We start from the raw sequence: 113,717 nt of genomic DNA, 5'->3' as shown, positions 1-113,717 counted from the left end.
GAGGGCCACGTCAAGCGCCGGGCGCTGGTGGACGGCGGGATCGCGGCGGTCGCGATCGGCGGCGCCGGGCTGCTGACCGGCTCGCTGACCCGGACCTTCGGCCGGAGGAAGCAGGCCGCCCCCAAGCAGTCCGCGGCCCCCGCCTCCGCCGTGACGGCGCCCGCCCCCTCGGCGCACGGCCCCTCGGTGCCCGCGGCGGACGTGCCGGTCGGCGGCTCGGCGCAGGTCAAGGACCCGGCCACCGGGGACGCCGTCTACATCGTGCAGCCCAAGGCGGGCCAGTACTGTGCCCTCTCCTCGGTGTGCACCCACTCCGGCTGCGCGGTGGACGCGCCGAAGAACGGCCAGCTGTACTGCCCGTGCCACGGTTCCCGGTTCGACGCCGCGACCGGCGCGGTGGTCAACGGGCCGGCGGTCAAGCCGCTGCCCAGGTACACCGTCAGCAAGGACGGGGACAAGCTGACCCTGGGCCCGCTGCAGAGCTGAGGGCCGGGCCCGGAGCCGGGCGTCGGACAGGCCTCAGTCCTGCGGGCCTCGGTCCTCGCGGTCGGGCCGGCTGCGCCGGGCCACCGCGACCACCGCGCCGGCCAGGCCGCCCACGCCCAGCACGATGAAGGTGCCCGCCACGACGATCCGTCCGTTCACCGACTGGTCGTTGAGCGCCGCCACCAGGTAGAGCACGGCGATCGCCGTGAACAGTCCGCCCGCGATCAGCGAGAACAGGTCGAGCCGGTGCTTCCTCACTGCTGGACCACCTTGATGTCGCCGATGCCGATGCCGAGTTCGAGGTCGAGCGTGCCCTTGGACCGATGACCGGCCGGCGGGTCGAGCACGTAGGTGTGCCGCCCGGTGCTGTCGTTGCGGTCGCCGGGGACGTTGATGCTGCCGAGGCCGACCCGGGCCACCAGGTTCACCGTGACGTCCGGCGGCAGGGTGACGGTCAGCTGACCGGCGCCGAGGTCGACCTTGGTGGTGAGGGTGCTCCCGGCGGGGTCGATCCCGGCCAGGTCCAGCCGGATGTCGCCGGCACCGAGGTTGTAGCGGTCCTTCAGGTCGGCGGCCGAGGCGACCGTCCACGAGCGGTCGCCGATGGCGTCCTGCACGGTGTGCGGCGCGTGGCCGACGAAGGCCAGCGCCAGGGTGGCCAGCAGGCCCAGCACCGCGAGCCTGCGGGCCTTGCCGAACTTCGCGGCCAGCAGCAGGGTCAGGCCGATCACCAGCAGACCGGTGGCCAGCACGACCGTGCTCAGCCTGGTGACGTCGGTGTGGCCGACCGAGGCGGACCAGACCGCGGTGGCCGCGCCGATCGCCAGCAGGAAGCCGAAGAAGCCGAGCGCCGAGCGCTCCCTGGGGTGCCGGACCACGGCCGGATCGCGGCGGCGCTCCGGACGCTCCTTGCGCAGCGGGTCGCCCTCCGGCAGGTCGGCGCGCTGCCACCAGGGCTGGGCCGGGCTGCCGGGCGGCGGCACCTTCGTGCCTCCCCCGGCCTCCGGCCGGGGGAGCCCCCATGGGGGAGTCGTGTCCGAGGAGGTGGGGGCGGCCTCGCCGTACGGGTTGCGCTCGGGGTGGCGCGGGTCCCACAGGTAACCGCTCGGGCCGGGGGCGGGGGAGTCGGCGGGGACCCTCCCGGCGGCCTGGCCGGCGGCGTGCTGGGCGCGGGCCGCCTCGTCCTGCGGCGGGCGCGGCCAGCCGTGGCCCTCACCCTCGCCCTCGGGGAAGTGTCGGTCGTACGGGCCGCCGCGGCGGCGGCCGCGGATCCGGCCGCGGCGGCGTTCCGGGTCGTAGCGCACCGCCAGGAAGACCAGGCCGCCGAGCAGCAGCAGCGGGAACAGCTGGTCGCCGTCGCCCATCGAGGAGAAGAACACCCCGGTGCCGATCACGGTCAGCAGCACCGCGCCGACCGACTGGCCGTCGACCCGGCCGGTGAGCACCCGCTGGAGCTCGGTGCGCGCTCCCCGGCCCGTGCCGTCGGCGGCGCCCTCGGTCGGGACGATCAGCCAGGCCAGGCCGTACAGGAACAGTCCGAGGCCGCCGGAGAGGCAGAGCACCACGGTGACCACCCGGAAGACCACCGGGTCGATGTCCAGATGCCGCCCGAGACCGCCGCAGACGCCGGCCACCACGCGGTGGTGCTCGGCCCGGGTCAGCGGCGGGCGGTCCGGTTCCGGCGGGGCGGCGGGCCCGGCCTCCTGGATGCGGTGGTCCTCGGTCATGGGCACCATCCTTCCCGCAGGCGGTGGTCCGGCCCAACCGGGTCCGGCCCTGCCCGTACCCTGACTTGTCCCTGATAAGCGTGGGGGACACACCCTGATGCGCCCGCGGGCCCCCGCGTGGAACCATCGGTGCCGTGGCAGCACCCGGTACCGATCCCCGACCCCTCGCCCCCGACGCCGCGTCGTCGACCGGCGGTGACCCGAACGCGCCCGACGGCGGGCGGCCGCCGTACCGCCGGCTCTACCGCAGCCCGCAGGGGCGGATGCTGGGCGGCGTCGCGCACGGTCTGGCGGTGCACCTCGGGCTGCCGGTCCGCTGGGTGCGGCTCGCCTTCGTCCTGCTGTTCTTCGCGCAGGGGATCGGTGCGCTGCTGTACGCCGCGTTCTGGTTCGTGGTGCCGATCGGCATCGGCGAGCCCTCGCAGCGCGGCGGCACGTACTGGGTGAACGTCAACGGCGTCTACATCCCGACCTCGCCCTGGCTGCGGCCGGGCACCCCGCTGACCAAGTCCGGCGGCGGCTGGGTCGGCCGGCTGCGCGAACTGCTCCAGCACGCCCTCCAGGGCGAGCCGGTCACCCCGCCCGCCGTCCAGGGCGAGGCCGCGGGGGCCGCGGGCGCCGCCGAGACCGCCGCCTGGCCCGCCGGCAAGAACGGGCAGGGCGGCATCGGCCAGCTCGCCGCCCTGGTCATGCTCGTGATCGGCCTGATCGCCCTGCTGAACGTGCTCGGCTGGCAGACCGCCAAGCCGTACACCTGGCCGCTGCTGGCGATCGGCGTCGGCGTCGCGCTGGTGTGGCGGCAGGCCGACGACTCGCGCTGGCAGCGCTGGTTCGGCATCGAGGAGGGCGAGAAGCGGCGCGGCGCCTACACCCGGGTCGGCGCCGGCGTGCTGCTCGCGGTGGTCGGCACCATCGCGCTGCTCGCCATGCAGGGCAGCGGCTCCCCGCTCGGCTCCGTGATCGAGGCCTCGCTCGCGGTGCTGGCCGGGGTGCTGGTGCTGCTCGGCCCGTACGGCCTGCGGATGTGGCAGGACCTCGGCGCCGAGCGCACCGCCCGCATCCGCGCCCAGGAGCGCGCCGAGATCGCCGCCCACATCCACGACTCGGTGCTGCACACCCTGACCCTGATCCAGCGTCGGGCCGAGGACCCCAAGGAGGTGCTCCGGCTGGCCCGCTCCCAGGAGCGCGAACTGCGGCTGTGGCTGTACCGCCCGGAGGCCGCCGCCGAGGCCGCGCCGGACACCATGGCGGAGACCCTGCGCGCCGCCGTCGCCGAGGTCGAGGACCGGCACGGCGTCCCGGTCGAGCTGGTGATCGTCGGCGACTGCCCGATGGACGAGAAGATCTCGGCACAGATGCAGGCCGCGAGGGAGGCGACCGTCAACGCGGCCAAGTACGGTGGCGGGGGACCGGTCCAGGTCTACGCCGAGGTGGAGGGGAGGACGGTGTCGGTGTTCATCCGCGACCACGGCCCCGGCTTCGACCCCGACACGGTGCCCGAGGACCGGATGGGCGTACGGGAGTCGATCATCGGCCGGATGAAGCGCCACGGCGGCACCGCTCGGGTGCGGCCGGCGGCGGGCGGCGGCACCGAGGTCGAGCTGGAGATGGAGAGAACGAATGACTGAGGCAGCGCCGATGGGGGTCCCCCCGGCCGAAGGCTGGGGGCGCACGGCCAGGGTCGTCCTGGTGGACGACCACCGGATGTTCCGGACGGGGGTCAGGGCCGAGATCGGCCGTACCGAGGTGACCGGCATCGACGTGGTCGGCGAGGCCGACGACGTTGACTCGGCGGTCCGCGTGGTCGCCGAGACCAGGCCGGACGTGGTGCTGCTGGACGTCCACCTGCCCGGCGGCGGCGGCGTCGAGGTGCTGCGCCGCTCGGTCGGCGTGATGGGCGAGCAGGGCGGAGTGAAGTTCCTGGCGCTGTCCGTCTCGGACGCCGCCGAGGACGTCATCGGCGTCATCCGCGGCGGCGCGCGCGGCTACGTCACCAAGACCATCACCGGCACCGACCTGGTCGACGCGATCTTCCGGATCGCCGACGGCGACGCGGTCTTCTCGCCCCGGCTGGCCGGCTTCGTCCTGGACGCCTTCGCCGCCACCGACACCCCGCCGGTGGACGAGGACCTGGACCGCCTCACCCAGCGCGAGCGCGAGGTGCTGCGGCTGATCGCCCGCGGCTACGCCTACAAGGAGATCGCCAAGCAGCTCTTCATCTCGGTGAAGACCGTCGAGAGCCACGTCTCCGCCGTCCTGCGCAAGCTCCAGCTCAGCAACCGCCACGAGCTCACCCGCTGGGCCACCGCCCGCCGTCTGGTCTGAGCCGCGGCGCCGGGCGTCTTCGAACCCCCAAGCGAGCCCGTCCGGTCCGATTCCTCGGACCGGACGGGCTTGTCGGTGGGTGGCCATAGACTCGATGTGCCATGAGTAGCCTCTTTGACGACCTCCCGCTCCCCGGTTTCGAGGCACCCGCCGCCGGGTCGAAGCAGCCCGCAGCACCCATCGACGCCGTCGACGAGGAGCCCCCGCCGTACGAGGACGACGTCCCGTACGACGCCTACGAGGAGGCCATCCCGGAGGGGCTGTTCCAGACCGACCACGCTGCCCAGGCCGAGCGGGACGCCTGGTACCGCAACGGTGCCGCCCGGACGGTGGTGGACCCGGCGCAGCTGCTGGAGGGGATGAACGACCCCCAGCGCGAGGCGGTGCTGCACGCGGACTCGCCGCTGCTGATCGTGGCCGGCGCCGGCTCCGGCAAGACCCGGGTGCTGACCCACCGGATCGCGTACCTGCTGGGCGCCCGCGGGGTGCAGCCGGGCGAGATCCTGGCGATCACCTTCACCAACAAGGCCGCCGGCGAGATGCGCGAGCGCGTCGAGGCGCTGGTCGGCCCGCGCGCCCGGGCGATGTGGGTGTCCACCTTCCACAGCGCCTGCGTGCGGATCCTGCGCCGCGAGTCCAAGGTGCTGGGCTTCACCTCCAGCTTCTCGATCTACGACTCGGCCGACTCGCAGCGGCTGATGTCGCTGGTCTGCCGCGACCTCGACCTGGACCCGAAGCAGTTCCCGCCGAAGTCCTTCACCGCGAAGATCAGCAACCTCAAGAACGAGCTGATCGACGAGGAGACCTTCGCCGACCAGGCGGCCAACCCGATGGAGAAGAAGCTCGCCGAGGCGTACGCGCTGTACCAGCGGCGGCTGCGCGAGGCCAACGCGCTGGACTTCGACGACATCATCATGACGACGGTGAACCTGCTGCAGGCCTTCCCCGACGTCGCCGAGCACTACCGCCGCCGGTTCCGGCACATCCTGGTCGACGAGTACCAGGACACCAACCACGCCCAGTACATGCTGGTGCGCGAGCTGAGCGGTGGGTCCGTCGCGGCCGCGCCGAAGCGCACCGCGGACGGCGACTTCGTCAACCCGGCCGCCGCCCACCTCGCCGAGGTGCCGCCGGCCGAGCTGTGCGTGGTCGGTGACGCGGACCAGTCGATCTACGCCTTCCGCGGCGCGACCATCCGCAACATCCTCCAGTTCGAGGAGGACTACCCGAACGCGACCACGATCCTGCTGGAGCAGAACTACCGCTCCACCCAGACCATCCTGAGCGCCGCCAACGCCGTCATCGAGCGCAACGCCAACCGCCGCGAGAAGAAGCTCTGGACGGCCGGCGACCACGGCGAGAAGGTGGTCGGCTACGTCGCGGACGACGAGCACGGCGAGGCCCAGTTCATCGCCGACGAGATCGACCGGCTCACCGACAAGGGCGAGGCCAAGCCCGGCGACGTCGCGATCTTCTACCGCACCAACGCCCAGTCCCGCGTGTTCGAGGAGGTGTTCATCCGGGTCGGCCTGCCGTACAAGGTGGTCGGCGGGGTGCGCTTCTACGAGCGCAAGGAGGTCCGGGACGTCCTGGCGTACCTGCGGGTGCTCTCCAACCCGGAGGACACCGTGCCGCTGCGCCGGATCCTCAACGTGCCCAAGCGCGGCATCGGCGAGCGGGCCGAGGCGATGGTCGACGCGCTGGCCGCGCGGGAGCGGATCTCCTTCGCCCAGGCGCTGCTGCGGGTGGACGAGGCGTACGGGATGGCCGCGCGCTCGGCCAACGCGGTCAAGAAGTTCAACACCCTGATGGCCGGGCTGCGCCAGGTCGTCGAGTCGGGCGCGGGCCCGGCGGCGGTGCTGGAGGCCGTCCTGGAGGAGACCGGCTACCTGGCCGAGCTCCAGGCCTCGACCGACCCGCAGGACGAGACCCGGGTGGAGAACCTCCAGGAGCTCGCCTCCGTCGCCCTGGAGTACGAGCAGGACCCGGGCGAGCGGCCGGACGCCGGTGAGGATGGCGCGCCGCCGGTCGGCTCGCTGCCCGACTTCCTGGAGCGGGTCGCGCTGGTCGCCGACTCGGACCAGCTCCCGGATGCGAAGCAGTACGGGACAGAAGGAGGAAGTCCGGACGAGGACGCGGAGGGGCAGGGCGTCATCACGATGATGACCCTGCACACCGCCAAGGGCCTGGAGTTCCCGGTGGTCTTCCTGACCGGCATGGAGGACGGGATCTTCCCGCACATGCGGGCGCTCAACCAGGTCAAGGAGCTGGAGGAGGAGCGCCGGCTCGCGTACGTGGGGCTCACCCGCGCCCGGGAGCGGCTCTACCTGACCCGCTCGGTGCTGCGCAGCGCGTGGGGGCAGCCGGCCTACAACCCGGCCTCGCGGTTCCTGGAGGAGATCCCGGAGACGCTGGTCGAGTGGAAGCGGACGGGCGCGGTGCAGGCGCCGGTCCAGCGCGGCTTCTCCTCGGGCTCGTCCTGGGGCAAGTCCTCGTCCGGTGGCGGGAGTTCGCGCTCCTCGTCGGCGGCCGCCCCGCCCAAGGCGGGCTGGGGCCAGTCGGCGCGGCGCGCCGGAAGGGTGGTGGAGCGCGAGGCCGTCTCGCTCGCGGTCGGCGACCGGGTCACCCACGACACCTTCGGGCTGGGCACCGTGGTGGGCGTCACCGGCGTCGGCGACCGGGCGCAGGCCACGGTCGACTTCGGCACCGAGGGGCGCAAGCAGCTGCTGCTGCGCTACGCGCCCGTCGAGAAGCTCTGAACCGCGTGGCGAAGCTCTGAACCGCGTGGCGAAGGTCTGAACCGCTAGCGCGGATCGAGCCCGTTCGAGAGGAACCAGGGCAGCGGGTCGACCGGCCCGCTGCCCGGCGGCCGGATCTCGAAGTGCAGGTGCGGCCCGGTGCTGTTGCCGCTGCTGCCGACGAAGGCGATCACGTCGCCCTGCTTCACCGGGCCCCTGCGCACCTTGTAGGCGCGCAGGTGGCAGAACCAGGCCTCGGTGCCGTCGGGCATCTTCAGGATCGACATGTAGCCGTAGAACGGGTTCCACTGCGTCCGGATCGTGCCGTCGGTGACGGCGTAGACCTCGGAGCCGCCGTCCACCGGGAAGTCGATGCCGGTGTGCCGCTTGGCCCAGTGGGTGCCGGCCGCGCCGAACAGCTCGCCGAGGCCGTGCTGGGCGACCGGCATGACCACCTTGGGCTTGGCCGGATCGGCGGTGGGCTGGGCCGTCGGGGTGTCGGTGGGCCGGGCGTCGCCGGGCTGGGCGCCGGCCAGCGGCTGACGGGCGTCGCCGCGCGAGGCCTGGGTCTGGTCGCCGGCGGCGACCGCCTGTTGCGCGCTCTGCCGGGCGGCGGTGTTGTCCGGGGCGTCGGCGGCGGTCGCCTGGGGCGGCACCCGGTCGGGCTGCTCCTGGATCACCGTGACGGCCGCGGCCCCGGCGACCCCGAGCGCGGCGACCGAGGGGACCGCGACCCGGAACAGCGCGGCCCGGGTGGCCGCCTTGGCGGCGCCGCGGCGCTGGGCGCGGGACTGCTCGCGGGCGGCGAGGCGCAGCTCCGCACGGGTCGGGCGGGCGGCTGCTTCGGGAGCCATCGGGGGCTGCCTCCTCGGTGGGCCTCGGGCGCGTCGTCGAGCGAGAGGGAAAACAGCCGTGACTGTAGCCGCAAGGCCGACGCCCCGGAAAAACCCCCGGTTGTCAAGAGGTCGGCCGGGGGTCCGCGCCGTGTCTGTACGGAGGGTCCGAGGACGGGTGTACCCACTGGTAGCAAGGCCTGGGGCTGTGACTTTGCCCTCCTCTTGGGAGGCGGCGCGGCCAACCGGGCCGGGTGGCGCTAATCTCCCCTCAGGTTGGTTGGTTATCGAGCGTTAACCGCACCCGTGGGCCCACAAGGTCCGGTCGGATAGTGGACGACGAGGTCCAGGAGGCAGTGATGAGTGTGTCGGGGCCGATCCGTGTGGTGGTCGCCAAGCCTGGGCTCGACGGTCACGACCGTGGCGCCAAGGTCATTGCGCGTGCCCTGCGCGACGCCGGTATGGAGGTCATCTACACCGGGCTGCACCAGACGCCCGAGCAGGTGGTCGACACCGCGATCCAGGAGGACGCGGACGGCATCGGGCTGTCGATCCTCTCCGGTGCCCACATGACGCTGTGCGCGCGGGTGCTGGAGCTGTTGAAGGAGCGCGACGCGGAGGACATCAAGGTCTTCTGCGGCGGGATCATCCCGGACGAGGACATCGCCGAGCTCAAGGCGATGGGCGTCGCGGACATCTTCACCCCGGGCACGCCCACCCGGGACGTGGTGGCCTGGGTCGAGGCCAACCTGCGCACCGCCAGCTGAACTTCGGCACGACGAGCGGGTCGGTCCCGGTGCGGACCGGCCCGCTCCGCCGTGCTCGGGGCGTGAGTCGGTCGCGCGGCTCAGGGCGCCGGTTCGGCCGGCCTCAACTCGTTCAGCATCGCCGCCCGGAAGCGCAGCGTCCCGGCCAGCCGGGCGAAGGTCTCCGACCAGGCGGAGTCCGGGGCGGCCCCCACGGCCAGCTCCTCCACCGCGGCGGCCGTCTCCGGGGCGAGCGCGCGTTCCGTCATCCCGAGCACCCCGCTGTGGCTCCACGGGTACGCGCCGGAGGCGGCGGCCCGGGCCAGTGCCGTCACCACGGCGGTGGACAGCGGCGGTGTCCACGGAGTGGCGCAGGCGCCGAGCAGCTGGAAGGCCTCGCCCAGACCGTGCACCTCGATGAAGGCGGCCGTCCAGGCGGCCCGTTCCTCGGGCGGGAGGACGGCCAGCAGCTTGGCCGGGGCCCCGGTGGCCCGCGCGGCGCGGGACCGTCCGGCCCCGCGGGCGGGCGGTACGGGGGCCGGGCCGAGCAGCGCCCGGGCCCATGCGGCGTCGTGCTGGCGGACGGCGGCGCGGGCCCAGGCCTCGCGCAGGTCGTCGGCCCAGCTGCTGCTGGTCGCGTCCACGCTGTCGCCGACCCGCAGTGCGAGCAGCTGCTCGGGCGTCAGGCCGGTGCTCCGCGGCCAGGTCGCGAGCGGCGCGGCGGCCACCACCTCGCCGAACCACCAGGCCCGTTCGCCGCGCCCGGTGGGGGACGTGGGCGTGATCCCGTCGCGCTGCATCCGCTCGTCGCACTCGGCGGGCGGGGTGACCAGCAGGTGGGTGCCGCTCTCGGCGAGGTGGACGGCGGCCTGTGCCCGCTCGGCCATCCGCAGCGCGAGGGCGGAGCCGGGCAGCGTGGAGAGCAGCTCGGCGGCGGTGGCGCGGACGTTCTTGCTGCGGTCGCCGAGGGCGGCCTCCAGGAACGGTTCGTCGGCGGGGGAGAGGCCGTCCTGCAGGGCGTCCAGGAAGAGCAGCCGGTCCTCGGCGCGCTCGGTGGACCAGGTGCTGCGCAGCAGCTCCAGCCCGGCGGCCGGGTCGCTGCGGCGCAGCAGGGTGAGGTGGGTGACCCGCTCGGCGAACAGGCCCTCGTGCCAGAGCCGGTGGTCGGCCGGGTCGTCCGGCTGCCGGTCCGGCTCGGGGGCGGCGGTGCGCAGCACGAACCGCCAGTCCGGGTTGTGCGAGGCCAGCCAGCGGCCCAGCGGACCGGCCAACGCGACGGCGTCGCCGCGCAGTTCGCTGCGTGCGCGGGCGGCGTCGAGCAGCCCGGGTATCAGTGCGGCGGGCGGGCGCAGGCCCTCCAGTCGGGCGGTGGTGAGCCACTGCGGCAGCAGCTCGGCCAGGTTGGCCAGGGTGCCGCCGCCGTTGCCGCCGTTGCCGCCGGTACGCCCGGCGAGCAGGACGGCCAGCCGGCGGGCGGCGGACTCGGGCATCTCCGGGCGGAGGTCCTCGGGCGCGGGCGGCCCGGGCGGCCCGGCGGCCGGTACGGGCAGGGCGCCGGCCCGGCGGCGGACGGTGGCCAGCGCGGCCAGCTCCAGCAGGGCGGTGGCCGGGTCGGACCGGTCCACGGTGTCGGCGAGCGGCAGGGCGGTGGCCGGGAGCGGGCGCCGGTCGGTGCCGAGCAGGGCGCTGGTCCGCAGCGGCTCCCACGGGTCCTGGGTGATCGTCATCGTCGGTTCTCCTATGCGGAAGTGAGGCCGACCGGGCGGTGCTCGGCGGTCCAGGCCGTGACCGGGGCGAAGCCCTGGTGGCCGTACTCGCCGAAGACGGTCAGCGGGCGGCCGGTGGAGACCGCGGCCAGCCGCCACAGCGCCGCCTCCGGGACGGCCGAGGCGCGGACGGGCACGGTGTGGTGGCCGTCCGTCAGGTGCCAGCCGTCCGGGGCGCGGACCGGGACGACCCCGGCGAGCACGGTCGGCCAGCTGTCCAGCCACGGGTCGTCGGCCACCGCGGTGCCGTACCCGGCCACCGCCTCGGCGACGGTGAGCCCGGCGGGCGCCTCGGCCGGGCCGGGTTCGGGGGCGCCGTAGCGGGTGCCGAGCGCGGCGCGCAGCGGGCGGGCGCCGGGGTGGTAGCCGAGTTCGGCCTCCAGCAGGTGGCCGGTGGGCAGGGCGAGTTCGGGGGCCTGGCCGGGGCGGCCGAAGGCGAGCAGCAGGGCGGGGCGGCCGGTCTTGGCGCCGCGCAGCCAGACCCGGCGGGTGGTGAGCCGCTCGTCGGAAGTGTCGCGGCTGCCGAGCACCAGCCAGCGGTCCCGGACGGTCGGCCCGGCGAGCACCTCGGCGGCGTCCAGGGTGTAGCCGACCCGGGCGCGGACGGTGGCGGCCAGCTCGGGCGGCAGCTCGTCGACCCGGGTGGCGGCGGTGGCCAGCAGGTGGAGCATCGCGTACTCCTCCAGCAGCCGCTCCTCCGGCAGGGTGTCCAACTCCCTTACCCGGGTGGCCAGTCCGGAGGCCTGGGCGTCGACCATCCGGGCCGCTACCTCCTCCCAGGGCCCGGCCGTGGACTGGTCGGCCAGGCCGTGCCGGATCCGGTCGGCCAGCCGTAGCCGCAGCTCGGCCGCGCCGGCCGCGACCCGCGCGCCGCGCCGTTCGGCCCGGCGGCGGGCGGCCTCCGGGTCGGCCGGGGGTGCCGCGCGCTTCTCGGCGCGCTCCCGGCGGGCCCTGAGCCAGTCGGCCGCCCAGTCTGCGGGCTCGCCGGCCGGCACGGCCTCGGGGGCGCCGCTCCACAGCAGGAGGAGCCCGAGCGCGTGCTTGCACGGGAACTTCCGGCTGGGGCAGCTGCACTGGTAGGCGGGCGTGGCGAGTTCGATCACGGTGCGGTACGGCGTGCGGCCGCTGCCCCGGCACTCGCCCCAGAGTGCGGCGCCGTCGGTGCCCGTCCCGGACCAGGGCGCGGGCGAGGACAGCTTGCCCGCGGCCTTCTGCGACGCGGCGTCAGGCGCCAGGGACAGGACGTGTTCGGTGCTCCAGCGTTCCTCCATGCGACCGACGGTAGGCGGGGGCACTGACAGCGGCTGACTGCCCGTCCGGACCGGTCCGGCCGTTGTCAGTGGCACGTTGCAAGGTGGTTCCCACAGGCCGGGACGCCGACCTGGCTCCCCCCGATCACCCTGCCGCCCGGGCATCCGTGCGCCCGGCGGCCGACCCGAAGGAGCCCCCATGACCGACGTTCTGCGGCAGCACGCCGAGGACGCCTTCGCCGGCGAACTGGCCGCGCTGGCCGCGCAGGACGACCGTCCGCGCCCCGAGCGCTGGAAGCTCTCGCCGTGGGCCGTGGCGACGTACCTGCTCGGCGGCGAGCTGCCCGACGGCACCCGGATCACCCCCAAGTACATCGGCCCGCGCCGCGTCGTCGAGGTCGCCGTCACCACCCTGGCGACGGACCGGGCGCTGCTGCTGCTCGGCGTGCCCGGCACCGCGAAGACCTGGGTGTCCGAGCACCTGGCGGCCGCGATCAGCGGCGACTCCACCCTGCTGGTGCAGGGCACCGCCGGTACCCCGGAGGAGGCCGTCCGGTACGGCTGGAACTACGCCCAGCTGCTCACCCACGGCCCCAGCCGGGACGCCCTGGTGCCCTCGCCGCTGATGCGGGCGATGGCGGACGGCAAGCTGGCCCGGATCGAGGAGCTCACCCGCATCCCGGCCGACGTGCAGGACAGCCTGATCACCATCCTGTCCGAGAAGACGCTGCCGGTGCCGGAGTTGGGCAGCGAGACCCAGGCCGTGCGCGGCTTCAACGTGATCGCCACCGCCAACGACCGCGACCGGGGCGTCAACGAGCTGTCCAGCGCGCTGCGCCGCCGCTTCAACACCGTGGTGCTGCCGCTGCCGGGCTCGCTGGACGAGGAGGTCGACATCGTCACCCGTCGGGTCAACCAGCTCGGCCGCTCCCTCGACCTGCCCGAACTGCCCGGCGGCGCCGAGGAGATCAGGCGCGTGGTGACGGTCTTCCGCGAGCTGCGCGCAGGCCTGACCGTGGACGGCCGGACGAAGGTCAAGACCCCGAGCGGCACCCTCTCCACCGCCGAGGCGATCTCGGTGGTGACCAACGGCCTGGCCCTGGCCACCCACTTCGGTGACGGCGTGCTGCGCGCCGGGGACGTGACGGCCGGCATCCTCGGCGCGGTCGTCCGCGACCCGGTGGCGGACCAGGCGGTCTGGCACGAGTACGTCGAAGGGGTGGTGCGCGAGCGCGACGGCTGGAAGGACTTCTACCGCGCCGCCCGCGAGGTGGCCGTATGAAGGACACCGAGGTCGCCCTGCTGGGCATCCGGCACCACGGGCCCGGCTCGGCCCGGGCGGTGGCCGCCGCGCTGGCGCAGTGGCAGCCGGACGCGGTGCTGATCGAGGGCCCGGCGGAGGCCGACGCCGTCGTCCACCTCGCCGCCGAGAAGGACCTGGTACCGCCGGTCGCCCTGCTCGCCCACGCGGTGGACGACCCGACGAAGGCAGCGTTCTGGCCGTACGCCGAGTTCTCCCCGGAGTGGGTGGCGATCCGCCACGCCGTGGACCACGACCTGCCGGTCCGCTTCATCGACCTGCCCGCCGGGTACGGCTTCGCGCCCGCCGAGGCCGCCGACGGGGGCCGCCCCGAGGGGGACCGCCCCGACGAGCTGCCCGCCGACCCGCTGGCGCTGCTCGCCGAGGCCGCCGGTCACGACGACCCGGAGCGCTGGTGGGAGGACGTGGTCGAGCACCGCGCCCCCGGCGCGGACGCGCTGGTGCCCTTCGCCGCCGTCGCCGAGGCGATGGCCGCGCTGCGCGCCGAGGGCTTCGGCGAGTCCCGCCGGGACCAACTGCGCGAGGCGTACATGCGCCAGCAGATCCGCGCCGCCCGCCGCGCCGGACACCGCCGGATCGCCGTGGTCTGCGGGGCCTTCCACGTCCCCGCGCTGGCGACGATGCCCACCGTCGCCCACGACCGGGCACTGCTCGCCGAACTGCCGAAGAAGGTGAAGGCGGACGTCACCTGGATCCCGTGGACGCACCGCCGGCTCTCCCAGGCCACCGGCTACGGCGCGGGCATCCAGTCGCCCGGCTGGTACCACCACCTGTTCACCACCGAGGGCGACCCGGTCCCGCGCTGGCTCACCCGGGCCGCCGAGCTGCTGCGCGCCGCGGACCACCCGGTCTCCTCCGCCCACGTCATCGAGGCGGTCCGGCTCGCCGAGACCCTCGCGGTGCTGCGCGGCCGCCCGCTCGCCGGGCTGACCGAGACCCTGGACGCCGTTTGCGCAGTGCTCTGCGAGGGCTCGGACGTCGCCCTGGAACTCGTCCGGGACCGCCTGGTGGTCGGCGACGAGCTCGGCGAAGTCCCGGAGGCCGCACCGGCGGTGCCGCTGCAGCGCGACCTCGCCCGGCTGCAGCGCTCGCTGCGGCTCAAGCCCGGAGCCGCGGCGCGGGACCTCGCCCTCGACCTGCGCAAGGACACCGACGCGGCCCGCTCCCGGCTGCTCCACCGGCTGCGGCTGCTGGGCGTCGAGTGGGGCGTGCCGGCCCGCTCCTCGGTCCACTCCACCGGGACCTTCCGGGAGAGCTGGCGGCTGTGCTGGCAGCCCGAGTTCGCGGTCCGGATCGCCGAGGCCGCCCAGTGGGGCACCACGGTCGAGGAGGCCGCCGTCAACAAGGCGGTCGGCACCGCCCGGGCCGCCGTCGAACTCGCCGAGCTGACCGGCCTGGTGGAGACCTGCCTGCTGGCCGGGCTGTCCGGCGCGCTGCCCGCCGTGATGCGGGTGCTCGCCGACTGCGCGGCCCTGGACACCGATGTCGCGCACCTGGCGGGCGCGCTGCCCGCGCTGGTCCGCGCGCTGCGCTACGGCGACGTGCGCGGCACCGACCACGGCGCGCTGGCCGGGGCCGCCGCGGGCCTGGCCGAGCGGGTCTGCGTCGGACTGCCGCCCGCCTGCGTCGGGTTGGACGCCGAGAGCGCGGCGGCGATGCGCGCCCGGATCGACGAGGTGCACGGCGCGATCGCCCTGCTCGACCCGGATGCCTCCGGACAAGCCGCCCCGGGAGCCCCCCCGGACACCGACGGCCTGGCCGAGCGCTGGGCCGCCGCCCTGCGGTCGCTGGCCCGCCGCGAGCCCGCCGGCGGACCGGCCACCGGCGCCCCCGGCCTGCTGCGCGGCCGCGCCGTCCGGCTGCTGCTGGACGACGGCCGGCTGGACTCCGAGGAGGCCGGCCGACGGCTGCGGCTGGTGCTGTCCGTCGCCAGCGCCCCGGCGGACGCGGCCGGCTGGGTCGAGGGCTTCCTCACCGGCGGCGGCGCCCTGCTGCTGCACGACCCCCGGCTGCTCGCCCTGCTGGACGAGTGGCTGACCGGCGTCGGCGCCGAGGTCTTCACCGACGTCCTGCCGCTGCTGCGCCGCACCTTCGCCGGGTTGGAGGCGGGCGTGCGCACCACCATCGGCGGCCGGGTCGCGGCCGGCCCGCTCGGCGTGGCCCCGCCGGCACCCGAGACGGCCGGCGATCTCGACCGGGACCGTGCCGACGCTGCCGTCCCGGTGCTGGCCCTGCTGCTCGGCGTCCGCCCGAAGATCCCGCGGCAGGCCACCGGCCGCAACACCTGACCGCCGCAACACCCGACCGAAGGAGGAGGACCCGATGGCGACCACGACCGACGAACGGCTGCGCCGCTGGCGCCTGGTGCTCGGCGGCGAGGCCGACGGCACCGGCTGCACCCTGCGCGGCCGCGACGCCGCGATGGACGGCGCCCTGGCCGCGCTCTACCGGGGCGGCCCCGAGGAGGCCGGCCGGTCCCCGCGCGGCGGGCGCCGCAGCGCCGGGCTCGGCGGCTCGGCCCCGCAGGTGGCCCGCTGGCTCGGCGACATCCGCGAGTACTTCCCGTCCACCGTCGTCCAGCTGATGCAGCAGGACGCGATCACCCGACTCGGCCTGGACCGGCTGCTGTTGGAGCCGGAGATGCTGGAGGCCGTCGAACCGGACGTGCACCTGGTCGGCACCCTGCTGTCGCTCAAGCACGCGCTGCCCGAGACCACCCGGGAGAGCGCCAGGGCCGTGGTCGGCAAGGTGGTCGCCGACCTGGAGCGCCGGCTCGCCGACCGGACCAGGGCCACCGTGGGAGGCGCCCTCGACCGCAGCGCCCGGGTGAACCGGCCGCGCCACCGGGACATCGACTGGGACCGGACGATCCGGGCCAACCTGAAGAACTACCTGCCCGAGCACGGCACCGTCGTGCCCGAGCGGCTGGTCGGCTACGCCCGGGCCCAGCGCGCGGTGAAGAAGGACGTCATCCTCTGCATCGACCAGTCCGGCTCGATGGCGCCCTCGGTCGTCCACTCGGCGGTCTTCGGCGCGGTGCTCGCCTCGATGCGCACCCTGGACACCCGACTGGTCGTCTTCGACACCTCGGTGGTCGACCTCACCGAGCAGCTCACCGACCCGGTGGACGTGCTGTTCGCCACCCAGCTCGGCGGCGGCACCGACATCAACCGCGCGCTCGCCTACTGCCAGTCGAAGATCACCCGGCCGTCCGAGACCGTCGTGGTGCTGATCAGCGACCTGTACGAGGGCGGCATCCGGGACGGCATGCTGCGGCGGGTCGCCGCGATGAAGGCGGCCGGCGTCCAGTTCGTCGCCCTGCTCGCGCTCTCCGACGAAGGTGCGCCGGCCTACGACCACGCCCACGCCGCCGCCCTGGCCGCGCTCGGCGCTCCGGCCTTCGCCTGCACCCCGGACGCCTTCCCCGAAATCATGGCGGCGGCGATCGAGAAGCGTCCGATCCCGCGGCACCTGATGAAGGGGGCGGACCAGGGGGTGTGACCGCCTCACCCGGGTGGGTGAACCCCGCCCGATCGGTGGAGCAGGCGTCCGGGCTGATCTGTGACGGTTCTCACCCAAGCCGGACAGGCCCCGGGCGGAAGACGCCCGTCCCACGGGGATAACCTGCCAGACGGACGTGACGCGCGTGTTGATTGACGTGTGCGCCCGTGGCTGTGTGGGCCGCAAGGCCGTACCTCTGCGTACCCGCACCGCCCCGACGACCCGCAGCGAAGATCCTGCCGTGGCACGCTCGTAGAGACACAATCCGCGACCACGAACAAGGACAAACACGTGGACCTGTTCGAGTACCAGGCGAGGGACCTCTTCGCCAAGCACGGTGTGCCCGTGCTTGACGGCGATGTCATCGAGACCGCCGCAGACGCTGCCGCCATCGCGGAGCGCTTCGGCGGCCGCGCCGTCGTCAAGGCTCAGGTGAAGGTGGGTGGCCGAGGCAAGGCCGGTGGCGTCAAGCTCGCCGCCGACCCGGCGGACGCCGTCGCCAAGGCCGAGGCGATCCTCGGTATGGACATCAAGGGCCACACCGTGCACAAGGTGATGCTGGCCCAGACCGCGGACATCAAGGACGAGTACTACGTCTCGTTCCTGCTGGACCGCACCAACCGCACCTTCCTGGCCATGGCCAGCGTCGAGGGCGGCGTGGAGATCGAGGTCGTCGCCGAGGAGAACCCCGACGCGCTCGCCAAGATCCCGGTCGACGCCAACGAGGGCTGCACCCCGGAGAAGGCCGCCGAGATCGTCGCCGCGGCGAAGTTCCCGGCCGAGGTCGCCGACCAGGTCGCCGACGTCCTGCAGAAGCTGTGGAAGGTCTTCATCGCCGAGGACGCCCTCCTCGTCGAGGTCAACCCGCTGATCAAGTCCGGCGACGGCAAGATCATCGCGCTCGACGGCAAGGTCTCCCTGGACGAGAACGCCGACTTCCGTCAGCCCGAGCACGAGGCCCTGGAGGACAAGGCCGCGGCCAACCCGCTGGAGGCCGCCGCCAAGGCCAAGGGCCTGAACTACGTCAAGCTCGACGGCCAGGTCGGCATCATCGGCAACGGCGCGGGCCTCGTCATGAGCACCCTCGACGTGGTCGCCTACGCCGGTGAGAACCACGGCGGCGTCAAGCCCGCCAACTTCCTCGACATCGGTGGCGGCGCGTCCGCCGAGGTCATGGCGAACGGCCTGGAGATCATCCTGGGCGACCCCGACGTCAAGTCGGTCTTCGTCAACGTCTTCGGCGGCATCACCGCGTGCGACGCGGTCGCCAACGGCATCGTGCAGGCCCTGGAGCTCCTCGCGAGCAAGGGCGAGAACGTCACCAAGCCGCTGGTCGTCCGTCTGGACGGCAACAACGCGGAGCTGGGTCGCAAGATCCTCGACGACGCCAACCACCCGCTGGTCCAGCGCGTGGACACCATGGACGGCGCCGCTGACCGCGCCGCCGAGCTGGCCAACAAGTAAGGAAGGGGACTTAACACCATGGCTATCTTCCTTACCAAGGACAGCAAGGTCATCGTCCAGGGCATGACCGGCGCCGAGGGCATGAAGCACACCCGCCGCATGCTCGCCTCCGGCACCCAGATCGTCGGCGGTGTCAACCCGCGCAAGGCCGGCACCACGGTCGACGTCGACGGCACCGAGATCCCGGTCTTCGGCTCCGTCGCCGAGGCGATGGAGAAGACCGGCGCCGACGTCTCCGTCCTCTTCGTGCCGCCGGCCTTCACCAAGGCCGCCGTCATCGAGGCCATCGACGCCGAGATCCCGCTGGCCGTCGTCATCACCGAGGGCGTCCCGGTGCACGACACCGCCGCCTTCTGGGCGTACGCCGGTTCGAAGGGCAACAAGACCCGGATCATCGGCCCGAACTGCCCCGGCCTGATCAGCCCCGGACAGTCGAACGCCGGCATCATCCCGGCCGACATCACCACCTCCGGCAAGATCGGTCTGGTCTCGAAGTCGGGCACCCTGACCTACCAGCTCATGTACGAGCTGCGCGACATCGGCTTCTCCTCGGCCGTGGGCATCGGCGGTGACCCGGTCATCGGCACCACCCACATCGACGCCCTCAAGGCGTTCCAGGAGGACCCGGAGACCGAGATCATCGTCATGATCGGTGAGATCGGTGGCGACGCCGAGGAGCGTGCCGCGGCCTACATCGCCGAGCACGTCACCAAGCCGGTCGTCGGCTACGTCGCGGGCTTCACCGCCCCCGAGGGCAAGACCATGGGCCACGCCGGCGCCATCGTCTCGGGCTCCTCGGGCACCGCCCAGGCGAAGAAGGAGGCCCTCGAGGCCGCCGGTGTCAAGGTCGGCAAGACGCCGTCCGAGACCGCCCGTCTGGCCCGCGAGATCATCGCCGGCTGACGTCGGTCCCTTGCGCGGTGAGCGCCCCCGCCCTTCCCGGGCGGGGGCGCTCACCGTTTCGGCGCCTCAGCGCTTCGGGCCCGTCGTGCAGGGCAGCGGGGACCACAGCGGGCACACCGCCGGACCCTGCCGCGGGGGCGGCGCCTGGTCCTCCGCCGAGGCCGGCAGCTCCCAGCCCGCCACCGCCCGAGGCTGCGGATCCACCACCACCGCCGCCAGGCCCGGTGCCGGGCTGCACCACAGACTGGCGATGCCGTTCGGCGCCCCGCCCGGCAGCAGCGGCACACCCGGCGGCGCCACCTTCTCGCCCGGGGCCGGCACGCACAGTGTGAGGGCCGGCGGGTCGTACGACTCGAACAGCGCCGCCGGGCGCAGCCCCGCGAGGGTCGCCAGCGTCGCCCCGCCCACCGCCAGGGTCAGCAGCGCAGCCGCGCCCGTCCGGCTCGCCGTCCACACCCGGTGCCGGGCCCGCAGCAGTGGCACCGGCGAGCGGTGCGGCTCCGGGCACCCCCGTACCGCGGCCCGGTGCAGCAGTCCGCTCAGCCCGTCCGCGAACCCCGGCGCCGCCGGATCCGGCCCCACCAGCTCGGGCACCCACTGCGCCAGCGCCGCCCGCGCAGCCCACACCCGCCCCTCGGCCGCCGTCCGGGTCGACTCCACCTCCACCGCGATCGCCGCCGCCGGCAGCCCCAGCCCGTCGTGCAGCACCAGCGCCCGCCGCTGCGGCCTCGACAGCCGCCGCAGGGCCTTCAGCAGCGCCCTGTCCCGGTCGGTCAGCCGGTCCTGGTCCGGCAGCACCGCCTGCGCCTCGTCCGCCGGCCGCACCCCGATCCGCCGATGCGGCAGCGTCCACGCGTGCGCCCGCCGCAGCTCGCCCCAGTGCCACGGCGACAACGCCAACTCGCACGCCCGCACCCGCACCCAGGCCTCCGGATCCCCCGACCCGACCACTTCGGCCCACCCCTGCCGCGCCTCCCCGAACGCCCGCCGCACACAGTGCACCGCCCGGTGCCGGCACGCGGTCAGCAGGAACACCTGCTGCACCAGCCGGGTGTGCGCCTCCTCGTAGAGATCGTCGAAGCCCGCCACGGGTTCGTCCGAGGGGTCCCGCCGGCTCCCGGCTTCGATGAGGGCCATGTCGATGCGCTCCCTGCGGCCGGCGGGCGAGGGGGCCTCCTGCCGCGGGACGGACTGCCGCTCCGCGCTCGCGCTTCGGCCGGTGGCCGCGCCGCCGCGCTTGCGGGCATCGGCGGGCGCGGTGGGTGGGTGCTGCCGCGGGGGCGGAGCGCCGGCCCCGGTCCGGCCGGGGGGCGCGGTGTCGCTCGGCCCGGCTGCGGCCGGCCCGGCCGCCTCGGCGCGGGGGACCCCGCGGTCCTCCGGCCCGCGCTCGGTGCCGACGGCGGGGGAGCGGTGCTGCTGGTCGTGCCGGTCGGATTCGCCGGATGCCGGGTTCCGCGTCGCGGTCGGGGTGGTCGTCATGCCGCCGTGTTCTCCCGAGGCTGTGGGGGCCGCTCGCGTGCTGGTGTGCGGGGCCGGGGGACGTCGGCCCGGGTGGACAGGGGGTGCGCTTCTGATGAGGGCGATGGCGGCGGCTTCGGTGGGGCAGCCGAGCTTCCGCAGTGCGCCGTGGAGGAGGTCGCGCGCGACGGTGGGGGTGACCCCGAGGGCGGCGGCGGTGTGCTGGAGGTCGTGCCCGGCGGCGAGGTGGGCGAGGACCTGGGACTCACCGGGTGTCAGCTTCCGAGGCGGGTCGGTGGCGTGGGTGGGTGGCGTGGTCATCAGACGCTCCGGGCCGGGGCGCCGACGGCTTGGGGGCAGGGTCTGAAAAGGCGCATAAGCCAATAATCTGGGACACGGCGGCGGTTTGCCGCTTCACGGAGCATGGCGAGTCGCCTTGGCAGCATGAGGCCTATGACACAGCTGATGGGACGTCCGATCCTGCAATCGCCTGGCGAATTGGGCGGACGCCCCGTGCTGGCCGACCTGTTGGCCGGGGTGCGGACTGCGTTGGTCGGCCTGGCGGTGGTCACGGTACCGGTGCTCGGCCTCTGGGTCGCGACACCGTACGCCGACTCGGGCGCGGCGCGCGCCACCCGGTTGGCGGGTGCACTCTGGCTGCTGGGGCACGGCGCACCGGTGCTGCGCGGGGACGGGGGCGCCCCACTGACCGTCACCCCGCTGCTGCTCGGCGCCCTGGCGGTGGTGCGGCTGTACCGGGCGGGGGCCGGGGTGGCGGCCCGGCGCGGACTGCGCTCGCAGTGGGGCGGCCCGTTCGCGCTCTGGACGGGCTACTGCGCGGTGGCGGTCGCGGTGGCGCTGCACTGCGCGGGTGCCGGGCTGTTCCGCAGCCGGGTGCTGCCGGACCTCCTGGTGGTCGGCCTGCTCGCCGGGCTGGCGACCGTCGCGGGCGTCCGTTCGGCGCGGCCCCTGCCGACCACGGCGCACCCGCTGCTCGACCGGCTGCCCCCGGCCTGTCGGCCGACCGGCGGCGCGGCCGCGGTGCGGCGGGCGGCCGGCGCGGCCGGGGCGGGGCTGGTCGCGGCCGGCGGGGTGCTGGTGGCGGTGGCCGCGGTGCTGGACGCGGTGACCGGCGGTGGCCGCGGGGCGGCGCTGCTCAGGGGCGGGCCCGCCGCCCTGCTCGGGCTGCTGCTGGTCGCGACGGTGCTGCTGCCGAACGCGGTGCTGTGGGCTGCGGCGTACGCGCTGGGCCCGGGCTTCGAGGTCGGGACCGGGACGCTGGTGTCGCCGGGCGGTACGGAGCTCGGCCCGGTGCCGGAGTTCCCGCTGTTCGCCCTGCTGCCCCAGGAGGGCCCGGGCGGCTGGCGGCTGGCGGCGTTGGCGCTGCCACTGTTGGCGGGGCTGGTGCCGGCGGTCCTGCTGGGCCGTGCGGCGGCAGGCCGGCCGGGCCCGCGCGAGGACGGCCGCCCCTGGCCGGCGGCCGCGACGGTGACGGCGGCGCTGGCGGCCGCGCTGCTGCTCGGTGCCGGGGCGGCGGCGCTGGGCTGGCTGTCGGGCGGGGCGCTGGCGGGGGAGCGGATGGCCTGGTTGGGGCCGCGGCCGTGGTGGACGGGCCTGGCGGCGGCGGGCTGGCTGGCGCTGGTCGCCGTCCCGGGCGCCCTGTTGGTCCGGTACCGCGCGCTCAGTCCGTCGGCCGGCCGGTCCTCCTCGGCCGGCCGGGCCCCGGCGGCCGCCCCGGGCGCGTACGCCGGGCTCGCGGTGCGCACGCACCGGGGCGCACTGCGGCTGCGCGCCCGTGCGTACGCCCTCGTGCTGCGGCTGTCCGGCCGGGGCCCCGCCGACTGAACCCGGTGGCTACTCCGCGTTCCCGGTGAAGTCCACGTACCACTGCGGGGCGTACCGGTCGCAGTTCTCGGCGCCGACGTTGGTCAGCGAGTCCCGGACGCAGGTCGCGTAGTCCTGGTAGTAGACCCCGAGCCCGACCATCAGGCCGACCATCGCGACGGTCATCGCACCGGTCAGGATCCCGGCCAGCGCGGCCGGGGTGAGCGGGTTCGGCGCCGGGACGCCGGGAACGGCCCCGGCCGGGGCGCCACCGGCCCCGGCCGCCGGCTGCTTGGCCCGCAGCGCGCTGACGCCCCAGTAGATCCCGAGCAGCCCGACCAGCAGCGCGATCCAGTGGAACTCCGCGAACAGGCAGACCAGCGCGAACGGCCCGGCCAGCGCGGCGTTGCGGGCCCGGCGGTGGGCCGGGTCGGCGGGGTCGAGCCGGGGCGGCTGCGGGACGGGCGGGCGCTGGCCGGGGCGGCCGTCGCCGCCGCCCTGGCCGCCGTTGCCCTCCGGGCCCTGGGCGGACCAGGGGCCGCGCGGCTGCCACGGCTGGTCCGGGGCGTCCGCCGGCGGCGGCGCGAAGGGGTTGTGCTCGCCGTTGTCGTCGCCGCTGCTCATCGGTTCAGCCATTCCTTCTCGGTCGGGGGCCGTGCGGAGGGTCGCGCGTCGGAGCGGTCTCCCGCGCCCCCAATGATCCCGCAACCGTTCGAGGGCCCGGCCGGGGGCCCGTGCCCCCGGCCGGGGCGGGGTGCGCAACTCCGGTGCCCCGCCCCTTCGGCTCGGAGGCGAGCGGGCGAGTCACGCGGGGCCCGAGGAGATCCCCGTCTCAACTACGCGCGTAGCGCCGCGGGGAGGGTGCGGAGGCCGTCCGACCAGCCGTTATCGTGGTGACGGTCAGCAGCTCACATTGGTTCCCGGGGCCCGCGTCGCGGCGGGTTCTCCTGGTGTTTCCCTTCGCTCGACCTGCCGTTCGTAGTGGCCCCACCGCCGGTGGACGTACCAGCGGACGGCGCCCGACCTACGGAGAATCGCGCAGTGGCCGCCGCCCCCGCCCAGCTCTTCCCGCCCCGTACGCCCGGACCGGCCCGCCTGGTGGTGCTGGTCTCCGGCTCCGGCACCAATCTGCAGGCGCTGATCGACGCCGTCGCCGACCCGGCCTACGGCGCCGAGATCATCGCGGTGGGCGCGGACCGGGACGGGATCGCCGGACTGGAGCGCGCCGAGAAGGCGGGCCTGCCGACCTTCGTCCACCGGGTGAAGGACTTCCCGGAGCGCGCCGACTGGGACCGCGCGCTGACCGCCTCCGTCGCAGCCCACCAGCCGGACCTGGTGGTCACGGCAGGCTTCATGAAGATCCTCGGCCCCGAGTTCATCGCGGCCTTCGGCGGGCGGATCGTCAACACCCACCCCGCACTGCTGCCCTCCTTCCCCGGCGCCCACGGCGTCACCGACGCGCTCGCGTACGGGGTGAGGGTCACCGGCTGCACCGTCCACCTGGTCGACGCCGGGGTGGACACCGGGCCGATCATCGCGCAGGGCGTCGTCGAGGTCGTCGACGCCGACCACGCCAATGGCGGCGACGCGCTGCACGAGCGCATCAAGACTGTCGAGCGCAAGCTGCTCGTCGACGTCGTGGGCCGGCTGGCCCGCGAAGGTCACCGCATCGAGGACCGAAAGGTATGGATTCCGGCATGAGTGCCAGCTCCACCACGCCCCCCGTTTCGGAGAACATCCGTCCGATCCGTCGCGCGCTGATCAGCGTGTACGACAAGACCGGTCTGGAGGAGCTGGCCCAGGGCCTGCACGCCGCCGGGGTCGCCATCGTCTCCACCGGCTCCACCGCCGGCCGGATCGCCGCCGCCGGTGTCCCGGTGACCGAGGTCTCCGAGCTGACCGGCTTCCCGGAGTGCCTGGACGGGCGCGTGAAGACGCTGCACCCCCGCGTGCACGCGGGCGTGCTCGCCGACCTGCGCCTGGAGTCGCACCGCGCGCAGCTGGCCGAACTCGGCGTCGAGCCCTTCGACCTGGTCGTGGTGAACCTCTACCCGTTCAAGGCCACCGTCGCCTCCGGCGCCACCCCCGACGAGTGCGTGGAGCAGATCGACATCGGCGGCCCGAGCATGGTGCGCGCCGCCGCCAAGAACCACCCCTCGGTGGCCGTCGTGGTCGACCCGGCCCGCTACGGCGACGTGCTGACGGCCGTCCGGGAGGGCGGCTTCGACCTGGCCACCCGCAAGCGCCTGGCCGGTGCCGCGTTCGCCCACACCGCCGCCTACGACGTGGCCGTCGCCTCCTGGTTCGAGGCCGGCTACGCCCCGAGCGACGAGCGGTTCCCCGAGTTCCTGGGCGGCACCTGGGAGCGGCAGAACGTGCTGCGCTACGGCGAGAACCCGCACCAGGGCGCCGCGCTGTACAGCGACGGCACCGGCGGCCTGGCCGGCGCGCAGCAGCTGCACGGCAAGGAGATGTCGTACAACAACTACGTCGACACCGACGCCGCCCGCCGCGCCGCGTACGACCACGCCGAGCCGGCCGTCGCGATCATCAAGCACGCCAACCCGTGCGGCATCGCGACCGGCGCCGACGTCGTCGAGGCGCACCGCAAGGCGCACGAGTGCGACCCGGTCTCCGCGTACGGCGGCGTGATCGCGGTCAACCGCCCGGTCACCGTCGAGCTGGCCGAGCAGATCGCCCCGATCTTCACCGAGGTCGTCGTGGCCCCCGGTTACGAGGACGGCGCCGTCGAGGTGCTGGCCCGCAAGAAGAACCTGCGGGTGCTGCTCGCCCCCGAGGCGCCGGCCAACCGCCAGGAGGTCCGCCCGATCTCCGGCGGCGTGCTGCTCCAGGACGCCGACCGGGTCCAGGCCGAGGGCGACGACCCGGCGAACTGGACGCTGGCCACCGGCGAGGCGCTCTCCGCAACCGAGCTGGCCGAGCTGGCCTTCGCCTGGCGCGCCTGCCGGGCCGTCAAGTCCAACGCGATCCTGCTGGCCAAGGACGGCGCCTCGGTCGGCGTCGGCATGGGCCAGGTCAACCGGGTCGACTCCTGCAAGCTCGCGGTCGAGCGGGCCGGCGAGCGGGCCAAGGGCTCGTACGCGGCCTCGGACGCCTTCTTCCCGTTCCCGGACGGCCCGGAGATCCTGATCGCCGCCGGCGTCAAGGCGATCGTCCAGCCGGGCGGTTCGATCCGCGACGAGCAGGTCATCGAGGCCGCCCAGAAGGCGGGCGTGACGATGTACTTCACCGGTGCGCGCCACTTCTTCCACTGAGTGGTACGAAGCGGCCCGGTTCTCTCCGAGGAGGGAACCGGGCCGCTTCGTCGTGGTCCGTGCCGTTCGCTCAGTAGCGCGGCCGGTTGAACCAGTTGACGCCGTCCTGGACGCACATGGCGGTGATCCAGATGACGCAGATCGCGATCCAGATCAGGCCGAGGATGATGTTCACGGTGATCTTGGCGTTGATCCCGCCGACCATGATCGCCAGGCCGAAAAGCGAGGCGATCGAGCCGTAGACGATGGTGGTGATCCGGACGGCGTTGCCGCCCTTGCCGTACTTCGCGCCGAGCGTGATGGAGAGCGTTGCGGCCAGCGCGAACAGGATGCCGATGACGGCCGCGACGCCGGCGGCGGCGTTGCCGATCGACGAGATGAAGTCGTCGCTGCTCGCCCCGCTCTTGTTGACGGCGTCCTTGGCGGCCGCGGCCCCGATCAGGAACGCGAGCGCGCCCAGCACCTGCGAACCGCCCACGATGAACAGCAGCACCCGGGCGGTCATCACCAGGCTGGGCATGGACTGCGGCACGGCCGGCGCGTAGCCGTAGCCCGGCGCGGCCATCGGGGCCTGCTGCGGGTAGCCGTAGCCCGGCGCGGCCGGCGGGGCCTGCTGCGGGTAGCCGTAGCCCGGCGCGGCCGGCGGCTGGCCGTACGGGTTGTTCGGATCGGGCGGGTAACTCATGGATGCCTCCGGGCAGTTACGGGACGCGGGGACGGGACGGCGGAGGACCCGGTTGCGGCCGGCGAGTCGGGTCGGCGACAGAACGGGACGGTATCGGAGCACAGTGACAGCCCGGCAGCGGTGACGGGCGCGGCCGGCTCAGCAGTGTGACGAGGAACGGGCGAGCGAGGGCCGGGACGGGCACGGCACGGCGACGACGGCGCCGTGGTGGTCGGGCTGCTCGGTCTGCTGTGGTCGGATCACTGGCTCTTTCCCCCGGGTACGCCCCCGCCACGGGATCCATCGACCCGTCACCGGGCCGCGTCGCGGCAGGGGATGCCCGCATATCGTCATCCGGACGGCAGTACCGTGTCCAGCCGGTTCCGGGTGCCGGGCCAAGACTGTGGCGCAACCGCAATACGGGGCGGACCTTCCGTGCCCGTCCGGTCGCGGGAGCGGCCCGGGTACGGAGGCCGGTCGCGATCCGGGAGAATGGGGTCATGACTGCCCAGATTCTCGATGGCAAGGCCACCGCGTCCGCGATCAAGTCCGAACTCGCCGCCCGCGTGGCGGCCCTCAAGGCGAAGGGCGTCACGCCCGGCCTCGGCACCGTCCTGGTCGGCGACGACCCGGGCAGCCGCTGGTACGTCAACGGGAAGCACAAGGACTGCGCCGAGGTCGGCATCGCCTCGATCCAGCGCGAGCTGCCCGCCACCGCCACCCAGGAGGACGTCGAGAACGTCGTCCGCGAGCTCAACGCCGACCCGGCCTGCACCGGCTACATCGTCCAGCTGCCGCTGCCCAAGGGCCTGGACCAGAACCCGGTCCTGGAGCTGATGGACCCGGACAAGGACGCCGACGGCCTGCACCCGACCTCGCTGGGCCGCCTCGCCCTGGGCATCGACGGCCCGCTGCCGTGCACCCCGCTGGGCATCGTCGAGCTGCTGCGCCGCCACGACGTCGAGATCAACGGCGCCGAGGTGGTCGTGGTCGGCCGCGGCATCACCGTCGGCCGCTCGATCGGCCTGCTGCTGACCCGCCGCAGCGAGAACGCCACCGTGACCCTGTGCCACACCGGCACCCGCGACCTCGGCGCGCACCTGCGCAAGGCTGACATCATCGTGGCCGCCGCGGGCGTGCCGCACCTGGTCAAGCCGGAGGACGTCAAGCCGGGCGCGGCGGTGCTGGACGTGGGCGTCAGCCGCAGCGAGGGCAAGATCGTCGGCGACGTGCACCCGGGCGTGGCCGAGGTGGCAGGTTGGATCTCCCCGAACCCCGGCGGCGTGGGCCCGATGACCCGCGCGATGCTGCTCAACAACATCGTCGAGGCGGCCGAGCGCCGCGCCGGCGTCTGACCCCCGAGGGACGACGAGCATGACTGAACCGCGACCGGCGCGGTCCCGGCGCAGGCCGGTCAAGACCACCGGAACCATGCCGCCCGAGGGCGCCGCCCCGGCCCTCGGGCGCGACCACGCCCTGCCGGTGCGGCAGTGGCCGATTACGCTGGTCCTGTCGGTGGTCGGTGCCGGCCTCGCGGTCACCTGGTTCGCCGACTTCAAGGAGGGCTTCAAGTACGGGCTGCTCATCCTCGGCGCCGGGGTGCTGCTCGGCGCGGTGCTGCGGCTGGTGCTGCCCGAGGTCGGGATGCTGGCGGTGCGCAGCCGCTTCACCGACGTGATCGTGCTGACCTTCCTGGGCGCCTCGATCGTGCTGCTGACCCTGGTGGCGCAGCCGAACCCGTGGCTGGAGTTCCCGCTGCTCGACAACATCGGCCAGCTGATCGGCCGGCCCAAGCACTGAGCCGCCTTCGCACCGTGGCCCCGTCCGGGACTCCCGGGCGGGGCCACGGTGCGTCCGTGCCGGATCAGCGGTGTCCGTTGTGACGCAACAGCCACGCCCGCACACGCGGCGTACGCTTCCCTTTGCGATAACCTGACGCCGGTCTCTCGATGTCGAGAGATCATCCTGGCTCCAGTGCCGGTGTGCCTGGGGCACCTGGCGATCTGCTGGAGAAGGTAGAAATGACCCGCACCCCCGTCAACGTCACCATCACCGGAGCGGCCGGCCAGATCGGCTACGCGCTGCTCTTCCGCATCGCCTCGGGCCACCTGCTCGGCGCCGACGTGCCGGTGAACCTGCGCCTCCTGGAGATCCCGCAGGGCCTCAAGGCCGCCGAGGGCACCGCCATGGAGCTCGTCGACTGTGCCTTCCCGCTGCTGCGCGACATCACCATCACCGACAACCCGAACGAGGCCTTCGACGGCGCCAACGTCGCGCTGCTGGTCGGCGCCCGTCCGCGCACCGCCGGCATGGAGCGCGGCGACCTGCTGCAGGCCAACGGCGGCATCTTCGGCCCGCAGGGCAAGGCCATCAACGACCACGCCGCGAACGACATCAAGGTCCTGGTCGTCGGCAACCCGGCCAACACCAACGCCCTGATCGCCCAGCGCAACGCCCCGGACGTCCCGGCCGAGCGGTTCACCGCCATGACCCGTCTGGACCACAACCGCGCGGTCGGCCAGCTGTCCGCCAAGACCGGCGCCCTGGTCTCCGACATCAAGCGCGTCACCATCTGGGGCAACCACTCCGCGACCCAGTACCCGGACATCTTCCAGGCCGAGGTCGCCGGCAAGCCGGCCTTCGAGGCCATCGGCAGCGACCAGGCCTGGCTGGAGAACGACTTCATCCCGACCGTCGCCAAGCGCGGCGCCGCCATCATCGACGCCCGCGGCGCCTCCTCGGCCGCCTCGGCCGCCAACGCCGCCATCGACCACGTGTACACCTGGGTCAACGGCACCGCCGAGGGCGACTGGACCTCCATGGGTGTCGTCTCCGACGGCTCCTACGGCGTCCCGGCGGGTCTGATCTCCTCCTTCCCGGTCACCACCAAGGACGGCAAGTTCGAGATCGTCCAGGGCCTGGAGATCTCCGACTTCTCCCGCACCCGCATCGACGCCTCGGTCAACGAGCTGACCGAGGAGCGCGACGCGGTCCAGGAGCTGGGCCTCATCTGAGTCCCGTCCGTACGGCCTGTTCCGGCGGCCCGCCCCCTTCCGAGACCGGGAGGCGGCGGGCCGCCGCCGTGTCCGGGCCCCAGTACGCACCGGCCACCTACACTGGCCCGCTGTGAACGAAACCTTCGGGGACGCCGCGCTCGTCCTCGTCTTCATCCTGCTGGGCGGGCTGTTCAACGTCGCCGAGATCTCGCTGATCTCGCTGCGCGAGGGCCAGATCCGGACGCTGGCGGCGCACGGCACCCGGCGCTCGGCCCGGGCCGCGCACCTGGCCGCCGACCCCAACCGCTTCCTGGCCGCCGTCCAGGTCGGCGTGACCTGCATGGGCTTCCTGTCCGCGGCCTTCGGCGCGGACACCCTGGCCGGCAAGGTCGCCCCGCTGTTCGTCCGGGCGGGCCTGTCCGAGGGGATGTCCGACGCGGTCGCCCTGGTCGGCCTCACCCTGGCGATCAGCTACGTGTCGCTGGTGCTCGGTGAGCTCACCCCCAAGCGGATCGGTCTGCAGCGCGCCGAGTCCATCGCGGTGGTCGCCGCCCCCGTGGTGGACGTGATGTCGGTGGCGCTGCGCCCGGTGATCTGGCTGCTAGGCCACTCCACCAACCTGATGGTCCGGCTGCTCGGCGGCGACCCGACGGCCGGGCGCGGCTCGATGAGCTCTGAGGAGCTGCGCGGCCTGGTCGCCGCCAACACCGAACTGGGCAGCGACGAAAGGGCGTTGATCGCGGACGTGTTCGCCGCCGGGGAGCGCCAGCTGCGCGAGGTGATGGTCCCGCGCACCGAGGTGACCTTCCTGGACGCCGAGCGCCCGCTGACCGCCGTACGGCACCAGGCCGACACCTCGCCGCACTCGCGCTACCCGGTGGTCGAGGGCAGCGCCGACGCCGTGGTCGGCTTCGTCCACGTCCGCGACCTGTACGGCGCCCGCGGCGAGCAGGCCGTCAAGGTCCGCGACCTGGCCCGTCCGGTCAAGCTGCTGCCCGGCACCAAGCGGGTGCTGGAGGCGATGGGCGAGATGCGCCGGGAGGGCCACCACCTGGCCATCGTGGTGGACGAGTACGGCGGCACCGCCGGGATCGTCACCCTGGAGGACCTGGTCGAGGAGGTGATCGGCGAGATCCGGGACGAGTACGACCGGCCGGAGACCGCCACCACCCGCCGGCTGGCCGGCGGCGGCATGGAGCTGGACGGCCTGCTCAACCTCGGCGACTTCGCGGAGGAGACCGGCGTCACCCTGCCCGAGGGCCCGTACGAGACGGTGGCCGGCTGCCTGGTCGCCTCGCTCGGCCGGCTGCCCAGGGAGGGCGACCAGGCCCGCGTCCCGCTCGACGGCGGGGGAACGGCGCTGCTGACGGTGGCCAAGGTGGAGGGCCGGCGGATCGCCCGGGTGAGGGTGAGTGCCGTCACACCGGTCGAACCGCCGGGGGCGGAGGTTTCCTGAGCGACCGGTGGAACTGGAACAATGGCCCGCATGGTCAACGCAGCGGTCACTGGTCCGGTCAAGGACCGTCCCCGGGTGCTCTCCGGCATCCAGCCCACCTCCGGCTCGTTCCACCTCGGCAACTACCTGGGCGCGGTGCGCCAGTGGGTCGACCTGCAGAAGGACAACGACGCGTTCTACATGGTCGTCGACCTGCACGCGATCACCGTCCCGCAGGACCCGGTGACCCTGCGCCAGAACACCCGGATCTCCGCTGCCCAGCTGTTCGGCGCCGGCCTGGACCCGGAGCACTGCACCCTGTTCGTCCAGTCGCACGTGCCCGAGCACGCGCAGCTCGCCTGGGTGATGAACTGCCTCACCGGCTTCGGCGAGGCCTCCCGGATGACCCAGTTCAAGGACAAGTCCTCCCGGTACGGCGCCGAGAGCACCACCGTCGGCCTGTTCACCTACCCGATCCTGCAGATCGCGGACATCCTGCTCTACCAGGCGGACGCCGTCCCGGTCGGCGAGGACCAGCGCCAGCACGTGGAGATCACCCGCGACATCGCGGAGCGCTTCAACTCGCGCTACTCCCCGACCTTCACGATCCCGAAGCCGTACATCCTCAAGGAGACGGCGAAGATCCAGGACCTGCAGGACCCGGCCGTCAAGATGAGCAAGTCGGCCTCCTCGCCCAAGGGCCTGGTCAGCCTGCTGGACGACGCCAAGGCCAGCGCCAAGAAGTTCAAGAGCGCCGTGACCGACACCGGCACCGTGGTCTCCTACGACGAGGAGGGCAAGCCGGGCGTCTCCAACCTGCTGCGGATCCACTCCGCGCTCAGCGGCCAGCCGGTCGAGCAGCTGGTCGCGCACTTCGAGGGCAAGATGTACGGCGCCCTGAAGACCGAGCTGGCCGAGCTGTTCACCGAGTGGGTGACCCCCTTCCAGGAGCGCACCAGGACCTTCCTGGACGACCCGGCCGAGCTGGACCGGGTGCTGGCGATCGGCGCCGAGAAGGCCCGCGCGGTGGCCTCCGAGACGCTGGCGACGGTGTACGACCGGATCGGCTTCCTCCCGGCCGCCAAGCGGTGACTCCCCTAACCCGCCTGCCCGGTGGTGGCGGCCTCCCGGAGGTCGTCACCATCGGCGTGTCCGTGAGCGTCCCGGACCCGTACGGGACGCGGATCCAGGACGCCCGGGCCGGGCACGGCGACCCGCAGGCCCGCTCGATACCGACGCACGTCACCCTGCTGCCGCCGACCGAGGTGCCGGCCGGGGCGCTGCCGAAGATCGAGGAGCACCTCGCCGCGGTGGCGGCCGCGCACCGGCCGTTCCGGATGCTGCTGCGCGGCGGTGGCACCTTCCGCCCGGTCTCCCCGGTGGTCTTCGTCCGGGTCGAGGAGGGCGCGCAGGAGTGCCGGCTGCTGGAGGCGGACGTCCGCTCCGGCCCGCTGGCCCGCGAGTTGGCCTTCCCGTACCACCCGCACGTGACGGTCGCGCACGGTCTGCCGGATGACGTGCTGGACCAGGCGTACGAGCAGGCGCGCGGCTTCCGGGCGTCCTTCACGGTTCCGGGCTTCTCGCTCTCCCGCTTCGACGCGGACGAGGTCTGGCGGCCCTGGCGGAGCTACTCCTTCTCCTGAACCGGCCTTCCTCCGAACCGGCTTCGTCCACCGACGCGTCCGAGGCCCCGTGCCCGTCTTCGCCCGCCGTCCGACCGTTCCGGTGACTCTTCGTCATCTGGGCTGCCGGGTGAACGGCCGCCTCTACCGCTCCGAGGTGGAGCCGAGTGCCCCGTTGGGATGAGCTGCGTCCGCCACCCGCACCGGTGCGGGGATGTGATGCCGCCCGGGCGAGTGCCGCTTCCGTCGAGGGCTCTGTTCGCCGTGCTGGTTGATCGCTCCGCCGGAGGCGTCAGGTCACATCGAGGTAATCATCAAGCCATTGCCGAACAATGCTCTGCAAGTGGCCCAAACTGGGCGTGAATGTCTGATGTTCGCAGTTCAGCAAACCATCAGCACACTGCCAGCGAACTGGGAGGCTTACCGGGTTTCCTTTGGCGGATCAAATCGGGAACTCGGCTGTTTCTGTTCCGACTCCGAACGTATGTCCGATCGTTATATTCGAGTTCGATGTAAGGATCAATTCACCACATAGGATCTGCCGATGACATGCGGGAATCCGGACTCGCCCCGCTCACGCGCCGCGTACCCTGGAGGGAAGCCTCGACAAAGCTGAATGAAGTGCTGCGCTCTCCGAGCGCGCCCGGCCATGCATGTCAAGCGACCAGGGTCCCCGGCGACTAAACCCTCTCTCGCCCATTTCAGCGCCGCACCCCTCAGTAACAGCCCCTCCTGGAGCGATATTTCGTGTCCGTTGGCCGATCCCCCCTCTCTGCTGCCGTCCGCCTTTCGGCCGATTGGGCGCGCCGCCGCTGGTTGTCCGGCGGTGTGCGGCCCGAATTCGAGCCGCAGGAGCCGGACCGCCCTGCGCAGCAGCGCGAGGTATCGGCACTGGAGCGGCTGGAGCGGGCACGGTATGCGCGTGAGGAGGAACTGCTCGCCTCACTACCCGGTATCGCCCGGTTTCGGGGCCACGTCGCCGAGTCGCGTCGACACTTGCTGCCCGGTGCCCGTCGGGACGGCAATCTGGCTGAGGTGGCTGATGCGTTGGCAGCGGGCGGCATCGCGCACGGCATCGTCCCCGACCGGCACCCGCGACACCGGCTGGCGATCGCCCCGGGCGACCGGGCGGCGGTGCTGAAGGCCCTCGCCACTGCCTTCGCCGGGCATGCGGTCTACACCGACCTGCTGGAGCACGGCCGTACTCTCGGTACCGTGTTGGCTGAGCAACTGCCCGCCGCCGTCGCCGAACTGGAGACTTTCCCGGCCTCGGAGGGGAACGGCCCCGGCCGGGAGGCGGCCGGAGGCGGCGAGCCGACGGTGCCGGCGGACCGGGTGAAGGGCATACGGATCTATCGGCCGGCCGTGATCGACACCGTGCTGTACGGACCCGAGGTCGGCTGCGACGTCGAGTTCTGGGACTCCGCCGCACCCTCGGAGGGCGCGATCGCCTCGATCGACGAGACACCGTTCGGCTGGTGGGTGCCCTCGCTGGAGGCCACCGCGACCACGACTGTCGCCGGCCGCACCTACCCGCTGCTGGACGTCTTCGCCACCGCCCTGCCCGACCAGGTCCGCTTCCCGATCGACGCCGTGATCACCTGGGTCGACGACGGCGACCCCGCCTGGCAGGAACGCCGCGCCGCCGCTCGCGCCCGGCTGGACGGCGCGGCCGCGCCGATCGCGCCGGAGGACGGCGTCGCCGCCAGCGGCATCGCGGGCGACGCCGACCAGCGCTTCCGCAACCGTGACGAGCTGCGGTACTGCCTGCGCGCGCTCGCCTCGCACGCTCCGTGGATCCGCCGGACCTTCCTGGTCACCGACGACCAGGTGCCGCACTGGCTGGACACCACGCAACCGGGCCTGACCGTGGTCTCGCACCGCCAGCTGTTCGCCGGCACCGACGCCGGACCGGTGTTCAACTCCCACGCCATCGAAACGCGGCTGCACCTGATCCCAGGGCTCGCCGAGCACTTCCTGTACCTCAACGACGACATGTTCCTCGGTCGCGCACTGGTGCCCGAAGACTTCTTCCTCGGCAACGGAATGCCCCGGTACTTCCCCGACAGCCGGATCATCCCGCCCGGCGAGGCCGAGCCCGGAGAATCGGTCTACGTCGCCGCCCAGAAGAACACCCGAGCCGCCCTGGTCGCCGCCGTCGGACGAACCTACCCGCGCACACTCAAGCATGCGCCGTACCCACTGTGCCGGAGCGTGCTGGCGGAGAGTGCGGAGCGGTTCGCCGCCGAACTCCACGGCACCGTCCGCTCGCCGTTCCGCTCGGCCACCGACCTCGCGCCGGTCACCCTGGCCGTCCACTACGCCCATGCCACCGCCCGCTCGGTGGAGGGGTACCTTTGTGACGGTTACTTCGTCACCGACAGTGCCGAGGACCTCGCCCGGCTCACGGCGCTGCACGAGGAGCGCTGGGCGGACTGCTTCTGTCTGGCCGACGGTACCCACGACCTCCTGTCCCCCGCGGAACAGGAGGAGGCCATCACCGGCTTCCTGAAGGCGTACTTCCCCGTTCCCTCGTCCTTCGAGTAGGCCGACGCGCAAGAGGCGCCTCGGAGGATGCCGGTGACCACTCCGGACGACGCCGAGGCCGGCGCCGAGACGTCCGAGAGCGCCGTGACCGACACCGGCACCGTGGTTTCCCGCGACGAGGAGGGCAAGCCGGACCTCTCCAGCCTGCTGCGGAAACTACCTTGTGCTACAGCCGAGTTCGAGCATCCGGTCGACCACCCGTCGGGCCGCGCCGCCGTCGTCCAGCGCGCAGTGCTCGGCCCGGAAGCGCCGGTAGCGCCCGGCGTACCCGGGCGGCAGGTCGGCGCCGCTGTCGGCGAGTTCGCGCAGCGCGCCGAGCAGTTCGGCCGAGGTCGGCACCAGCGGGCCGGGGGCGTTCGGCTCGAAGTCGAAGTAGAAGCCGCGCAGGGTGTCGCGGTAGTGCTCCAGGTCGTAGGCGAAGAAGTAGATCGGGCGGCCGGTGATCGCGAAGTCGAACATGATCGACGAGTAGTCGGTCACCAGGACGTCCGCGACCAGCAGCAGGTCTTGCGGGTCGGGGTAGTCCCCGCAGTCGTACAGGAAGCCGTCGCCGGCGCCCGGCAGCGGGTCGCGCACGTGCGAGTGCGGGCGGACCAGCAGTACGTGGTCCTCGCCGAGCAGCCGGCGGGCGCGGTCGAGCTCCAGTCGCAGGTCGAGCCGGAAGCCCTCGCCGTCGCCGCGCCGCTGGTCCTCGCGCCAGGTCGGCGCGTACAGCACGATCCGCTTGCCCTCCGGCACGCCGAGCCGGCGGCGCACGGCCGCGGCGGTGCACGGGTCGGCCCGGGCCAGCACGTCGCCGCGCGGGTAGCCGGACTCCAGCAGCTCCCCGTCGTAGCGGAAGGCGCGCCGCAGGATCGGGGTGGCGAACGGGCTGGGGGAGAGCAGCAGGCTCCAGTGGGGGGTCTCCCGGTCGAGTGCCTCCAGGTAGCCGTGGTCGGCCAGCCAGGGGTGGTCGACGTCGTGGGCGATCCGCTTCAGCGGCGAGCCGTGCCAGGTCTGCACCACGACCTGGCCCTCGCGGCGCTCCAGGAAGTCCGGGAAGTGGGTGTTGCCGACCAGGTACCGGCAGGTGGCCAGTGCGCGGTACCACTCCGGGCTCCAGACGCGCACCGGGCGGACCCCGGGCGGCAGCTCGGCCTGGCCGTCGTCGACCACCCACAGGTGCTCCAACTGTGCGCCTCGGCGAGCGAGTTCGGCGTGCATCGCGCGCGGGGAGTCGGCGTAGCCGCGGCCGCCGAACACGTCGTACAGCACCGCCTCACGCAGCGGCTCGCGGCGGGCGGCGGGGTAGTGCTCGGTGCGCAGCCGGGCCTGCGTCCAGGCGCTGCGCTCGGTGGCGTCGAGCACCGGGGTGGAGTCCACCAGCAGGGTGTCGTGCCAGCGGTGCTGCAGCAGCACCTGCTTGCCGTCGATCGCGGCGGTGGCGGGCAGCGCGGGCAGCGCGCCGGGGGCGGCGAGCAGCGGGCGGGCCGGGCCGGAGCGGTCGGCCGGCTCCAGCGCGGTCTCCCAGACGCCCTTGCGCAGCGGCAGCACGGCGCCGTCCGCGCTTGTGCGGGTGGCGGGCACCCGCACCCGGAAGCGGCCGCCCGGCTCGGGCTCCACCGAGGTGCGGACCTCGCCCGCGGTGCCGGTGTGCCGCAGCACCAGCTCCAGCCGGTCGGCGGCCGGGTCCGGGCAGTGGCCGGTCAGCTCGAAGCCGCCGAAGTGGACGGTGATCCGGTCGACCAGGCCGGCCGCCGGCTGGACGCAGACCTGGAGCCGGCCGTCGGCGAGGTGCTTGAGGTAGAGCACCCGGTCCGCCGAGTCCGGCAGCGGGTACTGGCCGGCCACCGGGCCGCCGCGCTCGTCCAGGCAGAGCTGCTCGGTGCTGCCGTCGGGGCGCAGCAGTTCGGCGTCCCAGTGCTCCAGCCGGCCGCGGCCGCGCCCGTCGGCGGTGAGCGGGCGGTACGGAAGGCCGACGGTGAAGGTGTTGCCGGCGCGGCCGAGCGGTTGTTCGAGCACCGCGTCGCTCTGCCGGTGGCGCAGCCGCAGTACGGTGCCGGCGGGGCAGCGGTCGGCGGTGCCGCCCAGTTCGACGCCGTCGGCGGTGGGGGTGGCGCGGTTGATCCGGACGCCCGGGCGCTCCAGTCGCAGGTGCAGCCGGTCGTCCTCGAAGAAGGGCTGGAGGCGGACGTCGTGGTCCACCCAGCGGGCCGGCGGGTATTCGCCCGATCCGCACCAGTGGGGGGCGAGGGTGCCGTACTGGCGCCGCAGCCGGGTGAGGCGGGGGCGGGTGAAGAGGGTGGCCTCGATCCGCCAGTCGCCGAGCAGCCAGTGGCGGTCGGGGCGTAGTCGGCCGGGCTCGATGAGGGCGGTGAAGCCGGACCAGTCGTGGTTGTACTCGGGCTGGGCGCTGTCGTCGGTGACCTCGGGCATCCTGCGGGGTCGGGAGCGCAGGTGGACGGGCGGCCGGGCCTCGTCCTGGTGGCGCAGGGTCAGCCAGGTCCAGGCCGAGCCGGGGCGGCCGGTGTCCAGGTCCAGCGGACGGCCGAAGCCGGTGAGCTCCAGGCCGCGGCCGCGCCAGCGGGCGCGCAGCAGGCCGAAGGCCGCGTCCTCGTCGACGGCGGGCCGGTCGGCGGGCACCCCGCGGACGGCGTGCGGCAGGACGAGCCGGGTGAGCACGGGCATGACGAGAGGCCCTTCCGGGGACGGGATCCCGGCCGTGGCGGTGGACCGGGACGAACGCCGAACCGATAACGAAAGGTCCGGGGCCGAATCGACATCCGTGCCGGAATGTCACCCGAGGTCTGTCGTGTTGTCCGTCGAAAATTCCTCAGGAATTCGTTGGTGAAACGTGAGTTCGACCGTGCCGTGGGTGAATCGGGGGAATTCCCCCAGGTGATTCCCAGGAAAAAGCGAGGCGCCCGACGCGGATCGCGTCGGGCGCCTCGGCAGGGGCGTGGGAGCGCTACTCCTTGCGGAGCATCGCGTCGACCACCCGGGCGGCGGCCTTGCCGTCGTCCAGGTCGCAGTACGCCTCGCGGAACGCGGCCGCCTTGTCGGCGTGCTCGGCCGCGACCTCGTCCACCCGGCCGAGGGCGGCGACCAGCTCCTCGGAGGTGGCCAGCAGCGGACCGGGTGCCTCGGCCTCGAAGTCCAGGCTGAAGCCGCGCAGGTTGTCCCGGTAGTGCTCCAGGTCGTGGGTGAAGAAGAGCATCGGCTTGCCGGTGACGGCGAAGTCGAACACGCTCGCCGAGTAGTCGGTGACCAGCACGTCCGCGATCAGCAGCAGCTCCGCCATGTCGGGGTAGCTGCCCACGTCCCAGATGTAGCCGTTGCCGGCGCCCGGGATCTGACCGCACATCATGTTGTGCCGGCGCACCAGCAGGACCTGGTCGTCGCCGAGCGCGGCCTTGGCCGCCGCCAGGTCGATCCGCAGGTCGATCTGGTAGCCGCCGTTGGGCCGGCGCCGGTCCTCGCGCCAGGTCGGCGCGTACAGCACGACCTTCTTGCCCTCGGGCAGACCGAGCCGTTCGCGAACCTGTTCGGCCGTCTTCTCCCGGTCGGCCGCGAACAGCAGGTCGTTGCGGGGCGAACCGCTCTCCAGGATCTCGCCCTGGTAATCGAACGCGCGCCGCAGCACCGGGGCCGACCAGGTGTTCCCGGCGACCAGCAGGCTCCAGTTCGGGATCTCGCGGGCCAGGCCCTTGAGGTAGTTGGAGTCGGTGAACCAGACCTTCTCGAAGTCGAAGCCGACCTGCTTCAGCGGGGTGCCCTGCCAGGCCTGCAGGACCACCTGGCCGGGGCGGCGGACGAAGAAGTCGGGCAGGTGGGTGCTGGTGACGACGTACTTGGCGGTCGCCAGCGCCTCGAACCACTCCGGGCTCCAGAGCCGGATCGGGGCCGCCGACTGCGGCAGGTCGGCCTGCATGTCGTCGGTGCCCCACAGGTGCTCCAGCGGCAGGCCGCGGCGGACCAGCTCCTCGTGGATCGCCCGCGGCGAGTCGGCGTACATGCTGCCGTTGCCGGCGTTGTACAGCACCGTGTCGCGCACCGGCAGCCGACGGGCGGCCGGGTAGTCGACGGTGCGCAGCTGGCGCTGGCGGTGGCCGGACCGCTCCTCGGGCAGCAGCACCGAGTGCGACTCCAGCGACAGGCCGTCGTGGTGGCGCCGCTCCAGCACGATGCGCTTGCCGCGGGACTCCACCTCCAGCGGCAGGGTGTCGAAGCAGTCCGGGGTGATCAGCGCGCAGGAGTCCGGGAGCTCCTCGACCGGCGCACCCACCGGGCGGAAGAAGACGTTCCAGGTGCCCTTGGCGAGCGGCACCCGGCCGGCGAAGCTGGCGGTCGGCACGGTGGGCAGCGCGGTGCGGAACCGGCCGTCCGCGATCTCCACCGGGTAGACGTGCTCCTCCTCGCGCCAGTTGTGCCGGACCACCAGCTCCCAGCGGTGCGCGCCGGGCAGCGGGAACGAGCCGCTGAGCAGGAAGCCGTCGGCGCCGCGCGCGGACACCTCGTCCACCAGCGGCTGCAGCAGCTGGTCGGAGAGCTGCAGGAAGCCGCTGGGGGAGGGCTTCGAGTACAGCTCCCGGCGCAGGTCGGCCGGGGCCTCGGGGTTCAGCGGCAGGTGCAGCTGCTCCGGCGCGTTGCGCTCGTCCCAGGCCAGCATGACGACGTTGCCGTCGGCGAGCAGCAGCGAGGTGTCCCAGCGGTCGCGGCTGCGGTCGGCGGCCACCGGGTCCAGCTCGGCCCAGGCCTCGCGGACGGCGGTCAGCTCGGCCACCGGGAAGGAGGCGGTGAAGGGCTGCAGCGAGCCGACCGGCGCACCCAGCTCCAGCGGGAAGGTCAGCTCGCGGTCCGACTCGACGTGGGTGAGCCGCAGCCGGGCCCCGGCGAAGCTCAGGCCGGAGCGGGCCGCGCCCGAGACCTCCACCCGGCCGCCCTGCGCGGCCAGGCCGGTCACCCGGGCCTTGACCGTCTCCACCTTCAGGTAGACGAAGTTGTCCCGGATCCACGGCACGATCCGCACGTCCGGCTCGACCCAGTGCGCCGGAATGTACTGCGCCGTGTCGCTCCAGCCGGCCGAGACCCGGCCCTTGTACACCCCGCCCTTGCCCGCGCCGGCCACCAGGACGCGCCAGTGGCCGTCCTTCCACTGGCCGCGGTGCTTGAGCTTCTTCGGGTCGATGGCGACGTTGAAGCCGGACCAGTCGCAGCTGTACAGGTCGTGGCTGCAGCTCGCGGTGGCCTCGGGGCTGTACGTGGTCTTCATCGGCACCGCGATCACCCGGCGGCCCTTGGTCTCGCGCAGCACCAGGGTGCGGACCATGTCGTGCTTGTTCGCCGCGCCCAGCTGCTCGGGGTACGCGTGCCCGATCAGCTGCAGCTTCCCGCCCACCCAGGAGGTCTCGTACAGCCGGCTGCGCATGACCAGCGAGTTGTCCAGCTTGAGCACGCTCGACGGCACGCTCTTGCGCCCGCCGCGCAGGAACGGGTAGTCGGCGTACGGGCGCAGCAGACCGCGGGCCTGGACACCGCCGTTGCTCTCGCCCTCGTACTTGATCTGCTCGACGAACTCGTCGATGCGGCCCTGCAAGGTCAGGTGGTACTTCAGCCGCAGCGGCGCGCGCAGCTTGCGGACCTGCTCGGGGCCGATCGCCCGGAGCAGCCGGCTGACGTGGGTCATGTAGGCGTCCCGGTACTCCTTGTCGCCGTCCACGACGGACCAGAAGAACATCGGGATCTCCTCGACGAGGGTGTTCTCGTCGTAGGTGCGCAGGTACTGCGCGAAGCGCGGCTCGGTCTGCTTCTTCAGCCAGCCGCGGACCAGCTCGACCGAGGCGACCCGGTCGATCAGGCCCTTGGGGTTGGTGCGCATCTGCGTGATCGACATCTCGCCGACCTCGCGCTCGCGCCAGTGGTAGATCGGCTCGGAGAGCACGTCCACGCTCTTGGCCAGGTAGTGGTGCGGCACGCTGACCGGCGCGTCCTCGTACAGGATGCCCTCGGGGTACAGCAGCCCGGCCGCGTCGAAGAACGAGCGGCGGTACACCTTGTTCCACGCGGTGCGGTCGGTGACCAGCGCCGGGATCTCGGTGATGTGGGTCTTGAGCCTGGTCTCCTTGAACGGCTTCACGTGGCCGCCGGACTGGTAGTAGCCCACCGCACGGAAGCGCAGCACGTTGCCGGTGGCGAAGTCCGAGCCGGTCTCGTCCAGCGTGTTGATCATCAGCTCGTACGCGCTGGGCGGCATCGAGTCGTCGCTGTCCACGAAGCACAGGAACTCGGCGTCCGGGTCGATGTGCCGGATGCCGGTGTTGCGGGCCGCGCCGAGGCCCTTGTTCACCTGGCGGACCAGCCGGAACCGCGAGTCCTTGGCCGCGTACGCCTCGGCGAGGGCCGCGCTGTCGTCCTTCGAACCGTCGTCGACCATGACGCACTCGAAGTCCGTGAAGGTCTGGGCGGCGATCGAGTCGAGGCATTCGACGAGATAGCGCTCGACGTTGTAGATCGGAACGACGATGGAGAGGCGGGGAGCCATCGGCTACGCAGGCCTTTCTCGGTTAGGAGCGTGGCAGCCCGGTGGGGGCCTGACCGCACTTTGAATCGGTGCGTACGTGCGCCTCGATCCTACCTCCGGGCTCCGGAGCCTCCCCAGGCCACTACGCTGGGCGCCGTGCCCCGCTTCAGCGTGATCGTCCCCGTGTACCAGGTCCAGGACTACCTCGCCGAGTGCCTCGACTCGGTCCTCGGCCAGGCCGGTCCCGACTTCGAGCTGATCGCGGTGGACGACCGCTCCCCGGACGGCTGCGGCGCGATGCTGGACGAAGCGGCCGCCGCCGACCCCCGTGTGCGGGTGCTGCACCTGCCGGAGAACGTCGGCCTCGGCCGGGCCCGCAACGCCGGCCTGGAGGTCGCCACCGGCGACTACGTGGTCTTCCTGGACAGCGACGACACCCTCACCCCCGGCCTGCTGAAGGCCGTCGACGACCGCCTCGCCGCCACCGGGGACCCGGACGTCCTGGTCTACGACTACGCCCGCACCTACGCCGACGGCCGGATCACCCGGGCCGCCTCCGGCCACGTCTTCGGCGCCGCCTCCCCGGACGTCTTCGACCTCGCCGCCCGCCCCGACCTGCTCGACCTGCTCCAGGTCGTCTGGAACAAGGCCTACCGCCGCGGCTTCGTCACCGAGCAGCAGCTGGTCTTCCCGGCCGGCTACTACGAGGACACCCCCTGGACGTACCCGGCGCTGCTCGCCGCCGCCAGCATCACCCTGCTCGACCAGGTCGGCGTGCACTACCGCCAGCGCCAGGAGGGCGGCAACATCCTGGCCACCGCCAGCCGCAAGCACTTCGACGTGTTCGCCCAGTACGACCTGGTCTTCGCCTTCCTCGACCGCCGCCCCGACCTGGACCGCTGGCGCCCGGTCGTCTACGGGAAGATGCTGCACCACCTCAACACCGTGGTCGCCAAGCCCGGCCGGGTCCCCTCCGGCGACCGCCGCGAGTACTTCCGCCGCGCTGCCGCGCACTGCGCCCGGCTGCGCCCGGACGGCTACCGCCCGCCGGCCGGCGTGGAGGGCGTGCGCACCGAACTGCTCAGCCACGGCCGCTACGGCGCCTACCAGGCCGTACGCGCCCTCGCCCGGGCCCGCCGACTCGTCAAGCGCTGAGCCGGGTGCCCCGGCGCCGCCCCGCGGGCGCGCGTTCGCGGACGCGCCCTGGTCCGGCGCCTGACGGCCATTCGGGGGACGGGCCGGTATAACCGGTCGGGTGGACTTCCTGACTCGCCTTCCGGTCCTCGGCCCCCTGGTGGCCCGGGTGCTGCGCAGCCGCCCGTACCGGGTGTACGAGTACTTCACCGCGGCCCGCGGCAACCGGCTGGCCGGGGCCGTCACCTTCTTCGGCTTCCTCGCCCTCTTCCCGCTGCTCACGGTGGGCCTGGCGATCGCCGTCGCGACGCTCAACGGCAGCCAGGTGGCCGACCTGCAGAAGCGCATCTCCGACCAGCTGCCGGGCCTCTCGGACGCGCTCAACCTGCCGTCCCTGGTGGCCAACGCGGGCACCGTCGGGCTGGTCGGCGGGGCGCTGCTGCTGGTCTCCGGCCTCGGCTGGGTGAACACCATGCGCACCTCGATCCGGGACCTCTGGCAGCTGCCCGAGGAGAACGGCAACCTGGTGCTGCGCAAGGCCTGGGACATCGCGGTGCTGGCCGGCCTCGGCCTGGTGTCGCTGTTCTCGCTGGCCGCCTCCGCCGCCGGGACGACGCTCGCCGGGCGGATCGCCGAGGACATCGGCCTCGGCAGCGGCTACCTGCTCACCTGGGTCGGCGTGCTGATCGCCATAGCGTCCGACACCCTGCTCTTCGCCTACCTGCTGGCGCCCTTCCCCGGGATCACCGGCCAGCGCCGCCGGGACCTGCTGATCGGCGCGCTGATCGGCTCGGTCGGCTTCGAGCTGCTGAAGCTGCTGCTCGCCTCCTACATCGGCTCGGTCGCCGGGCGGAGCCTGTACGGGGCCTTCGCCACGCCGGTGGCGCTGCTGCTGTGGATCAACTTCGTCTGCCGGCTGCTGATGTACTGCGTCGCCTGGACGGCGACGGCCGACCCGGAGGCCGTCCGGGAGCGGACCAGGGCGCACGGCCGGGCGCTGCTGGCGGCGGCCGACGAGATGGAAGCGGCCCGGCCTCCCACGTGAGGCCGGGCCGGGGTGGGGCGATCCTCAGCCGTTCGGGGGCTAGGCCGTCCGGCGCCGCAGAACCACCAGGGCCCACCCGCCCACCACGGCCCCGGCCGCGACGACCGCGAGCCAGCCACCGGCGCTGATCCAGTCGTTCCCGTCATCCGATGCGGCCGATGCCGCCGGGGCGGGCGGTGACTGCGGCGGCGGCTCGGACAGCGCGGAGGACTCGCCCGCCTGGCCGGTCGGCTCGGCGGCGCCGGCCGACAGCTCGTCCGCCAGCCGGCCCACAGGCTGGACCTTGCCGGCCGCTGAGAAGCCCCAGTCCAGCAGTTCGGCCGTCTCGTCGTAGACCTTCTGGTACGACGCGGGGTGCATCACCGTCACCAGCAGCGTGCGGCCGTTCCGCTCGGCGGCGCCCACGAAGGTCGAGCCGGCATTGGTGGTGGTGCCGTTCTTCACGCCGATCAGGCCGGGGTACTTGCCCAGCAGCCGGTCGGTGTTGGCGATCCCGAAGCTGCCGCGCTGGCCGGTGTTGCGGTCCACCGCGCCCGGGAACATCGCGGACCGGGTCGCGCAGTACGTCCGGAAGTCGGGGTTGCGTAGCCCGGCCCGGGCGAACAGCGTCAGGTCGTAGGCCGAGGAGACCTGGCCGTCCATGTCGTAGCCGTCCGGGGAGATCACCTTGGTGTCCCGCGCCTGGAGGGCGTCCGCGCGCGCCTGCATGTCGGCGACGGTCCGCTGGATGCCGCCGTTCATGTGCGCGAGGACGTGCACGGCGTCGTTGCCCGAGCTGAGGAACACCCCGCGCCACAGGTCCTCGACGCGGTACTCCAGGTTTTCCTTGATCCCCACCAGGCTGCTGCCGGGTCCGATCCCCTGGATCTCCTCGTCCGCGACCTTGTGCACGGCGTTGCGGTCGAACCTGGGCAGCACGGTGTCGGCGAAGAGGATTTTCAGAGTGCTGGCCGGCGGCAGCCGCAGATGGGAGTTGTACGCCGCCAACACGTCCCCGGTGGCGGCGTCGGAGACTATCCAGGACTGACCGGTCAGATCCCCCGGCAGCGCCGGCGCGCCGGCCAGCGGCGAGACCTGGACCCCGGACTGGCCGAGCCGAGCGCCCCCGATCACGGTCGACGGGGCCGGCTCGGACGGGGCCGCGACCGCCCCCGGGGCGGCGAGCAGCGCGGGGAGGACGGCGGTGGCGGCGACGAGCCGGTGCGCGAGCTTTCGATGGCGTGCAGTCACCCGCAGACCGTACCCACTCGGCGTCACCGCCGTTCGCCACGCCGCACCGGTCGTCCGTTCGAGGGCCCCGCCGTACGCCGATCGGCGGTCCACGCATACTGGGGAGGCATACACCGCCTTCACACCCCCGGCGAGGACCACCCCATGAAGCTCAGCCGCCGCACCTCCTGGTTCCTGACCGCCTTCGGCGTCTGGTCGATCATCATCTGGACCACCTTCGTCAAGAATCTGTGGAAGGACTCCGGCGGCCAGGCCTTCGTGAACGGCGACCACTCCCGGCCCACCGCCTTCTTCTGGGTGCACCTGTTGCTCGCCATCACCTCCTTCGTGCTCGGCATCGCCGTCGGCGCCGTCGGCGTGCGCGGTCTGCGCGCGACCCGGCGCACCCCAGCCGTGGACTGAATTCCCCGTTGCCGCTGTCGGTCCCCACTGGCAAGATCCTCACGGCTCTCACGCGCGTACCGGACGCGCTGATCACAAGGGGTGGGGATCTCCATGAACCTTTCGCGTGCCCGCAGACTCGGCGGGGTCACCGTGGCGGCGGTGGCCGCCGGACTGCTCGCCCCGACGGCGGCCGTGGCCGACACCGCCCCGGCCGTCCTCGGCACCAGCCAGGGCACCGACTACCGGACCGCCGCCTGCGACTCGACCGGCGACCCGACCTGGATCGGGCTGACCATGAACGGCCCGACGCTCAGCGCCAAGGTCACCGGGGACACCGTCAAGTTCGGCGTCTGGGACGTGACCGCGGGCGCCGAGGACCCGGTGTTCACCGGCCAGGCCCAGACGTACGGCCAGCCCTCCGCCTCGCTCAACGTGCCCAAGCTGGTGGACGGGCACAGCTACGCCTGGCACGCCTGGGCGCTGCAGGGCACCCAGACCTCCGCCCCGTCGGCGGACTGCCACTTCACCGTGGACACCACCAGCCCGACCGTCACGGTCTCCTCGACCGACTTCCCGGCGAGCGGCACCGCCACCAAGTACGCGGGCCAGACGGGGACCTTCGTCCTCAAGGGGGCCGACCCGGTCCCCGCGGGCGGAGAGTCCTCCGGCGTCGCCTGCTTCCAGTACGGCTGGACCTACGCCGGAAGCGACTGCAACTCGCCGGGGGCCGTCGAGCCGGATGCCGACGGTACGGCGAAGATCGACCTCAAGGTCCCGCAGTGGGGTACCAACAACCTCGTCGTCAACGTGATCGACAGTGCGGGCAACGTCGGCCGGACGACCTACACCTTCTACGCCCCGTCGAACCCCAACCCGCCGAAGACCCTCGGCGACGTGGACGGCGACGGCATTCCGGACGTCCTGCTGCCGGACTCCGTCGGCAACCTCCAGATCATCAGCGGCAACTCGGGCGACACCACCCCGTCCGCCACGATCCGTGCCGTCGTGTCGCCGAACCAGAGCTCCTGGACCAACGTCCAGGTGGCCCACCGCGGTTGGGACGCCAACGCGCACGCGCCGATGGACGACCTGCTGATGCACCCGAGCGGCTCGCCGGCGCTGTACTTCTACAGCAACCAGGACTACGCCTCGTTCACCCGCAGCGTGATGCCGATCTCCCGGCCGACCAGCTGCCAGGACGCCGCAGGCACGGCCACCGCCTGCCCGGCCGGCTTCGCCGCCGACTGGCACAAGGCCGACCAGATCGCCCTGATCGGCTCGCTGGACACCCGGATGGTCTCGTCCCTCATGACCGTCGAGGACGGCAACCTCTGGCTGTTCGCCAACCCCGGCTTCTCCTACCGGCTGCGCACCGCCCGGCAGCTCACCACCAACGGCGCCTGGGCCGGCTACGACCTGATCGCCCCGGGCCCGGACTCGGCCGGCAACCTCACCCTCTGGGCGCGCGAGCGGGCCACCGGTGACCTGCACGCCTACCCGATCGCGAAGAAGGCCGACGGCAGCTACGACTTCTCCGCCCTCGCCGACCCGAAGGCGAACGTCGTCGCGAGTGGCTTCACCGTGGACAAGTACCCGACGCTCGGCAGCTCGGGCGACGTGGACGGCGACGGCCAGCCCGACCTGTGGGCCGTCACGGCCGACCGGCACCTGGTGTACTTCAGCGGCTGGAGCGACCCGACCGACGTCGGCGCGCTGCGCTGACCCAACGGCGAAGGCCCCCGTCCGATCGGAGGATCGGACGGGGGCCTTCGCGTTCGTCAGGCGGGGATCAGAAGCGGCGGGTGACCAGCGCCCGCTTCACTTCCTGGATCGCCTTGGTGACCTCGATGCCACGCGGGCAGGCCTCGGAGCAGTTGAAGGTGGTGCGGCAGCGCCACACGCCCTCACGGTCGTTGAGGATCTCCAGGCGCTGCTCGGCACCCTCGTCCCGCGAGTCGAAGATGAAGCGGTGCGCGTTGACGATGGCGGCCGGGCCGAAGTACTGGCCGTCGTTCCAGAACACCGGGCAGGACGACGTGCACGCGGCGCACAGGATGCACTTGGTGGTGTCGTCGAAGCGCTCGCGGTCCTCGGCGGACTGCAGGCGCTCGCGGGTCGGGTCGTTCCCCTTGGTGATGAGGAACGGCATGACGTCCTTGTACGCCTGGAAGAACGGGTCCATGTCCACGACCAGGTCCTTGAGGACCGTCAGGCCCTTGATGGCCTCGATCGTGATCGGCTTCTCCGGGTTGACGTCCTTGATCAGGGTCTTGCACGCCAGCCGGTTGCGGCCGTTGATCCGCATGGCGTCGGAGCCGCAGATGCCGTGCGCGCAGGAACGGCGGTAGGTGAGGGTGCCGTCCTGCTCCCACTTGATCTTGTTGAGCGCGTCCAGGACGCGCTCCTTCGGGTCCATCGTCAGCTGGTAGTCCACCCACACCGGGTCCGGGTGCTCTTCCGGGTTGAACCGGCGGATCCGGAAGGTGACGGTGATCAGCTTGGTGACACCGGCCTCGGCCGCGTCCAGAGCGGCCGAGTGCTCCACGGTCGGAGTGCTCATCAGTACTTACGCTCCATCGGCTGGTAGCGGGTCTGCACGACCGGCTTGTAGTCGAGGCGGATGGAGGTGCTGCCGTCGGCGGCGACCTCCTGGTACGCCATGGTGTGCTGCATGAACTTCACGTCGTCACGGGTCGGGAAGTCCTCGCGGTAGTGACCGCCGCGGGACTCCTCGCGGGCCAGCGCGGAGACGGCCAGCACCTCGGCCAGGTCGAGCAGGTTGCCCAGCTCGATCGCCTCCAGCAGGTCCGTGTTGTAACGGAAGCCCTTGTCCTGGATGGAGATGTTCTTGTAGCGCTCCTTCAGCGCGGCGATGTCCTCGACCGCCTGCTTCAGGGTGGCGCCGGTGCGGTAGACCATCGCGTTGGCGTCCATGGTCTCCTGCAGGGCCGTGCGGATCTGCCCCACGGACTCGGTGCCGGTCGACTCGCGCAGCTTGTCGACCATGTCCTGGACCAGCTCTTCCGGGTTCTCCGGCAGCGGGACGAACTCGTTCGCGTTGGCGTAGTCGGCGGCGGCGATGCCCGCGCGACGGCCGAACACGTTGATGTCCAGCAGCGAGTTGGTGCCCAGGCGGTTGGCGCCGTGGACGGACACGCAGGCGACCTCGCCGGCCGCGTACAGGCCCGGGACGACGTCGGTGTTGTTGCTCAGGACCTCACCCTCGACGTTGGTCGGGATGCCGCCCATGGCGTAGTGCGCGGTGGGCTGGATCGGGATCGGGTCCGTGTAGGGCTCGATGCCGAGGTAGGTGCGCGCGAACTCGGTGATGTCCGGGAGCTTGGCGTCCAGCTGCTCCGGCGGCAGGTGGGTCAGGTCCAGGTAGACGTGGTCGCCGTCCGGACCGCAGCCGCGGCCCTCGCGGATCTCGGTGTAGATCGCGCGGGAGCAGACGTCACGGGACGCGAGGTCCTTCATGACCGGGGCGTAGCGCTCCATGAAGCGCTCGCCGTCCTTGTTGCGCAGGATGCCGCCCTCGCCGCGGGCACCCTCGGTGAGCAGGATGCCCATGCGCCAGATGCCGGTCGGGTGGAACTGGAAGAACTCCATGTCCTCCAGCGGCAGGCCGCGGCGGTAGGCCACCGCCTGGCCGTCACCGGTGAGGGTGTGGGCGTTCGAGGAGACCTTGAACATCTTGCCGGTGCCGCCGGAGGCGAACACGACCGCCTTGGCCTGGAAGACGTGGATCTCGCCGGTGGCCAGCTCGTAGGCGACGACGCCGGCCGTCTTGCCCTCGTTGATCAGCAGGTCGAGGACGTAGAACTCGTTGAAGAACTCGACGCCGTGCTTGACGCAGTTCTGGAACAGCGTCTGGAGGATCATGTGGCCGGTGCGGTCGGCCGCGTAGCACGAGCGGCGGACCGGGGCCTCGCCGTGGTTGCGGGAGTGACCGCCGAAGCGGCGCTGGTCGATCCGGCCCTGCTCGGTACGGGAGAAGGGCAGACCCATCTTCTCCAGGTCGAGGACGGCGTCGATGGCCTCCTTGCACATGATCTCGGCGGCGTCCTGGTCGACCAGGTAGTCACCACCCTTGACCGTGTCGAAGGTGTGCCACTCCCAGTTGTCCTCCTCGACGTTGGCCAGGGCGGCGCACATGCCGCCCTGGGCCGCGCCGGTGTGGGACCGGGTCGGGTAGAGCTTGGTCAGGACCGCGGTGCGGCTGCGCTGCGTGGACTCGATGGCCGCGCGCATGCCGGCGCCGCCGGCGCCGACGATGACGGTGTCGTACTGGTGAATCTGCATGGGGGGTTAACTCGCCTCTGGCCTCTGCCGATGGTCGATGGTGCTCGCGGCTCAGATGTTGGGGTCGAAGGTGAAGATCACCAGGGTGCCGAGCAGCACGGTGAAGACCGTGGCGGTACCCATGAGCCCCTTGAGCCAGAGCCGGGTCGAGTCCTTCTCGGCGTAGTCGTTGATGACCTGACGCATGCCGTTGGCGCCGTGCAGCATGGCGAGCCAGAGCATCAGGAGGTCCCAGCCCTGCCAGAACGGCGAGGCCCAGCGGCCGGCCACGAAGGCGAAGCCGATCTTGGAGACGCCGCCGTCGAGCACCAGCATGATCAGCAGGTGACCGAGGATCAGCACGACCAGGACGACACCGGACAGGCGCATGAAGAGCCAGGCCAGCATCTCGAAGTTGGTGCGGGTGCGGCGCGGGGTCTTCGCGGTCCGCTTGCGCGGCGGCTCGATGACGAAGGCGTCGGCCGGGTTACCGGTGCCGAGGCCCTTGCCGGTGTGCGCCTGCTTCGACGGGACGACGATCGCGTCGGAGATTTCCGTGGACATCAGTCAGCTCACTTCCCGAACCAGGCGATCAGCGTGTGCTGCAGGATGCCGTAGAACGAGCCGGCCATCAGGACGACCCAGACTCCGACGACGGTCCAGAGCATCTGCTTCTGGTACTTCGGGCCCTTGGACCAGAAGTCCACGGCGACGACGCGCAGGCCGTTGAGCGCGTGGAACAGGATGGCGGCCACCAGGCCGTACTCCATCAGGTTCACGAGCGGAGTCTTGTACGTCTGAATGACGGTGTCGTAGGACTCCGGCGACACTCGCACCAGGGCGGTGTCCAGGACGTGGGCGAACAGGAAGAAGAAGATGAGGACGCCGGTGACTCGATGAGCCACCCAGCTCCACATGCCTTCCCGGCCGCGGTACAGCGTTCCAGCCGGCACGGAAAAACCCTCCGGAAGCGATTGGGGGCTCGGCCGGCTTCGGTGTCGGTCAGCCCGGCCGGGTCGGTCCACCGGCCGCCAGCATCCTATCGACGCCTTGTCGGGAACCGCCTCCGGGGCCCCCAGGTGTGATCAATCAGGCACTTCTGGCCTAGCGCCACGGGAACCGAGGCCGTTTTGGTCACGTTGAGTGATCAGATGGCCGCGTTGCGGTGGCGGGACCCGCCCGCCGACACCCGGTCGAGGCGTTCGTGCCGTTTCGCCCCGCCGATGACGCCCGGTCACGGCGACACCGGGGCGGGCGGCCATGCGGCGGACGGAGCTGGAGAAGCTGTTCGGCCCGTGCGCCTCGTTCACGTCGGCGGCCCCGGCGCCACCGGCCGGGAAGCCGGGCGGGAGCGTGGCCATCCGTACCCGGCGCCGGCCGAGCCGGCAGGGCGCGCCCACGCCCGAGGGAACGGACTCGGCGATCGGATTCACCCTCACGAATGAATCGGGTACCGCCGTGCCGGCTCAGCGTGCCGGACGAGCGGATCGTCCGGCAGCGGGTGGCCGGGCTGCGCGCCGCGCAGGCGAGGGACGCGCAGCCGAAAGACGTTCAGGCGAAGCGCCGGTCCTAGTGCGCCCCTGCCTCGGAGTGGGTGGCGACCAGGTGCTCCAGCCGGGTGAGGGCGATCCGCCGGAGCTCGTCCGCCGAGATCAGCCGCTCCTCGTCCGGGTCGTTGGCCAACCGGGTGCGGATCGAGGAGAGCACGGTGTCGAGCATCTCCTCCGGGTCGACGCCCTCCAGGCAGACCACGAACACGTGGCCGAACCGGGCCTCGTACGCGGCGTGCGCCGCCCGCAGCGCGGTGTGCGCGGCCTGGCTGCCGGGGGCCCGCATGCCGAGCAGCGGCTGCGGCATCCAGCTCTCGTCGGCCAGCGCCTCGGCCAGGTCCGCCGGGCGGAGGTCGTAGGAGGCCTCGCTGGCGGCGGCCAGCAGGGACTCTATGTCGGGGTACGGCCGGTGCGCGGTGAGCCGCAGGGCCCAGCGGTGGCTGCCGCAGCAGGCCAGCAGGGCCTCCTCGGCTGCGCCGGCGTCCGCCTCGTTGAAGCGGTGCAACCCGAGGAGGGTCGGCTCGGTGCTGGCGTCGAGCCGCTGTGGCGGGATGTCGCTGGCCAGCGGGTCCTCCTCGTGAGGGCGGGAAGGTGCCGGTGGAGTGGGGTGGTGAAGCAGGTGGAGTATGGGGCTGCGGGGGGCGCGCGGCGGCGCTCTGGCAGCGCTTCAACGGTAGTTGAGCTGTCATCAGTTGGGGAGGGCGCGCGCGGAATTCATCCGGACGAGCTATCAAGTTGTGACGTTGACACCTTCGTGTCATCGCCCTCCCCGCCTTCCTCCGTTGGTTCACCGCGGCCGGCTCAGGAGCAGCGGGTCCCCTCGACCGGCATCGTGCCCTCGGTCAGGTAGGCCTCCATGGCCCGGTCGATGCAGGTGTTGCCCTTGCCGAAGGCGCCGTGGCCCTCGCCCACCCGGGTGAGCAGGGTGGCCTTGGCGAAGCCCTTGGCCAGGGACTCGGCCGCGGCGTACGGGGTGGCCGGGTCGCTGGTGGTGCCGATCACCAGGATCGGCGCGGCGCCCTCGGCCCGGATGGTGTGCGGCTTCTCGGGGGACTGGTACGGCCAGCCCTCGCAGGCCGCGTCGGTGAAGTCCTCGGCGGTGACGCCCTTGGTCAGTAGCGGGGCCTTCTCCTGGAGCTCCTTGACCGCGGCCTGGGCGCGCTCGGGCGAGGGGGCCGGGGCGGACCCGTCGGCGCAGCCGATCGCGGTGTGGGCGGAGTCCATCGGGGAGTAGTGGCCGTTCTCGTCGCGCTCCGCGTAGCTGTCCGCGAAGGCGAGCAGGATGTCGCCGCGCTTCATGGTCATCGCCATGCCGAGGCCGGCCCGCAGGTACTTCCAGTCCTGGGTCTGGTCGCCGTAGAGGGCCGCGGTGACGCCGCTCCAGGCCAGGTCGCGGCCGACCTTGCGGCCGTCCTTGGTGGGCAGCGGGTGGTCGGTCAGGCCGTCCAGGAAGTCGGCGGCCTTCTTGGCGGCCTGGTCCTTGTCCTGGCCGAGCGGGCACTCGTCGGCGTGGTTCTCGACGCAGTCGGCGGCGAAGTGCTCGAAGGAGGTCTCGAAGCCGATCCGCTGCTTGACCGCGGAGTCCAGGTCGTCGGCGGCCGGGTCGACCGCGCCGTCCAGGACCAGCCGGCCGGTGTTCTGCGGGAACTCCTCGGCGTAGAGCGAGCCCAGGTAGGTGCCGTACGAGACGCCCAGGTAGTTGAGCTTGCGGTCGCCGACGGCCGCGCGCAGCACGTCCAGGTCGCGGGCCGTGTTGCGGGTGCCGACGAAGGGCAGCAGCTTGCCGGACTTGGCCTTGCAGGCGGCGATGTACTCGGTGTTCTGCTTCTCCTCGGCGGCCCGGCGGGCGTCCGGGTCCAGCGGCGAGTCCACCTGGCTCTGGGCGTCGCGCTGCTTGTCGTCCAGGCAGAGGACGGGGGAGCTGCCGCCGGTGCCGCGCGGGTCGAAGCCGATCACGTCGAAGCGGTTGTGCAGGGCGCCGGCGAAGTCCTTGGCGCCGTACTCGACCATCTCGACGCCGGAGCCGCCGGGGCCGCCCGGGTTGACCATCAGCGAGCCGACCCGCTGGTCCTGGTTGCCGGCCGGGTACTTGATCAGCGCGAGGTCGATGGCGTCGGCGGTGGGGTTGGTGTAGTCGAGCGGGACGTGCAGCTTGCCGCACTTCATCGTGGAGACGTCGGCCTGGGCCTCCTCGGCCTTGGGGTCGGCCGGGCAGTCGGACCAGCTGATCTTCTGGCCGTAGAAGGACTTCAGGGCGGGGTCGGCCTCGCCGCTCGGCTTGGCGGTCGCGGCGGCCGACCGGCTCGCGGTGGCGCTGGCGGTGGCGCTGGTGCCGGTGGTGCCGGCGGCCTGGTCCTGGGCCGGCTTCGCGGTGTCGTCGCAGGCGGAGGTGAGCAGCAGGGTGCCTGCCGCCAGCGCGGTCAGCAGAACGCGTGGGCGGGCGGCCCGGAAGATCTTCATCGCACGTGTGTACCACCCGGTGGTGACGTGTCCGACCTGCACCCCCGCCGCTCCGCCCGCCCGTCCCGGTCAGCCGCGGTGGACCTTGTGGTTGGCGGCCTGGGCCCGGGGGCGGACCACCAGCAGGTCGATGTTCACGTGCGAGGGCCGGGTGACCGCCCAGGCCACGGTGTCCGCGATGTCCTCCGAGGTCAGCGGCTCGGCCACGCCCGCGTACACGGCGGCGGCCTTCTCCTCGTCGCCCCGGAAGCGGGTGACCGCGAAACCCTCGGACTTCACCATGCCGGGCGCGATCTCGATCACCCGGATCGGCTCCCCGCACAGCTCCAGCCGCAGCGTGGCCGCGATGGTGTGCGCGGCGTGCTTGGCCGCGACGTACCCGCCGCCGCCCTCGTACGCGGCCAGCGCGGCGGTCGAGGAGAGCACCAGCACCGTGCCGTCGCCGGTGGCGCGCAGCGCGGGCAGCAGCGCCTGCGTCATGTGCAGCACGCCGAGCACGTTCACCTCGTACATCGCCCGCCAGTCGGCCGGGTCGCCGTGCTCGACCGTCTCGGCGCCGATCGCGCCGCCGGCGTTGTTCACCAGTACGTCCACCCGGCCGACCTCGGCCGCGAAGGCGTCCACGGCGGCGCGGTCGGTGACGTCCAGCGTGACCGCCCTCGCCGAACCGCCCCGGCCGCCGATCTCCTTGGCCAGCGCCTCGATCCGCTCCGTCCGGCGGGCGGTCAGCACCACGTCGAAGCCCTCGGCGGCCAGCCGGCGGGCGGTCGCCGCGCCGATTCCGCTGCTGGCACCGGTGACCACGGCCACCTTCTGCTCGGTCATTGCCACTCCCTGGGGCTCATCGGTCGTTCACCCGATCATCTCAACCGCGTCTGCGCCCCCGCCGCCCGGCCAGGACCTAGATTGCGAGGACCGACCTGTGCCCCGCCGTTCCCGTGGAGGGACCCATGGCAGCCGAGCCGCGCCGCACCGAGTCCGCCCGACCTTCGGAATCCGCCCGTCTTTCCGAATCAGGCTTCCCGATCGAGCCCCTGTACGGCCCCGAGGCGCTGGCCGGCTGGGACCCGGACACCCGGCTGGGCCGGCCGGGGGAGTACCCGTACACCCGGGGGGTCTACCCGACGATGTACACCGGCCGGCCGTGGACGATGCGCCAGTACGCGGGCTTCGGCACCGCCGCCGAGTCCAACGCCCGCTACCGGCAGCTGATCGCGGGCGGCGGTACCGGCCTCTCGGTGGCCTTCGACCTGCCCACCCAGATGGGCTACGACTCGGACGCGCCGCTCGCCGCCGGGGAGGTCGGCAAGGTGGGCGTGGCGGTGGACAGCGTCGAGGACATGGCGGTGCTCCTCGACGGCATCCCGCTCGGCGAGGTGTCCACCTCGATGACCATCAACGCGCCCGCCGCCCTGCTGCTGCTGCTCTACCAGCTGGTCGGCGAGGCCCAGGGGGTGGCGCCGTCCGCGCTCACCGGCACGGTCCAGAACGACGTGCTGAAGGAGTACATCGCCCGGGGCACCTACATCTTCCCGCCGCAGCCCTCGCTGCGGCTGGTCGCGGACGTGTTCCGGTACTGCCGGGCCGAGATCCCGCGCTGGAACACCATCTCCATCTCCGGCTACCACATGGCCGAGGCCGGGGCCGACCCGGCGCAGGAGATCGCCTTCACCCTGGCCAACGGCATCGCCTACGTCCGTACCGCGCTCGCCGCCGGGATGGCGGTGGACGACTTCGCGCCCCGGCTCTCCTTCTTCTTCGTGGCCCGCACCACGCTGCTGGAGGAGGTGGCGAAGTTCCGTGCCGCTCGCCGGATCTGGGCCGGGGTCATGCGCGACGAGTTCGGCGCGAAGGACCCGCGCTCGCGGATGCTGCGCTTCCACACCCAGACCGCCGGGGTGCAGCTCACCGCCCAGCAGCCCGAGGTGAACCTGGTCCGGGTCTCGGTGCAGGCGCTGGCCGCGGTGCTCGGTGGCACCCAGTCGCTGCACACCAACAGCTTCGACGAGGCGATCGCGCTGCCCACCGAGAAGGCCGCCCGGCTGGCGCTGCGCACCCAGCAGGTGCTCGCCCACGAGACCGACGTGACCGCCACCGTCGACCCCTTTGCCGGCTCCTACGCGGTGGAGTCCCTGACCGATCGGGTGGAGGCCGCCGCGCTGGCACTGATGGCCCGGATCGAGGAACGGGGCGGCGCGGTGGCCGCGATCGAACAGGGCTTCCAGAAGGGCGAGATCGAGCGAACCGCCTACCGTCTCCAGCAGGAGACCGACTCCGGCGAGCGGACGGTGGTCGGCGTGAACCGCTTCCGGCTGGACGAGGAGGAGCCGTACCAGCCGCTGCGGGTGGACCCGGCGATCGAACGGCGGCAGGCCGAACGGCTGGCCCGGCTGCGGGCCGACCGCTCCTCGACCGCCGTCACCCGGGCGCTGGACGCGCTGCGCCGCACCGCGGAGGGGCAGGAGAACGTGCTGTACCCGATGAAGGAGGCGCTGGCCGCCCGGGCCACCGTCGGCGAGGTCTGCGACGCGCTGCGCGGGGTGTGGGGGACGTACGCTCCGGTGGAGCGTTTCTGAACAGAACGGATATTCTGAACGGCCGTCAATATCCCGCGCCCGTCAAGTGGGCGGTGGCCGTGACCACCGGCCCGGGTGATCGTTGCACAGGGCAAGCGACCCGGGGAAGGCGGCTAAAACGAGATGTCATACCCACCTGTCCGGCCGGTATGCGCCCATCCGGGGACTAATTTTCTGGAAGTCGGGCCAAATCCCCCCAACGGGCCTAGGCTTGGGGAGATGAACCGTCCTGAGCCCGCTCAGCCGGGCGCCACCCTCGCCGCCGCACGCCCCGCCGCCGAACTGCGCGCCCGGGTCAGCAGGCTGGAGCCCGAGCTGGTCGCCTTCCGCCGTGATCTGCACCGGCACCCGGAGCTGGGCCGCCAGGAGTTCCGCACCACCAACCTGCTGCGCGACCGGCTGGTGGCGGCGGGCCTGGACCCGCGGGTGCTGCCCGGCGGCACCGGTCTGCTGGTGGACATCGTCCCGGCCGGCACCCTCCCGGGCACCGAGTTCCTGGCCTTCCGCGCCGACATCGACGCGCTGCCGATCGACGACGCCAAGACCGACGTCCCGTACCGCTCGACCGTCCCCGGCCGGGCCCACGCCTGCGGCCACGACGTGCACACCTCGGTGGTGCTCGGCCTCGGCCTGGTGCTGGCCGGGGCCGCCCGCACCGGTGAGCTGCGCCGCCCCGTCCGGCTGGTGTTCCAGCCCGCCGAGGAGGTCATGCCCGGCGGCGCGCTGGACGTCATCAAGGCCGGCGGGATGGACGGTGTCGGCCGGATCTTCGCGGTGCACTGCGACCCGAAGGTGGAGGTCGGCCGGATCGCCCTGCGCGCCGGGGCGATCACCTCGGCCTGCGACCGCCTGGTGCTGCACCTGGACGGGCCCGGCGGCCACACCGCCCGCCCGCACCTGACCACCGACCTGGTGACCGCGATCGCCAGGATGGCCGCCGACCTCCCGGGCGCGCTGGCCCGCCGGATGGACCCGCGCTGGGGCGTCAGCCTGGTCTGGGGCCGGATCGCCTCCGGCTCCGCGCCCAACGTCATCCCGCAGCACGCCGAACTGGAGGGCACCGTCCGCTGCCTGGAGCTGGACGGCTGGCGCGAGGCGCCGGACCTGCTGCACGAGCTGATCGCCAAGCTCGCCGAGACCAATCGGGCCAAGTGGACGCTGGACTACCACCGCGGGGTGCCGCCGGTGGTCAACGAGGCGGTCTCGGTCGCCCGGCTGGACGCCGCGATGACCGCCCGCTTCGGGAGCGACGGCGCCCAGGTGGTGGAGAGCACCGAACAGAGCCTCGGCGGGGAGGACTTCTCCTGGTACCTGGAGCACGCCCCGGGCGCGCTGGCCCGGCTCGGCGTCCGCGCCCCCGGCGACCCCACCGTCCGCGACCTGCACCAGGGCCGCTTCGACGTGGACGAGCGGGCGATCGGCGTCGGTGTGGAACTGTTCGCGGCGCTGGCTCTGGAGGATGACCGGGACTGACCGTTTACCGGCGGCTTGTGGTCGGTGCGTGATCGCGTTGGCGAGATCCGGAGTTTCGGGCGGTTCCGTAAACTGGGCCGAACCAGTCTCGGATCGCCGTCCGTGTACGGGAAAGGAGCCTTCGGAAGGCCTTCAGACCACGGTTTGATAACAACCCGAACGCTCCGGCAGCCCGTAACCCAACCGTGTTCTACGCGCGTTACGGTGGCGTCCGACCACGCCAAACGGTTGCGTGTCAGAAGGAGAAACTCCCTTGCGCCGTTCAATGAAGCTCGCCGCGGTTGTGCTCTCGGGTTCCCTGGGCATGGCCTCGCTCGCCGCTTGCGGCGCAAAGAGCAACGACAACACCTCCTCCTCCGCGGCCGGTGACGGCTCGCTGAAGGTCGGTATGGCCTACGACATCGGCGGCCGTGGCGACCAGTCGTTCAACGACTCCGCCGCCCGCGGTCTGGACAAGGCCAAGGCCGACCTGGGCGTCTCCGTCACCGAGGCCGAGGCCAAGCAGGGCGAGGCCGAGGCCGACAAGGAGACCCGCCTCAAGAACCTGGTCGACGCCGGCTACAAGACCATCATCGCGGTCGGCTTCGTCTACCAGCCGGCGGTCGACAAGATCGCCAAGGACAACCCGAACGTCAAGTTCGCGATCATCGACTCGAACGACAAGGACCAGCCGTCCAACGTCACCTCGCTGCTCTTCGCCGAGCAGGAGGGTTCGTACCTGGCCGGTGTCGCCGCCGCCAACAAGTCCAAGGCCCACCACATCGGCTTCATCGGTGGTGTGCAGTCCGAGCTGATCAAGAAGTTCGAGGCCGGTTACAAGGCGGGCGCCAAGTCCGTCGACCCGAACATCCAGGTCGAGACCACCTACCTGACCACCCCGCCGGACTTCAGCGGCTTCGCCTCGCCCGACAAGGGCAAGGAGGCCGCGCAGGGCCAGCTCGACAAGGGCGCGGACGTCATCTACTCCGCCGCCGGTTCCTCCGGCGCCGGCGCCATCGAGGCCGTCGCCACCGCGGGCAAGCTCGCGATCGGTGTCGACTCCGACCAGGCCAGCCAGCCGGCCCTGGCGAAGTTCAAGAACAGCATCCTGACCTCGATGGTCAAGAACGTCGACACCGCGGTGTACTCGTACATCGACTCGGTCAAGAAGGGCGCGCCGCTCACCGGCATCAAGCTCTTCGACCTGAAGGCCAACGGTGTCTCGCTCGCCACCACCGGCGGCAAGATCGACGACATCCAGGACAAGCTGAAGGCCGCCAGCGACGCCATCACCAGCGGCGCCACCACCGTCCCGACCGCGCCGGCCCAGTAAGGCCCGCGCGTCTCGGACGCGACATGCGCTGCCGCCTGCCCGGTGGCGCGATGATCGACACGGTAAACGGGAGGGGCCCGGCAGGGTGCGCTCAACGCGTACCCCCGGGCCCCGTCCCGTCTCCACGTTTCCCCAGTTCCCCCCCTTGGCCCTCCCAGCGCAACGACGCGCCTCCAGACCACCAGGAGATCGCCATCACCGCATCCGAACCCGTCCCCCTGCGCAAGGACGGCACCCCCAGCGCGGGGACGGCGACACCGGCCGTCGAACTGCGCGGCATCACCAAGCGCTTCCCGGGTGTCGTGGCCAACCACGACATCAACCTCACCGTCCGCACGGGCACCGTGCACGCCCTGATGGGTGAGAACGGCGCCGGCAAGTCGACGCTGATGAAGATCCTCTACGGCATGCAGAAGCCGGACGAGGGCACCATCGCGATCGACGGCGAGCAGTGCGAGTTCCACACCCCGGGCGACGCCATCTCCCGCGGCATCGGCATGGTGCACCAGCACTTCATGCTCGCCGACAACCTCACGGTGCTGGAGAACGTCGTCCTCGGCGGCGAGAAGCTCCACGGCATCGGCGCCAAGGCGAAGGCGAAGATCAAGGAGATCTCCGACCAGTACGGCCTGGGCGTGCGCCCGGACGCCCTGGTCGAGGACCTCGGCGTCGCCGACCGCCAGCGCGTCGAGATCCTCAAGGTGCTGTACCGCGGCGCCAAGATCCTGATCCTCGACGAGCCCACGGCCGTGCTGGTCCCGCAGGAGGTCGACGCGCTGTTCGACAACCTGCGCGAGCTCAAGTCCGAGGGCGTCACCGTCATCTTCATCTCGCACAAGCTGCACGAGGTGCTCGCGGTGGCCGACGCGATCAGCGTCATCCGGCGCGGCACCACGGTCGGCGACGCCGACCCGAAGGCCGTCACGGCCCGTCAGCTCGCCGAGATGATGGTCGGCACCGAGCTGCCCTCCCCGGAGAGCCGCGAGTCGACCGTCACCACGACCGAGATGCTCAACGTCGAGGGCCTGCGGATCGCCAAGACCGACGCCGAGGGCATCGAGCGCGTCGTCCTGGACGACATCTCGCTGCGCATCCACAAGGGCGAGATCCTCGGTATCGCCGGCGTCGAGGGCAACGGCCAGGCCGAACTGGTCGAGGCCATCATGGGCATGCTGCCGTTGGACGGCGGCACCGTCACCCTGGACGGCAAGGACCTCTCCGGCACCCTCACCCGGGCCCGCCGCGAGGCCGGCATCGGCTACATCCCCGAGGACCGCCACAAGCACGGCCTGCTGCTGGAGGCCCCGCTCTGGGAGAACCGCATCCTCGGCCACGTCACCGAGGAGCCCAACTCCAGCGGCCCGCTGCTCAAGCCGACCGCCGCCCGCGAGGACACCTGGCGGATCGTCGAGCAGTACGACGTCCGCACCCCCGGCATCGAGGTCACCGCGGCCTCGCTCTCCGGCGGCAACCAGCAGAAGCTGATCATCGGCCGCGAGATGAGCCACCAGCCCAAGCTGCTGATCGCCGCGCACCCGACCCGCGGTGTGGACGTCGGCGCGCAGGCGCAGATCTGGGAGCACATCCGGACCGCGCAGCGCGAGGGCCTGGCCGTCCTGCTGATCTCCGCCGACCTGGACGAGCTGATCGGCCTCTCGGACACCATCCGGGTCATCTACCGCGGCCGCCTGGTCGCCGACGCCGACCCGGCCACCGTCACCGCCGAGGACCTCGGCACCGCGATGACCGGTGCCGCCGCCGGCCACATCGAGTCCGAGCCCGAGGCCGTCGCAGAGGCGCAGGCCGTCGCGGCCGAGGGCACCGAGGCCGAGAGTGAGCACCCGCACACCGACACCGCCGACGACCCGCAGGCGGGGGAGTAACCCATGACCAGTCCCAACCCCGCCGCCAAGCGCAGCCTGGCGCAGCGGATCAGCGGTGAGCGGATCGTGCTCGCACTGGCGGCGCCGGTGCTCGCGGTCGTGCTGTCCGTCGCGATCTGCTCCGTCCTGCTGGCGACCTCGGGCAAGAACCCGTTCGACGCGTGGAACGTGATGATCACGTTCGCCACCAAGTCGGACGGCCAGGTGCTGATCCTCAACCGGACCACCACCTACTACCTGGCCGCCGCGGCCGCCGCGTTCGGGTTCCGGATGAACCTGTTCAACATCGGCGTCGAGGGCCAGTACAAGGTCGCGGCGCTGTTCGCGGCCTTCGTCGGCGCCCAGGTCGACCTGCCCTCGTTCATCCAGATCCCGCTGCTGCTGATCACCGCCATGCTGGTCGGTGGCCTGTACGCGAGCATCGCCGGTCTGCTGAAGGTCTACCGCGGTGTCAGCGAGGTCATCTCGACCATCATGCTGAACTCGATCGCGCTCGCGATCGTCGGTCTGCTGCTCGTCCCGGGCGTCTTCGCGCCCAAGGTCAGCGGCACCACCAACTCGATCCAGACCGACCCGGTCTCGCAGTCCAGCCACTTCTTCTCCATCGGCTTCCCCGGTGGCCAGCTCTGGGGCTTCATCTTCATCGCCGCCCTGGTCGGTGTGGTCTTCCAGCTCGTGCTGACCCGCACCCGGTTCGGCTTCGACCTGCGCGCCACCGGCCGCTCGGAGTCCGCGGCGACCGCCTCCGGTGTGAACGTCAAGCGCATGGTGATCATCTCGATGGCGGTCTCCGGTGCGATCGCCGGTCTGATCGGCCTGCCCGAGCTGCTGCAGAACTCGTTCTACTACGGGCAGACCTTCCAGCAGAACCTGGGCTTCCTGGGCATCTCGATCGCCCTGCTCGGCCGCAACAGCCCGATCGGCATGGCCTTCGCAGCCCTGCTGTTCGCCTTCCTGGACACCACCGGCGCGCAGCTGCCCCTGCAGGGCGGCTTCCCGTCCGAGATCGTCACGGTCATGCAGGGCACCATCGTCATCTGCGTCGTCGTCGCGTACGAGCTGGTGCGCCGCTACGGCCTGAAGCGCCAGCAGAAGCGGGTCGGCGCCCAGCTCGCCGCCCAGGCCGCGGCCACTGAGAAGAAGGAGGTGTCCGCGTGAGCACGGCGACTGCTGCTCGTCCGAAGGCGCCGGGCGCGCCCGCGAAGAAGCGCAAGCTGTCCTGGCCGGTGGTCCTGCTCCTGATCGCGGGCGCCCTGGTCCTCGTCTCCGCCGTGGGCATGGCCACCGGCAACCACTCGCTGACCTCCTCCGGTCAGATCACCGCCGCGCTCAGCGCCGCCGTGCCGATCGGCATGGCCGGTCTGGGTGGTCTCTGGTCCGAGCGGGCCGGCGTGGTCAACATCGGCCTCGAAGGCATGATGGTCGCCGGCACCTTCTGCGGCGCCTGGGCGGGCTACCTGGTCAACCCGTGGGTCGGTCTGCTGGCCGGCATGCTCGGCGGTGCGCTCGGCGGCCTGCTGCACGCGGTCATCACCGTCACCTTCGGCGTCGACCACATCGTGTCCGGCGTCGGCATCAACCTGCTGATCCCCGGCATCTGCGCGTACATCAACCGGATCTACTACAAGGACTACGTCGCGTTCGGCGCCGGGCAGAACCAGTCCCCGCCGGCGGACCCGCTGCCGTACATCACCGTCCCGGGCCTGTCCTCGGGTCTGAAGAGCATCGAGAGCCACCACTGGTTCCTCGTCTCGGACGTGGCCGGCGTGCTCGGCGGTCTGGTCACCAACCTCTCGGTGGTCGTGGTGCTGGCTGCCGCGCTGATCGTGGCCAGCTACTTCCTGCTCTGGCGCACGGTGTTCGGCCTGCGGCTGCGCTCCTGCGGTGAGAACCCGACCGCGGCCGAGTCGCTGGGCGTCAACGTCTACAAGTACAAGTACATGGCGGTCATCGCCTCCGGCGCCTTCGCGGGCCTCGGCGGTGCGTACCTCTCGCTGGTCGCCGCGCACTTCTACAAGGACGGCCAGACCCTGGGCCGAGGCTTCATCGGCCTCGCGGCGATGATCTTCGGCAACTGGATGCCCGGCGGTCTCGCCATGGGCGCCGGCCTGTTCGGCTTCACCGACAGCCTCCAGCTGCGTGACCCGGAGTCGGTCCACGTGCTGATCCTGATCGTCTCGATCGCGATGGCGCTGCTCGCCCTGTGGCAGCTGTACCGCCGCAAGTTCACCGCGACGGTGATCTCCTTCGTGGTGGCCGGCGGCCTGGGTGCCTGGTACGCGCTGACCGATGAGGTGCAGCGTCCGCTGATCGTCGCCACGCCGTACGTGATCACCCTGGTGGTGCTCTCGCTGGCCTCGCAACGACTGCGGATGCCCAAGGCCGACGGCCAGATCTACCGCAAGGGCCAGGGCAAGTGACCGCCCCCGCGATCGACTGGGAGCGGCTGCGCGCGGCGGCGCGCGAGGCGATGGGCCACGCGTACGCCCCGTACAGCAAGTTCCCGGTCGGCGCGGCCGCGCTGGTCGACGACGGCCGGCTGGTCAGCGGCTGCAACGTGGAGAACGCCTCGTACGGGCTCGGGCTGTGCGCCGAGTGCGGGCTGGTGTCCGCGCTGCACGCCTCCGGCGGCGGCCGGCTGGTCGCCTTCACCTGCGTCGACGGCGCGGGCGAGCTGCTGATGCCGTGCGGGCGCTGCCGCCAGCTGTTGTACGAGCACGGCGGTCCCGAGCTGCTGATCGACCTGGCCTCCGGCGTGAAGCCGATGAGCGAGGTTCTGCCCGACGCGTTCGGGCCGGAGCGGCTCTAGCATCTCCAATTGTTACGCGCGTAGAGTGTCGCAAGTGGGCCGTAACCCGGTCATCTCGCGGCACTCTTCGCTTTTGACGCTTTTTGAAACCCCACTGGGAGCACGCATGGACGCCATCTCCGTCATCAGGACCAAGCGCGACCGCGGAGAGCTGAGCGACGCTCAGATCGACTGGGTCATCGACGCCTACACCCGCGGCGAGGTCGCCGACGAGCAGATGTCCGCGCTGGCCATGGCGATCCTGCTGAACGGCATGAAGCCGCGCGAGATCAGCCGCTGGACCGACGCCATGATCCGCTCGGGCGTCCGGATGGACTTCTCCTCGCTGCCGCTGCCCACCAGCGACAAGCACTCCACCGGCGGCGTCGGCGACAAGATCACCCTCCCGCTCGCCCCGCTGGTCGCCGCCTGCGGCGCGGCCGTCCCGCAGCTGTCCGGCCGCGGCCTCGGCCACACCGGCGGCACCCTGGACAAGCTGGAGTCCATCCCCGGCTGGCGCGCCCTGCTCTCCAACGACGAGATGATGGACGTGCTGCGCGACGCGGGCGCGGTCATCTGTGCGGCCGGCGACGGCCTCGCGCCCGCCGACAAGAAGCTGTACGCGCTGCGCGACGTCACCGGCACCGTCGAGGCCATCCCGCTGATCGCCTCCTCGATCATGTCCAAGAAGATCGCCGAGGGCACCGGCGCGCTGGTCCTGGACGTCAAGGTCGGCTCCGGCGCCTTCATGAAGAACCTGGACGACGCCCGCGAACTCGCCCGCACCATGGTCGGCCTGGGCACCACCGCCGGGGTCAACACCGTCGCCCTGCTCACCGACATGTCCACCCCGCTCGGCCTCACCGCGGGCAACGCGCTGGAGGTCCGTGAGTCCGTCGAGGTCCTGGCGGGCGGCGGCCCGGCCGACGTCGTCGAGCTCACCCTCGCGCTCGCCCGCGAGATGCTCGCCGCGGCCGGCGTGCACGGCAAGGACCCGGCCGACGCCCTGCGCGACGGCTCCGCGATGGACCACTGGCGCCGCATGATCGCCGCCCAGGGCGGCGACGTCGACGCCCCGCTCCCGGTCGCCCGCGAGCAGCACGTCATCCCCGCCCCCGCCTCCGGCGTCCTCACCACGCTGGACGCCTACGCCGTCGGCGTCTGCGCCTGGCGCCTGGGCGCCGGCCGCGCCCGCAAGGAGGACCCGGTCCAGGCCGGCGCCGGCGTCGAGATGCACGCCAAGCCCGGTGACACCGTCGTGGCCGGCCAGCCCCTGCTGACCCTCCACACCGACACCCCGGAGCGCTACGACTACGCCATCGAGGCGCTGGCGGGCGGCATCGAGGTCGCCCCGGCCGGCACGGCGTTCACCCCGAACCCGATCGTGCTCGACCGCATCGCCTGAGTGATGTGAGGGCTGCTCACGTACGCCGGGTCAGGCGTACGTGAGCAGCCCGCTGGTGTCGAGGGTCCAGGGGCCGACGGCGATCTTGTCGCCGAAGACGAACTTCTCGCGGGACTCGTAGCCCAGCTCGGAATGCACGATGCCGGTGCCGGTGCGGGGATCGACGATCAGGTAGAACGGGATACCCATGGCCGAGTAGTCGCGGACCTTGTTGTGGTAGTCGTTCTCGGGATTGGAGGCGGACACGATCTCCACCACGAGCACTACCTCGTGCGGGAGAACCGCTCGCTGCTCGCCCTCCAAGGTCGCCTCGGGGAAGACCATCAGATCCGGGTTGCGCAGCTGACCGAGTCCGGCGTCCTGCAAGTCCGCACCGTGGTAAGCGATGTGACCCGGGTGAGTGGACGGCAGCTGGGCGTTGAGCTGTCGGGCGATGCGCAGCACGGCGAGCTCGTGGCGTTTCACCGGCGACATCATCATGACAATCTGACCGTCGGCGATCTCAATCTTCCCTATCCCCGGCACCTTCGGCAGCTGATCCGCGATCTCAAGCAGCCTGGTGTACACAGCAGGATCGATGCTCATATCCGGAGTGTATCGGCGCCCACCGTCAAGCGTCCGCGACCGCTCGCCTCGTGGTATGTGCCTGACGGCTGGCGTGGAGGGTGACGGCGGCGGCGAGGGTCATGGCGGTGAGGCCGACGGTGGCGGCGCCGGGCCAGCCGGTGGCGTGGTAGGCGTCGGCGCCGAGGGTGCCGCCGAGGCTGTTGCCGAGGTAGTAGGCGATCAGGTAGAGGGCGGAGGCCTGGGCGCGGCCCTCGGTGGCGGTGCGGCCGACGGCGGAGGAGGCGGTGGCGTGGCCGGCGAAGAAGCCGGCGGTGATCAGCACCAGGCCGAGCAGCGCGCAGAGCAGCGAGTCGGCGAGGGAGAGCAGCAGGCCGGCGGCGGTGACGCCGATGGAGACGTACAGGGCGCCGCGGCGGCCGAGGCGGCGGGAGAGGCGGCCGGCCGCGGCGGAGGTGCCGGTGCCGACCAGGTAGACCACGAAGATCGAGGCGGCGACCGACTCCGGCAGGTGGAACGGTGCGGAGATCAGCCGGTAGCCGACGGTGTTGTAGACCGCGCCGAACACGGCCATGAACAGCATGCCGAGCGCGTACAGCCGCGCCAGCAGCGGGTTGCGCAGGTGCCGCCCGACCGTCCGGGCGAGCGCCCGGGCGTCCACCGGGGCCGGGGTGAAGTGCCGGGCGGCGGGGATCAGCAGCCGGAAGGCGAGCGCGGCCAGCAGCGCGAGGGCGGCGGAGGCGGCCAGGCCCCAGCGCCAGCCGAAGGCGGCGGCGGTCCAGCCGGAGAGCAGTCGGCCGCCCATTCCGCCGATGCTGTTGCCGGCCACGTACAGGCCCATCGCGGAGGCCAGCGCGCTGGGGTGGACCTCCTCGGCGAGGTAGGCCATGGCGGTGGCGGGCAGTCCGGCGAGGGCGGCGCCCTGCAGGACGCGCAGCGCGACGAGGGTGGTGAGGTCGGGCGCGAAGGGCAGGGCGACGGCGAGGGCGGTGGCGGCGAGGGTGGAGGCCGTCATCACCGCGGTGCGGCCGTACCTGTCGGACAGCGCGCTGGCCGGGAGCAGCCCGAGGGCGAGGCCGAGGGTGGCGGCGGAGGCCGTCCAGCTGGCCTGGCCGGGGGTGAGGTCGAGGTCGGCCGAGAGGATCGGCAGCAGGCCCTGGGTGGAGTAGAGCAGGACGAAGGTCGCGATCCCGGCGGCGAACAGGGCGAGGTTGGCGCGGCGGAAGTCGCGCTGGCCGGGGCGGTGGCGGTCGTCCGGGGCGGGGGCGGTGGGGGCGGAGGCGCGGGCATCCGGGGCGATCGCGGATGCCCTGGTATCGGAGGGCTGCATGTCGTCGACCGTAGGCCCGGCGCGGTTGATGCGTCCAATGCATGACGAGCGGATGATTGATGCACTGGCGTATGAGTCGAGGTGGTGGCGCGATGGCGGTGCCGGATGTGTCGGACGGTACGGAGCAGCGGTACCGGGCGGCCGAGTTGGGGCCGGACGAGCCGGCCGTCCTGCTGGCGCCCCGGCTGGCGCAGTTCGCCGCGGTGGCCCGGCTGGAGCACGTGACGCAGGCGGCGGCGCTGCTCGGGGTGCCGCAGCCGACGCTGTCGCGCGCGGTGGCCCGGCTGGAGGAGGAGCTGGGGGTGGACCTGCTGGCTCGCCAGGGCCGGACGGTCCGGCTGACCAGGGCGGGCCGGCTGCTGCTGGCCTCGGTGGAGCGGGCGCTGGCGGAGGTGGAGCGCGGTGCGGAGGCGGCCCGGGCGGAGGCGGATCCGGCGGCGGGGCGGGTGGCCTTCGGCTTCCTGCACACGATGGGGCCGGACGCCGTCCCGGCGCTGCTGCGCGGCTTCCGGGCGGCGCACCCGCAGGTGCGTTTCCAGCTGGTGCAGGACTACGGCATGGCGATGCTGGAACGGTTGCGGGCCGGGGAGTTGGACCTGTGCCTGGTCGCGCCGCTGCCGGACGACCCGGCCTTCACCGCCCGGCCGCTGGACGAGCAGCGGCTGCACCTGGCCGTCCCGGCCGACCACCGGCTGGCCGGCCGGCGGCGGATCCGGCTGGCGGAGGTGGCCGAGGAGCCGTTCGTCGGGCTGGAGCAGGGGTACGGGCTGCGCATGATCACGGACGGCTTCTGCGCGCAGGCCGGGTTCGTGCCCCGGCTGGCCTTCGAGGGCGAGGAGACGGAGACGCTGCGCGGGCTGGTGGCGGCCGGGCTGGGGGTGGCGCTGCTGCCGCCGGCGCTGGTGCCGCGGCCCGGGGTGGTGGAACTGGAGGTGACCGCGCCGCGGACCCGGCGGGCGATCGGCCTGGCCTGGGCGGCGGGGCGGGCGCTGACCCCACCGGTGGCGGCGTTCCGGGACTTCGTGCTGTCCCGGCGGGGGCGGCTGCTGCACCATGACTGATTTGGCGGATCGTATGGACCGGTCGGAGGAATTCCGGGTGGAGTTTGGACCATTCGGTACTGTCCCCGGTGGTAGGTCTACGCGCGTAGGGGCTATATTTCCGCAATGGAGAAGCAGATCCCCGTCACCACCGCGGGCACCGGCCCGCGCATCCCCACCCCCGACCAGATCCGCCGCGCGCCGAAGGTCCTGCTGCACGACCACCTGGACGGCGGGCTGCGTCCGGAGACCGTCGTCGAGCTGGCCGCCGCGACCGGCTACGAAGGCCTTCCGACCACCGACGTCAAGGAACTCGGCGAGTGGTTCCGCGAGGCCGCCGACTCCGGCTCGCTGGTCCGCTACCTGGAGACGTTCGCGCACACCTGCGCCGTCATGCAGACCCGCGACGCCCTGATCAAGGTCGCCGCCGACTGCGCCGAGGACCTGGCCGCCGACGGCGTCGTGTACGCCGAGGTCCGCTACGCCCCCGAGCAGCACCTGGAGGGTGGCCTGAGCCTGGACGAGGTCGTCGAGGCCGTCCAGGAGGGCTTCCGCCTCGGCGAGGCCAACGCCCGCGCGGCAGGCAACCGGATCCGCATCGGCACCCTGATCACCGCGATGCGGCACGCCGCCCGCTCGCAGGAGATCGCCGAGCTGGCCAACCGCCACCGGGACCGGGGCGTCGTCGGCTTCGACATCGCGGGCGCCGAGGCCGGCTACCCCCCCACCCGCCACCAGGCCGCCTTCGACTACCTCAAGGGCGAGAACAACCACTTCACCATCCACGCGGGCGAGGCCTTCGGCCTGCCGTCGATCTGGGAGGCCCTGCAGTGCTGCGGCGCCGACCGGCTCGGCCACGGCGTGCGGATCGTCGACGACATCACGGTGAACGAGGACGGCAGCGTCGAGCTCGGCCGGCTTGCCGCGTACGTGCGCGACAAGCGCATCCCGCTGGAGATGTGCCCGACCTCCAACCTCCAGACGGCGGCGGCCGCCTCGTACGCCGAGCACCCGATCGGGCTGCTCAGCCGGCTGAAGTTCCGGGTCACCGTGAACACCGACAACCGGCTGATGAGTGGCACCAGCATGAGCCAGGAGTTCGGCCACCTGGTGGACGCCTTCGGCTACACGCTGGGCGACATGGAGTGGTTCACGGTGAACGCGATGAAGTCCGCGTTCCTGCCCTTCGACGAGCGGCTGGCGATGATCAACGACGTGATCAAGCCGGGCTATGCCGAGCTCAAGGCGGAGTGGCTGTTCAGCGCGGGCGTCGCCAACAGCTGAGCCGGCGCCCCGCCCTGTGTCGGATGAACGCGGCTTCCCCGTAGGGAAGTTGGCGTTCATCCGACTACTCACTCGGGTGAGTGAACGCCCTTTGGTTCTCGCGCGACCCTCTCACTACGGTGTGCCAGTCACTGCTGACAGGCCGTGGCGGCGGTCGCCCGTTCGCCGGTTTCGTGCGCGATGTCGGCCACCGACGAGGATCCAAGGGGAACGAACCATGAAGCAGGCTCTCAAGGCCGCCGGTACCGCGGCGCTCGGCATCGCGATCGCGGCGGTCGGCGCCGGCACGGCCTCCGCGGCCGCCGGGCAGGCGACCGGCGGCCTCGGGCTGCCCACCGGCGCGGTGACGAACCCCGCGGTGACCGGCGCGGTCGCCGACACCGCCGCCAAGCTGCCCGGCGGCGACAAGGTCGCCGGCACGCTCGGCACCCTGGCCCCGACCGCCGGCCAGGCCGCGCCCGCCGCCGAGGCCGCCCCGGTCGCCGGCATCACCCAGCAGCGCGGGGCCCTTCCGGGCATCCCCGGCCTGGACAAGACCCCCGTCGGTGGGCTGGCCAACACCCTGCCGGGCCTGCCGCTGGGCTGATCCGCCCAGCCCGCACGACGACGGGCCGCCCGCCCCCGGAGACCCCGGGAGCGGACGGCCCGTCGCCGTGCCCGCCCGTACGGCATCACGGCTCCTGGGGGAGCAGCACCCACAGGGCGAGGTAGATCAGGAACTGCGGGCCGGGGAGCAGGCAGGAGAGCAGGAAGATCAGTCGGACGGTCCACGGGGCCAGGCCGAAGCGCTCGGCGATCCCGGCGCAGACGCCGGCGATGACGCGGTTGTGACGGGGGCGGGCGAGACGGGCACTCATGTCGGCTCCTCGGCGGTGGTGACCCGGTCCGGCCGGTCCGGCGGGCGTACTTCCATGCTCCGCCGCCGCCGGGCCGGAAACCTCCGCCCACCAGGCGATTCCTCACCCCGACGGGTCACCGGGGAGGCGTAGGCCGGAGTCGGGGTCCGCCTCAGGGACACCCCTGAGGCAAAGGTCGCGCGGGTGTGGAAAACCCGTTCGCAAAGCTGTACGGACAGAGAGATATGATTCCGCGGTCGCTGATGGTGGGGGGCGATTCGGCGGCGCCTTCACGGCCTCAAGCGGCCCCTCACGCCTGCGATTTCGCACTCTCTCGGGTTTCCGCCCGATTCCTCCGTGAGGTTCCATTGCGCAGTCAGTCCCGCGGATTCCTCGCCGCAGCCGCCACCGCCGCCCTGGTCTCCGGTCTCGCCCTGACCTCGGCTCCGGCCGCCGTCGCGACCCCGACGACCGAGCCCACCACCCCCGCCGCCGTCGCGACCCCGACGGCCGAGCCCACCACCCCGGCCGCCGGCGTTCCCACCCAGGCACCGCACGGCTGGGCCTCGCCCGTCGTGATCACCACCAGTGGCTTCCCTGCCACGGTGACGGCGGGCAGCGCGGTCGAGTTCACCTCGACCCTCAAGAACATCGCGGACCACCAGCTGGACGTGACGACCGGGTTCAGCGTCGCGGCCGCCGGCAGCGGCCTCAAGCCGAGCCAGCTCAAGCTGGAGTACCAGCGTCCCGGCAGCACCCAGTGGCAGGACGGCAAGGCGAGCAACGTTGACACCGGCGGATTCTGGCAGCTGGACGAGGTCGCCACCCAACTGCACCTGGCGGCCGGCGCCGAGGCCACCTACCGGCTGCGGCTGACCTTCACCGCCGACGCCGCCCCCGGCTGGACCTCCGCGGGTCTCACCGCGACGGTCTCGGACCCGACCCTGCCTCCGGAGCAGCGCTTCACCCAGGCCTCCGGTGGCACCCCGAATTTCACCGTCGTCAGCAGCACCCCGACCACCCCGGCCCCGGTCGGGCTCCCGGACGTGAAGGTCGAGGGCGTGCCCGCCTCCTTCACCGCGGGCGGCGAGGCGAGGCCGTTCAAGGTGGTCTACGGCAACCACACCGGCAAGGACCTTCGGGTCGTCCCGACGATCGTGTTCCAGGGCGAGGGCCTGCTCCGCGCGGACATGGTGAGGATCGAATTCCAGACCCAGGCGGGCGACTGGATCGCCGGCACGCCGGAATGGCACGACCTCCCCGGCAGTCAGCTGGGCGTGCGGCTGCTCACCGGCTCGAACGACGCCGACGTCATCGCGCTGCCGAACGGCGAGACCCGTACGGTCAACCTGCGCCTCGCCTGGACCAGTGCCGCACCGGCGGCGGCCGAGTCGGTGTTCGCCAACGGCTGGAGCCTGGGCGGCCCGGGCCAGCCCGAGCGGGCCTCCATCAGCCGGAAGGCCGCCTTCCGGATCGAGGCCGCCGCGGGCTCCACCGGCACCCCGGCCCCGGCCTCCCCGGCCACCGACGCGGCGCCGACCACCCCGGCCGCCACCACCGACCCGTCCGCTGCCCCGGCCGCCCTGGTCACCACCGCCGCACCGAACCCGACGGCAGGCTCCGCCCCGGCCGCCGCGACCAGCACTCGGCTGGCCTCCACCGGCGACGACTCCTCCTCCGCCCCGATGGCGATCACCGGCGCGATGGCGATCGCCCTCGGCATCGGCACCCTGGTCGTCGCGCGCCGCCGCAACGCCGCGCAGGGCGCGAGGAAGTGACCTGATACGTCCGAAGGCCCGCCCGTCACCCGCTGCGAAGCGGGGACGGACGGGCCTTCGGCCTTCGTGCGGCGGGATCAGCCGGCCGGCTGCTGCGGCGGCTGCGGCTGGGCGTACGGGTTGTCCGCCACCGGCTGCGACGGGACACCCGGCTGGTACGGCGCGGCAGGCGCGGCACCCTGCGGCGGGACGGACTGGCCCGGCTGGTACGGGGCGTTCGGGTTGAACGGAGCCTGCTGCGCGTTGGGGTTGTACGGCGCGTTGGGGTCGTACGCCCCGACGGGCGGGGCCGTCGGCCGGTTCTTCGCGTTGCTGCGCTCGACGATCGCCTTCACCGAGGCCACGATCATCGCGACCGGCAGGATGAACGCCTTGAAGAAGAGGATGTACTCGGTGCCCTTGAAGACGAACGCGAGGTAGTAGGCGTAGCCCAGGAACCCGAGGCCGAAGAGCACGTTGAGGATCCGCAGGCCGGCCTTCGTTCCGCCGCCGATGGCGCCGAGGACCAGCATGATGGCGCCGCTGAGCGCCAGCAGGACGACGTACCAGGAGAACAGCGGCTCGGCGCTGAAGTCGAGATTGTTCAAGGGGGGTTTCCTGTGAGAGGAAGAAAAACGGCGAGAACCGTTCGGGGACGAGAGCGCACAGTACTGGAGGCGACCGACATCCGTCGTCGTCTTTTCATCACGGTGTCGTTGCGCCGCGCCGACACGGCAATTGACGAGGTGGGAAATGACTGGCTATGAGGTGCTGCGGGTCTTTTGCGGGCCCGACGGGCGGTACGGCAACGAACTCGGAGTGGTGCGCGACGGCTCCGCCGTGCCGGAGCGGGCGGAGCGGCAGGCCTTCGCCCGCGAACTCGGCTTCAGCGAGACGGTGTTCGTCGACGACCCGGAGCGCGGGGAGATCGACATCTACACCCCGACGCTGCGGTTGCCCTTCGCCGGTCACCCCTGCGTCGGCACGGCCTGGCTGCTCGGCGTGGACCGACTGGTCACCCCCGCCGGGGTGGTGGCCGTCCGGCGCGACGGCGGGCTGACCCGGATCGAGGCCCGGCCGGAGTGGGCCCCGGGACGCACCCTGCGGCAGTACGGCTCGGCGGCCGAGGTGGACGGGCTCCGGGTGCCGCCACCCGGGGAGTGGATCTACGCCTGGGCCTGGCAGGACGAGGCGGCCGGTACGGTCCGGGCGCGGGCCTTCCCCGGCCGGGGCGACGGGATCGACGAGGACGAGGCGACCGGCGCGGCCGCCCTGCTGCTGACCGCCCGGCTCGGGCGGGCGCTGACCATCACCCAGGGCCGGGGCTCGCAGCTGCTGACCGGGCCGCGCCCGGGCGGGCTGATCGAGGTCGGCGGCCGGGTGATGAGGGCGGAACCTCAGCCCGCCGGCGGCGTCGGCTCCGCGTAGGCCCGCGGACGGACCGCGGGCGCGACCGCCACCGTCGGGGCGACGGTGGCGGTCACCGGCGGGCCGGCCAGGACGGCGACCCGCGGTGCCCGCGGCTCGGGCCGGCGCTCCCGCAGCAGGTGGCGCAGGCCGGGGACGAGGGCGAGGTGGGCGATCACCACGCCGATCACGGCGAACAGTATGTGGTCCACGTTGAGGACGTGCCCGGGCGTCCAGGAGGAGAGGAACTCCAGGCCGGTCGCCAGCAGGGCGGAGACGCCGGTGGTGCGCAGGAAGGACGGCAGCCAGGGGGCCCGGATCCGGCCGCCGGCCAGCGGGAGCAGGACGCCGAGCGGGGCGAGCAGCAGGAACTCGCCGACCACCTGCCAGGTGGTGGAGGAGCGGAGCGAGGCGAGCGGCGTCAGGTTGGCGTCGTACACCCAGGCCACCGGCAGGGGTCTGAGCACCAGCCAGAGCGCCAGCGTCAGGTGGAGGGCCAGGCCCGCCAGCCCGGCCAGCCGGAGGGGACGGTGGACGACCGCCGCCGGCCTCGTCTCGGTCCGCGCGCCGGAACGCTCGTAGCGTGTCCTGGTGCCATCTCGCTGCACGGGGGGAAGGACGTGCCCCGGTGGCGCAGCGGTTCCACGCCGGGCGTGAACATTCCCGGACACGCCCCTTCGCGCGGCCTCCTCACTTGCACGGGGAGGCCGTCGGCACCGCGCTGAACACGTTGTCCGGCGGCGGCGAGCCCGGCGTCACCGGGGTGGGCGAGGGGCTCGGGCTCGCGCTCGCCTTGGCGGCCGTGCCGCGGGCCGGGGTCGCGGCGGACACCGGGCCGGACGGTGTGGCCAGGGCGGTCGGTATGTGCGGGGTGGCCGGGCAGGCGGTCCGGCTGGCGGGCGCGCCGGCGTCGACCGGGACGGCGGTCGGCCGGATGCCGCAGCCGGAGGCCAGCGCGAACAGGAGCAGCACGCCGGCGGTGCGGCGCACGGTGGTGCGGGTGGGGGAGGTCACGTGGCGTCCTTGTGCTCGGCGGCGTCGCCGACGGGGCCGTCCTCGGCCTCGCCGGCGGACGGCGGAGGCGGCGGGGACAGCGGCAGCGTCAGGGTGAACACCGCGCCGACCTCCCCGTTCGCCGCGGTGATCGTCCCCCCGTGGATCTGGGCGTTGGCCATCGCGATGGACAGCCCCAGGCCGCTGCCCTCGGAGCGGGCCCGCCCGCGGTCGGCCTTGTAGAAGCGGTCGAAGACGTGCGGCAGCACGTCCTCCGGGATGCCGGGGCCGCTGTCGGAGACCTCGATCACGACCGAGTCGTCGGTCTGCCGGACCTTGACCCGCACCGGCGAGCCGCCGTGCTTGAGCGCGTTGCCGATCAGGTTGGCGAAGACCACGTCCAGTCGGCGCGGGTCGACCACGGCCAGGATGCCGCGCGGGGCGTCCAGTTCGACCGCGTCGTACCAGGCCCGGCCGTCGATGCAGGACATGATCAGGTCGGCGATGTCCACCTCGTCGGCGACCAGCTTGGCGGTGCCGGCGTCGAAGCGGGTCACCTCCATCAGGTTCTCCACCAGGTCGGACAGCCGGCGGGTCTCGCTCACCACGAGCCGTACGGCCGGCTCGATCATCGGGTCCAGGGACTCGGCCTCGTCCTCCAGGATGTCCGTCACCGCGGTCATCGCGGTCAGCGGGGTGCGCAGTTCGTGCGACATGTCGGCGACGAACCGCCGGCTCTGCGCCTCGCGCGCGCTCAGCTCCTCGACCTGCTCGTGCAGCGACTCCGCGGCCCGGTTGAACGTCCGCGCCAGGTCGGCCAGTTCGTCCGAGCCCTCGACCTCCAGCCGGGTGTCCAGGTGTCCCTGGCCGAGCCGTCGGGCGGCCTCACCGAGCCGCTTGACCGGCCGCAGCACGGTCGCCGAGGCGGCCTGGGCGAGCAGCGCCGAGCCGATCAGTGCGAGCAGTGTCGCGATGGCCAGCGACCAGCCCAGCGTGTTGAGATCGGCCCGCTCGTTCTCCAGCGACTTGAACACGTAGGCCGTCGGCCCGTTCGGCACCACCTTGGTGCCGCCGATCACGAACGGGTGGCCCTCCAGGTTCTGCCGCTGCCAGTACAGGTGGTACGGGTACGGGTTGCTCTCGCTGACCTCGCGCGGCTTGGCGACGGTGGACTGCAGCGCCGCCGGCACGTCGGCCAGCGTGTAGTGCTGCGGGTCCGAGGAGGCCGGGCACTCCGGGTGCGCCGGGTCGACCACCACCACGTCGTAACTCAGGCCGGAACTCGCCACGTTGGAGGCCAGTGTGGCGAGCTCCGGGCAGCTGGCGTTCAGTGGCAGGTCGGAGACGTTGCGGCTGAGCGAGACCCGGAAGTCGTTCAGCGCGGTGTCCTGGGCGCGCTTGAGCACCGCGTCGCGGTTCAACCAGTACGCGATGCCGGAGGCCGAGACGGCGGCGAGCAGCGCGACCGCCGCGAACACCGCGATCAGCCGCACCCGCAGGGAGCGCAGCTTCCGCCACCGGCCCGCGGAGAACCGTCGGGCAGTCTGCTGATGGTCAGTCACGAGAGCCTGTCGTCGTACGGGAGTTCAGAATTCCTGGGATGAGCGGTCAGACCGTCGGCGGGTCCAGTCGGTAGCCGACGCCGCGCACGGTGCGGATCAGCGTCGGCGCGGACGGCACGTCCTCGACCTTCGCCCGCAGCCGCTGCACACAGGCGTCCACCAGGCGCGAGTCGCCGAGGTAGTCGTGCTCCCAGACCAGCCGCAGCAGCTGCTGGCGGGAGAGCGCCTGGCCGGGGCGGCGGCTGAGCTCCAGCAGCAGCCGCAGCTCGGTCGGGGTGAGCTGGAGGTCCTGGCCGTCCTTGGTGACGGTCATCGCGGCCCGGTCGATCACCACGCTGCCGTACGCGGAGGAGTCCGAGCTCTCCCGCTCCCCGCGCCGCAGCACCGCCCGGATCCGGGCGTCCAGGACGCGCGGCTGCACCGGCTTCACCACGTAGTCGTCCGCGCCGGACTCCAGGCCCACGACCACGTCGATGTCGTCCGAACGCGCGGTGAGCAGGATGATCGGCAATTGGTCGGTGCGGCGGATCCGACGGCACACCTCGAAGCCGTCGATCCCGGGCAGCATCACGTCCAGCACGATCAGGTCGGGCCGCTGCTCCTTGAAGAGTTTCAGACCGTCCTCACCGGAGGCGGCGGTGGCCACGCGGTGGCCCTGGCGGGTGAGAGCGAGTTCGAGGCCGGTCCGGATGGCGTCGTCGTCCTCGATCAGTAGGAGGAAAGGCACGGCCCCATTTTGGCCCACCGGGAGCGTCGAATCACCCCCAGCACCGGTCACCGACCGTACGGGAACCGGAAGGGCGGCTACCGGCGTCCGGTACGGAGGGAAGCGGACCGGGACGAAAGGCCCGCCCCTGTGACACCCCTGTGACAGTCGGCGGACAGCGCCATCACAACCGACGGGCAGGATTTTCCATGTCGCCGCAGGACAGCGGGCCGCAAGGTCCGGCTGGAGGGCGGCAACAGGAACCGCTCGTACCGACAAAGGGGGCGCACGATGAACGCCACGCTTCAGACCCGGACCAACCCGGCTCTCCGCACCGCGCGTTCCTCAGCGACCACCCATCGGACCCGGTACGAGATCAGGACCGACGAGAACTCCGGTGCCGTGACCGTACGGGGGTGCGCGCACAGCACCGGTGGAAACCCTGTCGCACGCCGGGTGAGCGGCGGCGGCAGGACGGGGGAGCTGTACGGAGTCGGCCGACTGGGGAGTGCGGTCGACTCCGCCAACACCCTCACGCTGCGGGGGATCCTCCCCGTCCGCGTCGAGGGCAAGGACGCCCTGGGGGGTACCGGGGGGACCAGGGGAACCGGGGGGAACAACGGCCTGCGGACGATCGGTTCGGGGGAGCCGACCGGCCGCGAGGCCGCCGGTGCGACGCTGCTGCGGCTGAACCCCGCACCGGCCCGCACCACCGAGGCGGGACAGGGAGACGCGCAGGGGGAGCACCCGGCCGTCGCGGAGGACCACATCACGGAGTTCACCGCGTACGTGCGCGAGCGCCGCGCCTCCCTGTACGCCACGGCGTACCACCTCACCGGTGACCGCTACGAGGCCGAGGACCTGCTGCAGAGCGCGCTCTTCAGCACCTACCGGGCCTGGGGCCGGATCACCGACAAGGCCGCGGTCGGCGGGTACCTCCGCCGCACCATGACCAACCTGCACATCTCCGCCTGGCGGCGCCGCAAGGTCAACGAGTACCCGACCGAGGAGCTGCCGGAGACGGCCGGCGACACCGACGCGATGGGCGGCACCGAGCTGCGCACCGTGCTCTGGCAGGCGCTGGCGAAGCTGCCGGAGAACCAGCGGACCATGCTGGTGCTGCGGTACTACGAGGGCAAGACCGACCCGGAGATCGCCGACGTGCTGGGGATCAGCGTCGGCACGGTCAAGAGCAGCATCTGGCGCGCCCTGCGCCGGCTGCGCGACGACGAGCACCTGAACAAGTCGGGCGACACCGTCCGGGCGTTCGGCGAGCTGGTCGCGTAGGACTAACAGAAGACTCCCGTCGGGGGACGGGTAGCGGACGGTTGCGGTTCGGGGACGCCGGCTCGGGGGAGCGGCGCCAGTGGGGAGCCGAGAGCCGTTCGGGGAAGGCGACGGGCCCGGTGCGGGGGAGACGCACCGGGCCCGTCGTCCTTTCCGTTCCAGGGGCCCGGGGCCGCCGTCAGGGGTGGCCCCAGGGGCCGCTGCGGGGGGACCGCTCCGGGCGGCCCCTCCGGCGGCTCAGACCGCTGAGAGCTCCCGCCACCCGGTCGCGGCGCGGACCCGCCGCTCGGCCTCCGGCCCGGCGCACGGGTGCGAGCCCAGCGAGACCTGCCGCCCGACGATGGAGCGCTCGGCCCGCATCAGCCGGTAGCCCCGGCGCAGCAGCACCGGCAGTGACTTGCGGCCCTCGCGGACGTCCCGGCGCAGTCGGCGCCAGGCCGTGGTGAGCGCGCCGTTGCGCAGGCACAGGGCGTCGCCGAGCAGGCCCTCGGCGGCGCACCGCGCGACGATCTCGGCGGCGAAGATGCCCTCCGCGATGAACGCGGCCGCGCCGCCCAGGTCCAGGGTGCGGGTGTCGATCCGGCCGTTGTCCGGGATCGAGTACACCGGCACGTCCGCGCGACCGTGCTCGTACAGCGCGCGGATCGCGGCGACGGCCTGGTCGCTGTGCCAGGCGAGCGGGGAGTCCCAGTCCACGGCGCCGTCCGGCAGCCGGGGCAGGGTCGGGTCGTCCCCGTCCTTGTAGAAGTCGTCGAGCTGGAGCACCGGCAGACCGCTGCGCTCGGCGAGCGAGGACTTCCCCGATCCGGAGGGCCCGGAGAGCAGGATCACCCGGGCACGGGCCGGCGGGGCAGGATTCATGGGGGAGTCACTCACGGGACACCAGTCTGACGCATCCGGGCCGGTTGCCGAAACCGGTGTGCGCAGAACTTCCGGCTCCGGGCGGCTCGTAGGCGGTGGCGGGACGCAGGCCGCCGGAACACCGACGGACCCGCACCAGGGGGGAGAGGTGCGGGTCCGTCCAATGACCGTCCGGGCCCTGGGGGGGAGAGGGCGCTGGGGACGGCCAGTCTGTGGAGTTGTGACGAAGCGGCGACGGAGGGTCAGATCCCCATCGGGTGCCAGACCGTCTTCGTCTCCAGGAACGAGAGTAGCCGGTCCGTACCGGGCGCATTCGTCCAGTCCTGGGCGAACGGGTCCAGCTCCGGACGGACTACCCGCTTCAGGGTATCCGCGGCGGCGGCCTCCAGGGCGGGCGCCGCGCCGGGGCCCTCGGCGGCGATGGCGCCGGTGAGGTCCAGCGCGTTGACGTCCTGGTGCGAGGCCAGCGTCGGGGCGATGTCCGCGGTCCGGCCCGAGATGATGTTGACCACGCCGCCCGGGACGTCCGAGGTGGCCAGCACCTCGCCCAGCGACAGCGCGGGCAGCGGGGCGTCCGCGGCGGCCGCGACCACGACCGTGTTGCCGGTGGCGATCGCCGGGGCGATCACCGAGACCAGGCCGAGCAGCGAGTGCCCGTACCCGGCCTGCGGCGCGACGATCCCGACCACGCCGGTCGGCTCCGGGGTGGAGAGGTTGAAGTACGGCCCGGCCACCGGGTTGGCGCCGCCCGCGATCTGGGCGACCTTGTCCGTCCAGCCCGCGTACCAGACCCATCGGTCGATCGCGGCGTCCACCAGCGCGGCGGCCTTCTTCGGGCCGATGCCCTCGGAGACGGCCACCTCGGCGGCGAACTGCTCGCGCCGGCCCTGCAGCATCTCGGCCACCCGGTACAGCACCTGGCCGCGGTTGTACGCGGTGGTGCCGGCCCAGCCCTTGACCGCCGCGCGGGCGGCCAGGACGGCGTCGCGGGTGTCCTTGCGGGTGCCCAGCGGGACGTTGGCGAGCCACTCGCCCTTGGAGTCGGTCACCTCGTACACCCGCCCGCTCTCGGAGCGCGGGAACTTCCCGCCGACGTACAGCTTGTAGGTCTTGCTGACCTGAATTCGTACAGGGGCGTCAAGACGCGTCGCGACATCAGACATCGAGGTAGGCCTCCAGACCGTGGCGGCCACCCTCGCGGCCGTAACCCGACTCCTTGTAGCCGCCGAACGGCGAGGTCGGGTCGAACTTGTTGAAGGTGTTGGCCCAGACCACACCGGCCTTGAGCTTGTTGGCCATCCAGAGGATGCGCGAGCCCTTCTCCGTCCAGATGCCGGCGGAGAGGCCGTACGGGGTGTTGTTGGCCTTCGCGACCGCCTCTTCGGGGGTGCGGAAGGTCAGCACCGACAGCACCGGGCCGAAGATCTCCTCCTGGGCGATCCGGTGGGCCTGGCTGACGCCGGTGAACAGGGTCGGCTTGAACCAGAAACCGGTGCCCGGCAGCTCGCAGGCCGGCGACCAGCGCTCGGCGCCCTCGGCCTCGCCGGCCTCGGTCAGCGCGGTGATCCGGGCCAGCTGCTCGGCCGAGTTGATGGCGCCGATGTCGGTGTTCTTGTCCAGGGGGTCGCCGACCCGCAGGGTGCCCATCCGCCGCTTCAGGGCGTCCAGCAGCTCGTCCTGGATCGACTCCTGGACCAGCAGGCGCGAGCCCGCGCAGCAGACGTGGCCCTGGTTGAAGAAGATGCCGTTGACGATGCCCTCGACCGCCTGGTCGAGCGGCGCGTCGTCGAAGACGATGTTGGCGGCCTTGCCGCCCAGCTCCAGCGACAGCTTCTTGCGGGTGCCGGCCAGCTGCTTGGCGATCGCCCGGCCGACCGGGGTGGAGCCGGTGAAGGCGACCTTGTTGACGTCCGGGTGGGAGGTCAGCGCGGCGCCGGTGCGGCCGTCACCGGTGACGATGTTGACGACACCCTTCGGCAGACCGGCCTGGCGGCAGATCTCGGCGAAGCGCAGGGCCGTCAGCGGGGTGGTCTCGGCCGGCTTCAGGACGACCGTGTTGCCGGTCGCCAGCGCGGGCGCGATCTTCCACGCCAGCATCAGCAGCGGGAAGTTCCACGGGATGACCTGGCCGGCCACGCCCAGCGGCTTCGGGTTCGGGCCGAAGCCGGCGTAGTCCAGCTTGTCCGCCCAGCCGGCGTAGTAGAAGAAGTGCGCGGCGACCAGCGGCAGGTCGACGTCACGGGTCTCGCGGATCGGCTTGCCGTTGTCGATCGACTCCAGCACGGCCAGCTCGCGGCTGCGCTCCTGGATGATCCGGGCGATCCGGAACAGGTACTTGGCGCGCTCGCTGCCGGGCAGCGCCGACCAGTCGGCGAAGGCCTTGCGGGCGGCGGCGACGGCGCGGTCCACGTCCTCGTCGGTGCCCTGGGCGAACTCGGCGAGCACCTGCTCGGTGGCCGGGTTGACCGTCTTCAGGGCCTCGCTGCCGGAGGAGTCGACGAACTCGCCGCCGATGAAGTGGCCGTAGGAGGTGGCGATGTCACCCGCGGCGGCGGGGGACTCGGGGGCCGGGGCGTACTCGAAGAGGCCGGCCTTGCGCACGGGCTCCTCGATGTTCTTCTTCTTGGCCATGGTGATCAGTCCACCGTCACGTAGTCGGGGCCGGAGTAGCGTCCGGTGGTGAGCTTCTGGCGCTGCATCAGCAGGTCGTTGAGCAGGCTGGAGGCGCCGAAGCGGAACCAGTGCGGGGTCAGCCAGTCGTCGCCGAGGGTCTCGTTGACCATCACCAGGTACTTCATGGCGTCCTTGGTGGTCTTGATGCCACCGGCGGGCTTCACGCCGACCTGGACGCCGGTCTGCGCGCGGAAGTCGCGGACCGCCTCCAGCATCAGCAGGGTGACCGGCGGGGTCGCGTTGACGGCGACCTTGCCGGTGGAGGTCTTGATGAAGTCGGCGCCGGCCAGCATCGCCAGCCAGGAGACGCGGCGCACGTTGTCGTAGGTCTGCAGCTCGCCGGTCTCGAAGATCACCTTGAGGTGGGCGTAGCTGCCGTCGGCGCGCTTGCACGCCTCCTTGACGGCGACGATCTCGTTGAAGACGTCGAGGTAGCGGCCGGAGAGGAAGGCGCCGCGGTCGATCACCATGTCGATCTCGTCGGCGCCCGCGGCCACCGCGTCGGCGGTGTCGGCGAGCTTGACCGGGAGGGCGGCGCGGCCGGCCGGGAAGGCGGTGGCCACGGAGGCGACCTGGATGTCGGTGCCGCGCAGGGCGTCCTTCGCGGTGGCGACCATGTCGGGATAGACACAGATGGCGGCGACGCGCGGGGTGGTCGGGTCGGTCGGGTCGGGGGTCCTGCCCTTCGCGCACAGGGCGCGCACCTTGCCGACCGTGTCCGCGCCCTCCAGCGTGGTCAGGTCGATCATGGAGATCGCCAGGTCGATGGCATTGGCCTTCGCCGTGGCCTTGATCGAGCGGGTACCGAGGGCGGCGGCACGCGCCTCCAGGCCGACCTGGTCGACGCCGGGCAGGCCGTGCAGAAAGCGGCGGAGCGAGGCCTCGGACGCCGCAACGTCCGCGAGGCCGCTGCCCGCAACGCCGGGGGCATTGGCTGCAACAGTGGACATAGTCACCAGACCAGCATATCTACGCGCGTAGTCGACCGCTAGGGTGCCTGCCATTCGTGGCCGGACCGAGACCTGCTGGTGAGGGGCATGGGGCAGAATCGACGCCATGACCGATTCCGACGGCAAGCCCCACCAGGGCTCGGCCGCCCCCGACGGGGAGCCCGAGTACGCGGACCGCGTGTACCGCTCCGTCCCCGGCGTCATCTCCGGCGTGTTCCTGCTGGCCGTCGCCGCCTGGCTGATCGGCGACGCCGTGGTGACCGGCACCGGGAAGACCCCGTACGTCGCCCTCGCGGCCGTACCGGTGTTCGCCCTCCCGGTGATCGCCTACACCCTGCGCCCGGCGGTGCGGGCCAACAACAGCCGCCTGCTCGTCCGCAACCCGTGGCGGACCATCACCGCCCCCTGGGCCTCGGTGGACGCCCTGCGCGCGGGCTACTCGGTGGAGCTCCTCGCCGGCGACAAGAAGTACCAGGTCTGGGCCGTCCCGGTCTCCCTGCGCCAGCGCAAGCGCGCCACCCGCGCCCAGACCCGCGGCGCCGCCGAGCACGCCTCCCGGATGGGCATGGTCTTCGGCCGCCAGACCAACCCGGTCGTCCAGGGCTCCCCGGACCCCACCCGCGCCTGGTCCGACCAGATCACCGACCTCCTCCAGGAGATGGCCGAACGCAACGCCGCCCGCCCGGAAGCCGCCGGCCCCGTCGTCGTCCGCTGGTGCTGGTGGGTCATCGCCCCCACCCTGGTGGGCCTCGTCGCCCTGATCACGGTGATCACGGTCTGACTCGACCGACACGTACGAAAGGGCCCGCCGGTCGCGCACCGGCGGGCCCTTTCGTACGGGGTGGGTCAGATGCCCGCGGCCTGGGCGAGGTCGTGCTTGATGGTGTCGAGGAGCTCGGCGGCGCGGGTGCGGGTGGGGGCGAGGTCGGCGGCGCTGGCGACCGGGAGGACGACCTCCAGGTAGCACTTGAGCTTGGGCTCGGTGCCGGAGGGGCGGACCACGATGCGCGCGGAGCGGACGGACTCGCCGGCGAGGTAGTAGCGCAGGCCGTCGGTGGGGGGCAGGTCGGCGGAGCCGGCCGAGAGGTCGTCGGCGCGGGTGACGGTCAGGCCGGCCAGGGCGGTCGGGGGCTGCTCGCGCAGGCGGCGCATCGCGTCGGCGATCAGCGAGAGGTCCTGGACCCGGACGGACAGCTGGTCGGTGGCGTGCAGGCCGTGCTCCAGCGCCAGGTCGTCCAGCAGGTCGGTCAGGGTGCGGCCGGACTTCTTGAGGGTCGCGGCGAGCTCGGCGACCAGCAGGGCGGCGGTGATGCCGTCCTTGTCCCGGACGCCCTGCGGGTCGACGCAGTAGCCGAGCGCCTCCTCGTAGCCGTAGCGCAGGCCCTCGGCGCGGGAGATCCACTTGAAGCCGGTCAGCGTCTCGGCGTAGTCCAGGCCCGCGGCCTCGGCGATCCGGCCGAGCAGGGTGGCGGAGACGATGGTGGTGGCGAAGGTGCCCTCGGCCTTCTTCGCGACCAGGGCGGAGCCGAGCAGCGCGCCGACCTCGTCGCCGCGCAGCATCCGCCAGCCGGAGGTGCCGTTGCCGCTGCCGGCGGCGTTGGCGTTGGCGGGGACGGCCACCGCGCAGCGGTCCGCGTCCGGGTCGTTGGCGATCACGATGTCCGGGCCGACCGCGGCGGCGGTGCGGAAGGCGAGGTCCATCGCCCCCGGCTCCTCCGGGTTGGGGAAGGCCACGGTCGGGAAGTCCGGGTCGGGCTCGGCCTGCTCGGCGACCACGGTGGGCGCCGGGAAGCCGGCCCGGCGGAAGGCGGCGACCAGGGTGTCGCGGCCGACGCCGTGCATCGGGGTGTAGACCACGTCCAGCTCGCGCGGGCTGTGCTCGTCGACGATGGAGACGGCCCGGGCCAGGTAGGCCTCGATGACGTCCTCGCCGAGCACCTCCCAGCCCTCCTCGGCGCGCGGGACGTCGTTCAGCGAGCCGATCGCGTCGATCTCGGCGGCGATGCCGGCGTCGGCCGGCGGGACGATCTGCGAGCCGTCGCCCAGGTAGACCTTGTAGCCGTTGTCCTGCGGCGGGTTGTGGCTGGCGGTGACGGTCACACCGGCGGCCGCGCCCAGGTGGCGGACGGCGAAGGCGAGCACCGGGGTCGGCAGCGGGCGAGGCAGCAGCGCGGCCCGCAGGCCCGCCCCGACCACCACGGCGGCGGTGTCGCGGGCGAAGTCGTAGGACTTGTGCCGGGCGTCGTAGCCGATGACGACCAGGTCGCCCAGGTTCTCCTTCTTGACGTACGCGACCAGGCCGGCGGCGGCCCGGATCACCACGGCGCGGTTCATCCGCATGGGGCCGGCGCCCAGTTCGCCGCGCAGGCCGGCGGTGCCGAACTGGAGACGGTCGGCGAAGCGCTCGGCGAGCTCGGCCCAGGCGAGCTTGCCGTCCTCCTCGCCCTCCGGTGCCTCGGCCCGGGCCAGGAGGGCGGTCAGCTCCTCGCGGGTCTGCGGGTCGGGGTCCTCGGCCAGCCAGGTGCGGGCCCGGGCGAGGAGGTCGGTGGTGGGTGCCTGCGTCATGTTGCTGCTCCATCGGGAAGTGCGTCGGTGTGTCGGCCGGAGGGTTCCGCGCAACAAGAAGGGATGAGGTGTGCACATGCGGACGGGGCCCGCGGGAAGGCGTGATCAGCGGATCACGCCGCCCGTGGGCCCCGTCACTCATGATTCTGCGCCCGGGAGGCGTCAGATCCGCTCCAGGACCTTCGCCAGCAGCTCGCCCATGCGCTCGGCGGAGGCCTTGCCGGCCTCCAGCACCTCTTCGTGGTTGAGCGGCTCGCCGGTCATGCCGGCGGCCAGGTTGGTGACCAGGGAGATGCCGAGCACCTCGGCGCCGGCCTCGCGGGCGGCGATGGCCTCCAGGGTGGTGGACATGCCGACCAGCTCGCCGCCGATCACCCGGGCCATGTTGACCTCGGCCGGGGTCTCGTAGTGCGGGCCGCGGAACTGGACGTAGACGGCCTCGTCCAGGCTCGGGTCGACCTCGTGGCACAGCGCGCGCAGGCGCTTGGAGTACAGGTCGGTGAGGTCGACGAAGTTGGCGCCGACGATCGGGGAGTCCGCGGTCAGGTTGATGTGGTCGCTGATCAGGACCGGCTGGCCGGGGGTCCAGCCCTGGCGCAGGCCGCCGCAGCCGTTGGTCAGCACGATGATGCCGCAGCCGGCCGCGGCGGCGGTGCGCACGCCGTGGACGACGGTGGCCACGCCGTGGCCCTCGTAGTAGTGGTTGCGGCCGAGGAAGATCAGGGCGCGCTTGTCGCCGATCTTCACCGAGCGGATCTTGCCGGCGTGGCCGGCCACGGCGGGGGCGGGGAAGCCCGGGAGTTCGGTGACCGGGAACTCGGCCACGGTCTCGCCCAGGGCGTCGGCGGCCGGCACCCAGCCGGAGCCCATCACCAGGGCGACGTCGTGCCGCTCGGCACCGGTCAGCTCGCGCAGGCGCTCGGCGGCGGCCTGGGCGGCGGCGTAGGGGTCGGCGGAGACGACCGACTGAGGAGAAGCGTTCACGGGTCCGAGGATAGACGGCTTTCGGCTACGCGCGTAGAAATTCGGACGCGGCGTGCCGGATCGTTACCCGGTTGACCCGAAAACACAGCTCGGCGGCGCCTTTCGGGTGACCGGGTCGTTGATACGTACAGAAAGAAGGAGGCGCGCGTTCAGCAGGGTCGGCGGCGCAGATCCATCACGTAGTCGTGCGGGGCGCCGGCGCTCTCCGCGGCGTCGGCGATCAGCCCGAGGTAGCGGGCCGCGGGCAGGCCGCCCTCGTAGTCGTTGAGCACGTACGTCCAGACCTGGATGTCGCCGTCCAGGGTCTGCGCGCGCAGCTTGGTCTTGCGGTAGATGCCGAGCTGGACGCCCTCCCAGCGGTCCAGGCCCTCCTCGTCCATCGGCGCGATGTCGTAGAGCGAGACGAAGACCTGGTGCTTCTCGTCCTCGACGACGGTGGCCAGCGAGCCCTCCCAGCCGAGCTGCTCGCCGCCGAAGGTGAGCCGCCAGCCGTCCAGCCACCCCGTGCCGCGCAGCGGGGAGTGCGGGGCTCGGCGGGTCATCTGCCGGGCATCGAGGTTGGTGGCATACGCGGCGTAAAGGGGCATGGGGGCCAGCGTAGCCCGGTCGGCGCACGCGGCGGGCGGTTGTGCGTCCGTACGGAGCCCGGACCCCGTTGTGGCGGCGCTCTCGGCGTGCGGGACAATGGTGAGCGTGACTCGGATCGTGATCATCGGTGGCGGACCCGGCGGCTACGAGGCGGCGCTGGTGGCCGCTCAGCTCGGCGCGGAGGTGACCGTCGTCGACCGCGACGGTCTGGGCGGATCGGCGGTGCTCACGGACTGCGTGCCGTCGAAGACCCTGATCGCGACCGCGGAGGTGATGACCACCTTCGGCAGCTCGTACGAGGAGCTGGGCATCACGGTCGCCCGGGACGGCGACGGCGAGGCGCCGGAGAGCAAGGTCATCGGCGTGGACCTGGGCAAGGTCAACCGCCGTGTGAAGCGCCTGGCGATCGCGCAGTCCCACGACATCACCCAGTCCGTCACCCGCGCCGGGGTCACCGTGCTGCGCGGCCGGGGCCGGCTCGGCGCCGGCGGGCAGGCCGTGGACGGCTCCCGCGAGGTGCTGGTGGACGGGCCCGACGGCAGCGTCCAGTCGCTGCGCGCCGACGCCGTGCTGATCGCCACCGGCGCCCACCCGCGCGAGCTGCCGGACGCCCAGCCGGACGGCGAGCGGATCCTCACCTGGACCCAGGTGTACGACCTGGAGGAGCTGCCCCGCGAGCTGATCGTGGTCGGCTCCGGTGTGACCGGCGCCGAGTTCGCCGGCGCCTACCAGGCGATCGGCTCCAAGGTCACGCTGGTGTCCAGCCGCGACCGGGTGCTGCCGGGCGAGGACCCGGACGCCGCCGAGGTGCTGGAGGACGTCTTCCGGCGCCGCGGCATGAACGTGATGAGCCGCTCGCGCGCCGAGAGCGCCAAGCGCATCGGCGACCGGGTCGAGGTGACCCTCTCCAACGGCAAGGTGATCGAGGGCACCCACTGCCTGATGGCGGTCGGCTCGATCCCCAACACGGCCGGCATGGGCCTGGAGGAGGCCGGGGTCAAGCTCAACGACTGGGGCCAGGTCCAGGTCGACAGGGTCTCCCGCACCAGCGCCCCGGGCGTGTACGCGGCGGGCGACTGCACCGGCGTCTTCATGCTCGCCTCGGTGGCGGCCATGCAGGGCCGGATCGCGATGTACCACGCGCTCGGCGACGCGGTGCAGCCGCTGAACCTCAAGACCGTGGCCTCCAACGTCTTCACCGACCCGGAGATCGCCACCGTCGGCTACACCGCCGCCGACGTGGAGTGCGGCAAGATGGACGCCGTCGTGGTCAAGCTCCCGCTGCGCGGCAACCCGCGGGCGAAGATGCAGGGCATCCGGGACGGCTTCGTGAAGCTGTTCTGCCGCCCGGGCACCGGCATCGTGGTCGGCGGCGTGGTCGTCGCCCCGCGGGCCAGCGAGCTGATCCACTCGATCTCGCTCGCGGTGGACGCCAATCTGACCGTCGAACAGGTGGCCAGCGCCTTCACCGTCTACCCGTCGGTCTCCGGCTCGACCGCCGAGGCCGCGCGGCAGCTGCACATCCGCAAGCGGGCCGACGGCGAATCCTGAGCCCGAGGCGTGAAGTTGAGGGCGGCTGCCGATCGGCGGCCGCCCTTCGCGCATGAGTGATCGTCACCCGGACAGCGGGCGCGGTCCAGGGCTATTGACGGCGCGTATTGTACGGTCACGCGCTGCTCGTGCGCGAGCAATTCCCGCTACTAGCTGCAAACGCCTGAAAGCAGACGGTCACGCGGGTTACCGTCGGTTCTGTGTTTGCAGCAGAACGTCGCCAGTTGATCCTCGAAATGGTGCGCGCCAACGGAGCCGTCTCGCTCCGGGAGTTGGCCCGCGTCGTCCAGACCTCCGAAGTGACCGTGCGCCGCGACGTGCGGGCGCTGGAGGCAGAAGGGCTCCTCGACCGCCGGCACGGCGGCGCGGTGCTCCCCGGCGGCTTCAGCCGCGAACCCGGCTACCCGCAGAAGACCCACCTGTCCGCGGCGGAGAAGAGCGCCATCGCGGACCTCGCCGCCGGGCTGGTGGAGGAGGGCGACGCGGTGGTGGTCGGAGCCGGCACCACCACCCAGGAGCTGGCCCGCCGGCTGGCCAGGGTGCCCGGCCTGACGGTGGTCACCAACTCGCTGCTGGTCGCCCAGGCGCTGGCGCACGCCAACCGGGTCGAGGTGGTGATGACCGGTGGCACCCTGCGCGGCTCCAACTACGCGCTGGTGGGCAGCGGCGCCGAGCAGTCGCTGCAGGGGCTGCGGGTCACCAAGGCCTTCATCTCCGGCAGCGGGCTGACCGCCGAGCGTGGGCTGTCGACCGCGAACATGCTGTCCGCGAGCGTGGACCGGGCAATGGTGCTGGCGGCCGCCGAGGTCATCGTCCTCGCCGACCACACCAAGCTCGGCGCGGCCGGCATGTTCCAGACCGTGGCCACCGAGACCATCACCCGGCTGGTCACCGACGAGCAGGCCACCGCCGACGACGCCACCGCCCGTGAGCTGGACGCGCTGGCCGACTGCGGGGTGCAGATCGACCTGGCGCCGATCGGCGCGGTCCCCGGCGACGCCCCGGTGCACGGCACGGGCAGCGGCCCGGTCCACCAGACCCAGCCCGGCCCGATGGGCCGCCGTCCCGCCCAGGGCCCCGGCGGCGCCCCGCTGCCCGGCCAGCGCCGCCCCGGGGCGCACGGCGGGCCGGTCGGCCCGGGCGGGATGCCGGTCCGGCTGGCCGAGCTGGGCCTGCCGCGGGGGCGCTGAGGCCGTCGCCCGTACGACCGGGAAACACGACCGGTCCGCACCCCCCGAAGGGAGTACGGACCGGTCGAAGGATTGACGACCGCGGGTCGGACCCCGATTTCGCCGGGGCCCGAACCGCTACGGCCTCGGTCAGTCCTTGATCTCGCAGAGCGCGGCGCCGCTGCTGACGCTCGCGCCCACCTCGGCCTTGAGGCCGACGACGGTGCCCGACTTGTGGGCGTTCAGCGGCTGCTCCATCTTCATCGCCTCCAGGACCACGATCAGCTCGCCCTCGGCGACGACCTGGCCCTCCTCGACGGCGACCTTGACGATGGTGCCCTGCATCGGCGAGGCCAGGGTGTCACCGCTGACGGCCGAGCCGGCCTTCTTGGCGCCCACCCGGCGCTTGGCCTTGGCGGCACCCGCCGCACCGGCCGCCGGCGCCGTCGAGACGCCCAGCGAGGACGGCAGCGAGACCTCGATCCGCTTGCCACCGACCTCGACGACCACGGTCTCCCGGGTCTCGGCCTCCTCGGCCTCGCCGGCCGAGCCCGCGAACGCCGGGATGGTGTTGTTGAACTCGGTCTCGATCCAGCGGGTGTAGATCGTGAACGGCTCGTCGCTGCCGTGCACCTCGGGCGCGAACGCCGGGTCGGTGACGACCGCCTGGTGGAACGGGATGGCGGTGGCCATGCCCTCCACCTTGAACTCGTTCAGTGCGCGCTTGGCCCGCTCCAGGGCCTGCTTGCGGTCACGGCCGGAGACGATCAGCTTGGCCAGCAGCGAGTCCCAGGCCGGGCCGATGACCGAGCCGGTCTCCACGCCGGAGTCCAGGCGCACGCCCGGGCCGGACGGCGGGGCGAACAGCGTCACGGTGCCGGGCGCGGGCAGGAAGTTGCGGCCCGGGTCCTCGCCGTTGATGCGGAACTCGAAGGAGTGGCCGCGCACCTCCGGGTCGCCGTAGCCGAGTTCCTCGCCGTCGGCGATCCGGAACATCTCGCGGACCAGGTCGATCCCGGTGACCTCCTCGGTGACCGGGTGCTCCACCTGCAGACGGGTGTTCACCTCCAGGAAGGAGATCGTGCCGTCCGTCGCCACCAGGAACTCGCAGGTCCCGGCGCCCTCGTAGCCGGCCTCCTTCAGGATGGCCTTCGACGCGCGGTACAGCTCGGCGTTCTGCTCCGGGGTCAGGAACGGCGCGGGCGCCTCCTCGACCAGCTTCTGGTGCCGGCGCTGCAGCGAGCAGTCACGGGTGGAGACGACCACCACGTTGCCGTGCTTGTCCGCGAGGCACTGGGTCTCCACGTGCCGCGGGTTGTCCAGGTAGCGCTCGACGAAGCACTCGCCGCGACCGAAGGCGGCGACCGCCTCGCGCACCGCGGACTCGTACAGCTCCGGGATCTCCTCCAGCGTGCGGGCGACCTTGAGGCCGCGGCCGCCGCCGCCGAACGCCGCCTTGATGGCGACCGGCAGGCCGTGTTCCTGCGCGAATGCGACGACCTCGTCCGCACCCGAGACCGGGTCCGGGGTGCCGGCCACCAGCGGGGCGCCGGCGCGCTGGGCGACGTGACGGGCGGTGACCTTGTCACCGAGGTCGCGGATGGCCTGCGGCGGCGGGCCGATCCAGGTCAGACCCGCGTCGATGACGGCCTGGGCGAAGTCGGCGTTCTCCGACAGGAACCCGTAGCCGGGGTGGACGGCGTCCGCGCCGGCGTCCTCGGCGGCCTTGAGGACCTTGGCGATGTCGAGGTAACTGGTGCCGGGGGTGTCACCACCCAGCGCGTAAGCCTCGTCGGCCGCGCGGACGTGCAGCGCATCCCGGTCCGGCTCGGCGTAGACGGCGACGCTGGCGATACCGGCGTCCGAGCAGGCCCGGGCGACGCGGACGGCGATTTCCCCGCGGTTGGCGATGAGCACCTTGCGCACTGTGGCTCCCTTCTTGAACCTCGTTGAGTTTATGGATTCCTGGGCAGTACCGGCGAGTAGCCCCAGGTTGTGAACTATCCCACACGCTCGGTGATGGGAATTCGGGCCCCGGACACCGCCCTTGTGGCGACTTCGCAGGTCGAGGCCGGTGCGGTGGGACCGAGGCGGTCGACGGTGGGTGACCGGCGGGCGGCGCGGCGGGACGGTGTCATGGGACACACCTTCCCGCAGCCCGCTTAAGCCGTGGTCGAGGCGGCGGCGGGGCGCCGCAGCGCCTCGGCCGTCACGTCGGCGACGAGTTCCACCATGTCCGGCCCGTACGCCTCCGGGTTGACCACCCGCAGGACGAGCGCGAACGTTCCGTTCCGGCCGTACTTGCGGGCGAGTTCGCGGTGGTGGGACACCAGGTAGCGCACCCCAGCCTGGTTGGCGGTGCCGGTCTGGCCGGAGATCAGGAACACCGGTCGGCCGTCGTCCGGGGTGGCGATCCGGGCCAGCAGGGTGTGCGCCTGGTCCTGGTCGGCGCGGAAGTCGCGGTCGCCCACCACGAGCACGTTGCTGCCCGGACCGGGACCGGAGGTGACCAGCACCCCCGGCAGGCCCCAGGCCAGGTGGGCGGCCATCCGGTCGTTGCTGACCGGACCGCCCAGGCACAGCTCGGTCTTGGTGCCCAGGCCGCGGTGCGCGGCGTCGTGGGCGACCAGTTCGGGCCGGGCGCCGCACTCCTCGACCAGCCCGGCCAGCCACATCAGCGCGTAGGCGTTCCGGCGGGTCACGGTGCGCGCGTGCGAGCCCGTCCCGATGCTGCGGGGCACCACGATCAGGCACTCGCTGCCGGACGGCAGCCCGAGGAAGCCCCCGCACCCGTTCGATCCTGCGGCGCCGCCGCAGGGCCTGGGCCAGCCAGCCCAGGCCGGCGCTGATGGCGCTGGCCACCAGGCCGAGCACCACGTTGAGCACGCTGTCGGTCATCGCCGCGTTCCCTCCCCGTTCGAACGCCGCTCAGCTTAGGGGTGCACCGGCCGGGTGCGGCAGGTTGCTCGGTCCACGGATCGGCCCCGGCCTTCAGGCCCAGAGATCGACCAGCCGGACGTCCAGGTCGGCGAGCAGTCGGCGCAGCAGCGGCAGGGACAGGCCGATGACGTTGCCCGGGTCGCCGTCGATGCCGTCGATGAACGGGGCCGAGCGGCCGTCCAGGGTGAACGCCCCGGCCACGTGCAGCGGTTCGCCGGAGGCCACGTAGGCGGCGATCTCCTCGTCGTCCGGGGTGCCGAAGCGGACGGTGGTGGAGGCGGTCGCCGAGGACTGCCGACCGGTGACGGTGTCGATCACGCAGTGGCCGGTGCGCAGCACGCCGGCGCGGCCGCGCATCGACTGCCAGCGGGCCAGCGCCTCGGCGGCGTCGGCGGGCTTGCCGAGGGCCTCGCCGTCCAGCTCCAGGACGGAGTCGCAGCCGATCACCAGCTCGCCGGCGGTCAGTTCGGCGGCGACGGCCTTCGCCTTGGCCTCGGCCAGGACGAGGGCGAGCTCGGCGGGGGAGGCGGCGCTGAGCGCGTCCTCGTCGACGCCGCTGACCACTACGCGCGGGTCGAGCCCCGCCTGGCGCAGCAGCCCGAGGCGGGCGGGGGAGGCGGAGGCGAGGACGAGGGGGCGCTGGTCGGTCATGCCCACCAGGGTAGGGGGTGCCGGTGTCCGCCGTTCGGGTGAACGGCTCAGGTGAACGACCGGGCGATCATGATCAGGACGGCGCCTACCAGCACCAGGGCGGCGAGCACCTTGCCGGCCCGCTGCATCCGTTCCTGCATGCGGCGGGCCTCGGGCGAGGGCTCATCGCGGGGGTCTGACCAGAGCACCTGTCCAGAGTGCGCCGCGCGGGGGCCGGGCGCCTGAGTATCCGTACTCAGGTTTCGGGCGACGCCGGCGGCCGGACGGGAAGGAAACAGCCCTGAGCCGAGTCGAAGGGCCCGCCCCGAGCCGAAGGGGCGCGCCGGTGCCGAAAGGGAGGAGCGACAAGCGAGGCACGAGCGCCGGAGCGCCGACCGTCGGCGCCGGGTCAGAGCGCCCCGGAGGCGAGCGGGCGAGTATCAGTGCGCCGACCGTCGGCGCCGGGCCGAAAGCGCCCCGGAGGCGAGCGGGCGAAAAACACAGCACAGGAAGTCGGACGGGCCGACTTCCTGCGCTGCGCGCGTCAACTCAGTGCGCCCAGCCCGACGTCCGCCAGGCGTTGACGCCCGGGTGGACGGCGGGGCGGAGCAGGCGGGAGCGGTCGTTCCAGGGGGAGGCCGGGCCGACGCCGGCCTGGCGCGCCGCCTCGGCGGCGGCCTGCGCGGCGGCGGCCCGGGCCTGGACCACCGCCAGGACGGTGGCGAGCTCCTCGGGGGTCGGCTGCCCGTGCAGCACGTGGATCGGGGACATGGCGTGTTCTCTCCCGACAGGGATGGGGCCTACAGGGGGATGTTGCCGTGCTTCTTGGGCGGCAGCACCTCGCGCTTGCCGCGCAGGGCCCGCAGACCCCGGACGATGTGCCGACGGGTCTCGCTCGGGGCGATCACTGCGTCGACGTAGCCGCGCTCGGCGGCCAGGTACGGGTTCAGCAGGGTGTCCTCGTACGAGGCGATCAGCTCGGCCCGCTTCTCCTCGACGGCGCCGGCCGCCTCGGCCTCGGCGATCTCTCGGCGGTGCAGGATGTTGATCGCGCCCTGCGCGCCCATCACCGCGATCTGGGCGGTCGGCCAGGCCAGGTTGAGGTCGGCGCCCAGGTGCTTGGAGCCCATGACGTCGTACGCGCCGCCGAAGGCCTTGCGGGTGATCACGGTGATCAGCGGGACGGTGGCCTCGGCGTAGGCGTAGATCAGCTTGGCGCCGCGGCGGATGATGCCGTCCCACTCCTGCTCGGTGCCGGGCAGGAAGCCGGGCACGTCGACGAAGGTCAGCACCGGGATGTTGAAGGAGTCGCAGGTGCGGATGAAGCGCGCGGCCTTCTCGCTGGCGTTGATGTCCAGGCAGCCGGCCAGGTCCATCGGCTGGTTGCCGACGATGCCGACCGGGTGGCCCTCGACCCGGCCGAAGCCGGTGATGATGTTGCCCGCGTACAGCGGCTGGGTCTCCAGGAACTCGCCGTCGTCGACGATGTGCTCGATCAGCTTGCGCATGTCGTACGGCTGGTTCGCCGAGTCCGGCACGATCGTGTCGAGTTCGAGGTCCTCGTCGGTGATCGACAGGTCGGCCTGCTCGGGGTAGGACGGCGGGTCGCTCAGGTTGTTGGAGGGCAGGTACGAGAGCAGGCTCTTGACGTACTCGATCGCCTCCTTCTCGTCCGTGGCCAGGTAGTGGGCGTTGCCGGACTTGGTGTTGTGGGTGCGGGCGCCGCCCAGCTCCTCCATGCCGACGTCCTCGCCGGTCACGGTCTTGATCACGTCCGGGCCGGTGATGAACATGTGCGAGGTCTGGTCGGCCATCACCACGAAGTCGGTGATCGCGGGGGAGTAGACCGCGCCGCCGGCGCAGGGGCCCATGATCAGCGAGATCTGCGGGATGACGCCCGAGGCGTGCACGTTGCGGCGGAAGATCTCGCCGTACAGGCCGAGCGATACCACGCCCTCCTGGATCCGGGCGCCGCCGGAGTCGTTGATGCCGATGACCGGGCAGCCGGTCTTCAGCGCGAAGTCCATCACCTTGACGATCTTCTCTCCGAAGACCTCGCCGAGCGAACCGCCGAAGACGGTGAAGTCCTGGGCGAAGACCGCGACCTGGCGGCCGTCGACGGTGCCGTAGCCGGTCACCACGCCGTCGCCGTACGGGCGGTTCTTCTCCTGGCCGAAGTTGGTCGAGCGGTGCCGCGCGAACTCGTCGAACTCGACGAAGGAGTCCTCGTCCAGCAGCTCCACGACCCGCTCGCGGGCGGTCAGCTTGCCCTTGGCGTGCTGCTTCTCCACGGCCTTGGCCGAGCCGGAGTGCACCGCCTCGTCCAGCCTGCGCCGCAGGTCGGCGAGCTTGCCTGCGGTGGTGTGGGGGTCGTACGGGGCCTCGGTCATGCGGTGGCTCTCCCTGATCATGGGCCGCGGCCTGTTCGATTGCGTGCGGGCCGGCGTTGGGGGCTCGCGCATGAGGGCAGGGCGGCGCTGCGAACTACCGTTGGGTAGCGTAGCCAGCGCGCAGGGCGATGCGGCATGTCCTGGCGTTATGGCCATCGACACAGTGTGTTAACGCGCGTCATGCGGGACGATAGGGCGGACTACGCCTCTAGTCTGCTGCCCATGACCGCACCCGACACCCCCCGCCGCAGCGGACTGCGCGGCTTCGGCCGTACCGGACCGTCCCCCTGGACCAACCTGGACCGGCCGCCGCTGGACGAGGAGGCGCTGCGCCGGGACCTGGTCGTCCCGGGCGGGCTCTGGACCTCGCTGGACGTCGTCGCCGAGACCGGCTCCACCAACACCGACCTCGCCGAGCGGGCCCGGGCCGGTGCCCCGCAGGGCGCGGTGCTGGTCGCCGAGGCGCAGAGCGCCGCGCGCGGGCGGCTGGACCGGCAGTGGAGCGCCCCGGCCCGCTCCGGGCTGTTCCTGTCCTTCCTGCTGCGCCCCGAGGAGGTGCCGGTCGAGCGGTACGGCTGGCTGCCGATCCTGGTCGGGGTGGCCGCCGCCAGCACGCTCGGCCGGGTGGCCGGGGTCGAGGCCGGGTTGAAGTGGCCCAATGACCTGCAGGTGGAGATCGACGGCGCGGAGCGCAAGCTCGGCGGCATCCTCACCGAGCTCAGCGGCGGCGCGGTGGTGGCCGGGATGGGGCTGAACGTCTCGCTGCGCGCGGAGGAGCTGCCCGTCCCCACCGCCGCCTCGCTCGCGCTGGCGGGCGCCGAGACCACCGACCGCTCCGTCCTGCTGCGCGCCCTGCTGCGCGAGTTCGCCGTGCTGTACCGCGAATGGACGGCCGCGGCCGGGGACCCGCACGCGAGCGACCTGATGCGCGCGTACGTGGACCGCTGCACCACCCTGGGCCGCCAGGTGAAGGTGCACCTGCCGGGCGACCGCGAGCTGGTCGGCGAGGCGGTGGCGATCGACGGGGACGGCCGCCTGGTGGTCCGTACCGCCGACGGCGCGCGCCGGGCGGTCGGCGCGGGGGACGTGGTGCACGTCCGCCCCGAAGCCCCCTGAACGGCAGTCTTCACCTCCCCTTGACTCGGGCGGATGCCCCGGATCACGGGATTCCGTGCGAACATTCCACCTGGCAGCAGTGTGAGGCGCGCCACTGCCCGCCCGGGTGGCGGGCGGCGCGCCCGGACAGGTAGGAAACGAGGCAAGTGCGGCAACCGCACGGGGACGGACCGGTGGCAGGGGACGGCAGCGGCGGGACGGCGGGCAACCACGACCCCACGGTCGCGCTCGAACTGGAACGCCTGATCCTGGACGCGCCACGCCGCTACACCCCGTACCAGGCCGCGCGCGCCGCCGACGTCCCGATGGAGCTGGCCACCCGCTTCTGGCGGGCCATGGGCTTCCCCGACATCGGCCAGTCCCGGGCGCTCACCGACGGCGACGTGATCGCGCTGCGGCGCCTCGCCGGCCTGGTCGAGTCCGGTCTGCTCAGCGAGTCGATGGCGATCCAGGTGGCCCGTTCCACCGGCCAGACCACGGCCCGGCTGGCCGGCTGGCAGATGGACACCTTCCTGGAGAACCTCACCCAGTCCGCCGAGCCGGGGCTGACCCGCGCCGACGTCGCGTACCCGCTGGTCGAGCTGCTGCTGCCGGAGCTGGAGCAGTTCCTGGTGTACGTCTGGCGGCGCCAGCTGGCCGCCGTCACCGGCCGGGTGGTGCAGGCCGCCGAGGACAACGAGATCACCAGCGGCCGGCTCGCGGTCGGCTTCGCGGACCTGGTCGGCTTCACCCGGCTGTCGCGGCGGCTGGAGGAGGAGGAACTCGGCGAGCTGGTCGAGACCTTCGAGAACACCTGCTCCGACCTGATCGCCGGGCAGGGCGGCCGGGTGATCAAGACCCTCGGCGACGAGATCCTCTACGTCTCCGAGGACCCGGCGACCGCCGCCGAGATCGCGCTGAGCCTGATCGAGGCGCTGGCCGAGGACGACACCATCCCGGCGCTGCGGGTCGGCATGGCCTTCGGGACGGTCACCCAGCGGATGGGCGACGTCTTCGGCACCACGGTGAACCTGGCCAGCCGGCTCACCTCGATCGCGCCCAAGGACGCGGTGCTGATCGACGGGCAGTTCGCCGCCGCGCTGGAGCAGAACGGCAGCGTCGCCCCGGCCGACTCGGAGGGGCCGGGTCTGGCGGAGGCGCTGTCGGTGGCCGCCGGGATGCCCGCCTCCGGGCTGCCGGTGCCGGGGCCGGACGCGGGGGCCCGGTTCCACCTGCAGCCGATGTGGCGGCGGCCGGTGCGGGGGCTGGGGCTGGTCGAGCCGTGGCTGCTGTCGCGGCGGCTGAAGCCGGAGTAGCGGGCGGGTGCCTCCTCCTGGGGCCTCCTCCCGGGCTCCTCGGGCGGCCGAGTCGGGCAGGGGCTCCGGGGGCGCTCCGAGGGGTACCCGAGTCCGGGAGGGGCCTCCGAGTGGCCGAACGGTTGAAAGCCGTACGGTCCGCTGCGGGTCCATCCGGGCAAACGGGGCATAACCGAACGAAATCGCCATAGTCTTGGTGCAAGCGGCCGGACGGGTGCGATCGGCTTCGGGGGTCTGGCAGGACCGAGCACAGGGAGCGAGGCGAGCCGGTGAGCAGTGAGGCGATCATGACGGACCGCGGCTGCGACTGCGATGGCCCGCGCCGCCCCGACCCGCTGCCCGACCTGCGGCTGCAGTCGGTGGTCGAACTCGCCCAGGACATGGCCGGCGCGCTCACCCCGCTGGAGGCCGTCCGGGCCGCCGCCGCCCGGGCCACCGAGGCGCTCGGCGCCACCATGGCCGCCGTCTCGGTGTGGGACCGCGAGTCCGGCCGGCTGCGGGTCCTGGTCAACCACGGAGCGCTCGCCCCCGGTGAGGAGGAGCTGCCGGAGGACGAGTCGTACCCGGTCGCGGACTTCCCGGAGATCGTGACCTACCTGGAGGAGCGCTGGACCACCGGGCGCCTGCCCCGCGCCTGGCTGCAGACCGCCGAGAACGTCGAACCGCACGCCGGACACACGCACCCGACCGCCGGCGCGTACTGCCGGGAACGCGCCGCGGCGCTGCGCCGGCGCGGACGGGCCTGCTGTGTGGTCGCGCCGATCGTGCTGCACGGGCAGGCCTGGGGCGAGCTCTACCTCGCCCGGTCCATCGGAACGCCCGAGTTCACCCAGGCCGACGCCGACTACGCGACCCTGCTCGCCGCCCAGGTCTCGGCCGGACTCGCCCAGACCGAGCGCCTCGCCGACCTGCGCAAGCTCGCCTTCTCCGACCCGCTCACCGGCCTGGCCAACCGGCGCGCCGTCGACGCCCGGCTGGAGAGCGCGCTGGAGGCGCACAACCGGGACAGCACCGTGGTCTCGCTGGTGGTCTGCGACGTCAACGGACTGAAGCGGGTCAACGACCAGCTCGGCCACGAGATGGGCGACCGGCTGCTGGAACGCTTCGCACACCAGCTGTCGCTGGCCGCCGCCAAGCTGCCCGGCAGCCTCGCCGCCCGGCTCGGCGGGGACGAGTTCTGCCTGCTGGCGGAGGGGCAGAAGGCCGACGAGGTGGTCACCGTCGCCGAGGAGCTGTGCGCGCGGGCGCTGGCGCTGTCCGAGGGCGAGGGGGTCGCCTGCGGCGTCGCCTCCACCGGGGACTCCATCGGGCCGGTCACCACCCCCGACCGGCTCTTCCGGCTCGCCGACGCCGCCCAGTACCGGGCCAAGGCCGCCCGCGCCGCCCACCCCGTCGTCGCCGGGCGCAGCCACGGCCCCGGCTTCTCGCCCGACCCCACCGTGCTGCTCGCCGACGCCGCCGACCCGCACCACCGCGCCGACGGCCGCCGCAGCCCCGGCGGGCGGGCCGGTGCGGCGGACCGGCGGCGCTTCCGCGGCGCCGCCCACAGCGCCGACCCCGGGCAACTGCTCACCGCCGTCCTCGCCGCCCTCGACCAGGCCGCGGCCGCCCGGGCCGTCCACCCGGCCGACACCCTCGCCAAACTGGTCGTGGTCGCCGAGACCTCCGCCCGGCTGCTCGACGCGGTCGGCTGGTGGGTCTCCTACGTCTCGCCCGGCTCCCAGCTGATGCGCACCTCCCAGCACGCCGTCTACCGGATGACCAGCGGGCCCAGCAGCACCCGCGCCGAGACCCAGCGCGCCCAGATCGAGGCCCCGGACGCCGTTTTCGACCTCCGCCACTACCCGATGACCCGCCGCGCCGTCCGGGGCGGTGCCTTCGCGCTCCGCGCGGGCGCGGCGGGGAACGATCCGGCGGAGGAGGCGATGCTGGTCGTCTCCGGTTACCGGGGGATGGTCGCGGCCGGTGGGCAGAACGCGGCGGGGGGCTGGCTGGTGGAGCTCTTCGCCGACGACGCGACGCTGCCGTTGGGGCAGGTCGCCTGCGCGATGCGGGCGGTGGTGGCGGTGGCGTTGGCGGGGGCGGCTTCGCCGCCGGCGATGTGAGGGGGCGGGGGATCGTGGTGGTGGGGGCCTGGTGGAGTTCTTCGCCGAGGATGCCGCTGAGCTGATCGGCAACCCGCCCGTGCCGTAGGGAGTGATCCGGGTTGCACCGGCTGCCCCTTGACGTCCGGGCGTTGCCTGCCGGTGCCCCGTCCGGCGGCGGGGCGGCGCCGCTTTGTGCCGGTTCGGTGACCGGGGTGTCGCGGGTGGGTCGCGGGTGGGGGCGAGGGCTGCCGCGGGTGGGTGGCGCGGTGGGATGGTGGCGGGGATGGATCGGGGAGTGGGGGTCGGCGGTGGGCGGACGGCTGGTGGGCGCGGCGGTGGCCGGGGTGCTGGTGCTCGGCGGCGGGGTGGCGACGGCCGCCCCGGCGTCGGCGGCGTCGGTGGTCCTGCCGGCGGCCCCGGCGGCCCCGGCGGGCCAGACGGGCCCGACGCCGATCCGGGCCGCACCCGTACGGACGGCCCCTGAGCGGGCGCCGCAGCTGCGGGCGGGCCTGCGGGCGCACCGGATCACGGGCCATGCCGCGTCGCGGCGCACCCGGAAGGCCCGCCGCAGCGTGGTCGGGCGGGCGCTGGACGCGGTGTTCGGCTGGTTGGCGGTCGCGGCGCTGGTGGTCCTGCTGGTCGTCGTGCTGCTGGTGTACGCGGTCAGACGTCGGAACGGCCGTTAGCGACAGGCGGGTTGAGGGCCCGTAGGGCGGCGTCGACCAGGCGGTCGGCGTGCTCGTGGGTGAGCGGGCCGAGCCGGTACTGCCAGCGGTAGTAGAGCGGGCCGTAGACCAGTTCGACGGCCAGGTCGAGGTCGGCGTCGGGGGCGAGCTGGCCGGCCTCGCGGGCGGTGCGGAGGCGGTCGCGGGTGATCTCCAGCAGCGGGTCCAGCAGGCGGGTGCGGTACTCGGCGTGCAGCGCCGGGTCGTTGAGGATCTCGGCGATGATGGCGCGGTAGGTGCGGTCGGCGCCCGGGTCGGTGAGCTCGTCGCTGGTGGGGCGCAGGACGGCCCGCAGGTCGGCGGCGAGGTCGCCGGTGTCGGGGAGTGCGAGGCCGCCCTCGTGCTGGTTGACGGCGAGGAAGGCGTCGAAGACGACGGCACCCTTCGAGGGCCACCACCGGTAGATGGTCTGCTTGCCGACGCCGGCCCGGGCGGCGATCGCCTCGATGGTCAGCTTGCTGTAGCCGACCTCGGCGACGAGGTCGGTGGCGGCGGCGAGGACGGCGGCGCGTGCGCGCTCGCTGCGACGGGCGGGGTCGGGGGCGGTTCTGGAAGCCATGGGAAAAATTCTATGCGCCATGGCGAGACGAGACGTATTGTCTCTTCAGACATCGCGAGACGGTACGTCTCGTCTCGATAGCTATCCCCGGAGGTGCCCGTGAACCGCCCCGCACACATCCTGATGGTCTCCGTTCCGGCCCATGGGCACGTCAACCCCAGCCTCGCCGTGATCGCCGAGCTGGTCGCCCGGGGCCACCGGGTCAGCTACGTCAACGACCCGTCCTTCCGCGAGGTCGTCGAGTCCACCGGCGCGGCCTTCGTCCCGTACCCGACCAGGCTGCCGCTCGCCGACGACCCGGCTGGCTGGCCGGAGGGCCCGGTGGCGATCCAGGACGTGTTCCTGGACGACACGCTGTCGATGTGGTCCGCCCTGCTGGAGGCCTTCGAGGGCGACCGCCCCGACCTGGTGCTCTACGACATCGCGGGCTTCGCCGGACGGGCGCTCGGCGAACGGCTGGGCGTGCCGGTGGTGCAGCTGTCCTCCAGCTTCGTCGGCTGGGACGGCATCGAGGAGGACATGGCCGCGGTCTTCGAGGCGATCCGCAACGGCCCCGGCGGCCCCGAGCACTACCGCCGGTTCGCCGACTGGCTGGCCGAGGCAGGCGCGGTGGAGCGCGACGTGGAGGCCTTCAAGAACCGCCCGGACCGGTGCATCGCGCTCGTCCCGCGCGCGCTCCAGCCCCACGCGGACCGGGTCGACGAACGGCGCTTCAGTTTCGTCGGGCCCTGCTTCGGTGATCGCGCCCACCAGGGGCGGTGGCAGCGGCCGGCGGACGCCGAGAAGGTGCTGCTGGTCTCGCTGGGCTCGGCCTTCACCCGCCAGCCCGCCTTCTACCGGGCCTGCGTCGAGGCCTTCGGGGGTCTGCCGGGCTGGCGTGTCGTGCTCCAGATCGGCAAGCACACCGACCTGGCCGAGCTCGGCGAGGTGCCGGACACCGTCGAGGTGCACCGCTGGGTGCCGCAGTTGTCGGTGCTCTCCCAGGCGGACGCCTTCGTCACCCACGCGGGCATGGGCGGCTCCAGTGAGGGGCTGTTCCACGCCGTGCCGATGATCGCGGTGCCGCAGGCCGCCGACCAGTTCGCCAACGCGGACGCCCTGGTGGGCCTCGGCGTCGCCCGTCGGCTGGACACCGAGCAGGCCACCCCGGAGGCGCTGCGCGCCGCCCTGCTGGAGCTGGTCGGCGACCCGGCGGTGGCCGAACGGCTGGCGGCTCTGTCCGCCGCCGGCCGCGCCGAGGGCGGCACTCGGCGGGCCGCGGACCTGATCGAGGCCGAGCTGAAGGGGTGGCCGATGGGTTGGCGGAGACGTTAGCGGAGACCCCCGGGGTGCGGTGCGGATCGGGGCGTCGGAGAATCCGGATGGTGAGCAGCTGTTGTCATATCTTCATTCACCTGCTGTGATTGTGTATATGGATATGCACAGTGCTGTGGCCCCCGACGCTCCGCTGGTCCAGGTCGGCAAGGCCGACGTCAGTGCGGAGGACGTGCTGGCCGTCGCCCGGGGCAATGCCCGGGTCGAGATCGGTCCCGACGCGCTCGCCGAGATGGCGGCCGCCCGAGCGCGGATCGACGCCCTCGCGGCCGAGCCGCGCCCCGTCTACGGCGTGTCGACCGGCTTCGGCGCGCTCGCCGTCCGGCACATCAGCCCCGAGCTGCGCGCCCAGCTGCAGCGCTCGCTGGTGCGCTCGCACGCGGCCGGCATGGGCCCGGCGGTCGAGCGCGAGGTGGTCCGCGCGCTGATGTTCCTGCGGATGAAGACGCTGGCCTCCGGCCGTACCGGCGTGCGGCCGCTGGTCGCGCAGACCATGGCCGCCCTGCTCAACGCGGGCATCACCCCGGTGGTCCGCGAGTTCGGCTCGCTCGGCTGCTCCGGAGACCTCGCGCCGCTGTCGCACTGCGCGCTGGTGCTGATGGGCGAAGGCACCGCCACCGGCCCGGACGGGGAGGAGAAGCCCGTCGCCGAGCTGCTCGCCGCCGCCGGCATCGAGCCGGTCGAGCTGCTGGAGAAGGAGGGCCTGGCCCTCATCAACGGCACCGACGGCATGCTCGGCATGCTGGTGATGGCCATCGCCGACCTCAGCCGCCTGTTCACCACCGCCGACATCACCGCCGCGATGAGCCTGGAGGCGCTGCTCGGCACCGACAAGGTGCTCGCCCCCGAGCTGCACGCCCCGATCCGCCCGCACCCCGGCCAGGCGCTCAGCGCCGCCAACATGCTGGCCGTGCTCAAGGACTCCGGCCTCACCGGCCACCACCAGGACGACGCGCCGCGGGTCCAGGACGCCTACTCGATCCGCTGCGCCCCGCAGGTGGCCGGGGCCGGCCGGGACACCCTGGCGCACGCCCAGCTGGTCGCCTCGCGCGAGCTGGCCGCCTCGGTGGACAACCCGGTGGTGCTGCCGGACGGCCGGGTGGAGTCCAACGGCAACTTCCACGGCGCGCCGGTCGCCTACGTGCTGGACTTCCTCGCCATCGCGGCCGCCGACCTCGGCTCGATCTCCGAGCGCCGTACCGACCGGCTGCTCGACAAGGCCCGCTCGCACGGCCTGCCGGCCTTCCTGGCCGACGACCCGGGCGTGGACTCCGGCCTGATGATCGCCCAGTACACCCAGGCGGCGCTGGTCAGCGAGAACAAGCGGCTCGCCGTCCCGGCCTCGGTCGACTCGATCCCGTCCTCCGCGATGCAGGAGGACCACGTGTCGATGGGCTGGTCGGCGGCCCGCAAGCTGCGCCAGGCGGTGGAGAACCTCGGCCGGATCCTGGCCGTCGAACTGACCGCCGCGGCCCGCGCGCTGGAGATCCGCCAGCAGGCCGATCCGGCCGACCCGGCCGGCCGACTGGCTCCGGCCACCGCGGCCGCGCTGGCCGCCGCCCGCGCGGCGGGGGTCGGCGGCGCCGGTCGGGACCGCTTCCTCTCGCCGGACCTGGAGGCCGCCGCGGCGTTCGTCGCCTCCGGTGACCTGGTGCGCGCGGTGGAGCGGGTCACCGGACCGCTGGCCTGAGATGGACGCGCTGCGGGGCGGCCGGGGTTCAGTCCCAGTCGCCCCGCGGTCGGCGGTCGGCGCGGTTCAGCCGGTTGCCCAGGGCGGCGGCGAAGTTGACCCCGACGATGCCGGCCCAGGTGACCAGCAGGGCGGGGAAGCCGGCCCCGCCGGGGCTGCTGTTGATCGCGGTCAGCGGGATGCCGAGGGCCATCGAGACCACCGCCAGCCCGGCGGGGGAGCGCCGGGCGCCCCACCCGCCGCGGCGGTCGCGGCCCCGGTCCCGGTCCCGGTAGGAGGGCGCGTAGTCGTCCATCCGCTCGGCGACCGAGCGCTCGGCCCGGGCGTCCAGGCGGGCGTCGAGGCGCTTCATGAAGGAGTCGACGAGTTCCTCCTCGTACTCCTTGCCGAGTTCCTTGCGGGCCTGCAGGGTGGCGTCGAGGTCGCGCCGCAGGTCGTCCTGGCGAGTGTCCATGCCCATAGCCTGGGGCCGGCGCAGAGCCCGGTCCATCCGTTCGCGGGGGGAATCCGGGCGGGGTCAGGGAGAAATCAGGGTTACCCCGAGCCCCGCCGGTCCGGGCGGGACCGCTGTCCGAACTCCGGGACGTCTCAAGGGCCGTTCCGCCGTACGAGACGACTTTGCCAGGCGCGCCGCGCTGCTGCACAGTCGTCGTCCGAACCGCTCGCATCCGGAGGTACCCGCTGATGACCGCCACCGACGAGGCCGGCACCGTCGGCGCCTCCGCCCGGCTGCTGCAGCTGTTCGAAGGGCATCGGCTGACGCCCACCCAGCGGCGGATCGCGCACTCGCTGGTCCGGCACGCCACCGAGGCGCCGTTCCTGTCCAGCGTCGAGGTGGCCGAGCTCGCCGGGGTCAGCCAGCCCTCCGTCACCCGCTTCGCGGTCGCGCTCGGGTACGACGGCTACCCGGCACTGCGCAAGCAGCTGCGCGAACTCGGCGCCGGCGAGCCGGCCGCGCCGGAGACCCCGGCCGACGCGGTGCGCAACGAGCACCAGCAGGCCGTGCTCGCCGAGATCGAGCACCTGCGCCACCTCGCCGAACTGCTCGCCGACCCCGAACCGATCACCCGGGCCGCCCGGGTGCTCGCCGCCTCCCGCCCGCTGCCGGTGCTCGGCCTGCGGGCCGCCTCCGCGCAGGCGGGCGGCTTCGCGTACTTCGCGTCCAAGGTGCACCCGGACGTCCGGCTGCTGGACGAGGGCGGCAGCATGCTCGCCGACCGGCTGGAACAGGCCGCCGCGGCGGGTGCCACCGCGCTGCTCTGCTTCGCGCTGCCGCGCTACCCGCGGGAGTTGATGGACGCGCTGGTGGTGGCCCGGGAGTGCGGACTGACCGTGCTCACCGTGGCCGACAGCGCCTTCTCGCCGGTCGCCAAGCTCTCCGACCTGATGCTGCCGGCGGCCGTCGGCACCGGGCTGGTCTTCGACACCGCCTGCGCGCCGATGATGCTCGGCCGGGTGCTGCTGCAGACCATGTGTGACGAACTCCCGGGCGCGGAGGCGCGGTTGGAGGCGATCGAGCAGTCGGCGGCGGCCCGGGGTTTGTTCCTCGAATAAGCGGGAGAGTACTCGGCACGAACCCGGGCATCCCCTACTGCAGGGGGTGCCGCCCATGCGCGTGATCCACGAGATGAAGTTCGTCGCCCGCCTGGCCTCGGGTGCTGACGAATGGTCCTGCCCCGCCTGCGGACGCCGTGTCACCCTGCGGCGCCTGCCCGATCCCGAACTGACCGTCCTCGACCCGGGCGACGAGTCCGCCGTACACGTCGGCGTCATCGAACCCGACGCCCGTGCCGCGGCGGCGGCCGAGAGGTACGGCCTGGGGCCCGTCCAGAACATCCCCCGTCCGCCGTCCCCGCCAGCGCCCGACGCGGCCGACCGCCGCTGGCTGGCCGAGATCGGCATCGACTGGGACGGCGGTGACGCCGCCGCGTGACTCAGCTGCGGGGGGCGTAGAGCGGAAGACCGGAGGTGTCCAGCTCGGCGGGCAGCGGCGAGGGCAGCGGGACGGCCTCGCCGTACTTGCCGTGCAGGACGCCTTGGTACTCGCCGTCGCGGGGGTGGGTGTGGAGTGTCCAGGCGCCCTTGCGGGGGTCGACCGCGAGGAGGACCGGCACGCCTGCGATCGCGTACCAGCTGGTCTTCGTCGCGATGTGGGTGACGCGCGAGGGGGAGGGGGCCACCTCGACAGCCAGAACGACGCCACGGGTGTCAGCCAGCCAGCTGTCCTCGCTCGCCCACTCGGTGGGTAGGACGAGCAGGTCCGGGGTCGCGTAGTCGTCCTGGTCGTCCGGCAGGGCGATGGATGACGACTCGTAGACGTCGAGGCCGGTCGGCAGTTGTGATCCGATTCGTTCGCGCAGGCATCGCACTGTCCCCGCGTGCTTGCCTCGGCGAGGCGGCGACATCAGCAGAGCGCCACCGATGATCTGGACCCGCAGTCCCGTGTGCTGCTCGATCTCTTCTGCGGCGCGACGAAGCTTGCCGGGTCGTACCGGGCTGGTGGCCATGGCGTCCTCTACTGGGCTGAGTGGCTGGTCTTTTCAGCCTGAGCGTATGGCTGGCAGGCGTCCCGACTTGGGCATTGATCGGATGGTTCCGGGGTCTGGTCGAAAGCTGGTTGTTTAGATATATTCAGCCGAGCCAAGCTTGAATGAATCCATCCGCAGGGAGGCCGGGACATGGTGCAGCAGCAGACGAGCGGACCGCGAGAGGTGCGTGCGGCGCGCGGGACGGGACTCACGACGCAGGGGTGGCAGCAGGAGGCCGCCCTGCGGATGCTGATGAACAACCTCGACCCCGAGGTGGCCGAGCACCCGTCGAAGCTGGTGGTCTACGGCGGCACCGGCAAGGCCGCCCGCGACTGGCGCTCCTTCGACGCCATGGTGAAGACGCTGCAGGGGCTGAAGCAGGACGAGACCATGCTGGTCCAGTCCGGCCGGCCGGTCGGCGTGATGCAGACCCACGAGTGGGCGCCGCGTGTGCTCATCGCCAACTCCAACCTGGTCGGCGACTGGGCCAACTGGGAGGAGTTCCGCCGCCTGGAGAGCCTCGGGCTCACCATGTACGGCCAGATGACCGCCGGCTCCTGGATCTACATCGGCACCCAGGGCATCCTCCAGGGCACCTACGAGACCTTCGCCGCCGTCGCCAACAAGCGCTTCAACGGCACGCTGGAGGGCACCATCACCCTCACCGCCGGCCTCGGCGGGATGGGCGGCGCCCAGCCGCTGGCCGTCACCATGAACGGCGGCGTGGCGATCTGCATCGACTGCGACCCGTCCCGCATCTCCCGCCGGATCGAGCACCGCTACCTGGACGTCGAGGCCAAGGACCTCTCCCACGCGCTGGAGCTCGCCACCGCCGCCCGCGACAAGCGCCAGCCGCTCTCCATCGGCGTGCTGGGCAACGCCGCCGAGCTGGTTCCGCAGCTGCTCGCGATGGATGCGCCGATCGACATCGTCACCGACCAGACCAGCGCCCACGACCCGCTCAGCTACCTGCCGGTCGGCGTCGCTTTCGACGACATGGCCGACTACGCGGCCGCCAAGCCCGCCGAGTTCACCCAGCGCTCGCGCGAGTCGATGGCCAGGCACGTCGAGGCGATGGTCGGCTTCCTCGACCGCGGCGCCGAGGTCTTCGACTACGGCAACTCGATCCGCGGCGAGGCCCAGCTGGCCGGCTACGACCGCGCCTTCGCCTTCCCCGGCTTCGTCCCGGCGTACATCCGCCCGCTGTTCTGCGAGGGCAAGGGCCCGTTCCGCTGGGCGGCGCTGTCCGGCGACCCGCAGGACATCCACAAGACCGACAAGGCCGTCCTCGACCTCTTCCCGGAGAACGAGTCGCTGGCCCGCTGGATCAAGATGGCCCAGGAGAAGGTGCACTTCCAGGGCCTGCCCGCGCGCATCTGCTGGCTCGGCTACGGCGAGCGCGACAAGGCCGGTGAGCGCTTCAACGACATGGTCGCCTCCGGTGAGCTGTCCGCCCCGATCGTGATCGGCCGCGACCACCTGGACTGCGGCTCGGTGGCCTCCCCGTACCGGGAGACCGAGGCGATGCTGGACGGCTCGGACGCGATCGCCGACTGGCCGCTGCTCAACGCCATGGTCAACGTAGCCTCCGGCGCCTCCTGGGTGTCCATCCACCACGGCGGCGGCGTCGGCATCGGCCGCTCGATCCACGCCGGCCAGGTCACCGTCGCCGACGGCACCGCGCTGGCCGGGGAGAAGATCCGCCGGGTGCTCACCAACGACCCGGGCATGGGCGTCATCCGGCACGTGGACGCCGGCTACGACCGGGCCACCGAGGTCGCCGCCGAGCGCGGGGTCCGCGTCCCGATGGGCGAGCTGTGACCTCGACGTTCAACGAGATGTGGGCGGAGCTGCTCCCCGTGGGCCGCTCCGCCTCCTCCGGCGGCTACCGCCGCTTCGCCTGGAACTCCGCCGACGCCGAGTGCCGCGCCTGGTTCGAGCAGCAGGCCCGCGGTCGCGGCCTGACGTACGAGCTGGACCGCAACGGCAACCAGTGGGCCTGGCTGGGCGACCCGACCGCGCACGGGGCGGTCGTCACCGGCTCGCACCTGGACTCCGTCCCGGACGGCGGCGCCTTCGACGGGCCGCTCGGGGTGGTCTCCTCCTTCGCCGCGCTGGACGAACTCCGCGCCAGGGGAGCCGAGTTCACCCGGCCGCTGGCGATCGTCAACTTCGGTGACGAGGAGGGCGCCCGGTTCGGCGTGGCCTGCATCGGCTCCCGGCTGACCGCCGGGGTGCTCTCCCGCGAGGACGCGTACGAGCTGCGCGACGCCGACGGCCTGCGGCTGCCCGACGCGATGGAGAAGGCCGGCTACGACCCGACCGCGATCGGCGCGGACGACGAGCGGCTGGCCCGGATCGGCGCCTTCGTCGAACTCCACGTCGAGCAGGGCCGCCACCTCACCGAGGGGCAGCCGGTCGGCGTGGCCAGCGCGATCTGGCCGCACGGCCGGTGGCGGTTCGACTTCCACGGCGAGGCCAACCACGCCGGCACCACCCGGATCGAGGACCGCCGCGACCCGATGCTGACCTTCGCCAACACCGTGCTCGCCGCCCGCAAGAAGGCGAAGCTCGCGGGTGCGCTGGCCACCTTCGGCAAGGTCGCGGTCGAGCCCAACGGCACCAACGCGATCGCCTCGCTGGTGCGCGGCTGGCTGGACTCCCGGGCCGCCGACGAGGCCACCCTCACCGAGCTGGTCGCCGAGATCGAGCGGGCCGCCGCCGAGCGCGGCGGGCGCGACGGCGTCCGGGTCGAGCTGACCCGCGAGTCCTACACCCCGGTGGTGGACTTCGACGGCCCGCTGCGCGACCGGCTCGCCAAGCTGCTGGACGCCCCGGTGCTGCCCACCGGCGCGGGACACGACGCCGGCATCCTGGCGTCCGCGGTCCCGACCGCCATGCTGTTCGTGCGCAACCCCACCGGCGTCTCGCACTCCCCGGCCGAACACGCCGAGGAGGCCGACTGCCTGTCCGGGGTCGCCGCCCTCGCCGACGTACTGGAGGACCTGGCGTGCCGCTGACCGCATCGACCCCGGTGACCTACTGGGCGCAGTACGCCTGGCTGCCGCACGACGACGGGCCGGTGGTCGGGCAGGACGTGCTGATCGCCACCGGCCCCGGCGGCCGGATCACCTCCGTGACCCCGGACAGCGGTCCCTGCCCGCCCGGCGCCGTCCGCCTCGACGGCCTGCTGGTGCCCGGCCAGGCCAACGCTCACTCGCACGCCTTCCACCGGGCGCTGCGCGGGCACGTCCAGGTCGGCTCCGGGACGTTCTGGACCTGGCGCGACACCATGTACCGGTTCGCCGGCGCGCTCGACCCGGACACCTACCTGGAGCTCGCCACCGCCGTCTACGCCGAGATGGCGCTCGCCGGGATCACCGCCGTCGGCGAGTTCCACTACCTGCACCACGCGCCCGGCGGCGCCCGCTACACCGACCCGAACGCGATGGGCGAGGCGCTGATCGAGGCCGCCGCCCTGGCCGGCATCCGGATCACCCTGCTGGACACCTGCTACCTGTCCTCCGGCTTCGGCGCCGAACCGACGCACCCGCAGCTGCGGTTCAGCGACGGCGACGCCGAGGCCTGGGCGGTACGGGCGGACGCGCTCAAGCCCCGCGAGCACGCCCGGATCGGCGCCGCCATCCACTCGGTCCGGGCCGTCCCGGCCGAGCAGCTGGGCACCGTCGCGCACTGGGCGGCGATGCGCAAGGCCCCGCTGCACGTCCACCTGTCCGAGCAGACCGCCGAGAACGACGCCTGTCTCGCCGCGCACGGCGTCACCCCGACCCGGCTGCTCGCCGACCACGGCGCGCTCGGCCCGCGCACCTCGGCCGTGCACGCCACCCACCTCACCGGCGAGGACATCCGGCTCCTCACCGACTCCTCCACCACCGTCTGCATGTGCCCCACCACCGAACGGGACCTCGCGGACGGCATCGGCCCGGCCCGCCGGCTGGCCTCGGCGGGCAGCCCGATCACCCTGGGCAGCGACAGCCACGCGGTGATCGACCCGTTCGAGGAGGCCCGCGCGCTGGAGCTGAACGAGCGGCTGCGCACGCAGACCCGCGGCCACTGGACAGCGAACGCACTGCTGCGGGCCGGCGGCGAGGACGGGCACGCCTCGCTGGGCTGGCCCGAGGCCGGGCGGATCGAGGCCGGGGCGCTCGCCGACTTCACGGCGATCGCGCTGGACACCGTCCGTACGGCGGGCCCGCCGCCCCGGCTCGGCGCCGAGATCGCCGTCTTCGCGGCCTCGGCGGCGGACGTGCGGCACGTGGTGGTCGGCGGGCGGCACATCGTCCGGGACGGCGTGCACCAGCTGGTGGCCGACGTGCCGGGGGCGCTGCGCGCCGCGATCGGCGCGCTGGACTGCTGATTCCTGCTCCATCAATCGAGTTGGCCAACTCCCATCGGAAGGCGTTGTCTTGAGTACCAGGACCACCTTGATCACGGGCATCGGCAGCCTGGTCACCAACGACCCCGGGCGCGGCACCGGGCCGCTCGGCCTGCTGACCGACGCGGCCGTGGTGGTCGACGGCGACACCGTCGCCTGGGTCGGCCCGGCGGCGCAGGCCCCGGCGGCGGACGAGCGCTTCGACGCCGAGGGCCGGGCGCTGCTGCCCGGCTTCGTCGACTCGCACGCCCACCTGGTGTTCGCGGGCGACCGCACCGCCGAGTTCAACGCCCGGATGTCCGGGCAGTCCTACTCTGCGGGCGGCATCCGCACCACGGTGGCGGCCACGAGGGCGGCGAGTGATGCCGAACTGGAGGCGAACGTGGCCGGGTTCGTCCGGGAGGCGCTGCGGCAGGGCACCACCACCATCGAGTGCAAGTCCGGTTACGGACTGACGGTCGAGGACGAGGCCCGGGCGCTGCGGATCGCCGCGAAGCACACCCCGGAGACCACCTACCTGGGCGCGCACATCGTGGCCCCCGAGTACGCCGAGGACCCGGCCGGCTACGTCGACCTGGTCACCGGCGAGATGCTGGACGCCTGCGCCCCGCACGCCCGTTGGGTGGACGTGTTCTGCGAGAAGGGCGCCTTCGACGGCGACCAGGCGCGGGCGGTGCTGACGGCGGGCATCGAGAAGGGGCTCACCCCCCGGGTGCACGCCAACCAGCTCACGTACGGGCCGGGCGTGCAGCTCGCGGTGGAGCTGGGGGCCGCCTCGGCGGACCACTGCACCCACCTCACCGACGAGGACGTGGCGGCGCTGGCCGGTTCGGCGACGGTCGCGACCCTGCTGCCGGGGGCGGAGTTCTCCACCCGCGCCGAGTACCCGAGCGGACGGCGGCTGCTGGACGCGGGCGCGGTGGTGGCGCTGTCCACCGACTGCAACCCGGGCTCCAGCTTCACCAGTTCGATGGCGTTCTGCATCGCGGTGGCCGTGCGGGAGATGGGGATGACCCCGGACGAGGCCGTCTGGGCGGCCACGGCCGGTGGCGCGCACGCGCTGCGGCGCACGGACGTGGGCACGATCGCGGTCAGCTCGCGCGCGGACCTGCTGCTGCTGGACGCGCCCTCGCACGTCCACCTGGCGTACCGGCCGGGCGTGCCGCTGACGGCGGCGGTCTGGCGGGCAGGCGTCCGGGAGGTCTGAGCCCCGGACTGTAGACGGCCCCCGCGCCCCCGGGGTGGCGGGCGCGGGGGCTTCTCGCTCAGGCGTCGGCGGTCAGGTGGTCGAACTCGCCGGCCTTGGTGGCCTGGAGGAACTTGGCGAACTTGAGGCGCGTGGTGCGGACGATGACGTCGCCCTCGTCAGACTCACGGAGCTCGACCACCCCTTCACGTGCGCGCACCTCGACGCAGTTGCTGGCTGCTTCGCTGAAGCTGGATTTCTGCCACTCGGAGCTATTCATACCTGTCGTTCAGTTCCTTCATGATCGAGCGAATGTAATCTCTCGACTCGCTCTCCGGGAGCGCGGCGGCTTCGATGCGCTCAAAGATTGCGCGATAGCCCGCCAGCTGGGCGGGCGAGTCGAAGATGTGGGAGCCGTGGGACGAGTCAGCCTGGACCGTATCCAGCTCCGGCACCGGCCCCTCCGCGTAGATCAGGTTCTCACTGGGGCCAGGGAAGTCGGCCGTGTCGAACGGTACGACTCGCAGCGAGACTCCCGGAAGCTCGGAGTCTTCGACGAGGGAGCCAAGCTGTTCCCTGAGTACTGCGGGACCGCCGTACTGAATTCGCAGCGCTGCCTCGTGGACCAGTGCCACGTACGGCGTTTCACCGGATCGAATAGTTTGCTGCCTCCGCAGGCGGAACCCCACCCTGCGATCGACCTCGCGACCGGGGAGAGGAGTGAAACCTCTCGCGAACACGGCGGCGGCATAGGGGATCGTCTGAAGCAGCCCCGGGATGAAGCCGATGTTGAAGCTCTTGAGCCTCTTCGCATGTCCCTCCATTTCCGCCACATCAATGGGGGCGGCTGTGAGGGCGTTGCGATACTCATCCCACCAGGCCCGATCTCGCTCCCTGGCCATCCCGGCGAGCGCGTCGACCAAGGGCGCGTTGGCGCACATGCAAGCCTCCGCGATCTCGTGCAGGCGCTCCACGCTAACGGCGGACTTCCCGTTCTCCATCTGTGTCACCAGAGCTGGAGTCACACCGAGCAAGCGGGCGAGGTGACTGCCTGCGAAGCCGGCCTGCTCTCGCATCCTCCGCAGTTCAGCGCCAAGTCGACGCTGGCGAAGGGTCGGGTTCTGACGGTTGGCCATGGCGTCCTTTCTGCCGGTACAGGCGCCAGTCTGCCGTGCCGCGCGCAGGGGTGGCCATCCGGGGGATGACTCCATCGGGGAACCTTCGCGCATCGGAGCTTAACGTTAAGCTCCGATGCGCTATCGTCGTTCTCAGCTCGATCCGACGGATCGTCAGTAATGCCTGCATCAAGGGCAGTAGGCGCCTGCTGCCCGCGCGCCGCAGAGCAGTCGCACCCCGGCCTGGCTCACGGCGACGACCGTCGTCACCTCTCCCACACCACAGCCTCACGGAGGTTCCCGTGTGCACCCGTAATACCCCCTCGCTCACCCTCTCCCGGCAGGCCCTGCGGGACGCCATGACCCGTAACGGCTGGGACGCCGAGACCATCTTCAACGCCGAACTCGCCCTGATGGAGCTCATCACCAACGCCTGGCGGCACGGCGACACCCCCGCGCCCGTCGTCTGGTTCTCCCTCCTCGACGGCACCCTGCGGGTCACCGTCTCCGACGAGAGCGACGCCCTCCCCCAGCCGCGAACGTCCTCCGACCTCGCCGAGACCGGTCGGGGTCTCCAGCTCGTGGAGGGCCTCACCCACCGCTGGGGCGTCGACCCGCAGAAGCGCGGCAAGACCACCTGGTACGAGTGCGCCCTGAAAGCGCCTGGTTGTATTCCCGGTAGAGCCGGGAGGAATTCGGAGGTTATTCCTGGGCCCAATGGCTTACCTGGCGTCGAAA

General features: G+C 72.7%; 97 protein-coding genes and 1 pseudogene. 54 read left to right on the top strand and 44 right to left on the bottom strand.

Annotation, left to right across the window (positions count from 1 at the left end):
* Positions 1-27: 27 nt before the first annotated feature.
* Complete coding sequence (locus ACIRYZ_RS26715) at positions 28-486, top strand: ubiquinol-cytochrome c reductase iron-sulfur subunit (RefSeq protein ID WP_402948635.1); 459 nt, start codon at positions 28-30, stop codon at positions 484-486.
* 33 nt (positions 487-519) lie between these two features.
* On the opposite strand, the gene ACIRYZ_RS26710 is transcribed toward ACIRYZ_RS26715, so the two are convergent.
* Positions 520-744, bottom strand: coding sequence for a hypothetical protein (locus tag ACIRYZ_RS26710; protein WP_402948598.1), 225 nt, complete (start codon positions 742-744; stop codon positions 520-522).
* On the bottom strand, positions 741-2,213 hold the full coding sequence (locus ACIRYZ_RS26705; protein ID WP_402948596.1) for a PspC domain-containing protein: 1,473 nt from the start codon (positions 2,211-2,213) through the stop codon (positions 741-743). Before ACIRYZ_RS26705 ends, ACIRYZ_RS26710 begins: the two co-directional genes overlap by 4 nt.
* Before the next feature lie 263 nt (positions 2,214-2,476).
* Here ACIRYZ_RS26705 and ACIRYZ_RS26700 point away from each other — a divergent pair, with 263 nt between their 5' ends.
* From ACIRYZ_RS26700 to pcrA, 3 genes are all read left to right on the top strand, one after another.
* Positions 2,477-3,841 (top strand): PspC domain-containing protein, encoded by a 1,365-nt coding sequence (locus ACIRYZ_RS26700; protein ID WP_402948633.1) that lies wholly within the window; start codon positions 2,477-2,479, stop codon positions 3,839-3,841.
* On the top strand, positions 3,834-4,538 hold the full coding sequence (locus ACIRYZ_RS26695) for a LuxR C-terminal-related transcriptional regulator (protein WP_380421376.1): 705 nt from the start codon (positions 3,834-3,836) through the stop codon (positions 4,536-4,538). The genes ACIRYZ_RS26700 and ACIRYZ_RS26695 overlap by 8 nt, the downstream gene beginning before the upstream one ends.
* Positions 4,539-4,639: 101 nt before the next feature.
* On the top strand, positions 4,640-7,297 hold the full coding sequence (gene pcrA / locus ACIRYZ_RS26690) for a DNA helicase PcrA (RefSeq protein ID WP_402948593.1): 2,658 nt from the start codon (positions 4,640-4,642) through the stop codon (positions 7,295-7,297).
* Between the two features lie 44 nt (positions 7,298-7,341).
* On the opposite strand, the gene ACIRYZ_RS26685 is transcribed toward pcrA, so the two are convergent.
* Positions 7,342-8,130 carry a M23 family metallopeptidase gene (locus tag ACIRYZ_RS26685; protein ID WP_402948591.1) on the bottom strand — a complete coding sequence of 263 codons (789 nt, stop codon included), beginning with the start codon at positions 8,128-8,130 and terminating at the stop codon, positions 7,342-7,344.
* A 338-nt stretch (positions 8,131-8,468) separates the two neighbouring features.
* Between ACIRYZ_RS26685 and ACIRYZ_RS26680 the strand changes: the two genes are divergently transcribed.
* Positions 8,469-8,876, top strand: a complete 408-nt coding sequence (locus tag ACIRYZ_RS26680) for a cobalamin B12-binding domain-containing protein (protein WP_355669695.1) — start codon at positions 8,469-8,471, stop codon at positions 8,874-8,876.
* 80 nt (positions 8,877-8,956) lie between these two features.
* On the opposite strand, the gene ACIRYZ_RS26675 is transcribed toward ACIRYZ_RS26680, so the two are convergent.
* Both ACIRYZ_RS26675 and ACIRYZ_RS26670 read right to left on the bottom strand, forming a co-directional pair.
* On the bottom strand, positions 8,957-10,582 hold the full coding sequence (locus tag ACIRYZ_RS26675) for a DUF5691 domain-containing protein (protein ID WP_402948588.1): 1,626 nt from the start codon (positions 10,580-10,582) through the stop codon (positions 8,957-8,959).
* Positions 10,583-10,593: 11 nt separating this feature from the next.
* Complete coding sequence (locus ACIRYZ_RS26670) at positions 10,594-11,892, bottom strand: SWIM zinc finger family protein (RefSeq protein WP_402948585.1); 1,299 nt, start codon at positions 11,890-11,892, stop codon at positions 10,594-10,596.
* A 178-nt stretch (positions 11,893-12,070) separates the two neighbouring features.
* Between ACIRYZ_RS26670 and ACIRYZ_RS26665 the strand changes: the two genes are divergently transcribed.
* The 5 genes from ACIRYZ_RS26665 to sucD all read left to right on the top strand — a co-directional run bounded on the left by ACIRYZ_RS26665 (position 12,071) and on the right by sucD (position 19,060).
* The gene (locus ACIRYZ_RS26665) at positions 12,071-13,153 is read left to right on the top strand and encodes an AAA family ATPase (RefSeq protein ID WP_387616741.1); all 1,083 of its coding nucleotides are present in this window, start codon (positions 12,071-12,073) and stop codon (positions 13,151-13,153) included.
* A complete protein-coding gene (locus tag ACIRYZ_RS26660) occupies positions 13,150-15,480 on the top strand; it encodes a DUF5682 family protein (RefSeq protein WP_402948582.1) in 2,331 nt (776 codons plus the stop codon). The genes ACIRYZ_RS26665 and ACIRYZ_RS26660 overlap by 4 nt, the downstream gene beginning before the upstream one ends.
* Before the next feature lie 34 nt (positions 15,481-15,514).
* Complete coding sequence (locus ACIRYZ_RS26655) at positions 15,515-16,693, top strand: VWA domain-containing protein (protein ID WP_402948579.1); 1,179 nt, start codon at positions 15,515-15,517, stop codon at positions 16,691-16,693.
* Positions 16,694-16,984: 291 nt separating this feature from the next.
* Positions 16,985-18,157 (top strand): ADP-forming succinate--CoA ligase subunit beta, encoded by a 1,173-nt coding sequence (sucC, locus tag ACIRYZ_RS26650; RefSeq protein ID WP_402948577.1) that lies wholly within the window; start codon positions 16,985-16,987, stop codon positions 18,155-18,157.
* A gap of 18 nt (positions 18,158-18,175) precedes the next feature.
* Positions 18,176-19,060 (top strand): succinate--CoA ligase subunit alpha, encoded by an 885-nt coding sequence (gene sucD / locus ACIRYZ_RS26645; protein WP_402948574.1) that lies wholly within the window; start codon positions 18,176-18,178, stop codon positions 19,058-19,060.
* Between the two features lie 66 nt (positions 19,061-19,126).
* On the opposite strand, the gene ACIRYZ_RS26640 is transcribed toward sucD, so the two are convergent.
* Positions 19,127-20,839: a hypothetical protein gene (locus ACIRYZ_RS26640; RefSeq protein ID WP_402948571.1), complete on the bottom strand. Its 1,713-nt coding sequence runs from the start codon at positions 20,837-20,839 to the stop codon at positions 19,127-19,129.
* 177 nt (positions 20,840-21,016) lie between these two features.
* Here ACIRYZ_RS26640 and ACIRYZ_RS26635 point away from each other — a divergent pair, with 177 nt between their 5' ends.
* Positions 21,017-22,363 (top strand): DUF6350 family protein, encoded by a 1,347-nt coding sequence (locus ACIRYZ_RS26635; RefSeq protein ID WP_402948568.1) that lies wholly within the window; start codon positions 21,017-21,019, stop codon positions 22,361-22,363.
* Positions 22,364-22,372: 9 nt separating this feature from the next.
* Here ACIRYZ_RS26635 and ACIRYZ_RS26630 read toward each other — a convergent pair whose 3' ends face one another.
* The gene (locus ACIRYZ_RS26630) at positions 22,373-22,966 is read right to left on the bottom strand and encodes a hypothetical protein (RefSeq protein ID WP_402948565.1); all 594 of its coding nucleotides are present in this window, start codon (positions 22,964-22,966) and stop codon (positions 22,373-22,375) included.
* Between the two features lie 417 nt (positions 22,967-23,383).
* Here ACIRYZ_RS26630 and purN point away from each other — a divergent pair, with 417 nt between their 5' ends.
* Both purN and purH read left to right on the top strand, forming a co-directional pair.
* Positions 23,384-24,043 (top strand): phosphoribosylglycinamide formyltransferase, encoded by a 660-nt coding sequence (purN, locus tag ACIRYZ_RS26625; RefSeq protein WP_402948562.1) that lies wholly within the window; start codon positions 23,384-23,386, stop codon positions 24,041-24,043.
* Positions 24,040-25,617: a bifunctional phosphoribosylaminoimidazolecarboxamide formyltransferase/IMP cyclohydrolase gene (purH, locus tag ACIRYZ_RS26620; RefSeq protein WP_402948559.1), complete on the top strand. Its 1,578-nt coding sequence runs from the start codon at positions 24,040-24,042 to the stop codon at positions 25,615-25,617. The genes purN and purH overlap by 4 nt, the downstream gene beginning before the upstream one ends.
* Positions 25,618-25,687: 70 nt before the next feature.
* Here purH and ACIRYZ_RS26615 read toward each other — a convergent pair whose 3' ends face one another.
* Positions 25,688-26,302, bottom strand: coding sequence for a hypothetical protein (locus ACIRYZ_RS26615; protein WP_402948556.1), 615 nt, complete (start codon positions 26,300-26,302; stop codon positions 25,688-25,690).
* A 479-nt stretch (positions 26,303-26,781) separates the two neighbouring features.
* Between ACIRYZ_RS26615 and ACIRYZ_RS26610 the strand changes: the two genes are divergently transcribed.
* From ACIRYZ_RS26610 to ACIRYZ_RS26580, 7 genes are all read left to right on the top strand, one after another.
* A complete protein-coding gene (locus tag ACIRYZ_RS26610) occupies positions 26,782-27,636 on the top strand; it encodes a bifunctional methylenetetrahydrofolate dehydrogenase/methenyltetrahydrofolate cyclohydrolase (RefSeq protein WP_402948553.1) in 855 nt (284 codons plus the stop codon).
* Positions 27,637-27,655: 19 nt separating this feature from the next.
* Positions 27,656-28,081, top strand: a complete 426-nt coding sequence (locus ACIRYZ_RS26605) for a DUF3017 domain-containing protein (RefSeq protein WP_393025539.1) — start codon at positions 27,656-27,658, stop codon at positions 28,079-28,081.
* Positions 28,082-28,302: 221 nt separating this feature from the next.
* Positions 28,303-29,295 carry a malate dehydrogenase gene (locus ACIRYZ_RS26600; protein WP_402948550.1) on the top strand — a complete coding sequence of 331 codons (993 nt, stop codon included), beginning with the start codon at positions 28,303-28,305 and terminating at the stop codon, positions 29,293-29,295.
* Between the two features lie 112 nt (positions 29,296-29,407).
* On the top strand, positions 29,408-30,733 hold the full coding sequence (locus ACIRYZ_RS26595; RefSeq protein WP_402948548.1) for a hemolysin family protein: 1,326 nt from the start codon (positions 29,408-29,410) through the stop codon (positions 30,731-30,733).
* 30 nt (positions 30,734-30,763) lie between these two features.
* Positions 30,764-31,804 carry a tryptophan--tRNA ligase gene (gene trpS, locus ACIRYZ_RS26590; protein ID WP_402948545.1) on the top strand — a complete coding sequence of 347 codons (1,041 nt, stop codon included), beginning with the start codon at positions 30,764-30,766 and terminating at the stop codon, positions 31,802-31,804.
* Positions 31,805-31,860: 56 nt separating this feature from the next.
* On the top strand, positions 31,861-32,355 hold the full coding sequence (locus ACIRYZ_RS26585) for a 2'-5' RNA ligase family protein (RefSeq protein WP_402948542.1): 495 nt from the start codon (positions 31,861-31,863) through the stop codon (positions 32,353-32,355).
* A gap of 1,014 nt (positions 32,356-33,369) precedes the next feature.
* The gene (locus tag ACIRYZ_RS26580; protein ID WP_402948540.1) at positions 33,370-34,881 is read left to right on the top strand and encodes a stealth conserved region 3 domain-containing protein; all 1,512 of its coding nucleotides are present in this window, start codon (positions 33,370-33,372) and stop codon (positions 34,879-34,881) included.
* Between the two features lie 156 nt (positions 34,882-35,037).
* Here ACIRYZ_RS26580 and ACIRYZ_RS26575 read toward each other — a convergent pair whose 3' ends face one another.
* Both ACIRYZ_RS26575 and ACIRYZ_RS26570 read right to left on the bottom strand, forming a co-directional pair.
* Positions 35,038-37,548, bottom strand: a complete 2,511-nt coding sequence (locus ACIRYZ_RS26575) for a CDP-glycerol glycerophosphotransferase family protein (RefSeq protein ID WP_402948538.1) — start codon at positions 37,546-37,548, stop codon at positions 35,038-35,040.
* Between the two features lie 280 nt (positions 37,549-37,828).
* The gene (locus ACIRYZ_RS26570) at positions 37,829-41,401 is read right to left on the bottom strand and encodes a CDP-glycerol glycerophosphotransferase family protein (RefSeq protein WP_402948535.1); all 3,573 of its coding nucleotides are present in this window, start codon (positions 41,399-41,401) and stop codon (positions 37,829-37,831) included.
* A gap of 135 nt (positions 41,402-41,536) precedes the next feature.
* Here ACIRYZ_RS26570 and ACIRYZ_RS26565 point away from each other — a divergent pair, with 135 nt between their 5' ends.
* Both ACIRYZ_RS26565 and ACIRYZ_RS26560 read left to right on the top strand, forming a co-directional pair.
* Positions 41,537-42,535 carry a glycosyltransferase family 2 protein gene (locus ACIRYZ_RS26565; RefSeq protein WP_402948534.1) on the top strand — a complete coding sequence of 333 codons (999 nt, stop codon included), beginning with the start codon at positions 41,537-41,539 and terminating at the stop codon, positions 42,533-42,535.
* Between the two features lie 100 nt (positions 42,536-42,635).
* Positions 42,636-43,559 carry a YihY/virulence factor BrkB family protein gene (locus ACIRYZ_RS26560; protein ID WP_402948533.1) on the top strand — a complete coding sequence of 308 codons (924 nt, stop codon included), beginning with the start codon at positions 42,636-42,638 and terminating at the stop codon, positions 43,557-43,559.
* 39 nt (positions 43,560-43,598) lie between these two features.
* On the opposite strand, the gene ACIRYZ_RS26555 is transcribed toward ACIRYZ_RS26560, so the two are convergent.
* Entirely contained in the window at positions 43,599-44,789 is a 1,191-nt protein-coding gene (locus ACIRYZ_RS26555) for a D-alanyl-D-alanine carboxypeptidase family protein (protein ID WP_402948530.1), read from the bottom strand.
* 144 nt (positions 44,790-44,933) lie between these two features.
* On the opposite strand from ACIRYZ_RS26555, the gene ACIRYZ_RS26550 reads away from it, so the two are divergent.
* The gene (locus tag ACIRYZ_RS26550; RefSeq protein ID WP_402948528.1) at positions 44,934-45,191 is read left to right on the top strand and encodes an SCO4848 family membrane protein; all 258 of its coding nucleotides are present in this window, start codon (positions 44,934-44,936) and stop codon (positions 45,189-45,191) included.
* Between the two features lie 93 nt (positions 45,192-45,284).
* Entirely contained in the window at positions 45,285-46,895 is a 1,611-nt protein-coding gene (locus ACIRYZ_RS26545) for a hypothetical protein (protein WP_402948525.1), read from the top strand.
* 67 nt (positions 46,896-46,962) lie between these two features.
* Here ACIRYZ_RS26545 and ACIRYZ_RS26540 read toward each other — a convergent pair whose 3' ends face one another.
* The 7 genes from ACIRYZ_RS26540 to ACIRYZ_RS26510 form a co-directional block, all read right to left on the bottom strand.
* Positions 46,963-47,733 (bottom strand): succinate dehydrogenase iron-sulfur subunit, encoded by a 771-nt coding sequence (locus ACIRYZ_RS26540; RefSeq protein WP_393025576.1) that lies wholly within the window; start codon positions 47,731-47,733, stop codon positions 46,963-46,965.
* Positions 47,733-49,475: a succinate dehydrogenase flavoprotein subunit gene (gene sdhA, locus ACIRYZ_RS26535; RefSeq protein WP_402948522.1), complete on the bottom strand. Its 1,743-nt coding sequence runs from the start codon at positions 49,473-49,475 to the stop codon at positions 47,733-47,735. The genes ACIRYZ_RS26540 and sdhA overlap by 1 nt, the downstream gene beginning before the upstream one ends.
* A 51-nt stretch (positions 49,476-49,526) precedes the next feature.
* Positions 49,527-50,018, bottom strand: coding sequence for a succinate dehydrogenase, hydrophobic membrane anchor protein (gene sdhD / locus ACIRYZ_RS26530; RefSeq protein ID WP_363381083.1), 492 nt, complete (start codon positions 50,016-50,018; stop codon positions 49,527-49,529).
* 8 nt (positions 50,019-50,026) lie between these two features.
* On the bottom strand, positions 50,027-50,407 hold the full coding sequence (gene sdhC, locus ACIRYZ_RS26525; RefSeq protein ID WP_350503491.1) for a succinate dehydrogenase, cytochrome b556 subunit: 381 nt from the start codon (positions 50,405-50,407) through the stop codon (positions 50,027-50,029).
* Between the two features lie 616 nt (positions 50,408-51,023).
* Positions 51,024-51,509 (bottom strand): 2-oxo-4-hydroxy-4-carboxy-5-ureidoimidazoline decarboxylase, encoded by a 486-nt coding sequence (locus ACIRYZ_RS26520; RefSeq protein ID WP_402948518.1) that lies wholly within the window; start codon positions 51,507-51,509, stop codon positions 51,024-51,026.
* A 296-nt stretch (positions 51,510-51,805) separates the two neighbouring features.
* On the bottom strand, positions 51,806-53,464 hold the full coding sequence (locus ACIRYZ_RS26515; protein WP_402948516.1) for an alpha/beta hydrolase: 1,659 nt from the start codon (positions 53,462-53,464) through the stop codon (positions 51,806-51,808).
* Between the two features lie 69 nt (positions 53,465-53,533).
* On the bottom strand, positions 53,534-54,289 hold the full coding sequence (locus ACIRYZ_RS26510) for an SDR family oxidoreductase (protein WP_387616806.1): 756 nt from the start codon (positions 54,287-54,289) through the stop codon (positions 53,534-53,536).
* A 125-nt stretch (positions 54,290-54,414) separates the two neighbouring features.
* On the opposite strand from ACIRYZ_RS26510, the gene ACIRYZ_RS26505 reads away from it, so the two are divergent.
* From ACIRYZ_RS26505 to ACIRYZ_RS26470, 8 genes are all read left to right on the top strand, one after another.
* The gene (locus ACIRYZ_RS26505; RefSeq protein WP_402948513.1) at positions 54,415-56,040 is read left to right on the top strand and encodes a methylmalonyl-CoA mutase; all 1,626 of its coding nucleotides are present in this window, start codon (positions 54,415-54,417) and stop codon (positions 56,038-56,040) included.
* A gap of 219 nt (positions 56,041-56,259) precedes the next feature.
* Positions 56,260-57,513: an amidohydrolase gene (locus tag ACIRYZ_RS26500; protein WP_402948511.1), complete on the top strand. Its 1,254-nt coding sequence runs from the start codon at positions 56,260-56,262 to the stop codon at positions 57,511-57,513.
* A 253-nt stretch (positions 57,514-57,766) separates the two neighbouring features.
* Positions 57,767-58,825 (top strand): BMP family protein, encoded by a 1,059-nt coding sequence (locus tag ACIRYZ_RS26495; protein WP_402948508.1) that lies wholly within the window; start codon positions 57,767-57,769, stop codon positions 58,823-58,825.
* Positions 58,826-58,875: 50 nt separating this feature from the next.
* On the top strand, positions 58,876-60,708 hold the full coding sequence (locus tag ACIRYZ_RS26490) for an ABC transporter ATP-binding protein (RefSeq protein WP_402948506.1): 1,833 nt from the start codon (positions 58,876-58,878) through the stop codon (positions 60,706-60,708).
* 3 nt (positions 60,709-60,711) lie between these two features.
* Entirely contained in the window at positions 60,712-61,866 is a 1,155-nt protein-coding gene (locus ACIRYZ_RS26485; RefSeq protein WP_402948503.1) for an ABC transporter permease, read from the top strand.
* The gene (locus ACIRYZ_RS26480) at positions 61,863-63,128 is read left to right on the top strand and encodes an ABC transporter permease (RefSeq protein WP_402948500.1); all 1,266 of its coding nucleotides are present in this window, start codon (positions 61,863-61,865) and stop codon (positions 63,126-63,128) included. The genes ACIRYZ_RS26485 and ACIRYZ_RS26480 overlap by 4 nt, the downstream gene beginning before the upstream one ends.
* Positions 63,125-63,517, top strand: coding sequence for a cytidine deaminase (locus tag ACIRYZ_RS26475; RefSeq protein WP_380610532.1), 393 nt, complete (start codon positions 63,125-63,127; stop codon positions 63,515-63,517). Before ACIRYZ_RS26480 ends, ACIRYZ_RS26475 begins: the two co-directional genes overlap by 4 nt.
* Before the next feature lie 106 nt (positions 63,518-63,623).
* Positions 63,624-64,901 (top strand): thymidine phosphorylase, encoded by a 1,278-nt coding sequence (locus ACIRYZ_RS26470; protein ID WP_380610533.1) that lies wholly within the window; start codon positions 63,624-63,626, stop codon positions 64,899-64,901.
* A 30-nt stretch (positions 64,902-64,931) separates the two neighbouring features.
* On the opposite strand, the gene ACIRYZ_RS26465 is transcribed toward ACIRYZ_RS26470, so the two are convergent.
* Both ACIRYZ_RS26465 and ACIRYZ_RS26460 read right to left on the bottom strand, forming a co-directional pair.
* Positions 64,932-65,486 carry a Uma2 family endonuclease gene (locus ACIRYZ_RS26465; RefSeq protein ID WP_402948497.1) on the bottom strand — a complete coding sequence of 185 codons (555 nt, stop codon included), beginning with the start codon at positions 65,484-65,486 and terminating at the stop codon, positions 64,932-64,934.
* A gap of 25 nt (positions 65,487-65,511) precedes the next feature.
* The gene (locus ACIRYZ_RS26460; RefSeq protein ID WP_402948495.1) at positions 65,512-66,795 is read right to left on the bottom strand and encodes an MFS transporter; all 1,284 of its coding nucleotides are present in this window, start codon (positions 66,793-66,795) and stop codon (positions 65,512-65,514) included.
* A gap of 92 nt (positions 66,796-66,887) precedes the next feature.
* Here ACIRYZ_RS26460 and ACIRYZ_RS26455 point away from each other — a divergent pair, with 92 nt between their 5' ends.
* The 3 genes from ACIRYZ_RS26455 (at position 66,888) to ACIRYZ_RS26445 (ending at position 69,705) form a co-directional block, all read left to right on the top strand.
* A complete protein-coding gene (locus ACIRYZ_RS26455; RefSeq protein ID WP_402948492.1) occupies positions 66,888-67,856 on the top strand; it encodes a LysR family transcriptional regulator in 969 nt (322 codons plus the stop codon).
* 105 nt (positions 67,857-67,961) lie between these two features.
* Entirely contained in the window at positions 67,962-69,119 is a 1,158-nt protein-coding gene (locus tag ACIRYZ_RS26450) for an adenosine deaminase (RefSeq protein WP_393025623.1), read from the top strand.
* Positions 69,120-69,336: 217 nt separating this feature from the next.
* Entirely contained in the window at positions 69,337-69,705 is a 369-nt protein-coding gene (locus ACIRYZ_RS26445) for an ATP-binding protein (protein ID WP_402948489.1), read from the top strand.
* Between the two features lie 85 nt (positions 69,706-69,790).
* Here the strand turns inward: ACIRYZ_RS26445 and ACIRYZ_RS26440 are convergent, their stop codons facing one another.
* Positions 69,791-69,976 carry a PspC domain-containing protein gene (locus ACIRYZ_RS26440; protein WP_393025629.1) on the bottom strand — a complete coding sequence of 62 codons (186 nt, stop codon included), beginning with the start codon at positions 69,974-69,976 and terminating at the stop codon, positions 69,791-69,793.
* A 347-nt stretch (positions 69,977-70,323) separates the two neighbouring features.
* Between ACIRYZ_RS26440 and ACIRYZ_RS26435 the strand changes: the two genes are divergently transcribed.
* A complete protein-coding gene (locus ACIRYZ_RS26435; protein ID WP_402948486.1) occupies positions 70,324-71,733 on the top strand; it encodes an LPXTG cell wall anchor domain-containing protein in 1,410 nt (469 codons plus the stop codon).
* A 77-nt stretch (positions 71,734-71,810) separates the two neighbouring features.
* Here ACIRYZ_RS26435 and ACIRYZ_RS26430 read toward each other — a convergent pair whose 3' ends face one another.
* Entirely contained in the window at positions 71,811-72,320 is a 510-nt protein-coding gene (locus ACIRYZ_RS26430; protein WP_402948483.1) for a hypothetical protein, read from the bottom strand.
* Positions 72,321-72,465: 145 nt separating this feature from the next.
* On the opposite strand from ACIRYZ_RS26430, the gene ACIRYZ_RS26425 reads away from it, so the two are divergent.
* The gene (locus tag ACIRYZ_RS26425) at positions 72,466-73,140 is read left to right on the top strand and encodes a PhzF family phenazine biosynthesis protein (protein ID WP_402948480.1); all 675 of its coding nucleotides are present in this window, start codon (positions 72,466-72,468) and stop codon (positions 73,138-73,140) included.
* Here ACIRYZ_RS26425 and ACIRYZ_RS26420 read toward each other — a convergent pair.
* The 4 genes from ACIRYZ_RS26420 to ACIRYZ_RS26405 form a co-directional block, all read right to left on the bottom strand.
* Positions 73,110-73,727 (bottom strand): VanZ family protein, encoded by a 618-nt coding sequence (locus ACIRYZ_RS26420; protein WP_402948479.1) that lies wholly within the window; start codon positions 73,725-73,727, stop codon positions 73,110-73,112. The two genes, ACIRYZ_RS26425 and ACIRYZ_RS26420, sit on opposite strands and share 31 nt — an antisense overlap.
* Positions 73,728-73,809: 82 nt before the next feature.
* Positions 73,810-74,133: a hypothetical protein gene (locus ACIRYZ_RS26415; RefSeq protein ID WP_402948476.1), complete on the bottom strand. Its 324-nt coding sequence runs from the start codon at positions 74,131-74,133 to the stop codon at positions 73,810-73,812.
* Complete coding sequence (locus ACIRYZ_RS26410) at positions 74,130-75,674, bottom strand: ATP-binding protein (protein ID WP_402948473.1); 1,545 nt, start codon at positions 75,672-75,674, stop codon at positions 74,130-74,132. The genes ACIRYZ_RS26415 and ACIRYZ_RS26410 overlap by 4 nt, the downstream gene beginning before the upstream one ends.
* Positions 75,675-75,720: 46 nt before the next feature.
* On the bottom strand, positions 75,721-76,401 hold the full coding sequence (locus ACIRYZ_RS26405) for a response regulator transcription factor (RefSeq protein WP_355669748.1): 681 nt from the start codon (positions 76,399-76,401) through the stop codon (positions 75,721-75,723).
* Between the two features lie 603 nt (positions 76,402-77,004).
* Between ACIRYZ_RS26405 and ACIRYZ_RS26400 the strand changes: the two genes are divergently transcribed.
* Positions 77,005-77,667: a SigE family RNA polymerase sigma factor gene (locus ACIRYZ_RS26400; RefSeq protein WP_393025754.1), complete on the top strand. Its 663-nt coding sequence runs from the start codon at positions 77,005-77,007 to the stop codon at positions 77,665-77,667.
* A gap of 237 nt (positions 77,668-77,904) precedes the next feature.
* Here ACIRYZ_RS26400 and ACIRYZ_RS26395 read toward each other — a convergent pair whose 3' ends face one another.
* The 4 genes from ACIRYZ_RS26395 to deoC form a co-directional block, all read right to left on the bottom strand.
* Positions 77,905-78,543 carry an ATP-binding protein gene (locus ACIRYZ_RS26395; RefSeq protein WP_402948470.1) on the bottom strand — a complete coding sequence of 213 codons (639 nt, stop codon included), beginning with the start codon at positions 78,541-78,543 and terminating at the stop codon, positions 77,905-77,907.
* A 227-nt stretch (positions 78,544-78,770) separates the two neighbouring features.
* Positions 78,771-79,691: an aldehyde dehydrogenase family protein gene (locus ACIRYZ_RS26390; protein ID WP_402948467.1), complete on the bottom strand. Its 921-nt coding sequence runs from the start codon at positions 79,689-79,691 to the stop codon at positions 78,771-78,773.
* Positions 79,684-81,159 carry an aldehyde dehydrogenase family protein gene (locus tag ACIRYZ_RS26385; RefSeq protein ID WP_387616851.1) on the bottom strand — a complete coding sequence of 492 codons (1,476 nt, stop codon included), beginning with the start codon at positions 81,157-81,159 and terminating at the stop codon, positions 79,684-79,686. Before ACIRYZ_RS26385 ends, ACIRYZ_RS26390 begins: the two co-directional genes overlap by 8 nt.
* A gap of 5 nt (positions 81,160-81,164) precedes the next feature.
* Positions 81,165-82,151, bottom strand: a complete 987-nt coding sequence (gene deoC, locus ACIRYZ_RS26380; protein WP_402948464.1) for a deoxyribose-phosphate aldolase — start codon at positions 82,149-82,151, stop codon at positions 81,165-81,167.
* A gap of 106 nt (positions 82,152-82,257) precedes the next feature.
* On the opposite strand from deoC, the gene ACIRYZ_RS26375 reads away from it, so the two are divergent.
* Positions 82,258-82,932: a PH domain-containing protein gene (locus ACIRYZ_RS26375; RefSeq protein ID WP_402948461.1), complete on the top strand. Its 675-nt coding sequence runs from the start codon at positions 82,258-82,260 to the stop codon at positions 82,930-82,932.
* Between the two features lie 65 nt (positions 82,933-82,997).
* Here the strand turns inward: ACIRYZ_RS26375 and ACIRYZ_RS26370 are convergent, their stop codons facing one another.
* From ACIRYZ_RS26370 to ACIRYZ_RS26360, 3 genes are all read right to left on the bottom strand, one after another.
* Positions 82,998-84,716: a phospho-sugar mutase gene (locus ACIRYZ_RS26370; RefSeq protein WP_402948458.1), complete on the bottom strand. Its 1,719-nt coding sequence runs from the start codon at positions 84,714-84,716 to the stop codon at positions 82,998-83,000.
* 162 nt (positions 84,717-84,878) lie between these two features.
* Positions 84,879-85,700 (bottom strand): purine-nucleoside phosphorylase, encoded by an 822-nt coding sequence (locus ACIRYZ_RS26365; protein ID WP_350511221.1) that lies wholly within the window; start codon positions 85,698-85,700, stop codon positions 84,879-84,881.
* Between the two features lie 149 nt (positions 85,701-85,849).
* Positions 85,850-86,287 carry a gamma-glutamylcyclotransferase gene (locus tag ACIRYZ_RS26360; RefSeq protein WP_393025667.1) on the bottom strand — a complete coding sequence of 146 codons (438 nt, stop codon included), beginning with the start codon at positions 86,285-86,287 and terminating at the stop codon, positions 85,850-85,852.
* Between the two features lie 97 nt (positions 86,288-86,384).
* Here ACIRYZ_RS26360 and ACIRYZ_RS26355 point away from each other — a divergent pair, with 97 nt between their 5' ends.
* Both ACIRYZ_RS26355 and ACIRYZ_RS26350 read left to right on the top strand, forming a co-directional pair.
* On the top strand, positions 86,385-87,839 hold the full coding sequence (locus tag ACIRYZ_RS26355; RefSeq protein ID WP_402948454.1) for an NAD(P)H-quinone dehydrogenase: 1,455 nt from the start codon (positions 86,385-86,387) through the stop codon (positions 87,837-87,839).
* Between the two features lie 200 nt (positions 87,840-88,039).
* On the top strand, positions 88,040-89,029 hold the full coding sequence (locus ACIRYZ_RS26350) for a DeoR/GlpR family DNA-binding transcription regulator (protein WP_387616859.1): 990 nt from the start codon (positions 88,040-88,042) through the stop codon (positions 89,027-89,029).
* A gap of 129 nt (positions 89,030-89,158) precedes the next feature.
* Here the strand turns inward: ACIRYZ_RS26350 and ACIRYZ_RS26345 are convergent, their stop codons facing one another.
* The 6 genes from ACIRYZ_RS26345 to ACIRYZ_RS26320 all read right to left on the bottom strand — a co-directional run bounded on the left by ACIRYZ_RS26345 (position 89,159) and on the right by ACIRYZ_RS26320 (position 94,968).
* A complete protein-coding gene (locus tag ACIRYZ_RS26345) occupies positions 89,159-90,934 on the bottom strand; it encodes an acetyl/propionyl/methylcrotonyl-CoA carboxylase subunit alpha (RefSeq protein ID WP_393025673.1) in 1,776 nt (591 codons plus the stop codon).
* Positions 90,935-91,170: 236 nt separating this feature from the next.
* Positions 91,171-91,749, bottom strand: coding sequence for a hypothetical protein (locus ACIRYZ_RS26340; RefSeq protein WP_402948451.1), 579 nt, complete (start codon positions 91,747-91,749; stop codon positions 91,171-91,173).
* 250 nt (positions 91,750-91,999) lie between these two features.
* Positions 92,000-92,599, bottom strand: coding sequence for a nucleoside triphosphate pyrophosphatase (locus ACIRYZ_RS26335; protein WP_402948449.1), 600 nt, complete (start codon positions 92,597-92,599; stop codon positions 92,000-92,002).
* Between the two features lie 47 nt (positions 92,600-92,646).
* Positions 92,647-92,787 carry a morphogenic membrane protein MmpB gene (gene mmpB / locus ACIRYZ_RS26330; RefSeq protein ID WP_380610560.1) on the bottom strand — a complete coding sequence of 47 codons (141 nt, stop codon included), beginning with the start codon at positions 92,785-92,787 and terminating at the stop codon, positions 92,647-92,649.
* 340 nt (positions 92,788-93,127) lie between these two features.
* On the bottom strand, positions 93,128-93,349 hold the full coding sequence (locus ACIRYZ_RS26325; protein WP_387616863.1) for an acyl-CoA carboxylase subunit epsilon: 222 nt from the start codon (positions 93,347-93,349) through the stop codon (positions 93,128-93,130).
* Positions 93,350-93,378: 29 nt separating this feature from the next.
* A complete protein-coding gene (locus ACIRYZ_RS26320) occupies positions 93,379-94,968 on the bottom strand; it encodes an acyl-CoA carboxylase subunit beta (RefSeq protein WP_402948445.1) in 1,590 nt (529 codons plus the stop codon).
* A 222-nt stretch (positions 94,969-95,190) separates the two neighbouring features.
* Here ACIRYZ_RS26320 and ACIRYZ_RS26315 point away from each other — a divergent pair, with 222 nt between their 5' ends.
* From ACIRYZ_RS26315 to ACIRYZ_RS26300, 4 genes and pseudogenes are all read left to right on the top strand, one after another.
* Complete coding sequence (locus ACIRYZ_RS26315; RefSeq protein WP_402948442.1) at positions 95,191-96,084, top strand: biotin--[acetyl-CoA-carboxylase] ligase; 894 nt, start codon at positions 95,191-95,193, stop codon at positions 96,082-96,084.
* A gap of 173 nt (positions 96,085-96,257) precedes the next feature.
* The gene (locus ACIRYZ_RS26310) at positions 96,258-97,379 is read left to right on the top strand and encodes an adenylate/guanylate cyclase domain-containing protein (protein WP_402948631.1); all 1,122 of its coding nucleotides are present in this window, start codon (positions 96,258-96,260) and stop codon (positions 97,377-97,379) included.
* 380 nt (positions 97,380-97,759) lie between these two features.
* Positions 97,760-98,917: pseudogene (locus ACIRYZ_RS26305) on the top strand (diguanylate cyclase domain-containing protein); the annotation flags it as partial.
* Between the two features lie 857 nt (positions 98,918-99,774).
* A complete protein-coding gene (locus tag ACIRYZ_RS26300; RefSeq protein ID WP_402948439.1) occupies positions 99,775-100,152 on the top strand; it encodes a hypothetical protein in 378 nt (125 codons plus the stop codon).
* Here ACIRYZ_RS26300 and ACIRYZ_RS26295 read toward each other — a convergent pair.
* Positions 100,130-100,750 carry a TetR/AcrR family transcriptional regulator gene (locus ACIRYZ_RS26295; protein WP_402948436.1) on the bottom strand — a complete coding sequence of 207 codons (621 nt, stop codon included), beginning with the start codon at positions 100,748-100,750 and terminating at the stop codon, positions 100,130-100,132. The two genes, ACIRYZ_RS26300 and ACIRYZ_RS26295, sit on opposite strands and share 23 nt — an antisense overlap.
* A 123-nt stretch (positions 100,751-100,873) precedes the next feature.
* Here ACIRYZ_RS26295 and ACIRYZ_RS26290 point away from each other — a divergent pair, with 123 nt between their 5' ends.
* Positions 100,874-102,064 (top strand): macrolide family glycosyltransferase, encoded by a 1,191-nt coding sequence (locus ACIRYZ_RS26290; RefSeq protein ID WP_402948629.1) that lies wholly within the window; start codon positions 100,874-100,876, stop codon positions 102,062-102,064.
* Positions 102,065-102,161: 97 nt separating this feature from the next.
* Positions 102,162-103,754 carry a histidine ammonia-lyase gene (hutH, locus tag ACIRYZ_RS26285; RefSeq protein WP_402948434.1) on the top strand — a complete coding sequence of 531 codons (1,593 nt, stop codon included), beginning with the start codon at positions 102,162-102,164 and terminating at the stop codon, positions 103,752-103,754.
* Between the two features lie 28 nt (positions 103,755-103,782).
* Here the strand turns inward: hutH and ACIRYZ_RS26280 are convergent, their stop codons facing one another.
* A complete protein-coding gene (locus ACIRYZ_RS26280; protein WP_402948431.1) occupies positions 103,783-104,208 on the bottom strand; it encodes a hypothetical protein in 426 nt (141 codons plus the stop codon).
* Positions 104,209-104,438: 230 nt separating this feature from the next.
* Here ACIRYZ_RS26280 and ACIRYZ_RS26275 point away from each other — a divergent pair, with 230 nt between their 5' ends.
* A complete protein-coding gene (locus tag ACIRYZ_RS26275) occupies positions 104,439-105,308 on the top strand; it encodes a MurR/RpiR family transcriptional regulator (RefSeq protein WP_402948428.1) in 870 nt (289 codons plus the stop codon).
* Positions 105,309-105,363: 55 nt separating this feature from the next.
* Positions 105,364-105,687 (top strand): hypothetical protein, encoded by a 324-nt coding sequence (locus ACIRYZ_RS26270; RefSeq protein ID WP_380610570.1) that lies wholly within the window; start codon positions 105,364-105,366, stop codon positions 105,685-105,687.
* 1 nt (position 105,688) lies between these two features.
* Here ACIRYZ_RS26270 and ACIRYZ_RS26265 read toward each other — a convergent pair whose 3' ends face one another.
* Entirely contained in the window at positions 105,689-106,261 is a 573-nt protein-coding gene (locus ACIRYZ_RS26265) for a Uma2 family endonuclease (RefSeq protein WP_402948425.1), read from the bottom strand.
* 171 nt (positions 106,262-106,432) lie between these two features.
* On the opposite strand from ACIRYZ_RS26265, the gene hutU reads away from it, so the two are divergent.
* From hutU to hutI, 4 genes are read left to right on the top strand one after another with little or no spacing between them, the layout of a single operon-like run.
* Positions 106,433-108,103 (top strand): urocanate hydratase, encoded by a 1,671-nt coding sequence (gene hutU, locus ACIRYZ_RS26260; RefSeq protein WP_402948422.1) that lies wholly within the window; start codon positions 106,433-106,435, stop codon positions 108,101-108,103.
* A 17-nt stretch (positions 108,104-108,120) separates the two neighbouring features.
* Complete coding sequence (locus ACIRYZ_RS26255; protein ID WP_402948627.1) at positions 108,121-109,302, top strand: allantoate amidohydrolase; 1,182 nt, start codon at positions 108,121-108,123, stop codon at positions 109,300-109,302.
* Positions 109,293-110,660, top strand: coding sequence for a formimidoylglutamate deiminase (locus tag ACIRYZ_RS26250; protein ID WP_402948420.1), 1,368 nt, complete (start codon positions 109,293-109,295; stop codon positions 110,658-110,660). Before ACIRYZ_RS26255 ends, ACIRYZ_RS26250 begins: the two co-directional genes overlap by 10 nt.
* A 49-nt stretch (positions 110,661-110,709) precedes the next feature.
* A complete protein-coding gene (gene hutI, locus ACIRYZ_RS26245) occupies positions 110,710-111,885 on the top strand; it encodes an imidazolonepropionase (protein ID WP_402948417.1) in 1,176 nt (391 codons plus the stop codon).
* Positions 111,886-111,943: 58 nt separating this feature from the next.
* Here hutI and ACIRYZ_RS26240 read toward each other — a convergent pair whose 3' ends face one another.
* Together ACIRYZ_RS26240 and ACIRYZ_RS26235 are read right to left on the bottom strand one after the other, a co-directional pair.
* Positions 111,944-112,144 carry a DUF397 domain-containing protein gene (locus ACIRYZ_RS26240; RefSeq protein WP_402948414.1) on the bottom strand — a complete coding sequence of 67 codons (201 nt, stop codon included), beginning with the start codon at positions 112,142-112,144 and terminating at the stop codon, positions 111,944-111,946.
* On the bottom strand, positions 112,137-113,000 hold the full coding sequence (locus tag ACIRYZ_RS26235; RefSeq protein WP_402948411.1) for a helix-turn-helix domain-containing protein: 864 nt from the start codon (positions 112,998-113,000) through the stop codon (positions 112,137-112,139). Before ACIRYZ_RS26235 ends, ACIRYZ_RS26240 begins: the two co-directional genes overlap by 8 nt.
* A 281-nt stretch (positions 113,001-113,281) precedes the next feature.
* Here ACIRYZ_RS26235 and ACIRYZ_RS26230 point away from each other — a divergent pair.
* The coding region (locus ACIRYZ_RS26230; RefSeq protein ID WP_402948409.1) for an ATP-binding protein at positions 113,282-113,717 on the top strand (436 nt) is incomplete at its 3' end.

Source organism: Kitasatospora sp. NPDC101155, assembly GCF_044768305.1.
Classification (GTDB): domain Bacteria; phylum Actinomycetota; class Actinomycetes; order Streptomycetales; family Streptomycetaceae; genus Kitasatospora.
Note: the sequence above shows the minus strand (reverse complement) of the source record. Positions and strands in the feature narration are given on the sequence as shown.

Excerpts from the sequence above, each read along its gene's own strand:
- ACIRYZ_RS26705 (WP_402948596.1), bottom strand. The coding sequence starts at position 2,213 with ATGACCGAGGACCACCGCATCCAGGAGGCCGGGCCCGCCGCCCCGCCG.
- ACIRYZ_RS26700 (WP_402948633.1), top strand. The coding sequence starts at position 2,477 with ATGCTGGGCGGCGTCGCGCACGGTCTGGCGGTGCACCTCGGGCTGCCG.
- ACIRYZ_RS26695 (WP_380421376.1), top strand. The coding sequence starts at position 3,834 with ATGACTGAGGCAGCGCCGATGGGGGTCCCCCCGGCCGAAGGCTGGGGG.
- pcrA (WP_402948593.1), top strand. The coding sequence starts at position 4,640 with ATGAGTAGCCTCTTTGACGACCTCCCGCTCCCCGGTTTCGAGGCACCC.
- ACIRYZ_RS26685 (WP_402948591.1), bottom strand. The coding sequence starts at position 8,130 with ATGGCTCCCGAAGCAGCCGCCCGCCCGACCCGTGCGGAGCTGCGCCTC.
- ACIRYZ_RS26680 (WP_355669695.1), top strand. The coding sequence starts at position 8,469 with ATGAGTGTGTCGGGGCCGATCCGTGTGGTGGTCGCCAAGCCTGGGCTC.
- ACIRYZ_RS26675 (WP_402948588.1), bottom strand. The coding sequence starts at position 10,582 with ATGACGATCACCCAGGACCCGTGGGAGCCGCTGCGGACCAGCGCCCTG.
- ACIRYZ_RS26670 (WP_402948585.1), bottom strand. The coding sequence starts at position 11,892 with ATGGAGGAACGCTGGAGCACCGAACACGTCCTGTCCCTGGCGCCTGAC.
- ACIRYZ_RS26665 (WP_387616741.1), top strand. The coding sequence starts at position 12,071 with ATGACCGACGTTCTGCGGCAGCACGCCGAGGACGCCTTCGCCGGCGAA.
- ACIRYZ_RS26660 (WP_402948582.1), top strand. The coding sequence starts at position 13,150 with ATGAAGGACACCGAGGTCGCCCTGCTGGGCATCCGGCACCACGGGCCC.
- ACIRYZ_RS26655 (WP_402948579.1), top strand. The coding sequence starts at position 15,515 with ATGGCGACCACGACCGACGAACGGCTGCGCCGCTGGCGCCTGGTGCTC.
- sucD (WP_402948574.1), top strand. The coding sequence starts at position 18,176 with ATGGCTATCTTCCTTACCAAGGACAGCAAGGTCATCGTCCAGGGCATG.
- ACIRYZ_RS26640 (WP_402948571.1), bottom strand. The coding sequence starts at position 20,839 with ATGACCACGCCACCCACCCACGCCACCGACCCGCCTCGGAAGCTGACA.
- ACIRYZ_RS26630 (WP_402948565.1), bottom strand. The coding sequence starts at position 22,966 with ATGAGCAGCGGCGACGACAACGGCGAGCACAACCCCTTCGCGCCGCCG.
- purH (WP_402948559.1), top strand. The coding sequence starts at position 24,040 with ATGAGTGCCAGCTCCACCACGCCCCCCGTTTCGGAGAACATCCGTCCG.
- ACIRYZ_RS26615 (WP_402948556.1), bottom strand. The coding sequence starts at position 26,302 with ATGAGTTACCCGCCCGATCCGAACAACCCGTACGGCCAGCCGCCGGCC.
- ACIRYZ_RS26610 (WP_402948553.1), top strand. The coding sequence starts at position 26,782 with ATGACTGCCCAGATTCTCGATGGCAAGGCCACCGCGTCCGCGATCAAG.
- ACIRYZ_RS26605 (WP_393025539.1), top strand. The coding sequence starts at position 27,656 with ATGACTGAACCGCGACCGGCGCGGTCCCGGCGCAGGCCGGTCAAGACC.
- ACIRYZ_RS26600 (WP_402948550.1), top strand. The coding sequence starts at position 28,303 with ATGACCCGCACCCCCGTCAACGTCACCATCACCGGAGCGGCCGGCCAG.
- trpS (WP_402948545.1), top strand. The coding sequence starts at position 30,764 with ATGGTCAACGCAGCGGTCACTGGTCCGGTCAAGGACCGTCCCCGGGTG.
- ACIRYZ_RS26575 (WP_402948538.1), bottom strand. The coding sequence starts at position 37,548 with ATGCCCGTGCTCACCCGGCTCGTCCTGCCGCACGCCGTCCGCGGGGTG.
- ACIRYZ_RS26570 (WP_402948535.1), bottom strand. The coding sequence starts at position 41,401 with ATGGCTCCCCGCCTCTCCATCGTCGTTCCGATCTACAACGTCGAGCGC.
- ACIRYZ_RS26550 (WP_402948528.1), top strand. The coding sequence starts at position 44,934 with ATGAAGCTCAGCCGCCGCACCTCCTGGTTCCTGACCGCCTTCGGCGTC.
- ACIRYZ_RS26545 (WP_402948525.1), top strand. The coding sequence starts at position 45,285 with ATGAACCTTTCGCGTGCCCGCAGACTCGGCGGGGTCACCGTGGCGGCG.
- ACIRYZ_RS26540 (WP_393025576.1), bottom strand. The coding sequence starts at position 47,733 with ATGAGCACTCCGACCGTGGAGCACTCGGCCGCTCTGGACGCGGCCGAG.
- sdhA (WP_402948522.1), bottom strand. The coding sequence starts at position 49,475 with ATGCAGATTCACCAGTACGACACCGTCATCGTCGGCGCCGGCGGCGCC.
- sdhD (WP_363381083.1), bottom strand. The coding sequence starts at position 50,018 with ATGTCCACGGAAATCTCCGACGCGATCGTCGTCCCGTCGAAGCAGGCG.
- ACIRYZ_RS26515 (WP_402948516.1), bottom strand. The coding sequence starts at position 53,464 with ATGAAGATCTTCCGGGCCGCCCGCCCACGCGTTCTGCTGACCGCGCTG.
- ACIRYZ_RS26510 (WP_387616806.1), bottom strand. The coding sequence starts at position 54,289 with ATGACCGAGCAGAAGGTGGCCGTGGTCACCGGTGCCAGCAGCGGAATC.
- ACIRYZ_RS26505 (WP_402948513.1), top strand. The coding sequence starts at position 54,415 with ATGGCAGCCGAGCCGCGCCGCACCGAGTCCGCCCGACCTTCGGAATCC.
- ACIRYZ_RS26500 (WP_402948511.1), top strand. The coding sequence starts at position 56,260 with ATGAACCGTCCTGAGCCCGCTCAGCCGGGCGCCACCCTCGCCGCCGCA.
- ACIRYZ_RS26490 (WP_402948506.1), top strand. The coding sequence starts at position 58,876 with ATGATCGACACGGTAAACGGGAGGGGCCCGGCAGGGTGCGCTCAACGC.
- ACIRYZ_RS26485 (WP_402948503.1), top strand. The coding sequence starts at position 60,712 with ATGACCAGTCCCAACCCCGCCGCCAAGCGCAGCCTGGCGCAGCGGATC.
- ACIRYZ_RS26470 (WP_380610533.1), top strand. The coding sequence starts at position 63,624 with ATGGACGCCATCTCCGTCATCAGGACCAAGCGCGACCGCGGAGAGCTG.
- ACIRYZ_RS26465 (WP_402948497.1), bottom strand. The coding sequence starts at position 65,486 with ATGAGCATCGATCCTGCTGTGTACACCAGGCTGCTTGAGATCGCGGAT.
- ACIRYZ_RS26460 (WP_402948495.1), bottom strand. The coding sequence starts at position 66,795 with ATGCAGCCCTCCGATACCAGGGCATCCGCGATCGCCCCGGATGCCCGC.
- ACIRYZ_RS26455 (WP_402948492.1), top strand. The coding sequence starts at position 66,888 with ATGGCGGTGCCGGATGTGTCGGACGGTACGGAGCAGCGGTACCGGGCG.
- ACIRYZ_RS26450 (WP_393025623.1), top strand. The coding sequence starts at position 67,962 with ATGGAGAAGCAGATCCCCGTCACCACCGCGGGCACCGGCCCGCGCATC.
- ACIRYZ_RS26445 (WP_402948489.1), top strand. The coding sequence starts at position 69,337 with ATGAAGCAGGCTCTCAAGGCCGCCGGTACCGCGGCGCTCGGCATCGCG.
- ACIRYZ_RS26440 (WP_393025629.1), bottom strand. The coding sequence starts at position 69,976 with ATGAGTGCCCGTCTCGCCCGCCCCCGTCACAACCGCGTCATCGCCGGC.
- ACIRYZ_RS26425 (WP_402948480.1), top strand. The coding sequence starts at position 72,466 with ATGACTGGCTATGAGGTGCTGCGGGTCTTTTGCGGGCCCGACGGGCGG.
- ACIRYZ_RS26390 (WP_402948467.1), bottom strand. The coding sequence starts at position 79,691 with ATGTCTGATGTCGCGACGCGTCTTGACGCCCCTGTACGAATTCAGGTC.
- ACIRYZ_RS26385 (WP_387616851.1), bottom strand. The coding sequence starts at position 81,159 with ATGGCCAAGAAGAAGAACATCGAGGAGCCCGTGCGCAAGGCCGGCCTC.
- deoC (WP_402948464.1), bottom strand. The coding sequence starts at position 82,151 with ATGTCCACTGTTGCAGCCAATGCCCCCGGCGTTGCGGGCAGCGGCCTC.
- ACIRYZ_RS26375 (WP_402948461.1), top strand. The coding sequence starts at position 82,258 with ATGACCGATTCCGACGGCAAGCCCCACCAGGGCTCGGCCGCCCCCGAC.
- ACIRYZ_RS26370 (WP_402948458.1), bottom strand. The coding sequence starts at position 84,716 with ATGACGCAGGCACCCACCACCGACCTCCTCGCCCGGGCCCGCACCTGG.
- ACIRYZ_RS26360 (WP_393025667.1), bottom strand. The coding sequence starts at position 86,287 with ATGCCCCTTTACGCCGCGTATGCCACCAACCTCGATGCCCGGCAGATG.
- ACIRYZ_RS26355 (WP_402948454.1), top strand. The coding sequence starts at position 86,385 with ATGGTGAGCGTGACTCGGATCGTGATCATCGGTGGCGGACCCGGCGGC.
- ACIRYZ_RS26335 (WP_402948449.1), bottom strand. The coding sequence starts at position 92,599 with ATGACCGACCAGCGCCCCCTCGTCCTCGCCTCCGCCTCCCCCGCCCGC.
- ACIRYZ_RS26325 (WP_387616863.1), bottom strand. The coding sequence starts at position 93,349 with ATGTCCCCGATCCACGTGCTGCACGGGCAGCCGACCCCCGAGGAGCTC.
- ACIRYZ_RS26320 (WP_402948445.1), bottom strand. The coding sequence starts at position 94,968 with ATGACCGAGGCCCCGTACGACCCCCACACCACCGCAGGCAAGCTCGCC.
- ACIRYZ_RS26315 (WP_402948442.1), top strand. The coding sequence starts at position 95,191 with ATGACCGCACCCGACACCCCCCGCCGCAGCGGACTGCGCGGCTTCGGC.
- ACIRYZ_RS26295 (WP_402948436.1), bottom strand. The coding sequence starts at position 100,750 with ATGGCTTCCAGAACCGCCCCCGACCCCGCCCGTCGCAGCGAGCGCGCA.
- ACIRYZ_RS26290 (WP_402948629.1), top strand. The coding sequence starts at position 100,874 with ATGGTCTCCGTTCCGGCCCATGGGCACGTCAACCCCAGCCTCGCCGTG.
- hutH (WP_402948434.1), top strand. The coding sequence starts at position 102,162 with ATGGATATGCACAGTGCTGTGGCCCCCGACGCTCCGCTGGTCCAGGTC.
- ACIRYZ_RS26280 (WP_402948431.1), bottom strand. The coding sequence starts at position 104,208 with ATGGACACTCGCCAGGACGACCTGCGGCGCGACCTCGACGCCACCCTG.
- ACIRYZ_RS26275 (WP_402948428.1), top strand. The coding sequence starts at position 104,439 with ATGACCGCCACCGACGAGGCCGGCACCGTCGGCGCCTCCGCCCGGCTG.
- ACIRYZ_RS26270 (WP_380610570.1), top strand. The coding sequence starts at position 105,364 with ATGCGCGTGATCCACGAGATGAAGTTCGTCGCCCGCCTGGCCTCGGGT.
- ACIRYZ_RS26265 (WP_402948425.1), bottom strand. The coding sequence starts at position 106,261 with ATGGCCACCAGCCCGGTACGACCCGGCAAGCTTCGTCGCGCCGCAGAA.
- hutU (WP_402948422.1), top strand. The coding sequence starts at position 106,433 with ATGGTGCAGCAGCAGACGAGCGGACCGCGAGAGGTGCGTGCGGCGCGC.
- ACIRYZ_RS26255 (WP_402948627.1), top strand. The coding sequence starts at position 108,121 with ATGTGGGCGGAGCTGCTCCCCGTGGGCCGCTCCGCCTCCTCCGGCGGC.
- ACIRYZ_RS26240 (WP_402948414.1), bottom strand. The coding sequence starts at position 112,144 with ATGAATAGCTCCGAGTGGCAGAAATCCAGCTTCAGCGAAGCAGCCAGC.
- ACIRYZ_RS26235 (WP_402948411.1), bottom strand. The coding sequence starts at position 113,000 with ATGGCCAACCGTCAGAACCCGACCCTTCGCCAGCGTCGACTTGGCGCT.